Raw genomic sequence first — 114,549 nt, forward strand, 5'->3', positions numbered from 1 at the left:
GGTCGTGGGCGGGCGGGCGAGGGCGCAGCGACGGCAGGTCAGCCTCATGAGGGCGTGAGTCGTGAGGCCCTGATGGAGCGATGGCTGCTTGAGATGGTGCGCGAGCAGCGGCGCAGCCGACGCTGGAAGATTTTCTTTCGCCTGCTGTTCTGGACGTTCTGGATCATGGTGGCGGCCACTGTGGCATTCATGGCGACCGGTGAGCAGGAATCACTGACCGGCAGGCAGGTTGGGGTGGTCAGGATTGAAGGCGTGATCGACAGTCAGTCGCCGGCCAGTGCTGACAGGGTCATCCGTGGTTTGAACAACGCCTGGCAGGGGTCAGAGAAGGCTGTTGTGCTGGACATCAATAGTCCCGGCGGGTCGCCGGTGCAGTCACAGCGCATTTATGACGAGATTCGTCGTCTTCGCAGTACTGGTGACAAGCCCATCATTGCAGTCATTGAGGATATCGGTGCCAGCGGTGCCTACTATATCGCCTCCGCGGCTGACGACATTTATGCAGCGCCGGCCAGCCTCGTCGGCTCCATCGGGGTGATCTATTCGGGTTTCGGACTTGAAGGGGCTATAGAGAAGCTGGGCGTCGAGCGGCGCGTGTTCACCGCAGGCGACAACAAGGACATGCTTGATCCGTTTCAGCCCGTCAGTGAAGCGCAGCGGCGCTTCTGGCAGCATGTGCTTGATCAAACGCACGATCAGTTCATCAATGCCGTCAAGGCCGGCCGCGGGGACCGATTGTCAGATGACCCTGAGCTTTTTTCGGGGCTGGTCTGGACCGGGGAAGAGGCCGTGAGCAAGGGGCTGACGGACGGCCTCAAAAGTGTTGATGATATTGCGCGTGACATGACCGGTAGTGCCGAGACGACGGACTATACCCAGAGCGGCGATCCGCTGGAGCAGATCTCGCGTCACCTTGGTCGAATGGCGGCACAGTATCTCGGCATCGATTTCCATGCAGGAGAATCGCCTGTTCGTCTGCGTTGAGCCATCGCCCGGCAGGCTGGCGTCACCTGCGCCCTGTTACTCGAGCAGCGGGTTAACGCCGGCCTCACGCAGCAATCGACACAGGGCGATCAGGGGTAGCCCGATCAGGGCGCTTGGGTCAGTGGTCTCGATACGCTCGAAAAGCGCTGTGCCCATTTTCTCCATATAAAAGCCGCCGGCGCTATCGATGGCCGGCTCTTTTGTGAGATAGCCTTCGATTTCCTCTGGGCTCAGGGTTCTGATATCGACCGTGGTGAGATCGAGATGCGTCGTGCAGTGGCCGCAACGTGTGTCCAGCAGCGCCAGTCCCGTTAGAAAGCGAACGCGTCGCCCTGAAAATCGTTGCAGCTGCTGGCGGGTCGCATCGAGGCTGCCCGGCTTGCCCAGAAGATCATTGTCGAGACTTGCGACCTGGTCGCTGGCGATGATCAGATGATGCGGATAGTGCTTTGCCAGCGCCCGGGCCTTGTCACGCGACAGACGCTCGGCCAGCATGCAGGGCGTTTCGCCGTCACGGGGTGTTTCATCGATATCGGGTGCGTGGTGGTGAAAGGGCAGGCCGAGACGGCCCAGCAGCTCACGGCGTGAATGAGAGCCGGAGGCAAGAACAAGCAGGGACATTATCTCTCCTGAAATGGTGGCCCGTGAAATGGACTCAAGGATACCATCGCCATTTTAAATAGCGTCGGCTGCTCCAGGTACATCATTTGCAACAACTCTTTTGACACTTTCACGGACAATCCCTATTATTGCGCGCCTATGTCAACCACGCGACTACCCAAAACGGTCGAGCCCTATCGGCTTGCTGCCAGCGGCGAACGTCTGGAAGGGAGAATTGTTCTCTCTGCCATGCCTCGTATCGTCGATGCCATCGGCCGGCAGGAGGCCGAATGTCATGTTGTCATGACGTTTGATCTTGATGCTCAGCGTCAGCATTATATCGAAGGCTCACTTGTGGCCGATGTCGAGATGCCCTGTCAGCGATGTTTGCAGGCCATGCCGGTTCATCTGGAAAGCACTTTTCTGCTTGGTATGGTGACCAGTGATGAGCGTGCAGCGACGCTGCCGGCACGTTACGAGCCGGTACTTGTGGAAGACGAGCATCTGGCTTTGCTGCCGGTTGTCGAGGACGAACTGCTTCTGACACTTCCGCAGGTGGTTTATCACGATGATGCGGATTGCGCCGTTTCTCGTGATGCGCTGCAAAGTGGTGACGAAGTCGAGCAAACGCCGGCGCGAGCCGATAACCCGTTCAGTGTGCTTCGTTCCCTGAAGGATCACTGAGTCTTTTTTGACGTTACGTTACAACCGGAGACAACCCAATGGCTGTCCAAAAGAATCGCAAGTCCCGTTCCAAGCGCGGTATGCGTCGTGCACATGATGCACTGACTGCCCCGGCGCTTTCCCAGGACAAGGAAACCGGTACTACCCATCTCCGTCATCATGTTGCACCTGATGGATACTACCGTGGCCGCAAGGTCATTGACGTCGAAGAATAAATGATTCGGGCGATGCCGCCCTTGCGTATCGCCATCGACGCCATGGGCGGGGACTACGGTCCCCGCGCTACTGTTCCGGGAACAGCCCTTGCCCTGGCGCAAAGGCCGGATGCAAGCGCAACGCTTTATGGCAAGCGCCATCTGATTGATGTCGAACTCTCCCGATTGCCCTCTACCCTTCATCATGTTCGTGATCGCATCGATTTCATTGAAGCCGGTGACCGTCTTCCTGTCGACATGACTCCTTCTCGTCTCTTGCGCGATGCCCCCTCTGGCAGTCTTCATGCATGCCTTGCGGCTCTGCGTGCCGATGAAGCACAGGCATGTGTCAGCGCTGAGCATACCGGTGCCATCATGGCGCTGGCGCGGCGCGATGTTGGTATGCTGGCCAATGTGGCGCGTCCTGCCATCAGTGCCGCTATCCCGACCATCTCTCAAAGACCCTGCTACATGCTTGACCTTGGCGCCAATGTGGATGTCCGCGCAGAGCATCTCGTGGACTTTGCCTTCATGGGCGCGGCCATGGTCAGACTCGTGGACAGCATTCAATTGCCACGTGTCGGGCTTTTGAATGTGGGCACGGAAAGCAGCAAGGGTGAGCGTCGTGTACGCGAAGCAGATGCCCTGCTTCGCGCTCATGAACGCTCACATTTTGAATATGTTGGTTATGTAGAAGGGGACGCTCTTTTCACCGGTAATACCGATGTCGCCGTCTGTGATGGCATGGTGGGCAATGTTGCGCTTAAAAGCAGTGAAGGGCTGGCTCGAATGCTGGGTACACGACTTAGTGGAGAGTTTCAGACCGGATGGTATGCCCGTCTGGTAGGTTGGCTGGCCACGCCGGTGCTGCGTCGTTTCATGCAGGAGCTCAACCCTGTGCGATATAATGGCGCCAGCTTTCTGGGGCTCAAGGCGACCGTAGTAAAAAGCCACGGCAGTGCACAAGCCGAAGGGTTCGCCTATGCTGTGCGCCGTGCCGTGGATGAAGCCACGATGAAGTTGCCGGAAAGACTGATGCCATAAGGTCATTTTCGTATGGCGAAGCCTGAAGTGAGTCGGCATCATGGTGTTTATAAAGCTTCGCTTATTTAATCTTCAATGAGTTAGTACAGGTGAATCAGATGAGCAATGCCCTCGCCCTGGTCTTTCCCGGTCAGGGTTCTCAGCAGCTGGGCATGCTGCGAGAGCTCGCCGAACGTTACAGCGTCGTAAGAACGACCTTCGAGGAGGCTTCTGATGCGCTGGGGTATGACCTCTGGCATGTCACTCAGGAAGGCCCTGAAACGGCGCTTAACGCCACGGCCTGCACGCAGCCGGCGTTACTGACGGCCAGCGTGGCCATCTGGCGTGTGTGGCAGGAGCTGGAAGGCCCGCGACCGTCGGCCATGGCCGGGCATAGTCTGGGTGAATACAGCGCCCTGGTCTGTGCCGGTGCGATGAGTTTTGCTGATGGCGTTCGACTGGTCCGTTTGCGCGGCGAAGCCATGCAGGACGCCGTGCCGGCAGGTCAGGGCGGGATGGCGGCCATCCTCGGCCTTGATGATAAGGTCGTTGAGGCGGTCTGCGCCGAGGCGGCTCAGGGCAGCGTGGTCTCTGCGGTCAACTATAACTCGCCCGGACAGGTCGTGATTGCCGGTGAAAAGGCCGCGGTCGAGCGGGCCATTGCCCTTTGCCAGGAGCGCGGCGCACGTCGTGCCATGCCCCTGCCGGTGTCTGTGCCTTCACATTGCGCGCTGATGAAGCCCGCCGCCGAGCGTCTTGAACAGGCCATGGCCGACATCGACCTTCGTCAGCCCCGCTATCGTGTTATCCAGAATGTGGATGCCGCGTGGCATGATGATCTTGATACCATCAAGGCGTGCCTGGTTCAGCAGCTGTATCGCCCGGTGCTCTGGACGCGCTGCGTCGAGACACTTTGTGAGCAGGGCGCCAGCATCTTTATCGAGTGTGGCCCCGGTAAGGTGCTGACCGGGCTGGGCAAGCGCATCGCTCGTCAAAGCCGCGGACTGGCGGTGAATGACCCCGAATCACTGGCGGCCGCCATTGAGCTGGCAAAAGAGATGCCGGAAAGCCGTTAATGGCGTGTCAATGCAGTACAGGACATCAAGCCCAAAAGGGACAGTAAGCATGAGTGAAGCAAGAGTGGCACTGGTTACCGGTGCAACACGCGGCATTGGTCAGGCCATTGCTCGTGAGCTGGGTCGACAGGGCCATACGGTCATTGGTACGGCCACCAGCGAAGACGGCGCACGCCGCATCGAAGATGATCTTGCCGCGCATTCAATTGCCGGTGCGGGCATGGTGCTCAACGTGACCGACAGCGCGGCCATCGATCAGGTCCTCGGCGAGATCACCGAGCGTTTCGGTGCGCCCCTGATTCTGGTCAACAATGCCGGTATCACTCGTGATAACCTGTTGATGCGAATGAAGGATAACGAGTGGGACGAGGTTCTGGATACCAACCTGACCTCCGTCTATCGTGTCTCGAAGGCATGTCTGAAGGCCATGACGCGTGCGCGCTTTGGTCGCATCGTCAATATAAGCTCTGTTGTCGCCACGCTGGGCAATGCGGGCCAGAGTAACTATGCTGCGGCAAAGGCCGGCATGGAAGGCTTTACTCGTTCACTGGCGCGTGAGCTGGCCTCTCGCAATGTTACCGTCAACGCCGTGGCGCCCGGTTTCATTGCCACCGACATGACCAGTGAGCTGCCAGAGAAACACAAGGAATCATTGCTGAATCAGATTCCGCTGTCGCGTCTGGGGCAACCCGAAGAGATTGCAGCGGCGGCGTGTTTTCTGACCAGTGATGTCGCCGGGTATATCACCGGTGAAACGCTGCATGTCAATGGCGGTATGAACATGCGCTAGAACCGGCAAAGGACGCTGTTGCGTCCGAGAAAGACGGTCTATAAACTACCGCCAGTTTTGATCTGGCGACTCGTAAACCAGGAGTGATGATAAATGAGTACCATCGAAGAGCGCGTTAAAAAAGTTGTTGCCGAACGTTTGAACGTCAAGGAAGAAGAGATCCAGAACAGCTCTTCCTTCACTGAAGACCTCGGCGCCGATTCGCTCGACACCGTGGAACTGGTAATGGCTCTCGAAGAGGAATTCGATACTGAAATTCCCGACGAGGAAGCTGAAAAGATCACGACCGTTCAGGAAGCGATCGACTACATCGTTGCCCATCAGTAAGTTTTTGGCGCGATCCGGCCTTTTGGGCCAGGGTTGACCCGTAAAGCCGCCCCCTCTGGGAGCGGCTTTATTTTTAGATGGTATTGAATTTTTAGATGGTATTGACCGGTGGATGGCACATGCTGCGCCGGCCCTTTCAAGCTCATCAAGGGTATATCAGTCAGAGACCGAGACGACAGAATCGGTATAATGGCCAGGATATATCATGCAGCAGGCGGTCGGGTATCCAGCAGGAATTCAGGCTCTCGAGCGCACTCATCTGTCTTTTTTGGAGGAAAAACGATGCCTCGCAGAAGGGTCGTGGTGACCGGCATCGGTCTGGTAACACCGGTAGGTAATACAACGGATGCTACCTGGGAAAGTATCAAGGCCGGTCAAAGCGGTATCGGATCAATTGAGCACTTTGATGCCAGTGGTCTGAATACCCGCTTCAGCGGTGCCATAAAAGGATTTGATCCGGCGCCCTGGTTTAATCCCAAGGATGCCAAGAAGATGGATCTCTTTATCCAGTATGGCATCGCGGCATCCGTTCAGGCGGTTCAGAACTCGGGGATTACCTGTAGTGAAGAGAACGCCCATCGCATCGGTGTTGCCATTGGTTCCGGTATTGGTGGACTGCCAATGATCGAGGCCAATCACCAGTCGCTGTTGAAGTCGGGGGCGCGCCGTATTTCTCCCTTCTTTGTGCCTGGTTCGATCATCAACATGATCGCTGGCAATCTGGCCATTCAATTTGGCTTCCGTGGTCCCAATATCGCCATTACTACGGCCTGTACTTCCGGGACGCACAATATTGGTTATGGCGCCCGCACGATTGCCTATGGCGATGCCGATGTGATGGTCTGCGGTGGTGCCGAGATGGCCAGCACGCCACTAGGCGTGGGAGGCTTTTCTGCCGCTCGTGCGCTTTCAACTCGCAATGATGATCCTCAGGCCGCCAGTCGCCCCTGGGATCGCGACCGTGATGGCTTCGTGCTTTCCGATGGTGCCGGAATCCTGGTGCTGGAAGAGTATGAGCACGCTAAAGCGCGTGGTGCCGATATTCTGGCCGAATGCACAGGCTTTGGCATGAGTGATGATGCCTGGCACATGACAGCACCGCCCAGTGACGGCGCCGGGGCTGCAATGGCCATGAGCAACGCCATTCGTGATGCCGGGCTTGATCCCTCAAGCATTGACTATATCAATGCCCACGGCACTTCCACTCTGGTAGGGGACGTCGCAGAGAGTCTTGCCATTGAAAAGGTCCTCGGTGCTTCAGCACGTGATGTGGCCATCAGCTCGACCAAGTCCATGATCGGGCATCTGCTGGGTGCTGCAGGCGCTGTCGAGGCGGCCTTCTCCATTCTGGCGCTGCGTGATCAGGTCGCACCACCGACCATCAACCTGGACAATCCCGATGAGCAGTGCCGTCTGGATTATGTGCCGCATACCGCACGTGAGATGAAAATCGAGCATGTGCTGTCCAACTCGTTCGGGTTTGGTGGCACCAACGGCTCACTGGTGTTCTCGCGCATCTGATGACAGGGGGCACTGGCATGACGGGTACGGATAGCGGTGACCCCATGGTTGCCGTGACCGATCGAGGGCTTGCGTACGGCGACGGCCTTTTCGAGACCGTGCTGGTAAGAGATGGTGTGCCTCTGCTCTGGAATGAGCACTGCGCTCGCCTGTCGCGGGGTGCTGGGCGCCTTGGTTTTGAGGCGCCTGCCCGCGAGTGGCTGGATGCACTGCCCGGGCAGGCACCGCAGGGCGAGCATGTACTCAAGATCATGCTGACTCGCGGCAGCGGTGGGCGTGGTTATCGCCCGCCAATACCGGCCGAACCGCGCTGCTACTGGCAGTTCATCCCCTTCAAGCCGATGCCCGAGCGGTGGGAGAAGGGCGTGAGCGTTCGACTTTGCCGCCTGCGGCTTGCGCGTCAACCAGCGCTGGCGGGTCTCAAGCACCTCAATCGGCTGGAAAACGTCTTGGCTCGGCAGGAATGGCAGGATGATGCTATTGCCGAGGGCATTCTGCTCAACGACCGTGATCAGCCTATCGAAGCAACGGCCATGAATCTGGCCTGGTTTGATCAGGGACAGTGGTGGACGCCCGAGCTCACCGAATGTGGCGTAGAGGGCACGCTGCGTCGTGTCCTGATCGACAAGGGGTTGCTGAGCATCGCCAAGACTGAGGATGCCCCGCTGCCCAGGTTTCTGAATTCACAGAGCGCGTGCCTTTTCAATTCCGTACAGGGGCTGTGGCCGATCGTTGAGTGTTTCGATTCGGGTCATCAGCATGTGCCCGGTCAATGGCCCATCGATGGCCCGGTTCGCCGTCTTCAGGATGGCGCGCACACGCTGATGGGCTATCAATTCAATTTTCCAACCTCCTGATCAGAGTTTCATGTATGCGATGGTTAAAGGGTGTACTTCTGGTACTGGTCATCATGGCGGCAGCCATTGGCGGAGGCTGGCTCTGGTGGCAGCACAAGCTGGATGCGCCGATTGCGCTGCAATCGTCGACAGTTTATGAAGTGCGCGCCGGGATGGGTGCCCGACAGATCATCAATGAACTTCAGGATCGTGGCATCATTGATGAGCGCTGGCCGTATCAGCTGCTGGGCATCATCGAGCCTGCCCGTCTGAGAGCCCTGCGTGCCGGCGAATTTGAAATCCTGCCTGACATGAATGCCCATGCGTTGCTGGGCAAGCTGTCCAGTAATGATGTTGTTCGACATCGACTGACCATTCCGGAAGGGCGCACCTTTGCCCAGATGCGCAAGATTCTGAATCAGGCCGAACCGCTTGAGCACAAGACCCGTGACATGAGCGATGAAGACATCATGGCCGCGCTCGGGGAGAAGGGTGAATTCCCGGAAGGCTGGTTTTTCCCGGACACCTATCAATGGCTCAAGGGCGCCTCGGATCTTGAGCTGTTCAAGCGCGCTCATGACCGGATGGTCAGCACGCTCAATGACATCTGGGCCGAGCGCCAGCTTGGTCTGCCGCTCGATAGCCCTTATCAGGCGCTGATTCTGGCCTCACTGATTGAAAAGGAAACCGGTGCGCCCGATGAGCGTACCCGGATTGCGGGTGTGTTCGTTCGCCGCCTTGAAAAGGGGATGCGTCTGCAGACGGATCCTACCGTGATTTACGGGCTGGGTCAGGCCTACAACGGATCGTTGACGCGTGCCAACCTGACCGAATCCACGCGTTGGAACACCTATGTCATCAATGGGTTGCCGCCCACGCCCATCGCAATGCCCGGGCGTGCTTCGCTGGAAGCTGCGGTCAATCCGGCGGACGGTGATGCCCTCTATTTCGTTTCAAAAGGAAATGGAGAGCATCAGTTTTCTGCCACGCTTGAAGAACACAATGCGGCGGTGCGTCGCTATATCCTCAATCGTTGAGAGTTGTAATGACCCAGCAAGGCCGATTTATCACTCTGGAAGGCGGGGAAGGTGTCGGCAAGAGCACCAATCTTTCCTTCGTTCGCGATTATTTGCAATCCCGTGGCATCCGCGTGGTCACTACGCGTGAGCCCGGTGGCACGCCCATGGCCGAGCGTATTCGCGCACTATTGCTTGCCGATGATGCGCAGGAGCCACTGGACGATCTGGCAGAGCTGTTGCTGGTGTTTGCCGGTCGTGCCCAGCACCTGGCGCAGGTGATCCGCCCTGCGCTTGCCCGGGGGGATTGGGTCGTCAGTGACCGCTTTACCGATGCCACCTTTGCCTATCAGGGCAGTGCCCGCGGGATTGCTCAGGAGCGTATTGCCATGCTCGAGCAGTTTGTACAGCGAGGACTGGCGCCGGACCTCACGCTCTGGCTGGACATGCCGGTCACCTACGCCGCCGACCGTTTGGCGGCGCGAGGCGCAGAACGTGATCGTTTTGAACGTGAGCGCGGTGATTTCTTTGAGCGGGTACGCCAGGGGTACCGCGCGCGCGCCGAGCAGGCCCCGGAGCGCATGGTGGCGGTAGATGCCGCACAGCCGCTCGAGCAGGTCCAGCGTGATATTGCCACACGACTTGATCAACAGCTTACGACATGGAACTAACGCCCTGGCCCTGGCAGAGCTCCATCTGGCAGCGCCTGACCGCGCTGGCAGATGACTCGCGTCTGCCGCATGCGCTCATGCTGACCGGGCCGTCAGGGCTGGGCAAGGAGCGTCTGGCACAGGCACTGATCGCGCGTCAGCTCTGTCACTCACCGGGTGACACGGCCTGTGGCCAGTGCCACGCCTGTCAAATGCTGATGTCGGGATATCACCCCGATCTTCTTGAGATCCTGCCTGCCGACCGAGGCAAGCAGATTCGCATTGATGCCATTCGTGACATTAACGCCTTCGCGTCTCAGACGGCGCAGCAGGGGGGATACCGCATTATCCATCTGGCGCCTGCCGAGGCGATGACGGTGGCGGCCTCCAATGCGCTGCTGAAAAGTCTCGAAGAGCCGGGTAACGACACACTGTTTATCCTGCAAAGCGATATTCCCTCTCGAACGCTGCCGACCATTCGCAGCCGCTGCCAGCAGTGGGCTCATCCTCAGCCGGGGCGTGATGTGTCCATGGCGTGGCTGGCACACGAGCTTGAAGATCAGGAGCAGGCCGCGTTCTGGTGGCAGGTGGCCGGTGGTCGCCCGCTGCTGGCCCGCGATCTGGCCGCCCCCGAGGCTCGCCAGCTGCGCCAGGAGCTGCGCGAACTTTTCGAATCGCTGGTACGTGGCGGGGATCCGGTGGCAGAAGCTGCCCGTCTGGACAAGCAGGCCCTGCCCGATATTTTATGGCACGGCGTACTGTGGCTTGAGGATCTGATTCGCCTGGGCGTGTCCGGGGACATGGACAGTGTCCGCAATCGGGATCTTTTACCGCTATACCGTCAGGCCCTCAAAAATGCCCGCGTTCGCGACTGGTTTCGCCTGCTGGATTACGCCCACGAGCAGCGGCGTCTGCTGGCCGGGGGAGGCAACCCCAATGCGCAACTGGTCATCGAATCCTGGTTGATCCGATGGTCGGCCCTGTTGCGTTCCTGATCCAGAGCGCAACTTCTCGCACAAACGGCCGATAAGGGAAGCGTCATTTTCCCATCAGGAGGTTTGCGTGAGCGCCAGAGCATTGTCTTTTACGTTCAACGACACCAATGCACTCAGAACAGCCTGGATGCCGCTTTTCGAGCGCGGCGGTCTGTTCCTTCCCACCCGGGTGCGTCATCGGCTGGGGCAGCGGGTCTATATGCTGCTGACACTGCCGGAAGAGCCTGACGCGCGCCCGGCATCGGGGATCGTTGCCTGGATATCGCCGTCAGGGATGGCCGGTCAGCGAGAGGGCGGTGTGGGTGTTCATCTCGATGCTGAAGAGCAGGTGCTGCGCGAACATGTTGAAGCGCTGCTGGCCTGACGACGCCCCCAATGCGGTTTGCTTAATGCGTCTTTTTTATACCGTTATCTTCTTGTTCAGGGTTGCTTGAACCTGAAAGCGGCGAAACGGCATCTTTGATCCCCGTAAAAGTTGATGATCTGCGATAATACCCGGTCTGTACAGCTTCCAACCGGGTAGGTTCAATGAGCCAGTTAACCGAACAATTGTCGTGGCCTTCGGTACTGATCGACTCTCACTGTCATCTTGATCATCTTGATGCTGAAAGCGGCAGCGTGGATGACGTGCTGTCACGTGCGCGCGACGCCGGTGTACGCGGCTTTCTTGCCGTTGCCACCACGCTTGAGGGCGTGCCGGCGCTGGCCGAGATCGGCCGCCGTCATGATGACGTCTTTTTTGGTGTCGGTGTCCATCCGATGCAGCGCCTTGAACATGAGCCTACGCTTGAAGAGATCAAGGACTGCATCGATCGATTCGAGCCAGTGGTCGTTGGCGAAATCGGGCTGGACTTTCAGGCCGACGAGCAGGGTAGCCTTCGCGTGTCTCGGGAGATCCAGTTAAGCCGCTTTGAGCATCATCTGCGTGCTGCCCATGACGCCGAACTGCCAGTCAGCATTCACACACGCTCAGCGCGTGAAGAAACGCTGGAAATGATCGAGCAATATCTCGACCCGAATGTGGGTGGTGTATTGCACTGCTTTACCGAAGACGTGGAGATGGCACGCCGCGCCGTCGCTCACGGCTTCATGATTTCGCTTTCCGGTATTGTCACCTTTGCCAGTGCCGAAAACGTACGTGCGCTGGCTCGGGTGCTCCCTCTGGATCGACTGCTGGTGGAAACCGACAGCCCGTGGCTTTCACCGGTGCCTTATCGAGGACGGGCGAACGAGCCGGCGCGCGTGCTGGAAGTAGCCCGGGTCATCGCCCGCGAGCGCAATATCAGTCTTGATGAAGTGGCCATGCAGACCACGGCCAACTTTCATCGCCTGTTTCGTCGGACTGCGCCTTCGCATGACGCCGCTGCACAGCTCACCAATGCCTGAGGAGCCTGCCATGTCACTGGAGCGACTGCTGACGGTTCAGACCAATGATCAGCCTCTGCCGCTGGAAGAATGGGATCCGGTGCTGTCGGGGGCGCTGGACATCCGGGTGGATCGTTCGGGCATCTGGTGGCACGAGGGCGCGAAGGTCGCCCATCCACGGGTACTGCGTACGCTGTCACGCCTTCTTCGATGTGAGGCCGACGGTCACTACTATCTGGTCACACCGGCCGAAAAATGGCGGATCCAGGTCGAAGAGTATCCATTGCTGATCGTGGAGGCTGCTCGTCAGGAGGATACAGCCACCGGCCCTGGCTGGCTTTTGACCACACAGACCGGTGAGCACGCCACGCTGGACAGTCATTGTCGCCTGATCACGGATGACGAGACGGACATTCCCCGGGTCATCTGGCGTCATGGTCTTTCGGCACGCCTGTCGCGCCAGTGCTGGTATTACCTTGTCGAACAGGCCGAATGTTTTGAGGACGCCCAGGGGCGCCTGCACATGGGGCTTCAAAGCGGCGGCCACTGGCATGCACTCGGGGCACCGGTCGCGCCAGACGATACCCCCGCATCGCCATCATGAAGCTGACCGAACAGCAGCAGGCCGTGGTGCAACACGGCCAGGGGCATGCGCGGGTTTTTGCCGTGGCCGGTGCCGGCAAGACATCGACGATGGTGGCGCGAGTGCTGCATCTCATGGCGATCGGGACGCCGGCGGATCGGATCATGGTGTTGATGTTCAATCGCGCGGCGCGTGAAGATTTCGCCGCGCGACTGCGCATGCTGGCACCCACTGGAAGCCGACTGCCTCAGGTGCGCACCTTTCACTCCATCGGGCATCGGCTGGGACAGAGTCTGGTGCGCTGGGGGGCGCTTCCGGCGCGTCGGTTGATCGAGGGAGAGTGGCAGCGAGAGCGTCTGGCGCGTCAGGTGCTGCAACAGCTGCTCGTTGACGAGCCCGCACAGCTGGCGCTGGCACTGGAAGAAGAGCGCATCGAAGCGCTGTTGCAGTTCTGTGATCTTGTCAAATCGGAATGCCTGCCACCGGCCAGACTCCATGAGCGTGGTGATTACGGTGCCGATACCGAGCACTTCGTGCCGGCCTTTCTGGAGATGGAGCGCCAGATGCACGGTCAGGGCGTCATGACCTATGCTGACCTGCTGTATCGACCGCTGCGGGCGCTGATTCGCGATGAGACGGCGCGAGGGCGTATTCAGGGGCGGCTCGATCACATCATTGTCGATGAGTACCAGGACATCAACGAGGTTCAGCTGCGTCTTCTGTCAATGCTGGCGGGCAACAGTGCCAGCGTCATGGCGGTCGGCGATGCCAATCAATGCATCTATGAGTGGCGCGGGGCGCGTCCGGATGCCATGAACGCTCGCTTTAGCGAGCTTTTCGGGGCGCCGACCGATTACCCACTGAGCTGGACCTTTCGTCATGGCCATGCCGTGTCGTTGATGGCCAATCATGTGATTCGTGCCAACAAGGGGGCGGCTGACCAGCTCACGCTATCGGCTCCCGACAATCCCGAGACGCAGGTTGAATGCGACAGCGGCGGCGCTCGTCTGATCAATGTGTTAAAGGCATGGCAGGCGCAGGGGCGTGATCTGAAGGAATGTGCCGTGCTGGTGCGCAGCTGGTCACTCAGTGTCCCCGTGCAGCTGCGTCTTTTAAGAGACAATATTCCCTTTCAGCTGGGACAGCAGGATCGTTTCGTATTTCGTCTGCCGCTGGTAAAGGCCCTGGCAGGGTATCTGGAGTTGACCCGTCGTCCGGAGCTTTTACAGGACAGCGAGCATCTGCTGTTGCTTTATAGTCAGCCCAGCGCCTTTGTCAGTCAGGAGCGCCTTGCCCCGCTGGCGGCTGAACTGGCCCGTACCAATCGCTGGCCCGAGCAGCACATCGTTCTGGACGGCCTGAAACCCTTTCAGCGTCGGCATCTTAAAAAGCGCTGGGCGCTGCTGCAGAAACTGCCTTCCATGCGTGATCAGGCGCCTGCCGATGTGCTGTCTCATGTCGTCGACACTCTGGAGGCCGAAAAGCTTCTACGGCGCGCCGCAGCCCGGCGTGACAAGGGTGAAGAGGATATCCGCCTGCTGGATGTTCTGATCGAGCAGGCCGGGGAGCTGGCTGACGACCCGGATGCCTTTATTGCACTGCTCAAAAATCCGGTCATTAATCAGGAGCAGGGCGTGTTGCTGTCGACCGTTCATGGTGCCAAGGGGCTTGAATGGCCGCTGGTGGCGCTGGCCGGGCTTAATGAGGAGGATTTTCCTCTCTATTCCAGAGAAAATCCGCTGACCCCTCAGGCGCTGGAAGAGGAGCGGCGGCTTTTTTATGTCGGCATTACCCGGGCCCGCGAACGGCTGCTGCTGCTGTCTGATCCGGCGCCCCATCGCATCAGCCGATTTGTGGAAGAGGCCGCCTTTGAAGACAGTGTCAAAGTGACCCGTGCCATTGCAGCAGAGCCGGAGGCCACCCCCGGGGTGCGCGACCCGGCGCTGGTTAATCGCTATCTTGAGGGTATCGGTGTTAATGCCTCATGTCGTGCCAGTGCCGGGCAGAAGACACCGGCAATACTTTCGCAGGCCGAGGACTGGCGGCCCGGAGAGCAGGTGCGTCACGCCGTATTCGGAGAGGGGCGCATCGAGCTGGTAGAAGGCGAGCGTGAGCGCTGCGTGCTGGAAGTCATGTTTCATCGGGCCGGCCGTCGCCGGTTAATTGCTTCACGCGCGCCGATCGAGCGCGTCAGTTAAATTCAGGGAGTTTTCATGACCACTGCACTGACAGATGTCACAACACTTCTGATGTGGCAGCGAGACAGCACCCCGCTGGTGATTCTGGACTGTCGGGCGCGACTGGATGACGCCCAGGCAGCGTCACGACTTTATCAGGAAGGTCATTTGCCCGGTGCGCTGCTGGCGGATATGAATCAGGATCTTTCCGCGCCGCCGGGCGGTGCCAAAGGGGGGCGTCATCCACTGCCGGCCCCTGACACCTGGCAGAAGACGCTTCAGAACTGGGGCATTACGCCCGAGACCCGGGTCGTCGTCTATGACGATCTGGGCGGACAGCTGGCCGCGGCGCGCGCATGGTGGATGCTGCACTGGGCCGGTCACGACAATGTGTTTGTGCTCAATGGTGGACTCCAGGTCTGGCAGGCCGTCGGTGGCGCGCTGGAGCATGACCTGCCCGAGCTACCAGCGCCCAGCGACTGGCAGTGTGAATTTCAGCATCAGATGGTGGCCAGTGCCGATGATGTGGCCGCAGGCGATGCTCTGCTGCTGGATGCAAGGCCACCAGCACGCTATCGCGGCGAGAGCGAGCCGGTCGACCAGGTGGCAGGCCATATCCCGGGCGCTGTTAACATGCCGGGTGCTTCGCTGCTCGACAGCAACAACTGCCTGTCACAAAGCGATGCACTCGAGAAGCTGATTCCCTCAACCGGGCAGTCAAGCATCGCCTACTGTGGTTCCGGCATCTCCGCCTGCATGATCATTCTGGCGCATGCCGCGCTGAGCCGGCCGTTGCCAAGACTTTATCCAGGCTCGTGGAGCGAGTGGAGCCGTGACCCGGCGCGTCCGGTGGCCACCGATACCAGTGCACCGATAGCCTGATCGACGAAGCATGCATGAAAAAGCCCCCGATGTTTTCAAACATCGGGGGCTTTTTTGTCATTTCCGGTCGGGTAAGTCTCTACATATTGGGATAGCCGGGGCCATTGCCGCCTTCCGGCGTGACCCAGCGGATATTCTGAGACGGGTCCTTGATATCGCAGGTCTTGCAATGAATGCAGTTCTGGAAGTTGATCTGAAAACGGGGCGTGCCGTCGCTGTCCTCGACCACTTCGTAGACGCCGACCGGACAATAGCGCTGGGCGGGTTCTGCGTAGCGGGGCAGATTGATGCTGATCGGAATGCTCGGGTCGCGCAGCTGCAGATGACAGGGCTGGTCTTCTTCGTGATGTGTATTGGAAAGATACACCGAGGAAGGCTTGTCAAAGGAGAGCACGCCGTCGGGGCGCGGGTAGTCGATCCTTTTTGCGGTGTCAGCAGTTTTTAGCTGTGCGTGGTCTGCAGTGGTGTCATGCAGCGTGGGCAGCGGCAGACGCAGTTTCTGCTCCACAAAATTCCATACGCCCCCCACGACCATTCCGAAGCGGTGCATCGCCGGACCAAAGTTACGATGTCTGGCAAGCGCCTCATGGGCCCAGCTGTCTTCAAAGCGTGTGCTGAAGTCGTCGAGCGTCCGGCCACCTTCTTCACCGCCAGAAAGCGCTGCGACCACGCTTTCGGCCGCCAGCATGCCGGACTTCATGGCCATGTGAATCCCCTTGATACGCGAAAAATCCAGCGTACCGGCATCGCAGCCGATCAAAAGGCCACCGGGAAAGGTCATCTTCGGCAGACTGTTAAGGCCACCCTTGGTAATGGCACGTGCCCCGAAGGCCAGGCGCGTGCCGCCCTTGAGATGACGCGCGACTTCCGGATGGTGCTTCATGCGCTGAAATTCATCGAAGGGGGAGAGCCAGGGGTTGTCATAGGCCAGATCCACAATCAGCCCGACCATGACCTGGCGGTCACTGCCGTGATACAGAAAACTGCCGCCGTGCGCCTCGGAAGACAGCGGCCATCCTGCCGTATGCACCACCAGCCCGGGCTCGTGCTGCTCGGCAGGCACCTCCCAGAGTTCCTTGAAGCCGATGGCATAGTGCTGTTCATCGCGCCCGGCTGCCAGATCAAAATGCTTGATCAGTTCCTGCCCAAGGTGGCCACGCGCGCCTTCGGCAAAGAGGGTATAGCGCCCGTAAAGCTCGATACCCGGCTCATGGGAAGGTTTGGGGTTGCCCTCATGATCAAGGCCCATATCGCCGGTAATGACGCCGGTAATTTCTCCTTGCTCACCAAACATCAACGACTGGGCGGCAAAGCCCGGGAAGATATCAACGCCCAGTGCTTCGGCCTGCTCGGCCAGCCAGCGGCACAGGTCGCCGGCACTGATCAGGTAGCTGCCCTCGTTGAGCATGGAAGGTGGGATCAGCGCCTCGGGAAAGCGTATCGACCGCTCGCTGTCGCGCAGATACAGCACCTCATCGCGCAGCGCCGGGGTATGCAGGGGCGCGCCACGGTCCTTCCAATCGGGAAAGAGTTCCTCAAGTGCGCGCGGATCAAAGGCGGCACCTGACAGGATGTGTGCGCCCACCTCGGCACCCTTTTCCAGTACGCAGACACTCAGCTCACGCGCCTGCGCACTGGCGGCCTGCATCAGGCGACAGGCTGCGGAAAGACCGGCAACGCCTGCGCCGACAATTACCACATCAAATGACATGGACTCTCTGTCCATTGAGCAACTCCTTGCGTGATTCATCCCCCCATCCTGATGACGTATGGCGTGTTACACTAACGCTTTTGGATGGCAATGATTCTCAGCCGCTTTCGGGAGCAGCCTGGGGGCTGGATAATGCCTGATTATCGCATCAAGTCGGGGTCCGGCCCAATTCGAAGCCTTTTTTCAGGGTCAGTTTATTGTCTTGAGCTGCCCTGGTCCCCATGTAGACTGACCGTCATCCTGCGAGAACCGCCCCGAAGCTCCCCGTTTATCGACGATGGGCGGTCATGTTTACGAATTTCGAGATATCCGACACCACGAGGAAGGCATGAAAGTACTCGTCGCCATCAAGCGCGTGATTGATCACAACGTCCGGGTGCGCATCAGGGAAGACCACAGCGATGTGGACCTGACGCACGCCAAAATGGCCATGAATCCGTTTTGTGAGATTGCGCTTGAAGAAGCCGTCCGTCTCAAGGAGCAGGGCATCGCCGATGAGGTGGTGGCTGTTTCCATCGGTGACAAGAGCGTGCAGGAGCAGCTTCGCACCGCCATGGCGCTGGGTGCTGACCGCGCATTGCATGTCAACAGTGACACGGCGGTCGACTCACTGGGCGCCGCCCGCGTGCTGGCCGAAGTGGTCAAGCGTGAAAATCCGGGCCTGGTACTGCTGGGCAAGCAGTCCATCGACAGCGACAGCAGTCAGACCGGCCCCATGCTGGCCGCGCTGACGCAACTGCCGCAGGCCACCTTTGCCTCAAAAATCACCATTGATGGTGATCGGCTGGAAGTCACCCGGGAAATCGATGGCGGTCTGGAAACGCTGGCCATGTCACTGCCGGCCGTTGTGACGACGGACCTGCGTCTCAACGAGCCGCGCTATGCCAAGCTGCCAGCCATCATGAAGGCCAAGAAGCGTCCCATCGAAAGTCTGGAAATTGACACCTTGGGGGTTGACGTGACCCCACGCCAGGCGCTGATTCGGGTCGATATCCCGAGAGAGCGCCAGGCCGGAGTGCGCGTGGCTTCAGTGGATGAATTGATCGATCGACTCAAGAACGAAGCGAAGGTGATCTGATGAGCGATACACGTATTCTGGTCATCGCCGAGCAGGAAAAGGGCCATCTCTCCAGCGCGACGGCGCGCGTCATGGACGCTGCTTCACGCCTTGGTGGCTCGGTCGATGTACTGGTGGCCGGTAGTCAGGCCAATGAGGCGGCCCAAAAGGCGGCGCGCCTGACCGGCGTTTCCGGTGTGATCAGCGTGGAAGACAGCGCTTTTGATCATATGCTGGCGGAAAACATGGGGGCGCTGATCGTGTCACTGGCCGAGCCCTACACCCATCTGCTGTGCGCCTCGACCACCAGTGGGCGCAATGTCATGCCGCGCGTGGCAGCGCTGCTGGGTGTTGGACAGATCTCTGATGTCATTGCCGTTGAGTCCGCTGACACCTTCGTCAGACCCATCTATGCCGGCAGCGTGCTGGCCACCGTACGTAGTCTGGATGACAAAAAGGTCATTACCATTCGTCCGACCGCCTTTGAGCCGGTCGGCGAGCAGGACGCGGCCAGCGTTTCAAGCGAAGCCAGCACCGGTGACCAGGGGCTGGTGACCTTCATTGACGAACAGCTGGCTGGCGGTGAGCGCCCCGAGCTGGGCGGTGCCCGTGTGATTATCTCCGGCGGTCGAGGCCTTGGCAGTGCCGAGAATTTCCGCCTGATCGAGGGCGTGGCAGACCGGCTTGGCGCCGCTGTAGGCGCCTCGCGCGCTGCCGTGGATGCCGGCTACGTGCCCAACGACCTTCAGGTCGGACAGACCGGCAAGATGGTCGCGCCGGAGCTCTACATTGCCGCCGGCATTTCGGGGGCCGTGCAGCATCTTGCCGGCATGAAGGATTCAAAAGTGATCGTGGCCATCAACTCCGATGAGGAAGCCCCGATCTTTCAGGTGGCCGACTACGGTCTGGTCGCTGATCTGTTTCAGGCGCTGCCCGAGCTTGAACGCAAGCTTTGATCCGCGGTCTGAACAATGATCATGAGCCGGCTTCGTGCCGGCTTTTTTGTGGATGGCGTATCGGGTCACTTAAAAGCTGCCTGGCATGGCGATGTTAGCGATGATCATTTGATAATTGTTCTTGTTTCTATTAAGTTGCCCTGGTTATCCGGTATCGCATATTCGGATTGTCCCCATTTTTACTGTACGCCTCTTCCTGGAGAATCATGTGAGGACCCACCGTCGTAATTGTTGTCTCAAAGGCGCTGCCTTTTCCCTATTGACGATAATGGCATTACCGACGCTGGCAGAGGCGTCGTCACTTCGTGATGAAACCGCTCAGCAGCAGCAACAGCAGCAGGCCATTCAGACGCGTATCGATCAGGCAGATGACGAGACCCGCGAGCTTTTGACCCGCCTTCGCGACGCGCAGTCATCAACGCAGCGGCTGGAACGCTACAACGATCAGCTTTCCTCGACGCTGGAGGAGCAGCAGCAGCGAATCGAGCGCCAGCAGCATGCACTGGAAACACTGGGCGAGACCCGTGAGGCGCTGCCAGACACCCTGCAGGACATGCTGGACCGCCTGCGAGCCCTGGTAGACGCCGATATTCCCTTTCGTCATGCCGAGCGCGCGGCCCGCCTTGACGGTCTTGAGAAAACGCTGGTCGATCCTGCCATTTCCGACGAGAAACGCATGGAGCAGCTCCTTTCGGTCTGGCGTGCAGAGCTTGACTACGGGCGCAATATGGACAGCTGGCGTGGCCAGTTGACACAGGGCAATCAACAGCGCGATGTCCAGTTTTTACGCATGGGCCGTATCGGGTTTTATTACCTCACCCCCGATGGCGAGCAGGGTGGTGTCTGGAAAAACCGGGATCATCAGTGGCATCCGCTGGACAGCGCCGAGCGTGCCGAGGTCAACCGCGGTATTCGCATTGCCAATGATCAGCGTGCCCCCGAGCTCCTGTCGTTACCGCTTTCCATTGAGCCGGGGCAGGCATCATCCGAATCCGCGTCGCAGGGGGCATCCTCATGAAGGTGGTAAAACATATGAATGGGCCTCTGGCCGGTGCCGCACTGGCCCTGATGGTGGGCATCTCTCTGCCGGTGTCTGCCGCTGAACCGTCCGCCCCTTCACTGGAAGATATTGTCCAGAACTATCAGCAGGGCTCTGCCCAGGCGCAGCAGCGTGATCTGTCGCGTCTCAATACCCTGCTGGATGATCGGGAGCAATTGAAACAGGCCGTGACAGACGCCGAGGCAAGTCAGCAAAAGGCGCAGGCGCGTCGCGACAGCCTCGACAGCACCCGAAAGCGCCAGGAAAAGGCCATTGCCGACATCAACGAGCGGCGCAGCAGCGAAGGCGACGATCTTCAGCCCATGTTTGATCGCTTGCACCATGAGATCGACGATACCCGGGAAAGCCTGCACAACAGCTGGTTGACGCTGGGCAGTGATATTCGACTGCCGTCGCTGGACGACTCAAGCATAGCCTCCACCGAGGATCTCGAGCAGTACGCGCAGTCGATGAGCCAGCTGATCGCGCGCAGCGCTCAGGGCGAACACCTGCAACTGCCCGTGGCCGGAAAAAATGGCGATATCACCCAGCGCGACGTGGTGCGTCTGGGGGGCATGAGCGCGTTCAGTGAAGGCGACCTGTTGCGGGCGCCAGCAGATGATCGACCGCTGGCCGTGGCAGCGCATACGCCGGGCAGTGTCTCAAGCCAGCTCGAGGCGCTGGCCGGTGGCCAGAGCGATATCATGGCCCTTGATCCCACCGATGGTGAGGTGCTTGATGCGCTGGCGCAGCAGCCCTCGCTGCTCGAGCGCATCAAGCAGGGCGGTGTGATCGGCTACATCACGCTGGCGCTGGGGGGCGTGGGTCTTTTGATTGCCCTGGCCCAGTTTGCATGGCTGGCGCTGGTCAGTGCGCGTACTCGTCGCCAGATGCACCAATTCGAGGATCTGCGCAGCGATAACCCGCTGGGGCGCGTGCTCAAGCGCTTTGGGCAACAGCAGCGCTACCATGAGCCGGAAGTGCTCGAGGCCCGAATGGATGAAATGCTGCTGGCCGAGCAGCCGGGGCTGGAGCGCGGTCAGGCAGTCGTCAAGGTGATTGCTGCCATCGCCCCCCTGATGGGCCTTCTGGGTACGGTCACCGGCATGATTGGTACCTTTCAGGCCATTACGGTGTTTGGCAGTGGCGATCCGAAGATGATGGCCGGCGGTATCAGTCAGGCACTGGTGACCACCGTGCTGGGTCTGGTCGTGGCCATTCCGCTGCTGTTTGCCAACACCGCCCTCAACAGCCGCAGCCGCCGCCTGATGAACCTGCTGGAACGACAGGCCAGCGCCCATCTGGCGGATCGCATGGATGAGCAGCACTCAGGGCTTGAAGCCGAAACCCGTCTGCATGGAAGTGCCACATGATCGAGGCGCTGGTGCATCCCATTGCACGGCTGGCCAGCGCCGGGGGCCCGGTGCTGGTGGTCATTGCCCTTGTCGCCGTGCTGCTGTTTACGCTGGCACTTGAACGGCTGATCTACTGGCAGTGGCGCTATCGGCGACAGCGCCAGGCACTGATTACCCGCTGGCAAAAGCGACATGAGCATGTCAGCTGGAGTGCCCGTACGCTGCGTGAATGCTGGTGCGGCGAACTCATCAGTGCGCTGAGAGCCTCACTACCGTGGCTGAAACTGCTGGTGGCCCTGTGCCCGCTGCTGGGGCTGGTGGGTACCGTCACCGGCATGATCCAGGTGTTTGATACGCTCTCCATCACCGGTGTGGGTCAGGCGCGCAGCATGTCGGATGGTGTGGCCCGCGCCACGCTGCCCACGCTGGCCGGCATGGCAGTGGCCGTGGTGGGCATCCTTTTTACCAGTCGGTTTGAACATATCGTGCGACGTGAAGATCAGTATCTTCACGATCGACTGACCCGAGCCACGGAGATCGATCATGCGTAGACGGCGAACTCGCATGGAAGAAGACACGACCGCTATCGACCTGACGCCGATGCTGGACGTGGTCTTCATCATGCTGATCTTCTTTATCGTCACCACCAGCTTTGTGCGTGAAAGCGGGGTAGACATTGACCGCCCCGAGTCGAGTGAAGCCACGCAGCGCAATGATACACAGGTACTGGTGGCCATTACCTCGGAAGGGGCGGTCTGGGTAGACGGTCAGGCCGTGGACAGCAATGCCGTGGGCGATCGCGTGCGAGAAGCGTTGTCGGGAAGTGACGGCAACGTGGTCATCCAGGCCGATCGCGCCTCTCAGACCGGGCTTTTGATCCAGACCATGGACCGTATCCGTCAGGCGGGTGTTGAAAATGTGGCAGTGGCGGCGTCGCGAGGAGAGAACTGATGCGTCAGGCGCTTGCGCTACTGGGCGCGCTGGCCCTTGCACTGCTGCTGTTCTGGGGGCTGGCGTTGATGGTTGCCCCGCCCGAGCCACGTGAAACGCCTCAGGAGACCATGACCATGTCGATCGTTGACGACGTGGCCGCGCCTGCCAAAGCGCCCGAGGCTTCGACCGATATCGCGGCGGCCGCACCGCCGCCTCCGCCACCCGCGGCGCCGGCGCGTCCTGCGCCGGCGCCCCAGCCGGCCGAGGATGTGCACAGTGACATTCAGCTGCACCCGCAAAAGGTCAGTGAACCTCAGGCGCCGGACGTCAGGATGAACGATGACCTGCCGGAGCTTGAGGTAGAAAAACCCGAGCCAAAGCCTGAACCCAAACCCGAGCCCAGGCCGCGCCCGACACCGACGCCGCCCAAAAAGCAGGCCACGCCCACGCCATCGTCTCAGGGCACGCAGCAAAGCGAGCAGCAGGGTGAGCAAAGTGGTGGTACGCCGGAGGGTGCCACGGCTCAGGGCGGCGGCATGGTACAGGCACAGCCCACCAGTCGGGTGCAGCCGGAATATCCCATGCGGGCAAGGCGACGGGGTGAAGAGGGCTTTGTCGAGATGAGCTTTATCATCAATGCCGATGGCAGTGTTGATGAAGGCTCCATTCAGGTTACGGCGTCAGAGCCCGGCGGTGTATTTGACAGCGCTGCCCGTGATGCCATCGAGCAGTGGCAGTTTCCGTCTCGCGATGCGCCGGCTCGTACGCGTCAGCGGCTGGTCTTCAAGCTGAGGTAATGCCATGTTTCGACACTATCGCCTTCGTCGTGTGAATCACCGGCAGGGCCGTTTAAAAGCGCTGATGGCCATGGGCATCAGTCTTGCCATGCTGCTGGGCGGCGAGCAGCGTGCGCTGGCTGCAGGCCCCGCACTTTCCCAGCAGAGCATCGACAGGCTGCAGGGCCTTGAGCGCGAGCTTTACGCAGGCCACTATCAGCAGGTTGTGGAGACTGCGCGTTCTCGAGCCGCCAGCGCCGGCAGCCGTCAGAGCGATCAGTGGGCCCGTGCACTGTATCTACAGCTGGCAGCCAGTGCCGCACAGCGCATGGATCAGCCCGGCCGGGCGGCCGATCTGCTTTATCAGGCACGCGGCATTGACACGGCGCCCCTGACACAGCGCATGCAATGGCTCGAGCAGGAAGCGAAGCTGCGATTGAAGGCCGGCCAGCTTGATCAGGCGGCGGCACTGTTTGATCGCTGGCAGGGACAGGCATCGCTGACGGTGGATGATCTCTGGCTGGGGGCGCGCATTCATGCTCGTCTTGAACAGTGGGATGACGCCCTTCACTGGGTCACCCTGGCCCGACAGGGGAACTCAGCGCCGGACAGTGATCAACTGGCCCTGGCTGCGAGCATCTATCAGCAGGCCGGACAATTTGAAGCAGCCTCTGATGTGGTCGAAGCCCAGCTTGATCAGGATGATAGTGACCCGGCCCGCTGGCAGCAGGCGGCTGCCCTGTATCAGCGCATCGGCCAGCCCGGCCGGGCCGCAGCGCTCTGGGAGGCTGGCTGGCAACGGGGCATTCTCAAGGGCGAGAAAGCGTTACTGACGCGGGCAGAACTGCATATGGCCGGTGGAACGCCGGCGCGTGCTGCCGAGATGCTCTCGCAGGCACTCGACAAGGGGGACCTTGAAGACAGTGATGCGCACCGTCGGCTGGTGGCACGGGCCTGGGCGCAGACGCGTGATCATCAAAAGGCATTACAGGCCTGGCAGGCGGTTGCCGAGCGCAGCGATGACGCCCACGACTGGTACATGCTGGGAGATCTTGCCTATGGCTGGGGGATCTGGTCGCAGGCCGAGCAGGGATTTGCAAAAGCGCGTGAGAAAGGCGCTGACAATCCCGGTCAGTTATTGCTGATGGAAGGGGTCGCGGTTTACGAGCAGGGCCATCTTGATCAGGCACAGCAGGTTTTTCGTCAGGCCGAGAAGTTTGATGACAGTGCCGATCAGGCAGGGCAGTGGCTGGCGCTGATTAATAATGACCAGCGGGCGGCTGACAGGCCTTCCTGAAGGCTCATGCGTTGAAAGACACCCGGCCCGCAACAGGGCGGGCCGGGTGGTGGGTCATCGCTTTTGACACGCCGCCGCAAGCGCTACTCAACTGCCAGCGTGGTCCAGACCGGGGCATGATCGGAAGGCCGCGTCATGGCGCGCAGTTCATAATCGATACCGGCATCCTGCACGCGGGGCGAAAGTCCGGTGCTGGTCAGGATGTAATCGATGCGAAGCCCACGTCTGGGGTCGCGCTCAAAGCCTTTTGAGCGGTAGTCAAACCAGCTGAACAGATCGTCGCGCTGCGGATAACAGCGACGATAGCTGTCTTCAAATCCCCAGCCGGTCAAACGCTCAAGCCAGCTTCGTTCCTCGGGCTGAAAGCTTGTCTTGCCTTCTCTTAACCAGCGCTTGCGGGCGGGCTCACCAATGCCGATATCGATGTCGGCAGGCGAGATATTGAAGTCGCCCATGACCGCGATCAGTTCCTCCGGCTGGTGGTTTTGTTCCAGATGGCGCGAGAGCTGATCATAAAAGTGACGCTTGTTGGGAAACTTGGTCGGGTGATGAAGGCTCTCGCCCTGCGGGAAATAGCCGTTGTAGACCGTCAGTGGCCCGGCAGGCGTATCGAGGGTCACCGCAATCATGCGGCGTTGCGCTTCATCGTCATCATCCGGCAGTCCAAGCTGCACCTGCGTTGGCGCCGCCTTTGTGAGCATCGCCACGCCGTAATGACCCTTTTGACCGTGATAGTGCACGTGATAGCCGAGACCGGACACGGCATCGAGGGGAAACTCGCTGTCCTGAACCTTGGTCTCCTGCAGGCCGATGACATCGGGTGCATGAGCCTCGACCAGCGCTTCAAGCTGATGCTGGCGGGCGCGAATACCGTTGATATTGAATGAAACCAGGCGCATGTCAGCTGTCTTGTGATGAATCGGTCGAGGCGTTGGTGTCCTGCGAGTGCAGCGGCAGGGTCGTGGCCTCACGGCGCTGTCGCTCCAGCTTGCTGGCGGCCTGCGCCTTGCGCTGGTCGCGCTTTTTGGCCGCAAATCGCGGCGTGGACTGTAACTGGTCCGGATTGTCATGCCGCCAGCGGCGGTAATCCTTGCGCTTGCCGGTACGGATGGTCACCTTGTCGGCCAGCGAGCGCGTCTTCTTGCGACGGGTCATAAAAACCTCTCGTGTCTCGCCTGAAGCAGTGTGCTGCAGTGGCGTGCAGTTTAACAATTTGCGCGCGCGCTGGCTTGCCCCTGACACGGTTGATGCACAACTCGGTCGGCGGTGCTGATACAATGGCTCAGTATCTTGTCTATTCATCTCAAGCCAAAGTGATCGCAGCATATGAGTGAGTCGGAAAACTCTCAGCCGGCACAAACGTCGGCGGAGGCTCCCGCCAATGCCAATCGTCGGCCCAAGCGCCGCCGTCGCAAGCCCCGGCGCAGCCAGTCCCGCAACAACGCTCAGACCGGCAGCGTGCAGGGAAACCAGGCGTCAGGCAGCGAAGGCTCGAATGCCCTGCCGGAAGTCACCGCTGTGGCCGGCAAATGGCGTTTTCAGGATTTCAACCTGCCGATGCCGCTGATGCAGGCCATTGCCGAGCAGGGCTTCCATTACTGCACCCCGATCCAGGCCGAAGCGCTGCGCCATACGCTGCTCGGTGGCGACGTGGTCGGCAAGGCTCAGACAGGTACCGGCAAGACCGCGGCCTTTCTGATCTCGATTCTGGCCTATTTTCTGGAAGAGCCGGCGCCGGATGGCCAAAAACCCGGGGCACCCCGAGCGCTGATCATCGCGCCGACGCGCGAGCTGGCATTGCAGATCGAAAAGGATGCCAAGGCGTTGATGACCCATACCTCGTTGAGGGTGGCCAGCGCCGTGGGCGGCATGGATTACCAGAAACAGCGTCAGAAGCTTGAAAAGCCGCTGGACATTCTGGTGGCCACGCCCGGACGTTTGCTCGACTTTCATCAAAAGCGCGACGCCGACCTTTCCCAGGTCGAGGTTCTGGTGCTTGATGAGGCCGATCGCATGCTGTCGATGGGGTTCATCCCGGACGTCAAGCGCATCATTCGAGCCACGCCCAAAACCGAAGAGCGCCAGACCTTTTTGTTCTCGGCCACCTTTACCCAGGACATTCTCAACCTGGCCGGTCAGTGGACGCATGAGCCTGCGCATGTCGAGATCGAAGTTGACGCTAGCGCCGCGGCCAACATTGATCAGCGGGTCTATCTCGTAAGCGATGCCGAGAAATTTACCATTCTCAGGCGCCTGATCGAGCGAGAAAAGCTGGAGAAGGTGATGGTCTTTGCCAACCGGCGCGATCTGGTACGCAAGCTTGATGATCGCCTGCGCAAGGCAGGGATCAATGTGGCCATGCTGTCAGGCGAGGTGCCGCAGAAAACGCGTGTGAGCACGCTCGAGCGTTTCCGTGAAGGCAAGGTTGCCGTGCTGGTCGCCACCGATGTTGCCGGTCGCGGCATTCACATCAACGACATCAGTCACGTGGTCAACTACACGCTGCCCGACGATCCGGAAGATTACGTGCACCGTATCGGACGTACCGGTCGTGCCGGTGCGCAGGGCACCTCGATCAGTTTTGTCGGCGAAGAAGACGGCTATGCATTGCCGGAAATCGAAGCCTACATCAAGGATCGGCTCCCCTGTCAGCCGCCGCCGGCCAACCTTCTCACCGATGACTGATTGCGCCGTGTTCCACAAGGCGGAGAGGCACTGTGCTCGACGACGCGCTTAAACGCGATATTCAGGCGGCCTATCGACGCGTGATCGAAGCGCGCTCGCTCAGGCCCCGCTATGGCCAGCGCCTGATGATGGCAGAAATTGCCCGAACGCTCGGGGATATCAAGACCGACGAGCAGGGCAAGCGTGTCAGTCAGGAGCATGTCTGCGTGCTGGAAGCCGGCACCGGTACCGGCAAGACACTGGCCTATCTGCTGGCGGCACTGCCCATTGCCAAGGCACAGGGCAAACGCCTGGTGATCTCGACGGCGACCGTGGCTCTGCAGGAGCAGGTGCTCCATCAGGATCTGCCGATGCTCAAGGCCAGCAGCGGGCTCGATTTCGAGTATGCGCTGGCCAAGGGGCGTGGGCGCTACGTCTGTGTGGCCAAGCTTGATCAGCTGATGGATGGGGTAGAAGACAACCCGACCATGTCGCTGTTCGAGCAGAGTCTGGTGAGCAGTCAGGAGGATATTGGTGAGCTGGCCCGGGAACTTGCCGAAGCCTATGGCAGCGGTGAGTGGCAGGGCGATCGTGACAGCTGGCCACAGGCCATTGCTGACCCGCAGTGGCGCCGTCTGACGGTGGATCATCGCCAGTGTACCAATCGGCGCTGTGGGCACTTCGGAGCCTGCGCCTTTTTCCGTGCCCGTCGCGGCATGGATGAGGCCGATATCATCGTGGCCAATCATGATCTGGTGCTGGCCGATCTATCGCTGGGTGGCGGCATTGTACTGCCCAACCCGAAGGACACGATCTACGTCTTTGACGAGGCGCACCATCTGCCGGACAAGGCGCTGGAGCACTTTTATCACCGTCAGGGGGTCAATGCGGCAATGCGCTGGCTGGGCCAGCTCAAAAAGTCGCTGACGGACCTCAATACGGGGCTTGGCGCGCAGCACACGATTGCCCGTCTGCTGGGGCAGTTCCCGGAGCTTCTGGCCAGCATCGACCCCCGGCTTGGCGACGCCTTTCGGCTGGCACAGCCTTTGGCCGAGCGCACACCCGAGGACAACGAGCGGCTGCACTATCGCTTTACCATGGGCCGGTTGCCGGCGGCCTTTCGTGATCTGGCCCAGCAGCTGGTGACGCCCTTTGCCGAGCTGTCGCGGCATCTGGAGACCATCAGCGATATCCTTCGTGAAAGCCTTGATCCGGACAAGTCAACGGGGCTTGCCCGCGAACAAGCCGAGGCCTGGCTGCCGCTGATTGCGCTGGTGCATGGTCGCGCCCTTGAGGCGCATGCGCTCTGGCAGGCCTTTGGTGCCGATGACGTCGAGAATGCCCCCCCGCAGGCGCGCTGGCTGACGTTTGAGCAGCGCTCTGGCGAGGCGGAACTGACCTTTTCGGCAAGCCCTGTGAGTGCTGCCGAAACACTGGCGCGCTATCTGTGGGGCAGCTGTCACGGCGCAGTGCTGACGTCCGCTACCCTGACGGCACTAGGGCGCTTTGACCGCCTTCAGGAACGGGCGGGGCTTGCAAATCGCTATCGCTACCAGAGTTTGCCCAGTCCGTTTGACTACTCGCGTGCGGTGCTGTCAGTGCCGCGTGAGGCTGTCGACCCGGGAGATCGCGACGCGCACGAGAGTGCCATCGTCAACTTTATCGAAAACCTGGGTGAGGATGAGGCGGCGCTGGTGCTCTTTTCGTCACGCAAGCAGCTTCGCGCGGTCGTGGCCAGGCTCGATAAGGCGCTTGCGCGCACGCTATCCCAGGATGACATGCCGCGGCGGGAGCTGATCGAGCGGCATCGAAAGCGCATCGATGAAGGGAAGGGCAGCATTATTCTGGGATTGGCCAGCTTCGCTGAAGGCATTGACCTGCCGGGCGATTATCTGACCCATGTGGTCATCACGCGTCTGCCCTTTGCCGTGCCTGATGACCCGGTAGGGGCGACGCTTGCGGAATGGATCGAGTCGCGGGGGGGCAATCCCTTTATGCGCATTTCAGTGCCCGATGCCTCGATCAAGCTGGTGCAGGCCTGCGGTCGATTGATTCGCAAGGAAGTCGATACCGGGCGAATCACGCTGCTCGATCGGCGCGTTCTGACCCGTCGCTATGGCCGGGCGCTTCTGGATGCCCTGCCGCCGTTTCGGCGCGAGATCGAAGGGGCGGGCGCACCTGCAGCTTCCCTTGCTTCCTGATCAACACCTTTGATTAACAACAGGACATAAAAAACCCGGCATGGCCGGGTTTTTTATGTGCGCTGCGTGCTTGAGCCGTGCTGCCTAGCGCTGACGCGCCTTGAGCGACTCGCTCAGCTTTTCGTCGACTTCCAACAGCAGCTTCTCGGTGGTTTCCCAGTCGATGCAGGCGTCGGTGATCGACACGCCGTATTCAAGCTGTGACGGATCGCTGGTCAGCTTCTGAGCGCCCCAGTGAAGGTGGGACTCGATCATCAGGCCCATGATGGAGGTGTTACCTTCCAGAATCTGCTGGGTGATGTTTTCAACCACCAGCGGCTGCAGGGCCGGGTCCTTGTTGGAGTTGGCATGGGAGCAGTCGACCATGATGTTGGTCTTGAGGCCTGCCTTTTCCAGCTCCTTCTCGGCCAGAGCCACGCTGACGCTGTCATAGTTGGGCTTGCCGTTGCCACCCCGCAGAACGACATGAGCGTTGGCGTTACCGCGGGTACGAATGACGGCGACCTGACCCTTCTGATCAATCCCTAGGAAATTATGCGGCGAGGCGACAGAGCACAGCGCATTCATGGCCACATCCAGGCTGCCATCGGTGCCGTTTTTGAAGCCGACCGGACCCGAAAGGCCCGAGGCCATCTCACGATGCGTCTGTGACTCGGTAGTACGTGCGCCGATGGCAGACCAGCTGATGCAGTCCTGCAGATACTGCGGCGAGATCGGGTCCAGAGCTTCGGTGGCCAGTGGCAGGCCCATTTCACAGAGTTCAACGAGCAGGTTGCGCGCCAGGTGAAGCCCTTTCTGGATGTCAAAGGAGTCATTAAGGTGCGGGTCGTTGATCAGTCCCTTCCAGCCTGTCGTGGTGCGGGGCTTTTCAAAATAGACACGCATGACGATAAACAGCGAGTGACTGACACGCTCTGCCAGCGCTTTCAGACGTTTGGCATAGTCCTGTGCGGCTTTTGTGTCATGAATGGAGCAGGGGCCGATGACGACAAGCAGGCGAGGATCCTCACCGCTGAGAATACGTTCGATCGTGCGACGGCTCTCGATAACGGTGCGCTCGGCTTCCTCCGACAGGGGAATCTCGCTTTTGAGCGCCTCTGGCGTGATGAGCACATCCTGAGAGAAAACGTTTAGATTGTTGACCTGTTGCTGTGACATGAGCGTGCAATCCGGCAGTGCTTGGGAATCAAAACGAAGTGTGATCTGCATGATACGTGGCTGGTAGAGAATACTACCATGGAACCCGGACACTTTTTTGTGGTCTCAATACTTTACAGTTTCCGGGGGTTTCGTATCCGGTAGAGGGATGTCGACTTGATGAGGCGTCGATAAAGGGGAACACTAACGCCATGGATCAAGGCCCGGAGCTTTCAGGTTATCACTATGATTTTAATTGTTTGTTACTTTCCTGACGGGCCTGAAAAGACAGGTTCGAAGGGGTTGAACCCTGTCGTTGCGGGGGATCGCGAATGGGGTTAAAGGAAACGGATCACCAGCTGGTCGAGCGGGCACAAAAGGGGGACAACCAGGCCTTTGATCTTTTGATACGCAAGTATCAACACAAGGTGATTGGTCTGATAGGTCGCTACGTGCACGACCAGGCAGAAGTACATGATGTGGCACAGGAAGCCTTTATCAAGGCTTATCGGGCATTGGGACGCTTTCGTAACGAGAGCGCCTTTTATACCTGGATGTACCGCATCGCCATTAATACGGCGAAAAATTACCTTGTCGCTCGCGGACGTCGTCCGCCCAACAGCGACATGGATATCAGTGATGCAGAGGTGCTGGATCAGAGCGGGCGACTTGCTGATATCGACACGCCCGAGTCGGCTATTGCGCGTGACCAGCTTGAGAAGGCCGTCTTCGAGGCCATCGAAAATCTGCCCGAGGATTTGAGAACGGCCATCACGCTTCGTGAGTTCGACGGCCTTTCCTATGAGGACATTGCCAGCATCATGCAGTGTCCCGTAGGGACCGTGCGCTCACGTATCTTTCGTGCCAGAGAGGCCGTGGACAACCGAATCAGGCCGCTGCTTTATCCGGAGCAGCAGGACGATATGGTACGCGAACACTGATGCCGGCCCTGAAAGGATCCATGAACAGGAGAGTGGCTGTTGAGAAGTGAGTCATTGGTAAAACTTAATCGATTTTGGACTGTCTACCATAGCGTGACGATGCGTCACGACGGGTTTGAGGGTGTCTGGGTATGAATCAGAAAGTACGGGAATCCCTTTCGGCATTGATGGACGGCGAGTGCAGCGAGTTTGAAACTCGCCGTGTGCTCAAGTCGCTGTCCGAAGAGGCGTCCGAAGAGGCCGATACCTGGCGTCGTTATCATCTCATGCGCAGTGTCATGCAGCGTGAGAGCGCCATTGATGTATCGACCGACCTGTCTGCCTCCATCCGGACGCGCCTTGAGCAGGAACATATGGAAGAAGACACCGTAAGTCATGAATCACACCGGCGTACGGTGCCGTTTTCCTTCATGGGCAGCGCTGCCATTGCGGCCGCTGTCAGCCTGATGGTCATGACCGGGGTTCAGGTGTATCGGGCCAATACGGGCGTGGAAAGCGTGCCCGGCAGCGGCGGTACCAGCAGTCTGGCGTCGAGCGATGCGGCGACCCTCAATAACGGCGCGGTGGTCGGCGGTGACGGGGCAATGGCGTCGCTGGCGGCTTTTCGTGGCACCGGTGCCGAGGGCGGTAATGTGATGCCCATCGGTGCACAGACTTCCTGGTTCATGGCACCGGGCGAAGAGGATGCTGCGCGCAACGATCGCCAGCAGGCTGAAGTACTTCAAAACTATCTGAATCGACATGTCGAACAGGCAGGCTATCGCAGCAATGTCTGGATGGCGAACATGCAGGGGCTGGCACCTGCCAGCGGCGAGTAAGGCGGACCTTTAAGCAATGCGACAGTGGTTTTGTGCTTCTCTGATGGGCGCTGTGCTGTTTTCTCCCCTGTCAGCTGTTCAGGCTGATGCCGGCGAGCCTGCCAGTAATGGCAGAGCACAGATCTCCTGCAGTCAACTGGACCAGGAGGTGGGTGACAAGGGGGATCAATGGTTCAGGCGCAGCCTGGTGGCCGAGCGTTGTCACGCCTTTCAGGCGGTGGCACTGCGGCTGGGCATGGGGTCGCTTCGCACCTTTCTCTTTGAGCATCGTATTGATGACGGCCAGGAGCAGGAGCGCATCCAGTTTCTTGACGGTCCTGCTGAAACCATTGAGCACCAGGGGCACTCTCCCGGGCTCTGGTGGATGCAGCGCCCGGATGGCTCTGCGCATCTGGCCTCGATTGATGACACCGTGAAGCAGCTTCAAAAGCATTACGATTTCAGGCTGATCGCGCGTGATGTTGTCGCCGGTCGCAGGGCCGTCGTGCTTGATGTAACGCCTCGCGATGACCAGCGGCTGCCGCATCGGCTATGGCTGGATATTGCCAGTGGGTTACCGCTTCGACAGCAATTGTTGAATGCTCAGGGACTGGCCGTGGATACCGTGCAGATTGTGCGCATCGACTCGCTGGTACGCTCCACGGGCACAATTTATCTTCAGGAACCTGACAGCGATGACATGCTGGATGCGTCCTGGCAGCCGAACTGGTTGCCGCAGGGATTTTATCGCCAGCCGGCAGCACTGGATGTCACATTGAATGATGCAAGCCTTGAGCGCGAAATCTATAGCGATGGTCTGGCAACGCTCAGTATCTTTGCCGGCCCGGTCAAGGACAGTACGGCCCTGCGTGAAGGGGTTCATCAACTGGGCAACTTCCGTGCCGCTGCACGTCATCTGCAACACGATGGCCAGTCATGGCAGGTCATCGCCGTGGGTGCCATGCCGGCAAGTGTGCTTACCCATGTCGTGTCTCAGGTACATCTGCAACCGGCAAAAGATGGTGGACAGCCAACCAGTAGTGAGACGTCTCCCTGAGTGGTCAGGTGGGGTACGCTGAGCTTGGCCGGGATAACATCGTCAGATTGGCCGGAACAGATCTGCCAGACTGTCAAAATCGAGAAACTTAATTCAGCCTTAATGGTCTACAGGGTGTTACAGGGCGAGTCTGCTCTTCCTGATGATGTCTGTCTCTGCTACCGCCATAGCCAATATGAGTATCCGGAGTCCCAAGATGGCCGATCTCTTATTTAATGACCTGACCGCTACTGATGCTTCTTCCCGTCGCTCGCCTGTCTATCGCTGGCAGGCGCTGGTTTTATTGATGCTGTTGATGACAGCGCTCATGGCCATGTCCTTGCCGGCCAGAGCCGTTGAACAGAAAAACGGACTGCCGGATTTTACCGCACTGGTTAAAAGCGCTGCTCCGGCCGTGGTCAATATTTCAACGACCCGGGAGGCGGCTGCTCGCTCCGGCATGATGTCACCTAACCAGCAGCTGCCGGACATCTTTCGTCATTTCTTTGGTGATCAGATGCCGCCCGGATTCGGCGGCATGCCTGACCAGGGGGGAAGCAGAACGCTGAGCTCACTGGGGTCGGGTTTTATCATCAGTGATGATGGTTATATCTTGACCAACGCTCACGTGATCGATGGTGCCGATACTGTCACGGTCCGGCTCAACGATCGTCGCGAGCTGAAGGCCAAAGTGATCGGGCAGGACCAGAAAACGGATATCGCCCTGATCAAGGTGGATGCCAGCGGTCTACCCACGCTCAAGATGGGGGATTCAGACGGCCTTGAAACCGGTGAATGGGTTGCCGCCATCGGTTCTCCCTTCGGTTTTGATCACTCCGTAACTGCCGGAATCGTCAGCGCCATCAACCGTACCCTGCCGACCGACAGCTACGTTCCCTTTATCCAGACCGATGTGGCCATAAACCCGGGCAATTCGGGTGGGCCGCTGTTTAATCTTGACGGTGAAGTTGTCGGCATCAATTCCCAGATATTCACGCGCAGCGGCGGCTTCATGGGCGTGTCCTTTGCCATCCCGATCAACGTTGCCATGGATATCGCCGACCAGCTCAAGGACAACGGCCATGTTGATCGCGGCTGGCTGGGTGTCGTCATTCAGCCGGTTTCCGATGATCTTGCCGACTCCTTTGGCCTGGACCATGCCCGCGGTGCCCTGATTGCCGATGTGGCGCCGGACAGTCCGGCGGCAAAATCGGGCCTGCGCTCCGGCGATATCATTCTCAAGGCCGGAGACAGCGACATCGATACTTCTGATGCGCTGCCGCGTCTCATCGGTCGTGTATCCCCCGGCGATGGTGTGGACCTGCAGGTACAGCGTGATGGCAAGAAGCAGATGATCAAGGTCACGGTGGGACAGTGGCCCGACACTGACGGTAATACCGATGACGTCACTCAGGCCGGCAATGACAGCATTGGTCTGGCCGTCTCTGGACTGAGCGCCGAACAGCGCCAGCAGCTGGGGATCGATGCCGGTGTGCTGGTTCAGCAGGTGGCACCGGACAGCGCTGCGGCACGTGCCGGGCTACAGCCGGGGGATGTGGTCGTTGAGCTGGCGGGCAAGCCGGTGGATTCCGTCAGTACGCTGCGCAAGCTGGTCGGTCAGCTCAATGACAAAAAGGCGGTTCCCGTGCGTATCAATCGCGATGGCGCCACGCTTTTTGTTCCATTAAGACCGGGTTCGCGTTGATCGTTCGTTTCAATCAAGGGGCCCCGGGTGGGCCCCTTCATGTGTCACCTGACGCGTATTGCTTTCAGGGCGTCCATCAAGGCACTGCCTATCACCTGATACGCCAACACGCTACAATGCGCCCATTTTCGGCCATGAACAGTACTGGCATTCAATCCGGCACTGATCTTTCATGGCTTACGACGCTTTAACAGGTGATCACCTCGAATGACGAATGACGCAAGCAACGGGACGCTGAAACACATCCGCAACTTCTCGATCATCGCCCACATCGACCATGGCAAGTCGACACTGGCCGATCGTATCATTCAGATTTGCGGCGGGCTGACCGAGCGCGAGCTCAAGGAGCAGGTGCTCGACTCCATGGAAATTGAGCGTGAGCGCGGCATCACGATCAAGGCGCAGTCGGTCACGCTGGATTACAAGGCCGAGGATGGCACGGTCTATCAGCTCAACTTTATCGATACTCCCGGGCACGTTGACTTTTCCTACGAGGTATCACGCTCGCTGTATGCCTGTGAGGGGGCGTTGCTGGTGGTGGATGCCGGGCAGGGCGTCGAGGCGCAATCGGTCGCCAACTGCTATACCGCCATCGAGCAGGGGCTTGAAGTACTTCCCGTACTCAACAAGATGGATCTGCCTCAGGCCGACCCTGAAAAGGTCATCCACGAGATCGAAGAGATCATTGGCATCGAGGCCGCCAACGCTTCTCGCGTTTCAGCCAAGAGCGGTCTTGGCATGGAAGGTCTGCTTGAGCAGCTCGTCCAGGTCATTCCACCGCCCAAAGGTGATATTACCAAGCCCGTTCAGGCGCTGATTATCGACTCCTGGTTTGATAATTATCAGGGGGTGGTTTCACTGGTTCGTCTTTTTGACGGTACGCTCAAAAAGGGCGAAAAGATCCTGATGAAATCCACCGGGCGTGAGTGGGAAATCAACGATATCGGCATCTTCACACCGCGCCAGACCAGCACCGGAATGCTGCGTGCCGGTGAGGTCGGATACATTGTTGCCGGTATCAAGGATATCCATGGTGCCCCGGTGGGCGACACCATTACCCACGCCAGGACACCCCAGGTCGAGCGTTTGCCGGGCTTTCAGAAGGTCAAGCCGCAGGTGTACGCCGGCATGTTCCCGATCAGCTCCGATGACTACGAAGATTTTCGTGATGCGCTCGAAAAGCTGGCGCTCAACGATGCCTCTCTGGATTACATCCCGGAAAACTCGGATGCTCTGGGCTTTGGTTTCCGCGTCGGATTTCTGGGCACATTGCACATGGAGATCGTGCAGGAGCGTCTGGAGCGGGAATACGATCTCGATCTGCTCACGACAGCGCCGACCGTTATCTATGAGCTTGCGATGGAAAGCGGCGAGCTTTTGTACGTCTCCAACCCCTCCAAGCTGCCCGACATGTCTTCGGTTCAGGAAATTCGTGAGCCTATCGTGCGTGCCAATATTCTGGTGCCTCAGGAATACGTGGGTAACGTTATCAACGAATGTGTGGTTCGTCGCGGTGTCCAGCTTGACATGCAGGTGCTGGGCAGTCAGATGCAGCTGGTCTACGAACTGCCGATGAGTGACGTGGTGATGGATTTCTTCGACCGATTGAAGTCCATATCGAAAGGGTACGCTTCACTGGATTACAGCTTTGAGCGCTTCGAGGCTGCCAAGCTTGCGCGCCTTGATGTATTGATCAACGGCGAGCGCGTTGATGCGCTGGCCACCATTGTGCATCGCGATCAGTCGCATCATCGTGGCCGCGCTCTGGTCGAAAAGATGCAGGAAATGATCCCGCGTCAGATGTTTGATGTGGCCATCCAGGCAGCACTGGGTGGCCATGTCGTGGCACGTTCCACCGTCAAGGCGTTGCGCAAGAACGTAACGGCCAAGTGTTATGGCGGTGACGTGTCGAGAAAGCGCAAGCTGCTGGACAAGCAAAAGCAGGGTAAAAAGCGCATGAAGCAGGTCGGCAAGGTCGAGATCCCGCAGGATGCCTTCCTGGCCGTACTGAAAGTCAATGATTGAGCGTAGCGCAGGCTTCGCTCCCGTGAGTCGGGAAAGCACGTAATGGATTTTTCACTTCTGCTGGTGGTAGCCGTCCTTGTGACCGGGGCGATCTGGCTGCTCGATATTGTTGTACTGCGCCGCAGGCGCAAGCCCTCTCCGGGGGGCAGCCGACCGCCGGGAGAAGTGACCCATGACACTGCGGTGCCCGGGGCGCCAAAGGAGCCCTGGTATGTGGACTATTCCAGAGCCTTTTTCCCGGTACTTCTGGTGGTGCTGGTACTTCGCTCCTTCGTCATTGAGCCCTTCCAGATCCCGTCGCGCTCCATGGAGCCAACGCTTGATGTGGGAGATTTCATTGCCGTCAGCAAATTCTCCTACGGCCTGCGCCTGCCAGTGATCAACACCAAAATTCTGGACATTGGCGAGCCCGAGCGTGGCGATATCATGGTGTTTCGTTTTCCGGGGGATACCTCGGTCAACTACATCAAGCGCGTGATCGGCGTGCCGGGGGATCGCATTCGCTATCAGGACAAGCAGCTTTACATCAATGGCCAGCCGGTTCGAAAGGACCTGCTGGATGACAATAGCGTTGATGATACCCAGGCGCTTTACCGAGAGTATCTCAAGGGCGCCGAGCATCACATTTTCAATAATCTGGATGCGCCCGGTCCACAGATGAGTGAAGTCACCGTTCCGCCCGGTCACTACTTCATGATGGGCGACAACCGCGATGACTCCAACGATAGCCGTTACTGGGGCTTCGTGCCGGAGGAGAATATCGTGGGCCGCGCCTTTGGCGTCTGGATGCACTGGAACGGTGGTCTTCCAGACTTCACGAAGGCCAGACTGCTGCACTAAAAGGGCCCCCCTTTCTTTCCGTCAGAAGGTTCTGATGGAAAATCCCATCTGACAGAAGCTGTCGAAGGACAGCTTCTGTTATCATTTATGCCTGTTTCATTGATCAAAGCGACTATCTCGTGAGCAGTTCCCTCAATATCCTCAGCGACCGTCTCGGCTATCGTTTTGACGACAAGAGCCGTCTTGAACTTGCCCTGACGCACCGTAGCTACGGCGGTGCCAATAACGAGCGGCTGGAGTTTCTGGGCGACTCCATCGTCAATTTTGTCGTGGGTGAGGCGCTTTATGCGCGTTTTCCACAGGCACGCGAAGGGCAGCTATCAAGACTCAGAGCGCGGCTTGTAAAGGGAGAAACGCTGGCTGAGCTGGCACGCGAATTCGAACTTGGCCAGTTTCTGCGCCTGGGTTCGGGTGAGATGAAAAGCGGCGGCCACCGGCGCGATTCCATTCTGGCCGACGCTGTGGAAGCCATCATCGGCGCCATCTATCTTGATAGTGACATGGTCATTGCCAGACGCTGTGTGCTGTCCTGGTATGAGGCGCGGCTGAACGCACTCAATCTTGAGGATACCCAGAAGGATCCCAAGACCCGGCTGCAGGAGTTTTTACAGTCTCGCCAGATCCCTCTGCCGCGTTATGAGGTGCTCAATATTGAAGGGGAGGCTCACGCCCAGCAGTTTACGGTCAGCTGCCATGTGGACGTGCTCAAGGCACCGACCAGTGGCTCCGGTGCCAGCCGACGCCACGCCGAACAGCAGGCGGCCGAGCAGGCGCTGGCACTGATCGAGTCGGCCCGGCGATGAGTCTTCGTCCTGACACGCCTAACCCCTCACACGCCATACTTTCAACACCGGACACACGTTAACGTGGAGAATTTCATGAACGATATCACCACGGACGACACTCCCGAATCCGGTGCGACCACGCGCTGTGGATTTGTGGCCATTGTCGGCCGCCCCAACGTGGGCAAATCAACCCTGATGAATCGCATTCTGGGTCAAAAGATTTCCATTACCTCACGGCGCCCGCAGACGACCCGTCATCAGGTCATGGGCGTCAAGACCGAAGCCGACATGCAGACCATCTATGTGGATACGCCCGGTATTCACATCATGCAAAAGGATCGCAATCGGGCCATCAATGCCTTCATGAATCAGGCAGCGACTCAGGCGCTGCGGGACATCGACTGCGTGGTCTTCATCGTGGATCGCACGAAGTGGACCAATGAAGATGATGTCGTGCTCGAGAAGCTCTCTCACGTGCAGGCACCGGTCATTGTGGCCGTCAACAAGGTGGACTGGATCGAAGACCGTGCCAGACTCATGGAGTGGCTGGCCGAGCTTGAAAAGCGCCGCAACTTTGCCGCCATCGTGCCGATCTCGGCGCGTCATGGCACCAACGTTGAGGCACTTGAAGCCGAAGTGGCCAAACATCTGCCTCAAAATGTCCATTTCTTCCCCGAAGATCAGATCACCGATCGCAGCCAGCGCTTTCTGGCCGCCGAACTGGTGCGTGAAAAGGTCATGCGCCAGCTGGGTGACGAGCTGCCCTACCAGATGACCGTGGAAGTCGAACAGTTTCGCGACGAAGGCCACATCATTCACATCCATGCCCTGATGCTGGTCGAGCGCGATGGCCAGAAGAAGATTCTGATTGGTGAGGGGGGCGAGCGCATCAAAAAGATCGGTCAGGAAGCCCGTCTGGAAATGGAGAAGACCTTTGACTGCAAGGTCATGCTCAAGCTCTGGGTCAAGGTCAAGCGTGGCTGGTCCGATGATGCCCGTGCCCTGAAAAGCCTTGGTTACGATCTGGACTGATCATGGAACTGCAGCCGGCGTATCTGCTGCACCGTCAGGCCTGGCGTGAAACCAGCGCACTGGCCGATATTCTGACGCTGCGTGACGGCCGTATACGTGCCGTGGCACGCGGCGTCATGCGTCCGGGCAGTCGGACGCGCCATCGGCTTCAGCCCTTTACACCGCTGCATTTGACCTGGCAGGGGGAAGGCGAACTGAAGACGCTTAGAGTCATCGAATCCCAGGGGCCCGGGGCCATGCTGGCAGGAGAGGGGCTTATCTGCGGGCTTTATGCCAATGAGCTGATGACCCGTCTTTTACCGTTATCGTTGCCGGTCGATACCCTGTTTGCCTTTTACGCCGCGCTGCTTGAGGCCTTGCCCTTTCCCGAACGCCGCAGCGGTGCGCTCAGGCGTTTTGAGATTACGCTGCTTGAGGCGCTCGACAGTGAGCCGGTTTTTCTTGATGAGCAGGACCGGCCGCTGGAGCGTGAAGGCCGCTATCTTTATAACCCTTCCCTGAAGCGGTTTTACCCGGCGTCCCCGGACGGACCTGCCTTTGATGCGCGTGCATTGGGCTGGCTTGCCCGTGGAGACTGGGATTCCCCGGGGCTTGCCGGTACTGCGCGCGTGCTGACGCGCCAGGCGCTGGCGCCACTGCTGGGAAGTCGAGCGCTGAGATCGCGTGAACTGATGAATGAACTGATGCGTCGCCGCCGAACCGGCGTGCACTGAAGGAGAACCCCATGTCCGACCAGGTAGCCAACAACCTGCCGCCCCGAATTCTGCTGGGCGTGAATGTCGACCATATTGCGACGCTGAGGCAGGCACGTGGCACACGGTTTCCTGACCCGGTGCAGGCCGCCCTTGTCAGTGAAGAGGCCGGCGCTGATGGCATCACCATGCATCTGCGTGAAGACCGCCGCCACATTCAGGATCGCGACATTGAGCTTGCCATGCAGATGCTCAATACGCGCCTCAATCTTGAAATGGCGGTGGACGAGGAGATGATCGTACTGGCCGAGCGTCTCAAGCCCGCCAATGTCTGTCTTGTGCCTGAAAAGCGCGAAGAGCTGACCACGGAAGGCGGACTTGATGTGGTCGCTGGCGGTGATCGCATTCGCCATGCCTGTCAGCGGCTCAAGGCAGCAGGCTGCGAGGTGTCGCTGTTTATCGACCCCGAGCCTGATCAGATTCAAGCCGCCTTTGATGCCGGTGCCCCTGTCATCGAGCTGCACACCGGTGCCTGGGTGGAGGCGTCACGTGAGGACAGTGATGTCGAGCTTGCCCGTATTGCTGCAGCGGCGGAAATGGCCCATACCCTTGGCATGACCGTTAACGCCGGCCATGGGCTTCACTATCACAATGTGGAAGCCATCGCGGCCATGCCCTGGTTTCATGAACTTAATATCGGCCATGCCATTGTGTCTCGTGCGGCACTCACCGGTCTTGATGATGCCGTTCGCGAGATGAAGCGTTTGATGGTTCAGGCGCGCACCTTCAGCACGTTCGAGCAGCCGACCTGAAGACGTCAGTCCTGAAGACAATGCGTTAAGCGGGCCGCGCTATAATAGGCTCTTTTCTGGCATCCCGTTGATTCTGGAGCGCTGCATGGATTATCCCACAATTGAATCCACCATCGGGCATACCCCGCTGGTGCGCCTCAAGCACATTCAGGTGGGCAGCAATACTCTGCTGGCCAAGCTTGAGGGCAACAATCCGGCCGGCTCGGTCAAGGACCGTCCGGCACTGTCGATGCTCACCCACGCCGAGGCGCGTGGTGAGATTGCCCCCGGTGACACGCTGATCGAGGCGACCTCCGGCAATACCGGTATTGCGCTGGCCATGGCCGCCGCCATTCGCGGCTACAACATGATCCTGATCATGCCGGATAGCGCCAGCAGCGAGCGCAAGCAGGCCATGGCAGCCTACGGCGCCCGACTGATCGAGGTCACAAGGGATCAGGGCATGGAAGGCGCACGAGACATGGCCGATGCCATGATTGCCCGCGGCGAAGGCAAGCCGCTCAATCAGTTTGCCAACCACGACAATCCTCTGGCGCACTTTGAGACCACCGGTCCCGAACTCTGGGCGCAGACGGGGGGCAATATCACCCATTTCGTCAGTTCCATGGGCACGACCGGCACCATCATGGGCGTGTCGCGCTATCTGAAGTCGAAAAATGAGGCAATCCAGATCGTGGGCCTTCAGCCCGAGGATGGGGCCAGTATTGCCGGAATCCGGCGCTGGCCTGAAGCCTATCGTCCCAGCATCTTTGAACAGGCACGGGTCGATAGAATTCTCGACATCGGACAGCAGGAAGCCGAAGAACACATGCGGCGTCTGGCGCGTGAAGAAGGCATTCTGGCCGGGGTTTCCTCGGGTGGTGCACTGGCCGGTGCCCTTCGTATTGCGCGTGAAGTCGACAACGCCGTGATTGCCTTTATTGTTTGTGACCGGGGGGATCGTTATCTCTCCACTGGTCTTTATGCCCCGGAGCAGCACTGATCATGGCCATGTTGGGACAGCGTCGTCAGCAGCGCCCCGCGACGCGAAAGCGTCTGGAATCACCGGGTGCCAAACGTGACGACGAAGGCAGTGTCGTGATCGAGCGTCTGGCACATGATGGACGAGGCGTGGCGCACAATCTTGAGGGCAAGATACTTTTTATCGAGCAGGCGCTGCCCGGTGAAGAAGTCGAGGTGGCCGTGCATACCCAGCATGGTCGGTATGATGAAGGCCACGTGCGCCGAATCCTCAAGGCATCCGATGAGCGCGTGACGCCGGGCTGTGCGCATTTTGGCCGCTGTGGTGGCTGTGATCTGCAGCATCTGGCGATCGAAGGCCAGCGTCGACACAAGCAACAGGTGCTTCGGGAGCATCTGGCACGTCATGACATCACACTGCCTGACTCGTTATCACTGGAGGCAGAGGCGTGGGGATATCGCCGACGCGCACGGCTGGGGGTTCGGGTCGGCAGCGATGATCGCATCCACATGGGCTATCGCATCCGTGGACAGGATCGTCTGTTCAATATCGAGCAGTGTCCGATTCTCGATCCACGACTGGAGGCGCTGCTTCAGCCGCTCAGAGCCCTGCTCGAAACGCTGGAAGTGCCGCGGCGGGTAGGGCATATCGAACTGGTGGCCGGCGATGATCACGTCATGATTACCCTGCGCCAGCTTCGTCGTGTTCCCGGTGATCTGGCGCGCTGGCAGCAGTTTGCTCGTGAGCAGGATCTACTGCTGAGTCTTCTGTGCGGTGAAGGTGAAAAGCCGGTGGCAGAGCGTCTGGACGACAAGCCTGACATCTGGCCGCACTACCGAGCGCTGCCTGGTGATGATGCTTTGAGCATCCAGGTGCAAAGCGGCGATTTTCTCCAGGCCAATGCCGGGGTCAACCATCAGCTGGTCGCGCAGGTGCTCGACTGGGCCGAGGTTCACCAGGATATGCCGGTGGTGGATCTGTTTGCCGGAGTAGGTAACTTTTCCCTGACACTGGCCGCTGCCGGAGCGCAGGTGATCGCCTACGAAGGTCGGGAATCCATGGTGCAGCGCCTGCGCGATAATGCAGAAAGTGCTGGCGTGTCGGCACGCATCGAGGCGCGCTGTACGGATCTTGCCAGTGCGCCACCGGGCCTTGAGACGGCATCACTGGTCGTGCTGGACCCGCCCCGTGCCGGCGCCCAGGGCATCTGTCAGGCGCTGGCGGAAAGCGGGCCGTCGCGGGTGCTTTATGTGTCCTGCGAACCGGCCACACTGGCACGCGATGTGCATTTATTGGTGAGTGGTGGCTATCGTCTGGTCAGGGCAGCAGTGGCCGACATGTTTCCGCAAACGGCACATCTTGAATCGCTGGTGCTGCTCGAGCGTCAGCCTAAATAAAAGACATGACGGGAATCGCGTTACATGGTCAAGGTTCGCGAAGATCAGCCGCTCGATGCCGATGGACGGGTCGATATCACGACCTGGATGACCCATCTTCAAGGCGAAGTCACCCTCAAGGCCCCGGCCGAGCTTGAACGCGCCTGTCGGTTTGCCGCGAAGATCAACCAGGAAGCTGCCAGCCAGCAGCCTGCCTGGCGTGACATCTATTCCGCCTTTCGTATCGGCCTTGAAATGGCCGATATTCTCAGTGAGCTCAAGCTTGATCAGCAGGCCATCACAGCGGCCGTGCTGTATCGCAGCGTGCGCGAAGGGCTGACGCGCATTGAAGTGATCGAGCGCGAGTTCGGCTCTGAAGTCTCCAGTCTGATTGATGGTGTGCTACGCATGGCCGCCATCTCTCAGCTTCAGGCGCCGGATCAGGCCATGACCCAGCACAATCAGCAGGAAAACCTGCGCAAGATGCTGGTGGCCATGGTCGATGACGTGCGTGTGGCGTTGATCAAGATTGCCGAGCGCACCAGCATGTTGCGTCAGGTCAAGGATGGCTCTCGCGAACGCGCCCTGCGTGTGGCGCGCGAAGTCTTTGATATCTATGCGCCGCTGGCACACCGGTTGGGGATTGGCCAGATCAAGTGGGAGCTCGAGGATCTTTCCTTTCGCTACCTGCATGAAAGTGATTACAAGACCATTGCCAAACAGCTGGCAGAGAAGCGGCTGGATCGCAATCGCTACATCCATGATGTTGTGGACACGCTCAAGCGGCTGCTTGAGGCGCAAAACATCACGCGCTACGACCTCTCCGGACGTGCCAAGCACATCTATTCGATCTGGCGCAAGATGAAGCGCAAGCACATCGACTTTTCACAGGTCTACGATGTGCGCGCCGTTCGGGTGCTGGTGCCGGAAGTCACCGATTGTTATACCGTGCTGGGCATCGTGCATTCCCTCTGGCATCACGTCCCCAACGAGTTCGATGACTACATCGCCAATCCCAAGAAAAACGGCTATCAGTCGCTGCATACGGCGGTCTTTGGTCCGGATGGCAAGGTACTGGAAATCCAGATTCGAACCTTCGCCATGCATGAGGATGCCGAGCTTGGGGTGTGCGCGCACTGGCGCTACAAGGGCACTGATGTCGACTCCAAAAGCCGCAGCTACGAGCAAAAGATTGCCTGGCTGCGTCAGGTGCTGGAGTGGCAGGAAGAGGTAGGCGAGCTGACCGACCTCACCGAGGGGCTCAACTCGGACATCGCCCCGGATCGCATCTACGTCTTTACCCCGGAAGGCCATGTCATCGACCTGCCGCGGGTGGCCACACCGATCGACTTTGCCTACCGGGTGCACACGGAAGTCGGCCACCACTGTCGTGGCGCGAAGGTGGATGGCCGTATCGTGCCCCTGACCTACCAGTTGAAGACCGGGCAGCAGGTGGAAATCCTCAATGCCACCCAGGGCGGTCCAAGTCGTGACTGGCTCAATCCATCGCTGGGATATGTCTGTACCTCGCGGGCGCGTGCCAAGATCCAGTCCTGGTTCAAGCTGCAGGCACGCGAACAAAACGAGGAAGAAGGGCGGGTGCTGCTGGAGCGCGAGTTTCGTCGTCTTGATCTGGAACGTCTGGATCGAACGCGACTGGCCCAGGCGGTCAATTACAACACGCCCGAAGACATGTACGCCGCCATTGGCGCCGGCGATCTGCGTATTGGCCAGGTGCTCTCCCAGGCGCAGCATCTTTTCGGTGAAACCGAAGACGTCGATGAGCTTGACCGTCTGCTGGCGCGACCGCGGCGCCAGGGCGTGCGCGAAAGTACCGATACCATTACCGTGCTGGGGGTTGGCAACCTCAAGACGCAAATGGCCAACTGCTGTCATCCGGTGCCGGGTGACGACATCGTAGGCTTTATCACTCAGGGGCGCGGCGTCACGGTACATCGCCAGGACTGTCCCAATATCCTGCAGCTTCGAAGTGATGAGCCCGCCCGTGTGGTTCAGGTGGAGTGGGGCCAGCAGCAGCCGATTCAGTATCCGGTGGATATTGAAATCAAGGCATGGGATCGCTCCAATCTGCTGCGCGATGTCACCGGTATTCTCTCCAATGAAAAGGTCAACGTGCTGGGTGTGAACACGTCGACCAACCGTGACGATCACATGGCCACGCTGAAAATCACCCTCGAGGTATCCGGTCTGGATGTGCTGTCAAAAGTGGTTAATCGGATTGGACAGCTGACCAATGTGACCGATATTCGTCGACTGCGTCAGGGCGGGGGCAACCTGCAGTAGTCTCGGCCGGCTGCCATTTTCGGGGTACAAGGATCCTTTGATGCAAGAGACACACCGCTATACGCTTGATGATCTGCTGACACTGATGCAGGTGCTGCGTGACCCGCAACAGGGCTGTCCGTGGGACGTTGCTCAGCACTGGCACTCGATCGTGCCTCACACGATCGAAGAGGCTCATGAAGTGGCCGACGCCATCGAGCGGCGCGCCTTTGACGAGTTACCGGGTGAGCTGGGAGATCTGCTGTTTCAGATCCTCTATTACGCCCAGTTTGGCCGTGAGGAAGGACGCTTTGATTTCCACGATATCGTCCATGTACTGACGACCAAGATGATCGCCCGCCACCCGCATGTTTTCCCCGACGGCCATCTCGATTCGCGCCGACAGGGCATACCCGCGGCCGACGTGGACACTTCCGAGGTCGGGCAGCGCTGGGAGCGTCGCAAGGCCGAGGAGCGCGACGCGCGGGCTGCGACCTCGTTTCTTGATGATATTCCGCTGGCACTACCGGCATTGACGCGGGCCGGCAAGCTCTCCAGTCGTGCTTCCCGGGCGGGTTTTGACTGGCCTGATCATCGCGGTGCGCTGGAAAAGGTTCGAGAAGAGCTGGGCGAGCTTGAAGTTGAAATTGACGCCGGTCATCAGGAGAACATGAGCGCTGAGCTTGGCGATCTTCTCTTTGCCGTTGTCAATCTGGCCCGCCACCTGAATATCGATCCGGAACAGGCACTTCGGGGTACCGGCAAGCGTTTTGAAAGCCGCTTTCGGCATGTCGAAAGCGCCGTGCGCGCCAGTGGGCAGGCCATTGAAAGTACCGAAATCGATTGCCTTGAACGTTACTGGCAGGACGCCAAGCGCATCGAACGCGAGTCCTGATGACGATGGCCTGCGACTTCGACTTTGGTAGTAAGTCATTGTTGTAGTGTTGTTGTTGTTCCCCGACCGCGTCAGGCTCTTGCTTCCTGTCATGAGCCTCGCGGAGTCTTTCATGCAACACGTTTCTTCTTCTGACCCTGAAGGTGTCTCTTCAGGGGAGGCCCCCACTAACGATCATGCGCTGGAAGACAATGTGCTTCATGCCTCCCTGCGTGAGCATGTGCGTCTGCTCGGCGACAGTCTGGGACATACCATTGCCGACGATCTGGGCACCGAGTTTGTCGACCAGATCGAGAAGATTCGGGCACTGGCCAAAAAGGGTCGCAAGGACGCCGGTGCGCGTGCCGAGCTGATCGACTATCTGCGAGCCCTGCCCGAGGAGCGCATGCTGCCGGTCACGCGCGCCTTTAACCAGTTTCTGAACCTGGCCAACCTGGCCGAACAGCACTATCGCGGCCGCTTTCGGCGGGTCGAGGACTATCGCCCGGGCACGCAGCCAAGCCTGGACGAGCTGCTCGAGCGTCTGACTCAAGCCGGGCATGACGGTGAGGCGCTGCTTGAGCGGATCGCCTCAATGCGTATTGAGCTTGTGATGACGGCGCATCCGACCGAAGTCGTCAGGCGGACCCTGATTCGCAAGTACGATGCCATCGAGACCTGCCTGCGGGAAATCAATGGCAGTGAAGAGTATCCCGAACGTGTGGATCAATTGCAGGGCCGATTGAACGAGCTGGTCAGTCAGGCCTGGCACACCAGCGAAATTCGCGCCGAGCGCCCAACGCCGGTCGATGAGGCGCGCTGGGGGCTGGCGGTCATTGAACAGTCGCTGTGGCAGGCCGTGCCGGCCTTTTATCGCGAGCTGGATCAGCTACTGCTGACGCGCGTCGGCCGCCGTTTGCCGCTGGAGGCTGCTCCCATTCGGTTTGCATCATGGATGGGCGGTGACCGTGACGGCAATCCCAATGTGACGTCAGCCGTGACGCGTGAAGTGCTGCTGCTCGAGCGTCACCGCGCGGCGGAAAGCTTTCGGCGCGACGTTCAGCAACTGCGCCTTGAGCTTTCAATGTGGAAGGCTACGCCCGAGCTGATCGAGCTGGCGGGCGGTCCCTGTCCCGAGCCCTATCGGAAGGTACTCAGCGATCTGGAGCAGCGGCTGGCGGCGACCCGTGACAAGGCCCAGATGATCTGGGAAGGGCACGGCTGGAGTGGCGAGCGTCCCACGGTGGATACCCGTGAAGCGCTGCAGGCGCCGCTGGAAGCCTGCTATCACTCGCTGATGGCCTGTGGCCTTGATGTGATTGCCAACGGGGCGCTGCTGGATACCCTGCGCCGGGTTGCCTGCTTTGGCACCACCATGACGCGCCTGGATATCCGCCAGGAGTCCACGCGTCACACGCAGGTCTTCGAAGAGCTGACCCAATACCTGGGGTTGGGCAACTACGCTGACTGGGATGAGCCGGCCCGACGCAAATTCCTGCTCGATGAGCTGAACTCGCCGCGCCCGCTGATTCCTGCGCAGTGGCCTTGCTCGGCCGATGTGCGCGAGGTGCTCGATACCTTTGAGGTCATCGGCTCGGAGTACAGCGAGGCACTGGGTTCCTACGTGATCTCCATGGCCGGTCAGGCCAGTGACGTGCTCGCGGTGGCACTGCTCATGAAGGCAGTGGGTGGTCGGGTCAGCCTGCCTATCTCGCCGCTTTTTGAAACGCTTGACGATCTTGATCGTGCCGGCCATGTCATCAACGACCTGCTGGCCATGTCTGAGTATCGTGCGCTGATCGATGCCCGCCAGGAAGTCATGATCGGCTACTCGGATTCGGCCAAGGATGCCGGGCAGCTGGCGGCGGCCTGGGCGCAGTATCGTGCTCAGGAGCGACTGGTCAAGGTGTGTCACGAGCACGGCGTCACACTGACGCTCTTTCACGGTCGTGGGGGCACGGTCGGCCGTGGGGGCGGTCCGGCACATGCCGCCATTCTCTCCCAGCCACCCGGCTCGGTGCAGGGAAGCCTGCGGGTCACCGAACAGGGCGAGATGATTCGCTTCAAGTTTGGCCAGCCCCGAATCGCGGTGCGCTCCATGGAGATCTATCTCAGTGCGGTGCTGGAAGCGACCCTGCTGCCGCCGATCGAGCCAAAGCAGGCGTGGCGTGAAGAGATGGATCATCTGGCCAGCCGCGCCCACCAGGTGTACTCGGGCATCGTGCGGGAAGATCCGGCCTTTGTGCCCTATTTCCGGGCCGTGACACCGGAGACGGCGCTTTCCGGCCTGCCGCTGGGCTCTCGACCGGCCAAGCGTCGTGCCTCTGGCGGTGTTGAAACGCTCAGAGCCATTCCATGGATCTTTGCCTGGACGCAGACACGGCTGATGCTGCCGGCCTGGCTGGGCAGTGATGCGGCCTTTGCCGAGCGCAGTGACAGCGAGGAGGGCATGGCGCGCCTGCGTGAAATGATGAACGAGTGGCCTTTCTTTGGCACATTTCTGGACATGCTTGAAATGCTGCTGGCCAAGGCCGATGCCGAAATCAATGCCTACTATGAGGAACGTCTGATCGATGATGACGGTTCCCGCGCTTTGGGCACTTCACTGCGAGCGCGCCTCGAGGGGCTTGAAAGGACGCTTTTACGTATCCGAGAGCAGGAACATCTGCTGGAGCATGCGCCGATGATCCGTCAGGCCGTGGACGTACGAAATCCCTATATTGATCCGCTGCACGGTTTGCAAGCCGAACTCCTGTACCGAAGCCGGGAGCATGAGGGCAATATGTCGCCGGATCTGCAGCGGGCCCTGATGGTCACCATGGCCGGCATTTCGGCAGGGCTTCGCAATACCGGTTAAGCATTGCTGCAGGGTCAATGACACGAAGCGTGAATAAAGAATTGTGTTGTTGACCTTGAAAAGCCGGCGTTGGCACCTAATGTCTTATAGGACGTGCACAGGGGTGGCCCGCCATTTCCTGTGCCCTCAACTTGATGATGATTGCAGACAGGTACATGCAGTCATCAGTTTAAACCCGCTCAGCGAGCGAACAAGGAGTTTGACCATGGCTTATAAGCTTCCCGAACTGCCCTATGCATTTGATGCACTCGAGCCCCATATCGATGCGCAGACGATGGAAATTCACCATGGCAAGCATCACAACACCTATGTGACCAATGCAAACGCTGCGCTGGAAAAGATTCCTGAAGATCTGGCAGGACTCGAAGCGCCCGAGCTGCTCAAGCAGCTGGATCGCGTCCCGGAAGAGCAGCGCACCGCCCTTCGCAACAACGCCGGTGGCCATGCCAACCATTCACTGTTCTGGGAAATCCTGACGCCCAACGCGCAGGGCCTGAAGGAATTCCCGACGCTGATGAATGACATCGAAAAGACCTTCGGCAGCGTCGAAGCCTTTGCAGAGAAGTTTGAAACGGCTGCCAAGGGCCGCTTCGGCTCCGGCTGGGCATGGCTGGTGGTTAAAAATGGCAAGCTGGAAATCGTTTCCACTGCCAACCAGGACAGCCCGCTGGCCTCTGCCACTTACGGCGGCCATGATGCCACGCCGATTCTGGGTGTAGACGTGTGGGAGCATGCCTACTATCTGAACTACCAGAACCGTCGTCCTGACTATCTCAAGGCGTTCTGGAATGTCGTGAACTGGGCAGAAGTCGAAAAGCGCTACAACGCTGCGAAGTAAGCACATGTTGCGCTGACAGACCCGTCTGTCTGCAACCCGCCCTGGCCATCGCCAGGGCGGGTTTTTTTATGGGGCACTCATTGGATGGGGCACTCATTGATGACGTGACAGACCAGGCGTGATCCGACTTGTCCTGTACCGGTCGTTACTGTTTGGTACGACCTTTTGAAGTGCTTCGTCCAGTGCTTTTACGGGCGGTTGACGTCGAACGCCGCGCACTCTTTTTGCGGCGCGCCGGCGCTTTTTGTTGGCCATTCGAGGCGGGCTGCTCACCTCCGGCCTGCTGCATGGCCTGACCAAGGCGTGCGGCATCGACGGCACTGACCAGCGTTTTGAGTTCGGCGGCCATGTCATCAAGAAAGGAGGTCAGCGTATCGCTGCCTTCTCGCACGCGTGACAGGCGCTGCTCCCAGAGCGCCGTTCGCTCGGGCCCGGAGAGACTTTCGGGCAGGGCATCGATCAGGCCACGACCGCGTTGGGTCGCGCGAATGGCGCCTGACTGGCGGTAAACATACTCACGGGTCAACAGCGTCTCTATCATGCTGGCCCGCGTGGCCTCTGTCCCCAGTCCGTCCGTTTCCTTGAGCGTTGCCCGTACCGTGTCATCGGTCACATAGCGTGCCACATGCGTCATGGCATTGATCAGGCTGGCATCGGTAAAGGATTCTGGCGGCCGCGTCTGGCGCGTTTGGACCTCGCACTGTGTGACCCGAGCGTTATCGCCCTGCGTCATGGCCGGCAGGGTGGCATCGTCATCGGGCGTATTAAAAAGCGCGCGCCAGCCGACCTGAAGAATTTCGCGGCCCTTCGTCATGAAGGGTTCCTCAAGGGCTTCCAGCGTGACGCGGGTATCCCGGTATTCAAAGGGGGGATAGAACTGGACCAGCACGTTGCGTACCACCAGCATATAAACGTTTTGCTCCTCTCGGCTCAGGGTCTGCCAGTTCGGCGTCTGTCCGGTCGGTGCAATGGCGTGGTGGGCGCCGATCTGCTTGTCGTTGAAGGCACGTGATACGCGCGTGGTGTCAATGCCTGCATGCCACTGCCTGAGGGTGTCCTCGCCCTGGCAGGCCCTTTGCAGCGTGGCATCGATGCCCTTGAGATAGTCTCGTGGCAGGTAACGACAGTCCGAGCGCGGGTAGGTAATCAGACGGTGCCTTTCATACAGACGCTGGGCACAGTCGAGCACTGACTGCGCCGACATTTTATAGCGTCGCGCCGCATCAATCTGAAGCGTTGAGAGCGAGTAGGGCAGTGGCGCGCTTTGACGCTGATGCTTTTGTTCAACGCTTTTGATGATGGCGGGCTGGTCGGGCAGTTTCGCTGCCAGGGCCCGAGCGGGTGCCGCATCCAGAAGACGGCCTTGATCATCAAGTCGATGCTGCTCGCCCGGCTGCCACCAGGCGCGGACAGTGCCATTGCGCGTGACAAAATCGGCCCATAGCGGATAGAAGTCGACCGGCTGAAACTTCTCGATGGTTCTGTCACGGCGCACGATCAGGCCGAGCAGCGGTGTCTGTACCCGCCCGATGGAGAGCACGCCCTTGATGCCGGCCTGCTGGCCGGTCACCGTCCATGCCCGGGTCAGGTTGATGCCATATAGCCAGTCGGCCCGGGAGCGGGTCAGAGCGGCCTGATAGAGCGGCTGAAAACGCGCATTGTCCTCGAGTGCCTGCCAGGCCCGCTTCACGGCGGGCGTATTCATGTCGCTGATCAAAAGGCGCTCGACCGGTCCCTTCCAGCCCAGATACTCAATGGTTTCCTGCACGAGCAGCTGGCCTTCACGGTCGGGGTCGCCGGCGTGGACAACCCGGTCTGCCGACTTGATCAGGCGGCGCAGGATGGCCAGTTGTCCCCGGGCCTTTGGTCGAGGGGTCAGCTTCCACTTCGAGGGGATAATGGGCAGATCATCCAGTCGCCAGCGCTTCAGTCGCTCATCGTAGGCTTCCGGTGCGGCTTGTTCGAGTAGATGGCCAAAGCACCAGCTGACCGTGATGTCGGCGCTGCTCAAGGCGCCTTCCGATTGACTGAAGCGCCCAGGAAGCGCCGAGGCGATGGCGCGACCCAGCGAGGGTTTTTCGGCAATAATCAGTTGCATAATGTCAGTTCAATGCCCTTTTGGCCTTGATCAGTGCCCGGTACCAGCGCCTTGGTACGGTGCCAATGCCCGCAGGGCGCTGGCTGAGCAGGCTGATGTTGCGATGGGCGGTCTGGTCGATGTTGGACAATATGTTCAGCGTTGAGGGACGCGCCCCGTACTGTCGGATCAGAAACTCGATCGCTTCGGGTTCAAGGGCTACCCGGTAATGGCGCACCAGAGCAATCGCCAGCGATTCGGCACTGCGAGACAGATCATCGTTGATCTCGTTGACCATGGCGGCCCCGAGGGCGGTTTTGGCCGCTGCCGACAGGTCTGGTTCAAGATGACCGAAATAGGCCGCGTTGGTGGCATTGATGGCCCGTTGAACTTCCGGGCGTGACAGATGGATGTACGGTTCAAGGGCCAGGGCGATCTCGATGGCCAGATGCTTGGCCATGGCGATATGGCCGCTGGCGGAAGCCCCCTGCGGACCAGGGTCCTGCTGATGGTAACGTTCACGATCTGCGCGAGTGTTATTGAGATAGCGCGCCAGCTGGCGGCAGACGCGTGCCTTTTCGCCATCGGTCAGTTCGATATGGTTTTCATGGATACGAAGCCCTCGCTTGCCCGGTCCAACCTGCAGATGGGTAGCCTTGTCGTTCATCTGTTCAGTAATGGCTTCCCAGCGCTGCGAGTGACGAATGAGCGTGGCATGGCTGCGGGCGATCTGACCATAGTTTTCCTGCACACTGCGAAAGAGCTTCAGGGCATTGGTTAAAATTTCGGCACGCTCGCGCAGCTCCGGGCGCAGGTCGCTGCGGCCGTATTGCACGCCACTGGCCAGATGCTCGATCTGTTCTGCAAGCGCATCCATGGCCTGGCGACAGCGGGCGGTGAGGGTCTCGGCGCGGAGGCCGGCGGCAGCGTCCTCGACCAGCGTGCCCGACTGCTCTGCAAGATACACGGTCAACGCCTTGAGGCGGGAAAGACCGGTCGCCTGCTGGATGCGATAACGAGAGCGGGTCTGTTCAAGGGCATCGAGCGCTCGAGCCAGATGCCACCGCCCGCGGTACTCGAAGGTCAGCATGGGAATACGACGACCGCAGAGCAGCTCAAAGGCCAGAATGATCATTTCCTCGACGTCCTGCAGCGTCATGAGCAGCGCATTGTCCTGCTCGATGGCGGCCAGCACGCGTTCGATGAAGTTCTCATCACGCGCCACACCCTGGTGCAGATCCGGTGCACGTCCTGCAAAGCGGTCACGCAACAGGGAAATGGCCTCTGGTGCCACGTCGGCCAGTTCGTTGAGACGAGGGTCAATATGGTCACGATACAGGGCGACCAGATCCCGAATGCGGGATTGCATGCCGATACGGCGGTAAATGTCAATTTGTGCAATGCGTCGGGCGCTTTCCTCATCATCAAGCAGTTCAAGCGCTGCAAGCTGGACGCCTTCGGGGGCCAGATCATGCTTGCGAAGCAGCATGGCAGCGGCCTCACGCCGGCGAGCGTCGCCTTCAAGGCTTTCTACGATCAGGTTGCGGGTGATCAGCACCAGTTCCGGGAGTGTATCGAGCACCTGAGACACCCGGGCTGCCGCACGTTCATGCTTGCGCCCTCGGGTCAGGTGGTGCGCGAAGTTGGCGATGATACCGGCAAGACCCGTGATCAGGGCATAGCTGATGAAAAACACGTAGTTTTCCATCGACGGGCCGCGACCATAGCCGAGTAGATACCCCACCCAGGCGCCCAGCAGCGTCACCGGGCCGCTGACCCACAGAATCTGCATGGCGCTGTTGGTCCAGGGGACCTTGTTCATCGCCTGCGTAATGCGGCGGATGCGGTCGCGTCCTTCGCGTTCAAGACGAACGCGGGGCTCATCGGGATTTGTGCGTCGGCGAAGCAGTAAACGGGCTGAAAACAAGCGGGTATTTCCGAAACTGAAGTGGGCGTCGTGACGCAAGGGCTGCTTTTAAAACATGCATGGAAGGTCTGACTGACCCCCGGCGGGTGGTCAGTGAGGCAAACATGGTGGCGTTATCATGAGACGCAGGCAGTCAGCGTGATAGCATAAGCGTGATCATAGTGGAGGAACAATATGCTGGCAGCCTGGGTGGATCAACTCCTTGGGTTTTCGACGGGAGCACTTGAAGCCATACGTCGTGAAGAGCGCTATCCCTCACTAATGGGCTGGGCAAGAAAGGAAGGGGTGGAGCTGCTTGGTGGAGATGTGGCCCTGGCGCAGGCACTGGCCCCGGTGCTCTGGAACCAGATGCCCCTGCAGCGCCTTGGTTATCACATCGAGACGCTGGCGGTTCCATCACCTCAGGAACCCTGCTGGTGTGACTCCGGCAAACGATATGCCGACTGCTGTGATGGGGTCATGCTGCCGGGACAGGTCCCTCCGCATCTCATGTGGATGCTGTTGCTTCAGCGCCTTCGCGGCAAGGCGCTGAATGAGGCGCTGGCCTCCGATCATGTGCCGGCTCAGGCCCTGCTTGAGGCCGGTATCGTCAGTGCCGAGGGCGGACAGCTTGGGCGGGCACAAACCATCCTGGAGACGCTTTTTAATAACGCCGATTGGGAGGGGTTGCCGCTCGAAAGCGAACCGGCCTTTGAGCTTTTAAGCGATGTTTATCAGGAGCGCGGCTTTACGCGTAAAAAGGCGGCCCTGATGGACAGTGCCGTCGAATACGGCCCGGGATTTCTTCGTGGAGCAGCGTTGAAGCGGTTGTGTCTGCGCTATCTGGACAGCGACGATCTGCCCAGTGCTCGCGAGACGTTCATACGTACCCTGGAAACCATGCCCAACGAGCCGGCGCTTGCCTATCTCGAAAGCATGCTGCTGTTGCATGAGGGGCTGCCCGAGCAGGCGCGCGCGCGCGCTGATTTCTGGCGCCGTCGGTTACTGAATCGCAGTGACCTTGATGAGGATCAGCAGGCCTTTCTGGAACAGCTCGCCGAAGACCCTGAAGCCACCCTTGCCGAGCAGATGATTTACGCTGACGAGGAGCTTGCCGAGCCGCTGGAGACGCTGACCCGGCTGTTACAGGAGTTTACCGATGGCCCACGTCTGTCGCTTTTGATCAATGCCGACGGACGGCTCGAGTATCAGCAGGACGATCTGGATCATGCCCGCTATGGGATGTGGCAGCAGCACTTTACGAGCGAAAATGAAGAAGCGCCCGGCAGTGGACTTCAGGGCGATCCCTGGCATGATGGCAGGCCCTGGCTTGATGCGCTGTGTCTTCACCCGGAGTGGCTGTCGACCCCGGCCATCCTTCAGGAGCTTGCCATGGCGCTGGCCGGACGTTTTGGCAACCTGCCGTGGATGTTTCAGTCCATTTTCTCACCGTTGGCGCAGCGCTTCGAAAAATGGCTCGTCGCGGTTGAACTGGCTGAAAGCCCTTTTGTCTGGGGGGACGGTGATAACCATGTCCTGTTCCGGCTTGGGCTCGGGTTGATCATCGGCATGGAGCGCGGCGCTCGTGAGCAGTCACGACAGCTGGCTGAGCGTCTGATTCGCCTGGATGGTGAGGACAGCATGGGGCTACGGGAGCTGCTGCTGGAGCAGCTTCTAAGCGATGATCAGAATCTGCGAGCACTGACGCTTATCGAGGAGATCGAGCGCACCTGCGACGATGACGAGCCCTGGCTGGGATTGCTGCTGGGAAAGGCGCTGGCGCTGTACCGACTGGCGCGGCTTGAAGAAGCGCGCCATGCCTTGATGATGGTTGATCAGGCCAACCCCTGGATGCTCAAACTGCTGGTTCGCGATAATCCCAGGCGAGAGCCCGTCACCGGTAACTCCCCGGCCCCGGGATCACGGGCTGAAGCATGGCAGTACCGTGTCCTTATGCGGCCTCACTGGGTCGCGACGCAGGGCGCGCTGCGCTGGGTGGATGCCAGACTAAAAACGAGCGTTGAATAACGAGCGCTAAGTAACGCCATGGCGGCCATGGCGTTACCTGTCCGCGCTGGTGTCTACTGCCGATTGGGTAGAAACACCCACATCTGACCGGGTTGCTTCATGCGTCCTGCATTGAGGCTTGCCTCGTCGCCATGCCCCCAGAAAAAGTCAGCACGCACGGTGCCCTTGATGGCACTGCCCGTATCCTGAGCCAGCATCAGTCGCTGCATGCGCTGGTTGGACAGCGGGCGTGTGGTGGAAAGAAACACCGGTGCACCCAGCGGGATCTGTTTGGGATCGATGGCGATGCTGCGCTCCGGGGTCAGCGGCACACCCTGCGCGCCGATCGGGCCATCGCTGTCTTTGTGTGTGCTGTCGAGCTCCCTGAAAAAGACGAAGCGAGGGTTTACATTGAGCATCTCCTGAACGCGGCCGGGGTTGGCATTGGCCCATGCCTTGATACCCGGAAGAGTGGCCTGAGCCGGCGTGATCTCGCCGTGATCCAGCAGCCAGCGGGCAAAGGACTGAAAGGGCTGGTCGGTGGCACCGGCAAACCCGACACGCATTTCTCCGCCTTCAGCCAGCTTGATGCGGCCCGACCCCTGGATCTGTAAAAAGGCAGCTTCAACCGGATCATCCACCCAGACCAGTTCCCTGCCATGCAACACGCCGCTTTTAATCAGCTGGCTGCGGCTGGCGGCCATGAGGCTGCTGCTTCCCATGTTGCGATACAAGGGCACCTGATAAGGGCCATGACGTGTACGTGAGCCTCGAAGGACCGGCTCGTAATAACCGGTAATGGTGCCGACTGTCGACCCATCACTGTTGCTCAGGCTGAAGGGCGTAAAGTGCTGTTCGAAATAGCGTCGGATGGCGCGACTGTCCAGCGGGTCAACATGGCGGGCATCGTTACAGACCGAGGCCCAGTCAGGCTTGCGTGAAAGCTTTTCGCAGCTGGTTTGAAAGGCACTCCAGGCGCTCAGAAGATTGTCATCCTGCCAGCCGGGCAGCTGTTGCCAGCTGGTCGAATGCATTGGGGTGCTCGAGTCGGTGTATTGAGGCGTTTTGGCGGGCTGGAAGCCGGTCTGGCCGGTGGAGCAGGCGGCCAGAACCACACCTGTCAGCATCAGGCAGGTGCCTCTGCCAACCAGACGAGTCAGCCGCAAAAGGCCCTGAGGGCGATAGGTGTTATCAGATACAAAAGACAAGATCAGGGTCTCTTCTGGGGGCGTGGCCAGGGCCTTTCGCCCGTGGAACAGTAAAGGCGTTAAAAAGCATTACCGGGTGGGCGGGTCGGTAATATCTCGCCATTGGCGAAAATACCAGAGGATCATGAGCCCCGGAATAGCGGCCAGGGTGCAGATCAAAAAGAATCCATCCCAGCCGACAGCGTCTGACAGGATGCCACCGGGGGCTGAAATCACGACTCTGGGCAGCCCCATGATCGAAGACAGCAGGGCATACTGGCCTGCAGTGAATCGCTTATCGGTGAGGGCGGCCATAAAGGCCAGAAAGGCAGCGGTGCCCATGCCGGCCGCGGCGTTTTCAAGACTGACGACCGTTGCCAGTACCGTAATTGAGTGGCCGACATGATTGAGCCAGATGAAGCCGGCGGTGGACGCCATTTGCAATAGTCCGAACCACCACAGCGAGCGGTAGATACCGATGCGCAGAATCACCAGACCGCCCAGAAAGATACCGCCCAGCAAGGGCCAGAAACCAAAGATTTTGACTGTGGCGCCAATTTCGGCGTTGGAGAACCCAAGCGATTTGTAAAAGGGGGTGGTCAGATTGCCGGCGACTGAATCCCCCAGCTTGTAGAGCAGGATGAACAGCAGCAGCCAGAGTGCGCCCGGGCGCGTCAGAAAGTTGCGAATGGGATCAAGGAAGGTATCCCGCCAGTTTTGCGGGTGCATGGAACGCTGCGCGCTCGGCTCGGGCGCCATCAGGGTGACCAGCATACAAGCGCCAAGCAGCACCGCCATGGTCAGGTAGGTCGCACGAAAGCCGATGCTGTCGGCAAGCATCAGGCCACCCCCGGAGGCAAACAGCATCCCGGTGCGATAGCCATAGGTGTAAAGGCTGGAGCCTATGCCGAGTTCCTTCTCGGGCAGGTGCTCGCGGCGATAGGCATCGATGATGATGTCCTGCGTGGCACTGAAAAAGCTGATGCCCAGCGCCACAACACCCACGGTCAACGGTGCCAGCCCGGGGTCGGAAAGGGCCAGCGCCACGATCAAGGAGGTCAGCAGCAGCTGGGTCAGCAGCAGCCAGCCACGACGCCTGCCAAGAAAGGGCAGTTCGAAGCGGTCCAGCAGCGGCGCCCAGAGGAACTTGAGCGTGTAGGGAATGCCGATCAGCGCCAGCAGGCCGACGGCGTCCAGAGAGACGCCGGCATCCGTCATCCATGCCTGAAGCACGCTGCCTGTCAGCAACAGGGGCAGGCCTGACGCGAGCCCCATGAGGAACGTGATACCATGGCGCGCAACGGCGGCCCGGGCTGTAGCAATCGAAGTCAACGGTGTTATCCAGAAAGTCGCGGGCATTTAAATGGCGCGCCGATTCTCTCAGACCGGTGCGCTGACGGCTACTGACCGGGGATGGTTTTAATGAAGACGACAGGACCTGAAGGGCTGCGCTGGTACGCTGTTCAATGCAAGTCAGGCGAGTCCTTTCGTGCTGCCGAACACCTGACCCATCAGGGCTACACGGTCTTTCATCCGGTCATGCAAAGGGAGAAGCGCCAGCGCGGCAAAACCGGGCAGGTACTTGAGCCCCTGTTTCCCTGGTATCTCTTTATACGGATGAATCCGCTTCAGGATAACTGGGCGCCCGTTCGTTCCACGCGAGGGGTGATCAAGCTGTTGGCCTTTGGTCGAGAGCCGGTGCCGGTACCGGATGCGTTGATCGATACCCTGCGCCAGCAGGTCAGTGATCAGGCGATGGTTTCACAAGAGCCTCGTTTTCAGGCGGGCGAGCGGATCGAAATTACCGACGGGCCTTTCAAGGCACTGGAGGGGCTGTTTGTTCATGGCAAGGAAGATGAACGCGTCGTGGTTCTGCTCAATATCCTGCAGCAGGAACACCGCATAACCCTGCAGTCCAGTCAGATTCAGGGCTCGACAAAGCCCTGAAGCGGTTGTGTCATGAAGAAGACTCTAGCTGTCTATCCACCAGCGGGCATCCCAGCTTGTCATCACCTGCTCCGGATAGCGCGTCTTGCCGAGGCTGCCGTTATATCGCGCCAGAGCGCGGGTAACGTCTCCCTTTTCGACCTTGAGATACCACGCCAGAATCGTGCAGCCATAGCGCAGGTTGGTATCAGGGTCGAAGAGGTTGTCACTGTCCCTGCCGATCTCCTTTTTCCAGAAGGGCATGACCTGCATGAGCCCCTGTGCGCCGGCGCTCGAGCGTGCCCGTGGCGTAAAACGACTTTCCACATCAATCACCGACAGTACCAGCTGCAGATCCAGTGAGGCGCGCAGGGCTTCACGCTGAACGCTTTTTAGCAACTCAAGGCGTTGATGCGAGTCGGAAAGGTAGATGGCAAGGCGCCGATTCATGTCCGTCATCCAGACCTCGGCTTCAAAATGATCGTCAAAGTGCTCATCATTGGCTACGGCGCTGGAAAGCTGTCGAATCAATTGCGCTGATACATGCGCTTCTGGCACCGCGGCTGCCAGAGTCATGGGCGCAAAAAGGGCGCCTGTCACCAGACAGGCGCCCCAGAGGCATGCTCGAAAACCGGCGTTAGGCCAGCTTTTGACAAATGAACTCGACGGCCTCCTGTTGCGCCACCATTGTAATATCGTCGTCACGCCTTCCTTTGTACTCCAGTTCACCTGTTTTCAGGCCGCGATCCCCGATCACGATACGGTGGGGAATGCCAATCAGCTCGAGATCGGCAAACTTGACGCCCGGACGCTCGTCACGATCATCCAGCAGGACTTCGATGCCCCTTTCGTTGAACGCGTTGTAGAGGCGCTCGGCCTCGTCACGAACGGCCTGTGACTTGTGCGCATTCATCGGTACCAGCGCCACCTGATAGGGGGCAAGAGTGGCAGGCAGGGCAATGCCGCGCTCATCATGGTTCTGTTCGATGGCAGCAGCGACCACACGGCTGACGCCGATGCCATAACATCCCATCTGTAGCGGTACGCTGTCTCCGTTCTCATCAAGAACGGTCGCGCCCAGTGCCTCCGAGTACTTCGTGCCAAGCTGGAAAACATGCCCGACTTCGATGCCACGCGCGATCGAGAGCGTGCCCTGTCCGTCCGGTGACGGGTCGCCGGCGACAACATCGCGAATGTCGGCCACTATCGGCAGGGGCAGGTCGCGCTCCCAGTTAATGCCAAAAAAGTGTTTGCCATCGATATTGGCGCCTGCACCAAAATCGCTCATGACCGCCACGCTGCGATCGATGATCAGCGGTATTTCAAGGCCGACCGGTCCAAGTGACCCGGGGCCTGCGCCGACGGCCTGGCGAATTTCTTCTTCATTGGCCATGACCAGCGGAGATGCCACCTGCTCCAGGTGCAGCGCCTTGATCTCGTTGAGCTGATGGTCACCACGAACCATCAACGCCACCAGCCCGCCTTCGGCGCCATGAACCATCAGGGTCTTGACGGTCTTCTCGATCGGCAGGCCGTGCTTTTCCACCAGCGCTGCAATGGTTTTGGCATCCGGTGTATCGACCTCATGCATGTTTTCTTGAGGCGCTGCCCGTTCCTGACGATCAGGCAGTGCTTCGGCCTTCTCGATATTGGCGGCGTAATCAGAACCCGTGGAAAAGATCACGGCATCTTCACCCGAGTCGGCCAGCACATGGAACTCATGAGAGCCGCTGCCCCCGATCTCGCCGTTGTCAGCCTGCACGGCACGAAAATCAAGGCCCAGACGAGTGAAAACGCGAACGTAGGCGTCATACATTTTCTGGTAGGAGGCCGCCATCGCTTCCTGACTGATATCGAATGAATAGGCATCCTTCATGATGAATTCACGTGCCCGCATGACGCCAAAGCGGGGCCTTGTCTCATCACGAAACTTGGTCTGAATCTGATAGAAATTGCAGGGCAGCTGACGGTAGGAACGCACTTCGTTGCGTACCAGATCGGTGATGACCTCCTCATGAGTGGGGCCATAGCAGAACTCACGATCGTGGCGGTCACGAAGGCGAAGCAGCAGATTGCCATACTTGTCCCAGCGGCCTGACTCCTGCCAGAGTTCGGCGGGCTGTACCGACGGCATCAATACTTCCTGGGCACCGGCACGGTCCATTTCCTCGCGTACGATCTGCTCTACCTTGCGCAGCGTTCGCAGCCCAAGTGGCAGCCAGGTGTAAAGGCCGGAAGCCAGTTTTCGAATCATGCCGGCACGCAGCATCAGTTGATGACTGACAACCTCAGCGTTGGCGGGCGTTTCCTTGAGCGTGGATAGCAACAGTTGACTGGCGCGCATGAACCGAATGTTTCCCTTGGGCCGGATGAAATGAACCGCATTGTACGAGTATTCGTTGCCTGTCGGCAAAATGCGTTTCCAGTATTGTGCAATGATGGTATGTGTTCACTCATGCTGCGCACTCAATCAGGCAGCAGAGGATGCTCATTGAGCGTGCATTGATGACAACAGACAAGGAGATACCATGCAGCGTCGATGTACTGGTGTGGTCATGACTGTTTTGATGCTGATGCTGGCAGGATGTGCGGGCAGGGATGATACGGAATTTGTCTGGCAGCCCCCCAGGGTCAATGATCAGGGCACTCAGGCAGGCCAGAGGGCCTGTATGCCAGGGCCTGACGGTCCCAGCAGCTGTAACCAATAAAGCCTTTATTGACAGATCAGTGGCCCATAAAAAACGGCACCCGAAGGTGCCGTTTGTTCAGAACCTTTCGACAATCGTCGATTAGAACTGTACGCCAACAGAAGCCATGGCAGCGTCGATCTTGTAGTCGCTGTCCATGTCATAGCGCGTGTATTCAGCACGTGCAAAGACCGGTACGGTTTCAAACTGGTACTTGAGGCCCAGACCGTAAACCGGGTCAGTGCCGTACTGGTTGCTGGCCGGACCTTCCTGAGCATTGGCTTTCCAGTAGGCAGCACCAACGCGTGCATAACCGGATACGCCGTAGAACAGGGGCAGCTCGCCGATGGCGCTCAGGCTGTAGGCCTTGGTCTGGTAATGACCGTTGCCCTGATCGGTGCCGTAATCAATGTCGCCCAGATCGGCGTAGTTGATTTCGGTAGAGAACCAGTCGTTGAACTTGTAACCAACGAAGGCACTCTGAGCAGTGTCGTTGTTGTCAGTGATGCGATCGCCTGACAGGTTGCCATTGCTGAAGCTGCTGACGTCAGCATCATGGACCTGCGCGCTACCCACGCCAACACCTGAGTAGATGCCTGAGCTGGTGTCAGCCATGGCCATCGGAGCGGCGACCAGGGAAGAGGCGAACAGCGGTGCTGCGAAAAGTGCGAATTTTTTCATGATGATCTCCTTGCATGAAACCTTTATTGACTGGAGCGTCTTGCTCCATGACAAAATCGATTCGGTGAGCTGTTATTACTCGAACAGTGTTTTCAAAAACATTTTTAGCATGAGAATCGATTCACGTAAAGACTAGAATGCATCAGCCTGTTCGATGAAGACGTCTGCAAAAATTTCTACTCAATATGGGCTGACAGTATAGCAACAGTCTGCGTTTTCGCCCGGCGCTGGTCCGTATTGCGTTTCCAGACGTACCGACAGTGGGGAAGCTCATCCTTTCGCCGGTACAATTCATCAGTACAATGTCTTTCTTCGCGGTTCTGCCTCCACAGTATCGCCTTTATTCTCGTGTCCTCTTGCTTGGTTTTGATATGTCTGACGACCTGATGCCTGCCGAACTGCTCGACTTTCTCCCTTGCCGAACTACCCAGCCGTGGGTGGATGCAGCGCTTGGTAATGAGCGTCTTTTAATGATCGATCACGCCCAATGTGAAAAAAAGGCAGCCTCCACGGCCATGAGCCTGATGTATCGCTATACCAGTCGTGCAGATCTTTTGACCAAGATGTCCCAGCTGGCGCGGGAAGAGCTGCTTCATTTCGAACAGGTCGTCACGCTGATGCGCGAGCGTGGCATTGCCTATGAACATGTGTCGGCGTCACGCTACGCGCAGGGCCTGCGTGAGCATGTTCGAGAGCAGGAGCCGGGAAGGCTGATTGATGTACTGATCGTGGGCGCTTATATCGAGGCCCGCTCCTGTGAGCGCTTTGCCTGTTTGATCCCTCACCTTGATGACACGCTGGCAAAATTTTATCGCAGTCTGGTGAAATCCGAGGGTCGACATTTTGAAGACTATCTTGAACTGGCCGCACAGTATGCCGATGAGCCCATTGATAAGCGGGTGGCATTTTTTGGCGAGGTTGAAAGATCTCTGATCGAATCGCCGGATAGTGAGTTTCGCTTTCACAGCGGTGTTCCGGCTGCTGCCTAACAGGTTGCGCAGGATGGCTGTCAGGAAAAGGACGCCCCATTACGGGGCGTTTTTTTGTCACTCTTGAGACAGTTTCGAAAGACGGAAGCTCGACAGCGTCAGGGTCGTGTCGTCCAGGCGGATCTCCCAACCTTCATCCCTGCCATGATGCCAGTCACCCAGCACGTAGCGTTTGGCACTCTGACCGCCTTGCAGGGACAGGTCATGCACATCAGGGCGATGTGTGTGGCCTTGAATCAGCGTGCGAACATCGTACTGCTGCATGATGTCTTCAACGGCATCCTGACTGACATCCATGATGTCATCGGATTTGCTGCCATTGGCAGTGCCCGAGCCTTCACGCATGCGATCTGCCAGCAGACGGCGCTGTTCCACCGGCAGTGCCAGAGTTTTTTGCTGCCACTGAGGGTCACGCGTCATGGCGCGAAACTGCATGTACTCACTGTCCTGAGTGCAAAGGCTATCGCCATGCATCAAAAGGGCAGATGTTTTGTCATCAATGGTCATGATGGCGGGATCATCGATCAGTACGGCACCGGTGAGTTCGGCAAAATGCTCACCCAGCAGAAAATCGCGATTGCCGTGCATGACATACAGATGTCTGCCGCTGTCACTGAAGCGGCACAGGGCATCAATGACCTGTTGCTCAAAGTCGCCGATGGCATCATCGCCGATCCAGCTTTCAAAAAGATCGCCCATGATATAGAGCGCATGAGCATCCCGGGCACGATATTCCAGATAATTCAGAAATGCGCGGGTCAGCTCCGGAGCGTCCTGCTGCAAGTGCAGATCGGCAATAAACAGTGTCGTCATGACCTCTCCTGCTTGAAGGGCGCAGTGTTGTGCTGCGCCTGAAACATTATTGTCCGGTGATCGAATCAGGCATCGACCAGACGAGCAGATTCGATCACAACGTCTTCTGCGGGGACGTCTGCGTGACCATGGCGGCGCGTGGTGGCCACGCCCTTGATGTTGTCCACGACGTCCATGCCTTCAACCACCTGGCCAAAGACACAGTAGCCCCAGCCGGGAGGCGTCGGAGAGGTATGGTTTAGAAAGTCATTGTCGGCCACATTGATAAAAAACTGCGCCGTTGCCGAGTGCGGGTCGCCCGTTCGGGCCATGGCGAGATGGCCACGGGCGTTTTTGAGGCCGTTGTCGGCTTCATTCTTGATGGGCTCATGAACCGGCTTTTGAGAGAAGTCGGTATCAAAGCCGCCGCCCTGGACCATGAAGCCATCAATCACGCGATGGAAAAGCGTGTTGTCATAGTGGCCTTCACGGATGTAACGCTCAAAGTTGGCCGCCGTCTCGGGCGCCTTGTCATGGAAAAGCTCGATTTTGATATCGCCGGCACTGGTAGACAAAATGATCATGAAAAATTCTCTAAAAAGGCAATAAAAGGACAGCTTCAGGGCAGCTACGCAGGAGTGGCACGCATCAGGCTGGCGCTCACTCGTGACGTCGGTACTGATACCTGCATGGCATGGTCCCGGGCGCTCACGCTATAATAGCGGCTTTGTCCGGGCAGGCGAAACCGCGCCTGCCGGTATCCGTTGTCAACAAGGTCTGATCACGCCCCATGAGCTCAGAAAGCACCAGCGCACCGAATTTCATTCGTACACAGATTCGTGAAGAGATCGAGCAGGGGCGCGTTAATACCATCGTGACGCGCTTCCCGCCCGAACCCAACGGCTTTTTGCACATCGGTCATGCCAAGTCGATATGTCTCAATTTTGGTCTTGCCGAACAGCTCGGTGGGCAGTGTCATCTGCGCTTTGACGACACCAATCCCGCAAAGGAAGAGCAGGTCTACATCGATGCCATTCGTGAAGACATCGACTGGCTTGGCTTCAAGTGGAGCGGTGAGGTGCGCTATGCCTCCAGCTATTTCGACCAGCTTCATGAATGGGCCTGCCAGCTGATTCGCGATGGACTGGCCTATGTCGACGATCTCAATGCCGAACAGATGCGCGAATATCGCGGCACGCTGACAGAGCCCGGTCGGCCCAGTCCGTGGCGTGATCGAAGTGTTGAAGAGAATCTGGCCCTGTTCGAAGGCATGAAAAACGGTGAGTTCGCAGAAGGTGAGAAGGTACTGCGGGCCAAAATCGATATGGCCTCACCCAATATCAATCTGCGCGACCCAACCCTTTACCGCATTCGTCATGCCGTGCATCACCAGAGCGGTGACAAGTGGAAGATTTATCCTTCCTATGACTTTACGCATGGGCAGTCCGATGCCATCGAGGGCATTACACACTCCATCTGCACGCTGGAATTTGAAGACCATCGGCCGCTCTACAACTGGTTTCTGGACAATCTGCCAGTACCGGCTCGTCCGCGGCAGATTGAATTTGCGCGTCTCAATCTGAATTATACCGTTACCTCAAAACGCAAGTTAAAGCTGCTGGTGGATCAGGGCGTTGTCGACGGTTGGGATGATCCTCGCATGCCGACCATTTCCGGCATGCGCCGTCGTGGCTATACACCTGCCTCGCTTCGTAAATTCTGCGACATGGTTGGCGTTTCCCGCGCGTCTGGTGTTGTCGACATTCAGATGCTTTATCACGCCATTCGCTCGGACCTGGAAGACAACGCCCCCAGGGCCATGTGTGTCATGAAGCCGCTCAAGGTCGTGCTGACCAACCTGCCCGAAGATCATGAAGAGATCTTTGAAGTGCCCGGCCACCCGGCACGCGAAGACATGGGCATGCGTCAACTGCCGCTTAATCGTGAAATCTGGATCGACCATGAAGATTTCATGGAAGAGCCGCCGAAGAAGTTCTTCCGTCTGGCGCCCGGCAAGGAAGTGCGCCTGCGCAATGCCTACGTCATTCGCTGTGATGACGTCATCAAAAACGAGCAGGGCGAGATAGAAGCACTGCACTGCAGTGTTGATCTGGAGACGCTGGGTCAGAACCCGGAAGGCCGAAAGGTGAAAGGGGTCATCCACTGGGTCAGTGCTCGTCACGGTGTCGAGGTTGAAGTGCGTAATTACGACAACCTGTTTCAGGTCGAAGCACCGGACCGCGACAAGGATGTTGATTTCCTTGAGCACCTCAACGCTCAGTCTCTCGAAACGGTTTATGGCATCGGCGAGCCTTCGCTTGCACAGGCTGGCGCCGAGCAGCGTTTTCAGTTCGAACGTGTTGGTTACTTCTGTGCCGATCGCCGTGATCACGGCGGTGACAGGCTGGTCTTCAATCGTACGGTCAGCCTCAAGGATGGCTGGGCGAAGGCACAGAACAAGACAAACTGAAGGGGAGTATCCGCGTGCAGATTTACAACACCCTGACGCGTCAGAAGGAAGTCTTTGCTCCCATCGATGCCGGCAATGTGCGCATGTACGTCTGCGGCATGACCGTTTATGACTACTGTCATCTGGGGCATGCGCGCATGCTGGTGGCATTTGATGTCATTACCCGCTGGCTGCGTACCAGCGGTTATGGCCTGACCTACGTTCGCAACATCACCGATGTTGATGACAAGATTCTGGTTCGCGCCCGGGATAACGATGAATCGATCGAGGCGCTGACAGGGCGCATGATCGATGCCATGCATGAAGATGAGCGCCGGCTTGGCGTGTTGCCGCCTGACCAGGAGCCGCGTGCCACGGCACATATCGATGACATCATTGTCATGATCAGGACGCTGATCGAGCGTGGCTACGCCTACCATGCCGATAACGGCGATGTGTTCTATCGCGTTCGCCGTTTCGAGCAATATGGCGCGCTTAACAATCGCAACCCCGATGACATGCGTTCCGGCGCCCGGGTCGATATTGATCAGGCCAAGGAAGATCCGCTGGACTTTGTGCTCTGGAAAAGCGCCATCCCGGGTGAGGCCAGCTGGCCATCGCCATGGGGAGCAGGGCGGCCGGGCTGGCATATCGAATGCTCGGCCATGTCGACCTGCTGTCTGGGCAATACCTTTGATATTCATGGTGGTGGACCGGATCTTGCCTTTCCTCACCATGAAAACGAAATTGCTCAAAGCGAGGCGGCGACCGGACAAAAGTACGTTAACACCTGGATGCACGCCGGGGCCCTGCGTGTTGATAACGAGAAGATGTCCAAGTCGCTGGGCAACTTTTTCACGGTGCGTGACGTGCTCAAAGAGCATGATCCCGAAGTGGTGCGTTACCTCCTTGTGGCCAGTCATTATCGTAGCGCCATCAATTACGCCCCTGACACCCTCAAGGATGCCCGACGTTCACTGGAGCGGTTCTATAACGCCTTGGAGGGTGTGAAGGTCGTTAAAGGGGCGGTCAGCGGTGATTTTAATACACGTTTTACCCAGGCCATGAATGATGACTTCAATACGCCCGAGGCGTTGGCCGTCATGTTCGAACTGGCACGCGAGGTCAATCGTCATCGCGATGACGCCACCCAGGCCGGGGCTCTGGCCTTCGAGCTGGTGCGCCTTGGCAATATTCTGGGGCTTCTGGAACGTTCGCCTGACGACTTTCTCCAGGGAGTGCCATCCGGTATCGATGACAAGTATATTGCTGGTCAGATTGAGGCGAGAAATGCAGCGCGCCGGGCGCGGGATTTTGCTGAAGCCGACCGCATCCGCGATGCGCTGGCGGCAAAGGGCATTATCCTGAAGGACAGTCGCGAAGGCACGACCTGGGTTAGTGAGACCCTGTAGCGGCGACACGGGATCCGGTTTGAAAGGGTCCTGAGCCCAATTAAAAGGCCTCGCCATTGGCGGGGCCTTTTAATGTCCGATGGGCCGGTATAACAAGGTCGGCCTTGCTCAGCTGTTGTCGTGCAGGTCGGCAGCCATCAGTGTATTTTCAAGCAGTGAGGCGACGGTCATTGGGCCGACCCCGCCCGGTACCGGAGTGATATGAGACGCGCGCGCCCTGGCGCCTTCAAATTCCACATCGCCGGTCAGTTTGCCGTCAGCGGTGCGATTGATGCCAACATCGATCACGATAGCGCCCGGGCGAATCCATTCACTCTTGACCAGGTTCGGGTTGCCCACCGCCACGATCAGCAATTCTGCGCTCTCAACATGTTGTTGAAGGTTGCGCGTGAAGCGATGGCACACGGTAATGGTACAGCCTGCCAGCAGCAGTTCGAGTGCCATTGGGCGACCAACAATGTTGGAGGCACCAACAATGGTGGCTGTCATGCCACGCACATCAAGCTGGTGTTCGTTCAGCAGTGTCATGACGCCCATCGGGGTGCACGGACGCAGGGTGGGCATGCGCTGTGCCAGACGGCCAAGGTTATAGGGGTGAAAGCCGTCAATGTCCTTATGGGGGTGAATGCGCTCGAGCAGGGGGCGCGCATCCAGATGACCGGGCAGGGGCAGTTGCAACAGGATGCCGTCCACGCTGGTATCCGCGTTGAGCTGATCTATCAGCGCTTCCAGTGCATGCTGTGTGGTCTCTGCCGGAAGCTGGTGCTGAAATGACAGGATGCCGGCCTGTTCGCAGGCACGATGCTTGTTGCGGACATAAACCTCTGATGCTGCGTCATCGCCTACCAGTACCACAGCCAGGCCAGGCACTCTTTTACCTTCCCGGCGCCGTTCGGCCACCTGCTGGGTAACTCTTTCACGCACCTTCTGTGCCGTGGCCTTGCCATCAATCAACTGTGCACTCATCTATATTCTGTCCTGGTGACGATTCAAGCGAGCTTCGCTCATTAGTGCTGCAATTGTCGCATCCCGCCGGGTGCAGTCAATGAATGTTCTTTGCAGGGTCGACGAAAGCCATGAAAGCACTCTATGACAAGTTATGCTTGACCCCGTCCGGTTATCAGGTAAAATGCGCCTCGCATTGGCAGCGGCCTCGTCAGAGGTGCTGGCGTATCGGGATATAGCGCAGTCTGGTAGCGCGCCTGCTTTGGGAGCAGGATGTCGGGGGTTCAAATCCCTCTATCCCGACCAACCTTTTGATTTCAGTAGGGTTTTTGGGATCGCAGGTTGACAGCAAAAGCCACGGTCAATAGAATGCGCCCATAGCTCAATCGGATAGAGCAACGGCCTTCTAAGCCGTAGGTTGCAGGTTCGATTCCTGCTGGGCGCGCCAATTGATTTTATGGCTCGTGTTGCAGGTAAAAAGCGCAGGTAATGGTGGGTGTAGCTCAGTGGTAGAGCCCCGGATTGTGGTTCCGGTGGTCGTGGGTTCGATCCCCATCATCCACCCCATTATTTTTAAGCACTGCTGAGTTGGCAGTGTTTGTGTTTAAAATGGTGGGTGTAGCTCAGTGGTAGAGCCCCGGATTGTGGTTCCGGTGGTCGTGGGTTCGATACCCATCATCCACCCCATTATTTTTAAACACTGATGATTGTCAGTGTTTGCATTGAAAAGGGCGGCCCTGTGGGGCCGCCCTTTTTGCTTTGCGTATCATGTGTCGAAGGGTTGTTCGGGAATCGGAGTGGCTTACTGACTTCACAGTGAGTAAAGAAATTCCAATTTTCCCCTTGAAATCGTATTAATCGGTGCCAATTAAGGCTTCGAGCTTGCCAGCATCTTATGGGGTTCTTAAAATCTGCGCCCTTGAGTTTTTTATTTCGAACACGCCACCTGAGTGGGTAGAGGATCATTCATGCAAGTTTCAGTCGAAACGACTTCACCGATCGAGCGTCGCGTAACCGTTCAGGTCCCGGCTCAAGAAGTGGACAACAATGTCGATGAGCGACTCAAGGATACTGCTCGTCGTGTACGCTTGGATGGTTTCCGTTCAGGGCACGTCCCCATGAGCGTTGTTCGCCAGCGTTTTGGTCGTGATGTACGCAATGAAGTCGTTGATGAAGTCATGCGCCAGCATTATGTGCGCGCCATCACCGAAAACGAGCTTAACCCGGCGGGCTATCCTTCGCTGGAAGCCACCGTTAATGAAGCGGGCAAGGACCTTGAATTTGTCGCAACTCTGGAAGTTTATCCTTCCATCGAGTTGACGCTGCCTGAAGACGAGCAGATCGAGCGTCCTCAAGCCGAGATTAACGATGCCGATATCGACGAGATGATCGAGACACTGCGCAAGCAGAATGCCCAGTGGAACGACGTTGAACGTGCGGCAGCCGATGGCGATCAGGTGACCATCGATTTTGAAGGCTTTCTCGGTGAAGAAGCCTTTGAAGGTGGCAGCGCCGAAGGTCATCAGCTGGTGCTGGGTTCCAACAGCTTCATCCCCGGCTTTGAAGAGCAGCTGATCGGTGTTCAGGCTGGAGACGAGCGGGAAGTGACGGTTACCTTCCCGGAAGATTACCAGGCCGAACATCTGGCGGGTCAGGAAGCGCGTTTCAAGACCAAAACGCACAAGGTTCAGGCTCAGGAACTTCCTGCAATCGACAGCGAGTTCATGTCCCGCTTTGGTGTTGAAGATGGCGACAGCGACAGCTTCCGTACCGAGATTCGCAACAATATGCAGCGTGAGCTGGATAACGCGATCGACAACCGTGTTCGTCAGCAGTTGATTGATGCCCTCAAGGCACGCAACGAAGTATCGGTACCCAGCTCTCTCATTTCTCAGGAAGTCGAGGGGCTCAAGCGTCAGGCCGCACAGCAGTTCGGTCTGGGCGATGATTTCGACGTGTCTCAGCTGCCTGATGAGCTGTTTGCCGAGCAGGCTCGTGGTCGCGTTGAAGTGGGTCTGCTTCTGGCAGAAGTGGTCAGCCACTTCGAACTGGATGCTGATGATGCCGAAATTCGTGCCTTCATCGAAGAGCAGGCCGGTCAGTTTGAACAGCCTGAACAGGTTGTCGAGCAGTACATGGGTAACGAGCAGATGAAAAATCAGGTGAAATCTGCTGTGCTGGAACGCAAGGCCATCGACAGTCTGCTGGAAAAGGCAAATGTCGTCGAAACGCCCATGAGCTATCAGGAAGCACTTCAGGCCGCGCAACAGCAAGAAGCTGACGAGGCCGAGGAAACCGAAGAGCAGGCCGGCTGATATCTGGCGTCACAGCCATACTCAGGCTGGCAGTCAGGACCCGGCGAAAGCCGGGTTCTATCATTGGCCCACATCACTGTAAGGTTGCTACATGAGAAGCGAGTCTGATATTACCAATGCTGGCGGGCTGGTCCCCATGGTGGTGGAGCAGAACGCACGTGGCGAGCGGGCCTACGATATTTACTCCCGTCTGCTCAAGGAACGTGTCATTTTTCTTGTTGGCCCGGTCGAAGACTACAGTGCCAACCTGATTGTGGCGCAGTTGCTCTTTCTGGAGTCGGAGAATCCTGACAAGGATATTCATCTCTACATCAATTCTCCGGGTGGTTCAGTGACTGCCGGCATGTCAATCTATGACACCATGCAGTTCATCAAGCCCAATGTTTCAACGGTCTGCATCGGTCAGGCCGCCAGCATGGGTGCATTGCTGCTGGCCGGCGGCGCAGAAGGCAAGCGCTACTGTCTGCCGCATTCACGAATGATGATTCACCAGCCGCTGGGTGGTTTCCAGGGCCAGGCCAGCGATATCGAAATTCATACGCGTGAAATCCTGACGATTCGGCAGCGTCTTAACGAAATTCTGGCGCATCATACCGGGCAGGATATCGACAAGATTGCGCGTGATACCGATCGCGACAATTTCATGAACGGCGAGCAGGCTGTCGAGTACGGCCTGATCGACGCAACGCTGGCACATCGCCCGGTATCCTGATAGCGTTGATTCAGAGTCTGACCATGATGGCGTGCCAGTGCGCCGCCATCTTCAAGAGGTACGCGAATGGCTGACGGCAAAGGCAAGGACGAAGGCGGCAAGCTGCTTTACTGTTCATTTTGTGGCAAAAACCAGAATGAAGTACGCAAGCTGATCGCTGGACCCTCTGTTTACATCTGCGATGAATGTGTTGATCTATGCAACGACATCATTCGCGAAGAGGTCGTGGAGTCCGAAGCGTCTTCCGACGACGAGCGTCTTCCTGCTCCGCGGGAAATTCGCAACACGCTTGATGATTATGTGATCGGTCAGGACCGCGCCAAGATGGTGCTCTCCGTTGCCGTTTACAATCACTACAAGCGTTTAAAGGTAGGTCAGCAAAAAGGCGATGATCGCGTTGAGCTGGGCAAGAGCAATATTCTGTTGATCGGTCCGACCGGTAGCGGCAAAACGCTGCTGGCAGAAACCATGGCTCGCCTGCTGAATGTTCCGTTTACCATTGCTGATGCCACAACGCTGACTGAAGCCGGCTATGTAGGGGAGGATGTTGAAAATATCATCCAGAAACTCCTGCAAAAGTGCGATTACGATGTAGAAAAGGCCCAGCGCGGTATTGTCTATATTGATGAAATCGACAAGATTTCACGCAAGTCGGACAATCCTTCCATCACACGTGACGTTTCGGGTGAAGGTGTGCAGCAGGCGCTTCTCAAGCTGATTGAGGGTACTACTGCCTCCGTGCCCCCTCAGGGTGGGCGCAAGCATCCGCAGCAGGAATTTTTGCAGGTTGATACCGGCAATATACTGTTTATCGTTGGCGGTGCCTTTGCCGGACTGGACAAGGTCATCAGTGATCGTGCCGAGCGTGGTGGTATCGGATTCAACGCTGTGGTTAAAAGCAAGGATACCAACAAGGGCGTTGGCGATATTCTGGCAAGCGTTGAGCCTGAGGATCTGGTCAAATACGGGCTTATCCCGGAGTTTGTTGGCCGCTTGCCGGTCATCGCAACGCTCAATGAGCTTGACGAGCAGGCGCTGATTCAGATTCTCACCGAGCCCAAGAACTCCCTCATTCGTCAGTACGTTCGTCTTTTCGAAATGGAAGGCGTGGAGCTTGATTTCCGTGAGGATGCGCTCAAGGCCGTGGCCAACAAGGCCATGGTAAGAAGAGCGGGCGCTCGTGGGCTTCGTTCAATACTGGAATCTGTACTGCTGGATACCATGTATGAAATCCCCTCCGCCGAGAATGTTGTCAAGGTGGTCATCGATGAGACTGTCATCAATGGCGACAGCAAACCGTTGCTGATCTATGCCAACCAGCAGGAAAGCAAGCTGGTCGTTGGCGACGATCGATAGTCCGCAAGATGATGCTTGACCGGGGGGCCGACATGGCCCCCCAGTCATGTCAGACTCCTGCCCGGTAAGCGGTTGTAATTCCTGCCGTCATCCCCATATTGATGCCATCAAAGTCGCTTCGTGCGGCCCACACACAAGATTCGAGGTTGTCTGCGATGGAGCGTAACCCCGCACAGACGTTAAACATACCCCTGTTGCCGCTGCGAGACGTTGTTGTTTACCCGCAGATGGTCATACCGCTGTTCGTGGGTCGCGAGAAATCGATTCGTGCCCTCGAAGCGGCAATGGAGTCGGACAAGCAGGTATTGCTGGTCGCTCAGCGTGACGCCGGTCAGGATAATCCCGAAGTTGAAGATCTTTTCGACATCGGCACCATTGCCAGTGTGATGCAGCTGCTGCGTCTGCCCGATGGTACCGTGAAGGTGCTTATCGAAGGCAGCTCTCGTGCTGACATCACGGATATCGATGATGGCGATGAAGAAAATGGCTATCCGGTTGCCAGCGTTACCCTGAGAGAAAGCGAGCCTCTCAATGAGCGCGAGCAGGAATCTCTGGTACGCGTGCTGCTTGATCAGTTTGAGCAATATGTGAAGCTTTCTCGCAAGGTGCCCAACGAGGTGCTGAGTTCGCTTCAGGGCATCGAGGATGCCAGCCGGCTGGTTGACACCATTAGTGCTCATCTGTCTCTTGAGATTGGCGACAAGCAGTCCTTGCTCGAGATGGACAAGGTTCGTGATCGCGTTGAGCATCTGATGACGCTGATCGAGTCCGAGATTGATCTATTGCAGGTAGAAAAGCGTATCCGCTCCAGGGTCAAGGAGCAGATGGAGAAATCCCAGCGCGAGTACTATCTCAATGAGCAGATGAAAGCCATCCAGAAGGAAATGGGTGAGCTTGAGAATACGCCCAACGAGGCGGATCAGTACGAGCAGAAAATCGCCGAATCCGGTATGTCGGCCGAGGCCGAAGAGAAGGCCCGTCAGGAGCTCAACAAGCTCAAGATGATGGCGCCGGCGTCTGCCGAAGCCACGGTGGTGCGTTCCTACCTTGACTGGATTCTGGCAGTTCCCTGGAAAAAGCGGACTCGCGTTCGCCATGATATTGCTCATGCCGAACAGGTGCTGGAAGAAGATCACTATGGGCTGGAAGAGGTCAAGGAGCGCATTCTTGACTATCTCGCCGTGCAAAAGCGTGTGCGCAAGCTGAAGGGGCCGGTACTGTGTCTGGTCGGTCCTCCCGGCGTTGGCAAGACATCGCTGGGTCAGTCCATTGCCCGGGCGACCAATCGCAAATACACGAGACTGGCACTGGGCGGCGTTCGTGATGAATCCGAGATTCGCGGTCATCGACGCACCTATATTGGCTCCATGCCCGGCAAGGTATTGCAGCGCATGAGCAAGACCGGTGTTCGTAATCCGCTTTTCCTGCTGGATGAGATCGACAAGGTGGGTATGGACCACCGCGGTGATCCTTCCTCGGCGCTGCTTGAGGTGCTGGATCCCGAGCAGAACGACAAGTTCAGCGACCATTATCTGGAGCTGGATTACGATCTCTCTGATGTCATGTTTATCTGTACCGCGAATTCGATGAATATCCCCGGCCCGCTTCTGGACCGCATGGAAGTCATTCGTATTCCCGGGTATACAGAAGACGAAAAACTGGGCATCGCCAGACGTTATCTGGCTCCGAAGCAGCTCAAGGCCAACGGTCTGAAAAAGGACGAGCTGGTGCTGACAGATGAAGCACTGCTTGAACTTATTCGTTACTACACTCGTGAAGCGGGTGTTCGTGAGCTTGAGCGCCAGATTGCCAAGGTGGCGCGCAAGGTACTGCGCGAGCGCATCGGTAACGAGGTTTCGAAGGTTGGCCAGGGGGATGCTCAGCACCTGGAAGCCGACGACATCGAGCGCTATGCTGGTGTGAGGCGCTTTAGCTACGGTCTGGCTGATCAGGCCCCTCAGGTGGGTCGAGTGACCGGTCTGGCATGGACCTCCGTGGGTGGCGAGATTCTCAACATTGAGTCGGTGGTTACCCCGGGCAAGGGGCGTGTCAACAAGACAGGCTCCCTGGGTGATGTCATGAAGGAGTCGGTCAGCGCTGCGCATACGGTCGTGCGCTCGCGAGCTGCCCAGTTTGAAATCGACCCCGAACGGTTTGAGAAGGAAGACCTTCATATCCACGTGCCGGAAGGGGCCACGCCCAAGGATGGTCCGAGTGCCGGTATCGCCATGGTCACGGCGATGGTGTCTGCCTATACCAATCGGGCCGTGCGCGCCGATGTTGCCATGACAGGTGAGGTCAATCTGCGCGGTGAAGTCATGCCGATAGGAGGCCTCAAGGAGAAATTGCTGGCCGCCCGGCGCAGTGGTATAAAGATTGCTCTGATACCTGAAGAAAATCGCCGCGATCTCAAGGAAGTCCCTGATGCCATCAAGGATGCACTTGATATTCGACCCATGCGCTGGATCGATGAAGTCCTTGAAGTTGCTCTGGTACAAAAGGGCGATGACGATTTTGAAGAGACACGGGTAGAAGAGAAAAATACTTCTCAAGCGTCTGTAAATACTCATTAGAGTTATTTTTGATAAATGTTGGCCAGCAAAGCCTGAAATGACGGGCTTTGTTGCCAACATTGCTTGACGGTATTTATGGTCGTTGATATAAAATGCGGCTCGTTATGATTGCGTATGCTGTTCGATTGCCGCGCTTAATCCTAGCAACGATTGTTATAGTCAAGGGGTGAAGAGTGAATAAATCCGAGCTGATTGAGGCTATTGCTGCTTCTGCAGATATTCCCAAGGCAGCGGCCGGTCGGGCTTTAGATGCCATGATCGATTCCGTTACCGATAGCCTTAAGCAGGGTGATTCCGTGGCACTGGTAGGTTTCGGAACATTCAGCATCAAGGAGCGGGCTGCACGTACTGGTCGCAACCCGCAGACTGGCAAGACCATTGAAATCAGCGCTGCCAACGTGCCCAGCTTCAAGGCCGGCAAGGCGCTGAAGGACGCTGTCAACTGATAGCGGTGTTAGCTGCAATGGAAGGCTTGTTTTTAAATGCCTTCCCTGTATGAAATAAACGCATCGTGAAAACGATGCGTTTTTTTATGGGCAGGTCCGGACTGAGAGTGACTTCAGTCAGATCCCGGCTTATGGCGTGTCGGTTTGCGTCATGTGTCGTTATAATCCTTCGCCACACCCCTCCATCATCCATCAATTTCAAGGGCCTGCTGCATGCTGCAAAAGATCAGAGATCGGGCACAGGGCTGGATCGCCAGAGTAATCGTGGCTCTGATCGCGCTGACATTCACGCTATTTGGCGCAGAGTCGTTACTGAGCTATTTCAATGGTAGCCAGCGTGACGAAGCTGCTTCTGTCAATGGTGAGAAAATCAGCCGTCAGACGCTCGATACCGAGGTTCAGCGCGCCGTACGCTCAGGGCGCGTACCGCCTGAACAGCAAAATGAAGCGCGCCGAGCCATTCTGGATTCCCTGATTACTCGTACAGCCATCGAGCAGTATGCCCGAGAGGGTGGCATGAGCTTTTCAGATCAGCAGGTCGATCAGCTTCTGGTTAATCGGCAGGAGTTTCAGGACAGCAGCGGACACTTTTCTGCCGAGCTCTTTCAGCGAAGGCTGAATAGCGCCGGTTATACCCCTGAAGAGTTTCGTCGACAGCTTCAGGAAGACATGCTGACCCAGCAGCTTCAAAATGGCCTGATTACAGGGACTTTCCTGCTGCCTTCGGAAACCAGGCATCTGGCGAAGCTTCGCTATCAAAAACGCGATTTTCGTTATGCCACGCTGGATGACAGCGCGCTGGAGCAGCCGGTCAACGTCAGCGATGATGAAGTGCAGACCTGGTACGATGCCCACAAGGAAGCCTATCAGCGTCCTGAAGAGGTCAAGCTTGAATACGTTGTGCTCGATCGTCGCCAGATGCCCGAGAATGATCAGCCCGTTGATGAGCAGCAGCTGCGCCAGCGCTATGAGCAACATCGTGCCACGGCGCCACGCGAGGTTTCAGACATCGTGGTGACCTTCGGTAATCAGCGCACTCGTGAGGAAGCTCGGCAGCGTGTTGACGAGATTGAAGCGCGTCTGCAAAAGGGTGATAACTTTGCCGATCTCGCGAAACAGTACTCCGACGACCCGTCCAGTGCCGACAAGGGCGGCCGAATGGGCGCCGTCAGTGAAGGTATCTTTGGCCAACCCTTTGATGAGGCCGTTGCCTCCATGGCACCGGGTGAGGTATCTCAGGGCGTGGAAAGCGACGGTGTCTTTCATATCATCCGGGTTGATGACATCGCGATCGAAAGCTTTGATGACATGCGCGATGAGCTCACCAAAGAGGTTCGACAGGAGCAGCATGACGAGCGCTTCCAGCAGCTTGCCCAGCAGCTCAGTGACGAAAGCTTTTCGGCCGACGACCTCAAGGGAGTGGCCGACCGTCTGAAGCTGCCGCTGAAGCACACCGATTGGGTGTCACGGGATGATGAGTTCGAGGATGACAATGCCGTGCTGGGTGAAGCTGGTGTCATGGATGCCGCCTTTACCGATGACGTTCTCAACAATGGCTACAACAGCGAGCCTGTAGAGCTGGGTCAGGATCGCCGCGTGGTGTTGCGTGTCACCGAACATCGTCCGGCCACCACGCTGGCGCTGGATGAGGTCCGTGACCAGGTCAGGGGCTCGGCACTTCAGGAAAAACGTCGTCAGGCACTTGCTGACCAGGCTGAAAAAATGCTGGTGGCCCTTCGTCGTGGAGACACTCCCAAAGGACTTGAGTGGAAAAAGGTCAGTGGCATGACGCGTGACGGAAAGGGGGATCTCTCTGCCGATCTGGTCAATGCAGCTTTCGGCATGCCTCAGCCGCATGATGGTCAGCCAGGATATGGTCACGCCGCCACAGATGAGAAGCAGGTGATTTTTGCCATTGATCATGTGGACGACGATGTCAGCGACGATCAGGTTTCAGCCATGTCGGATGGCCTCTGGAATGCCCAGGCAGGACAAACGATCAGCGTCATGACAGATGCAATTCGTAACCATGCCGATATCTCGACAAATTAAATAGTCTGCTATCTTTCTCAGGGCGCAACTCGTGTTGCGCCTTTTTTTATATCTTGTGATTTATTCATCTTATTGTTGGCACCCCCTCTCAGGGCATGCAGGAGTGTTTTATGACCCAGTCACGCTATTTTACGATCAGTGAGTATCCCGAGGGTCTGCCCGAGCGGTCCCTTTTTCAGCTTGAAACACAGGAACTGCCCGAGCTACAGGAAGGGGAAGTGCGTGTTCGTAATCACTGGCTTTCCGTGGACCCTTACATGCGCGGTCGCATGAGTGGTTCCAAAACGTACATTGAGCCCTTTGAGCTGAATAAACCCATGCAGGGTGGGGCATTCGGCGAGGTAATCGAATCACGTCACCACACGCTCAAGAAAGGCGATCGGGTTATTCATATGGGCGGCTGGCGCGATGTGGCGCAGCTTGATGGCGATCAGGTGCAGCCGCTGCCGGACATCGATGTACCGCCGCAGGCCTTTCTGGGCGTTTTGGGTATGCCGGGGATGACGGCCTGGGCCGGATTGACCCTTGTTGCCGAACTCAAGTCCTCTGACACCGTATTGATTTCGGCCGCCAGCGGCGCTGTGGGCTCGCTGGCAGCACAGCTGGCGCATCAGAAAGGGTGCACGGTCATTGGCAGTGCCGGCAGCCAGGAAAAGCGTGAGTGGCTCGAGGCGCGCGGTATCAAGGCCGTCGATCATCACCAGAGTGCTGATGATATCAAAAAGGCCCTGAAGGAAGCCGCACCGCAGGGTGTCGATGTCTATTACGAAAACGTGGGCGGCCCCATGCTTGAGGCAGCTCTGGATGTCATGAATGATTTCGGTCGCATAGCGGTGTGCGGCATGATTTCACGCTATAACGAATCGGCGCCCTCTGCGGGGCCGGCCAATATTGCCGCCGTGCTGACCAAACGTCTGCGCATGCAGGGCTTTATTGTCTATGAATGGATCAAGGGACACGAACAGGAGTTCTACAAGCAGGTGGGTCCGCTGGTGGCCGATGGCAGCATCGAATATCGCGAAACCGTGGAAGAAGGGCTGGAGCGAACTCCGGATGCTTTCCTGGCCCTGTTTGAAGGCAGCAATCAGGGCAAAATGCTGGTCAAGCTGGACTGATCTCTGGCTACTTGCGGGCATTTGATGCCATGACTGAACCCGCCATGTGCGGGTTCAGTTGTTTGACGGCGTGCTGCCTGCTTCAAGCAGCGCAATATGGTGAAGCGCCTCATTTCGGGTGTGGCCACAAAGCTCGCGGTCATAACTGAAGTCGTGACAGACCTTCGGTCGGCGAGCATCACCAAAAAGACGGCAAAGATTGTCATCATCAAGCTGGATGCAGCGAATGCCTGCCGGTTTGCCCTGCGGCATGCCGGGTATTGCAGAGCTGATGGAGGGCGCAATGCAGCAGGCGCCGCAGCCCGGGCGGCACCCGCTTTGCTGGCTTGTCGCGATCACACCATGTGGTCCATCACTCATGCTCATGCCGGGTCCCGAGCACCATGTGCGGTGGCCACGGCGCCCTTGTCGATCCCTTCAAAAGCCTGCACTCGAACACTGCCACCATGCAGTGAGGCGATCTCCTTTGCCATCCAGTGGGCAATCTGTTCGACCGTGGTGGGAGTCGGCAAGATTTCGGCCCGTTCCTGTGGCAGCCGTATCGCAAAACGCCCCTGTGCCGATTCATATCCGACATGATACATATCGTTGTCTGTATCCATCAGATCGGCCCGATCAATCAGGTAAATATCTTCAAGACGCTGTGACCACTGTGTTTCGAGCGCTTCGCTGCGCTGCCCGTTATGCCAGATGGCCAGACGGGAGCGATGACCATGCGCAATGCGCTGGCAGTTGCCCTTGTGACGTCGAAGGCCGTGACTGTACGTGTAGCCGCCGGCCTCATGGGGCTCTTCCCGAAGCGTCACGCGTATTTTTTCGACCTGCGCCGGCGGGCGCCGGGAAAGCTCCGCGGACAGATGGTCCCCCAGTCGTTCCGGGGTGATCTGTTGCCAGGGCAGCAGGGTGTAGGCCTGGCGTGGCGCCCGTAGCTCCATGGGCCACGGATGACGGGTCTGCAGGCGAAGCCCCTCATTGCATTCAATGACCGTGATGTCATGTGCCTTGGTAGGCACCAGCAGGGTATGGTCCATGGTGCTGTCGATACGTGACTTGATCCAGGGTTTGACATCGCCGAAGTCAAACAGCATGCCGTCTTCACCCAGCGACCCTTCCAGCTCAACATCGATATGGTAGCTGGCGCCGACCAGGCCTCGTTGCGGACACCAGATGGACACATCCAGCGCGCTGAGCGCATTTACGAAAAGAATCATCAATCAATACCTGCAATCTTGTGTGTCTGCAGGGAGAGGCGCCACTGGGGGTTGGTCATGCAATACGCCACCGTGTCGGCCATGGTATTGCCTGTCTCACCGCGAGGGGCAAGGTCCATGGGCTGCAGAAAGAAGTGGTCAAACTCGAGTGCCCTGAAGCGCTCGGGGAGCGCATCGGCCTGCGGATAAACGAGCTTGAGCTCATTGCCGGACAACTGTTTGAGTTCGGCGCGCCCCTTGGGACTGACGCAAAGCCAGTCGATGCCTTCCGGTGCCGGCAGCGTGCCGTTGGTTTCCACCGCGATTTCAAAACCACGCTCGTGGATGACCTCAATCAGGGCACTGTCCAGCTGGAGCAGGGGTTCCCCGCCGGTAAAAACCACGTAGGGGCGCGCGTGATCGTCACTCTGGGGCCACAGGGCCGCAATATGGTCTGCCAGGTCAGAAGCCGTTCGAAAGCGCCCACCGTTCTGGCCATCGGTGCCGATAAAATCGGTATCACAAAAGCGGCAGATACTGCTGGCACGGTCCTTCTCGCGCCCGGACCACAGGTTACAGCCGGTGAAACGACAGAACACCGAGGCACGGCCGGCCTGACCGCCTTCACCCTGCAGGGTGTAAAACGCTTCCTTGACACTGTACATGGCTACACCTCCCGCGTGCGGCTGGTCTGGCTGCGATAGGGCAGCGGGTCTTTAATGCCTTGTGATGCAAAGGCCTGAAGACGCTCGCGACAGCTGCCACATTCGCCACAGGCAAGCGCCTCGCCCAGATAGCAGGTCCATGTATGGGCATAATCAAGGCCCATCTGCAGCCCTTCGGCAAGGATGTCGTCCTTGCTGGCATGCAGATAGGGGGCACGTATTTCAACGGGCGTATAGTTGGCAATCGCTGCAACATCGTTCATGCGCGCGACAAACTCGGGGCGACAGTCAGGGTAGATGGCGTGATCGCCCCCGTGTGCGCCGTAATAGCAGATCTCTGCTTCCAGATTAACGGCATGACCGATGGCCAGAGACAGCAGGATCATGTTGCGGTTGGGAACAACGGTCGCCTTCATGTTGTCTTCGGCGTAATCGGCCCGTGGCATGGGCTGGCTGGCATCGGTCAGGGCCGAAGCACCGATAAGTCCATGAATGGCGCGTATATCCACGACCTGATGCGCAACGCCCAGGGTCTGACAAACCTGACTTGCAACATCGAGTTCGCGCGCATGGCGCTGACCATAATGGAAGGAGAGGGCGTGAACGTCATACCCCTCGCGCAGAGCGCGATGTAAAACGGTGTAGGAGTCCATGCCGCCGGAATAGATAACGACGGCGCGTGATGCGTTCTGTAATGTCATGACGGAGAATTTCTTTGCCGATGGGAATCGACGCCCGGGATCCGGTCCGGGCGAATGAGGGGCGGCATTCTAACGCCAAACCGGGAGTGTGTCAGCAATATATTTTATACCGTTATCTTTAAAGTATTATCTATACAAGAAAAGGATGGACAAAATATTGGAGGAAGTGGCGTTGATCAAGAAAAGGGCGGGCAGGCGCCGTCAGTAAACACAGGGTCGCTTTTCGACCCTGTGTTTGAAGGGCATTTAAAGATCATGCCCCAGTACGACCGAGCGAATGGCCGAGAAGCTGTGGGCTTCGGGCGGATGATCCAGATTAACCCCCAATGCGTTACTGACTTCGCGGGCAGAAATCACGCCGCGGATACGAAGGCCGCCATGTTCATCATGATCGGTCACCAGCACATGACGATCTCCTGACGTCTTCAGGGTCTGCACCAGATCGCCCAGCGTGGCGCGTTCAATGCGCTCGTAGTCGATGGAGTGCATGTCTTCACGTGCCAGCTTGATCATGTCGACCGTCACATCTGCCCTGGCAATACCACGCTCCTGCATGGCGCGCGTCACGGCACTGCCGCCAAACAGGATGCGTGCACTGATCACACCGGTAAATTCGCCCTGATCGTTGAGCACCAGCAGCATGTGAATGTTGTTTTGCTTCATTGTCTGCAGGGCTTCATCAACGCCGCTTTCAGACGAAACGGTGAAGGCACGGACCTGCTGGAAGTCTGTCAACAGCGCCAGCGCTGAGCTGTCCATGTTCAGCGAGGCAGAGGCCGTATGGTGGCCCGGGCGACAGATGCTGGTGACGCTGTCCATTTCCTTGAGAGGTAGAGGACTGTAGGGAGTAGGGGTAGTGTTCATGAGCGTCTCCTGTGCAAGCCTTGTCAGGCATTTTACTCAAACATGAAAGACCGAAACCGGGTATGGCTAGATTACAGATGGGCCTTTAAATCGCCCCGGACTGCATCGACAAAGGTAATGAAACGGGTATCGCGATCATCATCGCTGCGATCGACCCGACAGCCCAGTTGCATGGTGTTTTTGACCAGCAGCTCATCAAAAATATCCAGCGTCACCGCGGTGGCCGGCCTTGACCCCGGAGTGATGGGCCCGTGTTCCAGCGTAAAGGTTTCAAGCAGGGAAGCCCTAACTCGGGTAGTGCCACCTTCCGAGATGACACGACGTACAAAAAGCCAGCCTTCGCAGGCCAGTTCTTCACCGTTGTCCTGACGGCGGCTGAACAGCGTACGGTAGCAGGCACCTTCAGCGGCGGCCCGCTCGGCCATGCTTTTGTAAGAGGCCGCCATCCGTGTTGCCATGGCGCCTGACTTTGCAAGCTTTTGCACGGCACCGCGATGTTCCTGATCCAGTCTTTCCTGTCTGGAAAAACGCTGCCAGTGCCGGTATTCCTCTAAGATTGAAGTCACATCCATCCCTGTTGTCGCAGCCAATAATAGTGTCGGGGGCTATCTTGCCGATACACAGCGTTTCTCGCCAGCCCGTCCAGTACAATATGGCCTGTCACGGCGCTGAAATCGAATGATGCACCATCAGTGATCACTTGTCCCCGCCGCAGGGCCATTGCCGCAATCGCGTATCGGGCAGACCGGCCCGCCATCCGTTACAATCACAGGATCTGACAGACTGACACTCGTGGGAAGCAAACCAAGATGATGACAAAGACATGGATGGGTGTGGCCGCGCTGACCCTGATGACAGGGTGCGTCTCCGGGCAATATATCGTGGATGATCAGGTCTCCGAGAGCCGGGAGATTCATCCCGTGCAGGGAGCGGATGGCAACTACCTGGGGTCCTTCGCGGTACGCAGGCCTTACACACAAGTGACGCCCATGCAGCTTGAGCAGTGTCTGAATGCAAGCGTTGAGCAGCGTCAGGTCACTCTGGCAGCCGGAAAGCTGCGTCAGTTGACAGACCAGAGTGATGAGATGGCCTTTAATGGCATGTCCGATGATGGCAACAATGAAGTGTCGGGCGTTACTGGCGTCACGCACTACGAGGGGCGTGATCTGGCCTATCGTTTGGAAATTCAGCGTCTGCCGGAAGCCAACTATTATTATTTCGACCGTCTCGGTGAAGCGAGCACCGGGCAGGATAATCAGTTTGCCCCGATTGGGGCCTGGACCAGCGCCGCACCCCTTCAGGCAAGCCAGGGGTTTGAAGCGGTTGCCGATCAAATGCAGTCCTGTCTGGAAAAGGCCGCCAGTAATACGCCGGGCGAAGACCCGACCGGCTGGCAGCCACAGCCCTGAACCTGATGTCCGGGGCAATCTCCCTTGAAAAAAGGGCCTCTTCCCAAAGAAGAGGCCCTTTTTATATGCCGGACGGATAGGTGAATCGGGTTAGAACGCCACAATCTGCTCCAAAAATCGAGGCCCGAGCGCCGGCTCCATGATCAGGGCAAACACAACGCCGTAGGCAGCGCCCCACAGGTGCGCGCTGTGATTGACGTTATCGCCCCCGCGACGGCCGGCATAAATCGACCAGCCGGTATAAACGATGGCAAAGACAATGGCCGGTACCGGAATCACCAGCACATAGAGCGTGGTCCAGGGGGCGGCCAGAATGAAGGCAAACAGCACGGCTGACACGGCCCCTGAAGCCCCCAGACTTCGATAGTTCGGGTCATGGCGATGCGCCAGATAGCTGGGCACGATGGCGGCAATGATGCCGCCTAGATAAAACCCGATAAAGCCGGCCACACCGATGTAGGAAACAAAAAAGCGTTCGATGGCGCGCCCAAAGAAAAAAAGCGTAAACATGTTGAAAAACAGATGCGCGCTATTGGCGTGCACGAAGCCGTGGGTCACGAATCGATACACCTGGCCTCGCGCCACGGCCGGTGGCCAGAAAAGCAGCTTTTCGACCAATCGGTGATTGGTAAAGCAGGGGATGGAGACCGCGCAGGTCACCGCAATGAGCAAAAGCGTCAGCGTCATGCCTTTCTCGCCTTGAGGATGAGATGGGTTTGATCATAACGCAGCGCACATCGTTGTGCGCGCGTCGCTGGCAGGTGTCCCTGTGGTCAGTCTCTGTCTGTCTCGTTTATGCTGAAAGCCGGCATCACGACAAGACCAATAACGATCCGGAGGCGCCCATGAGCGGCTATCACCATGATATCGGCAGCAAACGCTACCGCTTTGAAAACCTGAAAACCCTGATGGCCTGCGCCACGCCCGAGCGCTCCGGCGATCAGCTGGCGGGTATTGCCGCGACAGACAGCGAGACACGGGCTGCAGCGCAACTGGCGCTGGCGGAAGTCCCGCTCACGCAATTTCTCGAAGAGATGCTGGTGCCCTATGAAGACGATGAGGTCACGCGCCTGATCGTTGATGGCCATGACCGGGAAGCCTTTGGGCGCATTGCCCACCTGAGCGTGGGCGAGTTTCGCAACTATCTGCTCTCTCATGACGTCGACAGCGATGTGCTGGCGGCCCTGTCGCCGGGACTGACGCCTGAGATGGTGGCCGCAGTGGCCAAGATCATGCGCCTGCAGGATCTGGTGCTGGTGGGGCGAAAGTGCCGGGTGGTCACCGCCTTTCGCAATACCATCGGGCTTGAAGGGCGACTGTCGACCCGACTACAGCCCAATCATCCCACGGATCACCCGACCGGCATTGCGGCCAGCATTCTGGACGGCCTTTTGTATGGCAATGGGGATGCGGTGATTGGCATCAATCCGGCGACCGACAATACCGGCGCGGTCGTGACGCTTTTGAAGATGCTCGACGACATCATCAGCCATTATGAGATTCCCGCCCAGAGCTGTGTGCTCACTCATGTCACCACCGCGATCGAGGCCATCAACCGCGGCGCACCAACCGATCTGGTCTTTCAATCGATCGCCGGCACCCAGGCGGCCAATCAGGGCTTTGGCATCGATCTGGCCCTGTTGCAGGAAGGTCAGGATGCAGCGCTATCGCTGGGACGTGGCACGGTCGGCAATAACGTCATGTACTTTGAAACGGGTCAGGGCAGCGCGCTGTCGGCCAACGCTCATCACGGGGTTGATCAACAAACGCTTGAGGCACGGGCCTACGCGGTAGCGCGTCGATTCAATCCGCTGTTGGTCAATACGGTCGTGGGCTTTATCGGGCCCGAGTATCTTTTCAACGGCAAGCAGATCACGCGTGCAGGGCTGGAAGATCATTTCTGCGGCAAACTGCTGGGTGTGCCAATGGGGTGTGACGTTTGCTACACCAATCACGCCGAAGCCGATCAGGATGATATGGACGCTCTGTTGACGCTGCTGGGCGCCGCCGGCTGTAACTATGTGATGGGCATTCCAGGCTCTGATGACATCATGCTCAATTATCAGACCACTTCCTTCCACGATGCGCTTTACGTGCGAGAGGTGCTGGGGCTGCGTGCGGCACCCGAGTTCGAAGCCTGGCTTGAGACCATGGCGATCACCGACCGGAAGGGCAGAATCATCGTGGATCAAAGCCTGCCAGCCCCCTTTGCCCATGCCCTGACACGGGCGCATTAATCGGAGAAGTGCCATGACATACCCGTCACAGCCCCCCGAGACAGGCACGTCGCGGACGGTGATCACCAACCCCTGGCAGCCACTGCGTGAGCACACCGATGCCCGAATCGGGTTGGGTCGTGCCGGCGGCAGCCTGCCCACCGCGCCACATCTGGCCTTTCAGCTGGCCCATGCCCAGGCACGCGATGCCGTACATCTGGCGCTCGACACCGAGCAGATGATGGCCGAGCTCGAATCGCGGTTTGACAGCGTTGTTCGCCTGCACAGCCAGGCAGGAGATCGCAGCGAGTATCTGCGTCGCCCCGATCTTGGACGACAGCTCAATAACGAGAGTGTTGAACAGCTCACCACTATGAACGTTGAGCAGTGCGATCTATCGATCACGGTTGTGGATGGCCTGTCGGCGCGCGCCGTGCACGAACATGCCGTAACGCTGCTGGATCACCTGATCCCGGAATTTGAAGCGCGCGGCTGGTCGGTGGGGCCGGTGGCGCTTGTCGAGCAGGGCCGTGTGGCCATTGGTGATCCGGTAGGCCAGGCACTGGGCGCGCGCATGGGGCTGGTGCTGATCGGTGAGCGGCCGGGACTCAGCTCGCCCGACAGCCTGGGCGTCTACTTCACCTGGGGGCCGCAGCAAGGCCGGCGCGACAGCGAGCGTAACTGCATCTCCAACATCCGCCCGCGTGGCCAGTCGTTTGACGCGGCTGCAAAACTGGTCCTGTATCTGCTGGATGAAGCCAGCCGCCGTGAGCTTTCGGGCGTCGAGCTCAAGGACGACTCGGTGGTGGATTCCGAGCTGGGCGATGGCAATCAGGGCAACTTCCTGCTGCCCCGGGATCAGAAGTCCTGAACCGGGGTTACCGAATCAGCCGGTGTCGGAGCATCCTCCGGCATCGGCCAGCGGGACCAGTCAATCGCTGCCTCGACGTGATCGGCCAGTCGGTCGATTTCCCTCATGCGATGGGCGTCATAATCAAAATGCGCCGGTGCTGCTAGCCCGGCCCATGCCAGCAGCACGTTCAGCGTGGCCGGATGATCGAACACCCCGTGCAGGTAGGTGCCCAGAATCTGACCGTCCTCGGAAATGGCGCCATCCAGCCGGCCGTCATCAAGCGCAAATACGCCAAGGGAAAGACCTTCGCCCAGACTCTCGCCCACATGAATCTCGTAGCCCGTAACCGGGGCACGTGCCTCACCCAGCAGGCAGTGCCCGGTCACGCGATGCAGCTGCTTGGTGGCCTTGAGCGTCGTGGAAAGATTCAGCCAGCCCAGGCCCGCACTGCTGCCGGCCGGGCCTTCCACGCCGTCCGGGTCGTCAATGTGTGTGCCCAGCATCTGATAGCCGCCGCAGATACCGATGACCCGGCCGCCATAGCGCAGGTGGCGGGCAAGTGCCGCGGACCAGCCCTGCTCACGCAGCCAGTCCAGGTCGGCGCGAACGTTCTTGCTGCCCGGCAGAAGGATCAGATCCGCGGTGTCGAGTTCTTCAGGACAACGCACAAAGCGCACATTGACCTGAGGGTGCAGGCGCAGGGCGTCAAAGTCGGTGTGGTTACTGATGCGCGGCAACAGGATGACCACAATGTTGAGCCCGTCCGCAGCGCCGGTACTGTCACCGGCGCGGGACAGGCCGTCTTCGGCTTCCAGGTGCAGGTCTTCAAGCCAGGGCACCACGGCCAGCACCGGCTTGCCGGTACGTGCCTCGAGCCATTCAAGGCCGGGTTTGAGCAGGTTGATGTCGCCACGGAAGCGATTGATCACCAGACCCACGACCCGCTCGCGCTCCGAGGCACTGATGATATCCAGTGTGCCCACCAGATGGGCAAACACGCCGCCGCGGTCAATGTCGGCCACCAGAATGACCGGGCAGTCGACGGCTTCGGCAAAGCCCATGTTGGCCAGATCATGGGCGCGCAGGTTGATCTCGGCGGCGCTGCCGGCGCCTTCCACCACAACCCTGTCATAGCGATCAACGAGCCGCCCATGGGCAGCTACAACCTGTTTCAGCAGCTGCGGTTTATAGGCGTAGTACTCGGCCGCTTTCATGTGGCCGATGGCCTTGCCGGCCACTATGACCTGAGAGCCCTGATCGCAGGTGGGCTTTAACAGCACCGGATTGAAATCAACATGGGCATCCACTTCTGCCGCCATGGCCTGTACGGCCTGGGCACGGCCAATTTCGCCACCATCCACCGTCACGGCGCTGTTGAGGGCCATGTTCTGCGGCTTGAAGGGGGCAACTCTGTGCCCGCGGCGCGTCAGTATCCGACACAGGGCGGTCACCAGAGCACTCTTGCCGGCATCCGAGGTAGTGCCCTGAACCATCAGGGTGCGGGATGCCTGAAAACGTTTCTGCTGACTCATGATGCACGTTCCTCCTGCTCGTCGATGCCCAGCAGCAGGTCGCGCAGGCGCTGTTGATACTGCTCGGGGGACTGCCACAGCCCGCGGGCGATGGCGTCCATCAGCGTCTCGCCCATCTCCTTGAGCGCCTGCGGGTTGTGGTCGTTCAAAAACCGCTGATTGTCCGGGTCCAGCACCAGCGCATCGGTAATCTGTTCGTACTGGTAGTCACTGACCAGCGCCGTGGTGGCGTCCCAGGCAAAGAGATAATCCACGCTGGCCGCCATCTCGAAGGCGCCCTTGTAACCGTGGCGCTGCATGGCGCTGATCCACTTTGGATTGGTCACCCGTGAGCGCATGACCCGGTTGAGTTCTTCCTTGAGGGTGCGCATGCGCGGGCTGGCGGGGTTGGCGTGATCGCCAAAATAAAGCGCAGGCGTGGCCCCCTGCTGGCGGGCAGCGGCGCTCATGCCGCCCTGAAACTGGCTGTAGTCCCCCGAGTCGAGCAGATCGTGTTCGCGGTTGTCCTGATTCTGGACGATGCCCTCCAGCGTCGAGAGCCGCTTTTCAAAGGCCGCCATGGCAGGCTCGCCTTCGACCCCCTTGCCGTAGGCATAGCCGCCCCAGTTGACGTAGGCGCGGGCCAGATCCGCGTTGTCCTGCCAGTGGCCGTTGTCCAGCAGCTTCTGCACGCCGGCCCCGAACGTGCCCGGGCGGGCACCGAAAATGCGAAAGCCGGCCTGACGCCGCGCCGTGGCCTCATCGACCCCTTCCGCCAGCAGCGCCTCGCGCCGGGTTTCGACGTTGGCGGCGATGGTGTTGCCGTTGCCGGGCTCATTGAGATCCACCAGCTTTTGAACGGCGCTGTCATACAGCGCGATCAGCCCGGGAAAGGCGTCGCGGAAAAAACCCGATACTCGCAGGGTGACGTCCACCCGCGGGCGGCCGAGCAGAAAGCCGGGAATGATCTCGAAATCGATCACCCGCTGGGAGCCTGCGGCCCAGATCGGGCGCACGCCCATCAGTGCAAAGGCCTGAGCGATATCATCACCGCCCGTGCGCATGGTGGCCGTGCCCCATACCGACAGCCCTAGGCTTGTCGGATAGTCGCCGTGCTCCTGCAGGTGGCGCATGACCAGCGCCTCGGCCGATTTTTGCCCCAGCGTCCAGGCCGTTCTGGTGGGCATGGCACGGCTATCCACGCTATAGAAGTTGCGTCCGGTAGGCAGGGTGTCGAGTCGCCCGCGGCTGGGCGCGCCGCTGGCGCCCGGCGGTACGAACCTGCCGGACAGCCCGTCCATCAGCGCCGAGAGTTCGTTGTCCACGCTCTGGTGCAGCAGCGGCAGCAGGGTGTCGCGCATGAAGTCGATCACGGCGCGCGTCTGCGGCCAGCGCTGCTCGCAGGGGGGGGCGGCTTCGGACGCCAGCACGTGCTGCTCGATCAGCTGCGCGCCAAGAAGCTCCAGGCGCTCGCGGGTGTGCGTCGAGCTGCGCCAGCGGGTGGCCTCCAGGTCGGCGAGGCATTCAGGCCATGGGCCCTGCCAGGGCCAGGCCTCAACGGCCAACGGATCAAAATCTTCATGTATTTTAAAAAGCCCCAGATCGCTGGCCATCGCCTGCAATAGGCTTTGCTCGTGGGGCTGACTGCCGCGCGACAGGCGCACCAGCGCCATCAGGGTGTCACGTAGTGAGGCATGTTCGGGTAGCTCGCCGAGCACGTGCAACCCGTCACGAATCTGAGCCTCCTTGATGTCACAGAGGTAGTTGTCCAGCGCGTCCAGCAGGGTCTGATCGTCTTTTAACGCCTCATCGATGCCTGGACGCTCGCCAACACTGGCTGAAGGGGACAGGCTCAGTTCCTCAAGCACATGGGTATGGCGTACCCGCTCAATGATTGCCTCGCGCAGGAACTGCTCGCGGCGCTGGTCAAGGCCGAGGGCCTGATAATACTCATCGGTCAGGCGCTCGAGTTCGGCGAGATCATCATGGATGCCGGCACGCGTCATGGGCGGCATCAAGTGATCGATAATCACGGCCTGCGTTCGACGCTTGGCCTGAGCGCCTTCCCCGGGGTCATTGACGATAAACGGATAGAGATGGGGCATGGGCCCCAGCACGATATCCGGCCAGCACGTTTCTGACAGCGCCGTACCCTTGCCGGGCAGCCACTCGAGATTGCCATGCTTGCCGACATGCACGAAGGCATCGACGCCATAGACGTGCCGCAGCCAGAAATAGAACGCCAGGTAGCCGTGGGTCGGCGGCAGGTCCGGGTCGTGATAGGCCGCGTTCTGGTCGATATCAAAGCCACGCGCCGGCTGCACGCCGACAAAGGTCCCACCCAGACGCATGCCGGCAATCATCAGACGGCCCTGACGATAGAGTGGGTCGTCCTCCGGGGCACCCCAGCGATCAAGCACGGCCTGCCGACACATATCCGGCAGCTGCGCAAAGTGCTGCTTGTAGGTCGCAAGCGACAGACTCTGCGCGGCCGGGCGCGTCTCAAGGTGTGCCACGTCGTTGGTAACCGTCTGCGTCAGCCACTCGATCAACGCTGTGGGGTCATGTGGCAGGGCATGGGTGACCGGATAGCCCGCCTCTCGCAACTGAAGAAGAATGTTGAGCGTCGAGGCCGGCGTATCGAGGCCCACGCCATTGCCGATACGGGCATCGCTTGAGGGGTAGTTGGCCAGCACCAGTGCAATACGCTTGTCCTGGTTGGCTTTTTCGGCAAGCCTGACCCAGCGTCGGGCCAGCTCGGTGACAAAGCGGGCGCGCTCCTCATGAAGCTGATGAATCACGATATCGTGCTGACAGCGCGTGGAGTGATAGTGCGCTGACTTGAAGGCGATCGGACGGGTGATGATACGTCCGTCCAGCTCCGGCAGGGCGACCTGCATGGCAATGTCACGCGGCCGGAGCCCCATGGGCTGCGCCTCCCAGTCCTCGAGCGTGGTACCCACCATGATCAGCTGCAAAATGGGGATGTGGCGCGTCCAGGGGTGCTGATAGCCGGCATGCGTGGCATCAGTGCTGCCGGCCAGCGCAAAGCCGGTGGTGTTGAGCATGATCGAGGCATTGCTCTGCTCGATCAGTTCATCAAGGGTGTCCAGACACAGGCGCTCCTTGAGCGATGCCACGGCGACCGGCAATACGTTGAAGCCGCCTGCTTCCAGAATACCGATCAGGCCGTCGAAAACGCTGGTGTTGCCCTGCTGGAGATGGCTTCGGTAAAACACCAGTGCCGCCACCGGACGTGCCGGCTGCCAGCGCGCCTGCCAGTCAGCCAGGGTGACGTAGCCGGGAAAGGCGTTGTGATCATCGAATGGGGCATGCAGAACCACCCGCGGCAGCGGTTGAGGCTCCCGCCATGTTCGGGGGCGATTCAGGAAGCGATCATCCAGCCAGGCGAGCAGGGCGCGGGTATTGTCGATGCCGCCTTCACGCAGATAGCGCCATACCCGGCGTGCGTCCTGATAGCTGACCGTGCCGGCCTCGAGCAGGCTTTCATCCTCGACGTCTTCACCGGGCACCACGATCAGCGTGCGGCCATCCCGCTGTGCCCACTCCTTTAACTGCTCAAGACCATAGTTCCAGTAGGAAGCGCCACCCAGTAGGGAGAGCACCACCACGCGGGCGCCTTTTGGCGCCTCTTCGCCGCGGCTATCCAGCACCCGATCGCGATAGAGATCAAACGCGGCGGGTTTTAACAGGTTCATCCAGTTGGCCAGGCGGATACTGGTGTCGTGCTCGACGTCATCGGCCTCGATCACAGTGGCCAGCAGGGCCAGGGTGCTATCGGCGGCGGACAGCATCACCAGTTCGGCAGGCGACTGACCGAGATCGACAATGCCATTGTCATCGCTGAACCCGCCGGGCTGGGCGGCGAAAAGGTGCATGCATCACACTCCGCTACGAGGCTTTCAGGTTTTCGGCGCTGGCTGATATCAGCCAGCGTGTTCGTGGTGCTCGGCTTCGGACAGTGCGGCCTGCAGGCGATCACGATCCAGACACTTGCCGATTACGACCAGCCGGGTCTGGCGCGTCTCGTCGCTGCGCCACGGCCGGTCGAAGTGGTGGGTGAGGCGGTTGCCTACGGCATGCAGGACCTGACGCATGGGCTTGCCGACATCGACAAAGCCCTTGACGCGATAGATGGTCTGTTCGGTCAGTGCCTGCTCCAGCGCCCTGACCAGGATGGGGCTGTCCACACTGCCCAGCGTCACCACGCAGGAATCAAAATCATCGTGGGCATGATGGTGTTCGCGACCGTGAGCGTGATGATCATCATGATGGGTGTGAATGTCATCGGCCCGGCCTTCCGAGGCCAGCTGCAGACCCATGACTGCGGCCACATCGACTTCGCCATGCGTGGCCCAGAGCGTCTTGACCCGCTCGGGAAGCTCCCCGCGCAGCTGTTGCTCTACTACCCGGCGCGCCTCGTCGTCCAGGGCGTCGCCCTTGCTGATGATGACCAGATCTGCCGAGGCGAGCTGGTCATCGAGCAGTTCCTGCAGGCTCGGGTCATGATCCAGACTCTCGTCGGCCTGACGCTGCGCCTCGATGCGCTCATGATCATGAGCGACCCGTCCGGCGGCCAGTGCCGGGCCATCAACCACAGTGATGACGCTGTCGACCGTGCAGAACTGTTTGATGTCGGGCCAGTTGAACGCCTGTACCAGCGGCTTGGGCAGTGCAAGGCCCGAGGTCTCGATCAGGATATGATCGATCTGGTCGCGTCGCTCGACCAGCTTTTGCATCACTGGCAAAAACTCCTCTTCTACGGTGCAGCAGATACAGCCATTGGCGAGCTCGAAAACGCCCTGTTCGCGCTCAACGGCATCTTCTTCACAGCCTTCGATCTGACAGCTGCGCACCAGCTCGGCGTCGACATCCAGCTCGCCAAACTCGTTGACGATCACGGCAATGCGCTTGCCGCCGGCGTTGCGCAAAAGGTGTGACAGCAGCGTGGTCTTGCCGCTGCCGAGAAAGCCGGTGACGACGGTAGCAGGGATCTTATGCAGCTCGGGGCGTGATTCGATAGAGGACATGAGGTTCTCCAGACAATAGAAATTATTCAGCAAGGGCGGTCATTGACGCTGACACGGCCAGCGCACAGGTGGCGCGGGCGCACTGTTGCCGGTTAACGAGCAGTCGAGCCGGCGTGCCCATCTGCTGGCGGATGGCGGCCAGTGCGGCGGCCTCGGCGACACCGGGCACGCCATGGAGGCGCCGGGTGGTGCCGCTGACATGGCTCATGGCGGGCTCGCTGTCTCTCAAGGCCTGCGCCGGCAGGGCGATCAACGGGCAGCGCCAGGCTTTTGCCAGGGAGGCGATGGCGGTTTCATGCTGGCGGCCCGCCAGGGTTGCCAACAGTGTGATCTGGCTCGGCTGCACATTGGCCATGGCCAGTGTGGTCATGGCCAGTGCCATGAGTGCGTCAGGTGGGCAGTCGCGTCGGCAGCCCACCCCCATGGCGACAGGACCGACCTCAGCGCACATGCGGGCCTCGAACGGCCTGCTCCAGAGAGCGTGTGGTTTCTTCTGCGCCCAGCAGTGCTGCGATGGCCTCGGGATTGGAGGGAAAGAACAGGTGCAGATAGCTGGCCGTGAGTCGGCCTCGGCGGAAGATCGCCTCGCCCGGTGCCGGATGACTGGCGCGTCGACCGTGCGCGATCGGCGCCAGCGTGTCGTGACTTCGCGAGTGATGGTGAGCATGCCCCCGAATTTCGCCTTCCGGCAGGGGCGCACTCTGCATGCCCTGACAGCCGCGTTTGGTGCGCATTTCGCCATGTCCCGGCAGCACGCCGGCCATGGGGTGGCAGGTGCCGTGCTGGTCGGTCAGGGTCTGCTGTAGATAGAGCATGCCACCGCACTCGGCCAGAATCGGCAGGCCGCGGGCATCAAGGTCTCGAATGGCCTTGCACATGCCATGATTGGTGCCAAGTGCTGCAGCATGTAGTTCCGGATAGCCACCCGGCAGCCACAGCGCATCAAGGTTATCCGGGAGCGTCGCGTCATGAAGTGGCGAAAACCGGCAGAGCTCGGCGCCCATGGCTTCCAGCAGTCGGGTATTGGCCGCGTAGATAAAGCTGAAGGCAGCATCCTCTGCAACGCCGATCCGTTGGCCGCTCAGTGCCTGAGGCGGGGTGTCGATATTCTGCGGTTTGAAGGCAACAGCCGGGGGCAGTTCGGTCAGCTTTTGTCCTTCAAGGAGATCGGCGGCGGCATCGAGTCGGGCTTCCAGCGACAGATTGTCAGGATCATCCTGCTCGCCGGGCTGGACCAGACCCAGATGACGCGAGGGCAGGGCAAGGTGCTCTTCTCGGGGCATGGCGGCCAGCAGCTGGACATCGTTGGGCAGGCTGTCTTCGATCAGCTGGCGGTGTCGCTCGCTGCCGAGTGCATTGGCCACCAGACCATGAAAGGTCATTTCCGGACGATAGCGCGCCAGCCCCAGCCCGATGGCGGCGACGGTCTGGGCCATGCCGCGGGCGTTGATGACACAGGCGACCGGGATATCAAAGGCGACCGCCAGATCGGCGCTTGAGGGCGTACCGTCATGCAGCCCCATCGCGCCTTCGATCAAAATCAGATCTGCCTCAAGGGCGGCGCGATACAGCTGCTCGCGACAGAAGGCGTCGCCTGCCATCCATAGATCAAGGGGCTCGACCGGTGCGTTTGATGCCAGCGCGAGGATCTGTGGGTCCAGATAATCCGGTCCTGTCTTGAAGACCACTACTCGGCGGCCCTGACGGCGGTGATAGCGCGCCAGCGCAGCGGTCACGGTGGTCTTGCCCTGGCCCGAGGCCATGGCAGAAAGAAAAAGTGCGGGGCAGTACGCGATATCCTGCATCAGTATTCGATCCCCGCCTGCGCCTTGACGCCAAGTCGGAAGGCGTGGCGCTCGTCGTGAATGACACTGATGGTATCGGCGATGTCCTGAATCTCGCGGGCCATGGTGCGCCCGGTGATCATCACGTTCTGATGTTCGGGCCGCCCCTTGAGTGTACGGGCGACCTGCTCGGCGTCGAGATAGCCGTATTTGATCATGTAGGAGAGCTCATCAAAGAGCAGGAAGTGATACTGCGGATCACCGAGCAGTGTCTCTGCCAGTGCCCAGGCCTCCTGAGCGGCCTGGCGTTCCCGTTCGGGGTCGCGCACTTCCCAGCTGAAGCCATGGCCCATGACATGAAAGTCGACCTGAGGGTGGTCGTTGAAAAAAAGATATTCGCCGGTGGCGCGCCGCCCCTTGATGAACTGGATCACCGCGCAGCGCTGACCATGACCCATGGCGCGTGCCATGGTGCCAAAGGCCGAGCTGCTCTTGCCCTTGCCATTGCCCTTGAGCACGATCAAAACGCCGCGCTCCTGGTCGGCGCGCGCGATACGCTCATCAACGATGCGCTTTTTGGTTGCCATGCGCTGCTGATAGCGATCGACGCCCTGATCGCCGGTGCTATCGTCGCTATTGCTGTTGTCACTGTTGGTACCATCACCAGGGTGCTGATTCACGGTGTTCTCCCGGGTGCTGTTGTTGTAGCGGGTTGAGAAGGCAATGGGCTCAAGGTATCTACAGAGGTATCTACACTCAAGGCATCAAGGGTGTGACAGGTGGCGGCCAGCGTTGTGGCCAGCTCCCGCGCCCGGCCCAGTGTGTCGCCCTGGGGGGCGCAGTTCACCACGTGTGTCTCACAGCCAAACGGGGTGAGTTCAAGATCATCCCGGCTGCGGGCATCGGTCAGTATCCAGAGACGCGTCGTTTCAGGTGTCTGGTGCTGAAGGCGGGTCAGGCGCTGGCGGGTGTCATCCAGTCCGCGTCGTAGTGGGGTGCCACCCCCCGGCACGAGATTGTTGAGCAAAGGCGTGATCGTGCGTGGCGCGCGCCGAGGTGCCATGACTTCGGTGACGCCACCGCCGCCCAGGGTTATCAGCATCAGCTGTTCGCGAGCAAGATAAACGCTGGAGGCAATCTGTGTGACCAGCGCCATCGCTTTCTCGAGCTGACGCGTCCGTTGACTGTGATTCTGACGGTTCAGGCTGGAGCCTGAGATATCAAGAACAATGCAGGTCAGTCTGTCTGGGCGGCGACGTTCGCGCCGCCAGACTAGTGACGGCATTGAATCAAGCGATGAACCGGCTTGGGGCATCGCTGCCTTGCGCAGGCTCCCGGGCCAGTCGATGCGCAGTCGTCCAATGGCGTCACGGCCTTTCATTCGCGCCCCCTGCTGTCGAATTCTCGATCTACTCGGGAGTGCACTACTCGAGGAGGCCGGAAGCTGAATATGCCAGCCGGTGGCGGTGTCCAGAGCAGACGATGTCTGGTGGGCCGGCAGGTTGCCCCAGTCACCGCTGGCCTGATCATGATCATCACGACCCGGGTCAGCGTCATGCTGCTCGTCGCTGCTGGCCGTTGGCGATGGTCGTTCCGGCTCGCTATCGGGTGGTGTGATCGACGCATCGTGGCTGGAGGTCAGATCCGGACGATTGGGGGCATCGGGAGAGGGACGACGGCCCGGGTAGCGCCCTGTCCGAGGGGAAGGCGTCTGGTCAGGTGATGACTTGTGCTCTGAGCCAGTGGTGTCTTGTTGATGGTTACCCTCATTCCCCTGATTGCCATCAGAGCCATCTTCCGGCGCGGTGTCCGCTGCCCACTGAGGAGCACGATGTGCCATGACCAGCGTGGCCAGCGCATCGATGTCTTCCAGCGTCACGGTCTGTCGTCCTTGCCAGGCCGCATGGGCCAGCGCGCCACGACGCCAGGCCAGATCCGCGCGAACGCCTTCCACGCCGGCTTCAACACAGCGTGTGGCAATGATTCGGGCGAGATTCGGTGACAGGGTGACTGTCGAGAGGCGTTGGCGGGCGGCAGACAGTCGCTCACGCAGCAGCGCCTGTTCTTCCTGCCAGTCGGCCATGAACACATCCGGATCGCGATCGAAGGCCAGTCGGCGTTCAACTATCTGCAGGCGCTGCTCGATATCCGGTGCGGGGTGATCCAGTACGGCGAGCCCGAAACGGTCCAGCAGCTGCGGACGCAGTTCGCCTTCATCGGGATTCATGGTGCCGATCAACAGAAAGTCCGCAGGATGCTGATGGCTGATGCCATCGCGCTCGACATGGTTGATGCCACTGGCGGCCACATCGAGCAACAGATCCACCAGCGCGTCGGGCAGGAGGTTGACCTCGTCGATATAAAGCACGCCTTCGTGGGCACGGGCCAGCAGCCCGGGCTGGAAGGCGACCTCGCGCTCTCCAAGGGCGCGGCCCAGATCCAGCGTGCCGGTCAGCTGTGCTTCGTCGGCCCCCAGCGGCAGGGTCACCAGCGAAGATCGTGAAAAGGGCAGCAGCTCGGCAAGGCTTCGTGCCAGCGTCGATTTGGCCGTGCCCCGCGGGCCGCTGACGAGTACACCCCCCAGTCGGGTATCCAGTGCTGCCAGAATCAGGGCCAGCTTGAGACGGTCATGCCCGGTGACGGCCGTGAATGGAAAAAGGGGGCGTGGGGGGCTGGTCATGTCATCTCCACAAACGCAAGACGTGATAACGCGACATGACTGTCTACCGCCTGCTCATATGATGAGGGGGCGTCACTAAGCGCAGCGGCTGTCGGCACGGGCAGCCACCTGATAAGGAAATACGTCACTTGTATGCTCCTGCGTATCGACCCGTACGCGTGGCAGTCATTACTGATGATGCCGTGGGCATCACCACCCTGTATCATCGCCGGGCCGGTCTCCGGGCTGACGAGCTGGCGGACACGATGTCTGCCGGGCTGAAGCACCTTCCCGACTCATTGGAGTCAGTGGTCACGCAAAAGGCGTCTGCTTCTAGCCACTCGATTACCGTTGCGGGGACAGCAGTGAACTTGCATCACTTTCCCGATTATCCCGTGCAGACTGCACGGGCACCCGAGCGCTGCTCATCGTGAGCCGGGGCAATGATGGAGTCAAGTCCGGCACGAGGGTGTGCCCGGGCCAGCGGTACAGGGTTGTATCCCTTTATCGTTGTTCCATTGCCGGGTGCCTGGTAGCGTCTGTCCATGTTTACCCGAGTCAATGTCATGACCTTTAATATTTCGCCCCCTGACAGTGCCAATGATGCCGGTATTCAGGCGCATATCGATAGCCGACTGAAGCCCCCGGGGGCACTGGGTACGCTGGAGGCTACCGCGGCGTCGCTGGTGCGTATTCTGGGGCCTTCGAGCACCACCATTGATGCACCGGCCATGCTTCTTTTTGCCGGCGATCATGGTGTGGCGTTCGAAGGCGTTTCCATTGTAGAGCCCTCAACCACGCAGTTGATGGTGCATCACTTCCTCGAGGGGAATGCTGCCATCAACGTTTTCTGCCGTCAGGCCGATCTGGCGTTGAAGGTGATCGACTGTGGGACGCTCACGGCGCATGAGCCCCACCCACAGCTTGTCAGCCACCGGCTGGGGGAGAAGACAGCGCCTTTCCATCGGGAGCCTGCCATGACCATGGAGCAGCTTGACACCGGTTTTGACCATAGCCGACGGCTTGTCGATGAACTTTATGCCGACGGCTGCAACCTGATCGCTCTGGGTGAGATGGGGATCGGCAACACGACCAGTGCCAGTGCCCTGATGGCAGCGTTGACGCATTTGCCGTTTGAGGTGTGCATTGGTGCCGGCAGCGGGGTGACGCCGACGATCATGAAGCGCAAGCAGGACATCGTTCAGCTGGGGCTTCAACGTCATGCACAAAGCCTTGAGGATCCGCGGCTGACGCTGGCGGCCCTGGGCGGGTTCGAGATCGTGAGCATGGTCGGAGCGATTCTGGCCGCCGCTGAAAAAGGCATGGTGATTCTGGTGGATGGCTTTATTACGACCGTGGCCGCGCTGTGTGCCTGTCGTATTGCCCCGGAAGCGCGCGGTTATCTGATCTTCTCGCACTGTGGCGACGAGCGTGGCCACAGGCCATTGCTGGATCAGCTCGAGGCGGCACCGCTGTTGCACATGGGACTGAGACTTGGAGAGGGCTCGGGTGCTGCGCTGGCACTTCCGCTGCTGCGCTCGGCGCTGGCCTTTTATTACGAGATGGCCTCGCTTGAAGAGGCTGGTCTGACGCTATGACGCGCAAGGCCCTCGCCCGTCAATGGCAGTGGGGCTGTCTGGCGGTGAGTTTTCTGACTCGTCTGCCAGTGCGTGTCCATGGTGACGTTACCCCGCAGGCACTGGGGCGCTGTCATCGCTGGTTTTCACTGGTCGGGGCGCTGATTGGACTGGCGCTGGCGCTTGTCTACTGGGGGCTGGTGCAGGTTCTGCCTGTGTCGATTGCGGTGTTCATGACGCTGGGGCTGTCTCTCTGGCTGACAGGGGCCCTGCACGAAGACGGGCTGGCGGATTGCATGGACGGCCTCGGGGGCGGACAGACCGTGGCCCAGCGGCTGGCCATCATGAAAGACAGTCGGGTCGGCAGCTACGGCGTACTGGCGCTGGTCATCAGTCTGGTCGGACGCTGGTTGCTGTTGAGCGCACTGGCGCAGCAGGACACCATGCTGGTGATGATGGCCCTGCTGACGGCTCATGCTCTGAGCCGCGGGCTGGCGGCCTTCATGATGGGCATGCTGCCGTATCTGCGATGCGATGGTGACAGCAAGGTGCATGCATTGACCGGCCATCAGCGTCTGGAGGATCGTATCTGGCTGATCGGCGTTGCTGCGTTGGTTGCCGTGTTTTCTGCCGGCGTGGGGTCGGGCATCCTGCTGCTCGTGGTGACGGCACTCTCGGGGCTGGTCCTGTATGGCTGGTTGAAAAAACAGCTTGGCGGCGTGACCGGCGATGCGTTGGGCGCCGTGCAACAAATCACCGAAATTCTTTTATATCTGGTGCTGGTGATGGTTCATGCATGAGTTGATTCTGGGGGGCGCGCGCAGCGGCAAGAGTGTCCATGGCGAAACGCTGGCGGTTCAGAGTGCCTGTGAGGTCACCTATATTGCGACGGCGCAGGTATACGATGACAGCGAAATGCGCGCTCGTATCGAGTCCCATCGCGAGCGCAGACCTTCTCATTGGGCGCTGGTAGAAGCACCGCTGAGCCTTGGTGAGGCCATTGAACGCCATGCCCGAGCTGATCGACTGCTGCTGATCGACTGCCTGACCCTTTGGCTGACCAACCTTTTACTCGAGGGTGGTCAGCGATTCGTACAGGAACGTGCTCGGTTGCTGGAGGCGCTTGATCACGCTCCGGGGCGTGTTGTGATGGTCAGCAATGAGGTGGGGCAGGGTGTGGTCCCCATGAATGCCCTGTCACGACGTTTTGTGGATGAAGCCGGCCAGCTTCATCAGGTATTGGCCTCACGGTGTCAGCGCGTCTGGTGGGTGGTGGCCGGCCTGCCACAGTGCCTCAAGGGTAACGTGACATGACCTTTCAGACCCTGATGATCGATTGCCTGCGTCACGGTGCCTGTGAAGGGCCTCAGGAATGTTTGCGCGGCCATACGGATGTGGCGTTGAGCGCACAGGGCCATGAACGCATGCTGGCGGCAGCAAAACGGTTGGCGCGACCCCATGCCATTCTCTGTTCGCCGCTGATTCGCTGCAAAAGGGTTGGCGAGTTACTGGCACAGGACTGGAATGTGCCCTTGCATGTCGTACCTGAAATCATGGAGATGAATTTTGGAGACTGGGATGGGGTGGCCACGCAGGATCTGCTGCAACACGCCCGCCCGGCGCTGGAAAATTTCTGGCGTGACCCTCAGGCATTTCCACCCCCCGGTGGAGAGAGCCTTGATGATTTTCTGACCCGCATCGATCAGGGGTGGCAACACCTTCTTGTGAAAGGCATGACGCTGGCGGACAAGGAACAGCAACAAAAGGAAACGGGCCCGGTACGCCTTCTGGTCTGTGGCCATGCCGGCGTCATCAAAAGCTGGATGGCGATGCGGCTGGGCATGCCTCTGACTCAGGGCAGCTATCTCCATCGCTTACATTTGCCTTATGCCGGTGTCGCACGTCTACGAGTCGATATTGATCGACAAAGCGGCGAGCAGTTTGAACAGCTGTATGCGCTCGGTTCATAGGATGACATCCAGTCGTAAGAACACATCAAAATTATACCGTTATCTTCTATGTGGTTAATTGTTTCGTTAGCTTTAATTGTTGATCAACTCTTGGGGGAACCTCGTCGGTTTCATCCACTGGTTGGGTTGGGGCGGTGGGTCACCGCTGTCGAAAAATGGGTTTACCCCAAAAAAAAGCGATACTCAAAAACACTTGTCGCCGGGCTCATAGGCTGGCTCGTGGTCATCACGCCCATCATGCTGGCCACCCTCTGGGTGGATCAGATTGTTGAGGGTTTCTGGCATGGGCTGCTGGCGGTCCTGATACTTTATCTGGCCATTGGACGACAAAGCCTGATTGAACATGCCCAACGCGTTTATCAACCGCTTTTAAAGGATAACCTTGATGCTGCACGCCAACAGGTCGCCATGCTGATCAGTCGGGATACCCAACAGCTGAATGCTTCCGAAATATCACGCGCTACCTGTGAATCTGTGCTCGAAAACGGCAGCGACGCGCTTTTTGCCGCGATTTTCTGGTTTGCCGTCGCCGGAGTCCCGGGGGTTGTCCTTTACCGGGTGGTTAATACGCTTGATGCCATGTGGGGCTATCGCAGCGAGCGCTATCTCTATTTCGGACGCATTGCTGCACGTGTTGATGATGTCATGAACTGGATACCGGCTCGATTGACCGCGCTGTCCTATTCACTGGCCGGCTGGCACTGGCAGGCCTCAAAAAACACCTGTGGCACAGCCATGCGATGCTGGTGGAGGCAGGGCAGAAGCTGGAAAAGCCCCAATGCCGGACCGGTCATGGCCGCCGGCGCCGGGGCGCTGGGGATACAGCTGGGGGGTGGCGGTATCTATCACGGCAAACGTGTCGAAAGCCCGCTGCTGGGCATTGGGCGTCCTGCGGCCCCTCTCGATATCGATCGCGCCTGCACACTAATCCGGAAGGCGTTGCTGATCTGGCTGACCGCACTGTTCATTATTGCGTGGGTATTGTCATGACCGTTGCACCTGACACTTCTCCCATACACGGCGGTCGACTGTTTGAGGTCAGTCGTCGTTATGGTATCGAGCGACGTGACTGGCTGGACCTGTCTACCGGAATCAATCCCTGGCCCTATCCGATCACGCCTATCAATGCGAGTGCTTGCCAGGCACTGCCGGATCAGGATCAGGCGCTTCATGAAGCGGCGGCTCGCTATTATCTGGGCGGCCCGCTCGGGACTGGCGAAAACGGCTTTCAAGAGTCACTGATACTTTTGAACATTCCCGGATCGCAGTGGGCTATCGAGCACCTGCCACACTGCATCGAATCGGGAACAGTGGCCCTGCCGGATATCGGCTACCGGGAACATGAGTGGGGCTGGCAGCGTGCCGGGCACCAGATGCTTTTGTACGATGCCGACCACCCTGAAGCCGTGATCGAAAAAACAGCGGATACAAACAGTCTGCGGGCCGTGGTTGTCATTAACCCCAACAATCCCGGTGGGCAACATCTATCGCCTGGAATCCTGCACACGCTGGCCGCCGAGCTTCAGCACAAGGGGGCCGTGCTGATTGTCGATGAAGCTTTTGCTGATGCCACACCCAAGCAAAGCCTGCTGCCCGATATCGCTGATAACGTCATTGTACTGCGCTCGCTGGGCAAGTTTTTTGGTTTGGCCGGCCTGCGTCTGGGGACCATCGTGGGGCGAGCACAATCAGACGTCATGACGCATTTATCGTCTTTAAAGGGCCCCTGGCAAGTCACATCGCCGACCCAACAAGCCGGCATGGAAGCCTTTTCAGATGATGCCTGGCAGTGCCGGATGAGAGGGCGGCTACATCGAGCCAGTCAACAGCAGGGACAGTGGCTTGAAAGACAACTCAAAACTCATGGCGATGTCCTGCGCTGGCGTCAAAGCGCACTATTCAATGGATTTGAGATGTCGCTTGAACGTGCCCGCCAGTGGCATGAGGCGTTTTTACCTCAGGGCGTTCTTACGCGGCTTTGGTTGATGAATGCACAACGGGCAATCTTGCGCTTCGGATTGCATGATGAAAGTGCAGACGCCATTCGTCATCTGAAGCAGGCAATGTCAGCAGCTCAAAAGATCATGGACATACGGTCATGAATCAACACGCATATAGCAGGGCACAAAGAGAGGCGATCTATCGCGTCATTCGTGAGCGGCGTGATATGCGCCATTTCCTGCCTGATCCTGTAGATCAGGACGTGATGCAGCGTATGCTCGAGGCCGCCCATGACGCGCCAAGTGTGGGGTATATGCAGCCGTGGCGATTTATATGTATTCGCGATTCCGCCCTGCGTGAAGCCATGGCGCAGATGGTCGATGATGAGCGTCACGCCACGGCGCAGGCCCTTGATGAGCGCGGTCAGGCGTTTTTGAAACTCAAGGTGGAAGGGATTCGTGAATGCCCGGAGTTATGGGTCGTGGCACTGTGCGAGGCTCGCGAAAAATATGTCTTCGGGCGACGTACGCTGAACGAGATGGATCTGGCCTCGGCCAGCTGTGCGATCCAGAACCTCTGGTTGGCCGGTCGAGCCGAAGGTATCGGCGTTGGCTGGGTGTCACTTTTTGACCCCGAAACGCTGAAATCACTGATTCAGGCTCCCGAAAGCACATGGCCCATTGCCATTTTATGTATTGGCCATGTCGATGCCTTTTATAGCATGCCCATGCTGGAGCAACAGGGATGGGACCAACGCCGTTCGCTCAAGGATCTGATCGGCATTGATGGCTGGCCCGAATAACCGCGTTCCCCCGAGTTTTATCGAACCGCCGTCGTGTGACTGTTTGACCGATGACATCGGTTGATTTTCTCTGCGATATCTCCCTGCAAAAGCTGTCTGCATGACATCTCCTTTCTCTTTACGGCGGACCATTGCCTCTTGGGCGGCAAATCCAGCGTGATTAAGCGTTCGTACAAAAAGTGTTATTTCTCATTCATGCTCGAGGATGAAGCATCCGATTTATGGCGAATCATTTGTTAAATCATGAGATGCGCTATATTGAGTTGTGCAGGACTTATCGACTCAAGGAGGATGCTGGATGTCATTTATTAAAAAAGGGGCCACCACGCTGGCCATAGCAGGCGCCATGTTTGCCGTGGCAGGCTGCTCAAGCTCCGAGCCGAAACAGCAGGATCCCAATATTGATAGTGTGATCCAACAGTCCGAGCAGGGCTATCGCAATACAACGGTCGGCTATAGCTTTACCTATCCTGAAAATTGGCAGAACAGCGTTGTCCAGCGCGATACGTTTGAGTGGAATGATCAACGCATCGATGCGCAGAACATGGCGGTGTTCTATTACAAGAATTTTGAGCTCAATAATACCCCTGAACCCTTGCTGGCTCTGGCGACCTATCCGCAACAGGAGTGGGAGCAGATGCAGCGCCAGGCGAAGGATCGTAGTGGCTCAACGCCGCCTTATGTCATCGCCACCAAGGACGATCAGGTACTGGTCGCCTATATCAACACCAAAAATCCATATGATGCCGGTTCCAGGCAGGGTCAGGAGTACGCTCGTCACGTCCTGACACCCGGGCAGGTCCAAAGCGCCATCAACTGGTAAACCGGTATACTGGCAGGGCCCTGAGGGGCTCTGCCATTGAGACCTTCTCAATGGATCCTGTCTCCCTGATTGTGCTTTCCTTTCTATTGCCTCCTCTGGCGGTCTACCTGGCTGTCGGTATCGGCGACCCTTTCTGGCTGAATCTGTTTCTTACCCTGATGGGTTATGTACCCGGTATTATTCATGCCCTCATCGTTGTCACATGACCTGTCAAAAAAGGGGCGCATTTCGTTTATGATGCGGCCTTTGCTCAATACTTATCGGAGTCCATGAATGCTCAAGCGATTCGAGCGCAATGACAGCGGTCATGACTATGTCGTTGGCGATCTGCACGGGCATTACGCATTACTTGAGCGTGAGCTGACCCGAGTTGAATTTGATACCGGCAAGGATCGGCTTTTTAGCGTGGGAGATTTGATCGACCGCGGCCCCGATTCCCTGAAATGCCTGGAGCTGGTACATCAGCCCTGGTGTTTTGCGGTAACCGGCAATCACGAAATGATGGCGCGCAATGCACTGTTTGATAATCATTGGGGGCAGTGGTTAAGCAATGGGGGAGAGTGGTCTCGAGATCATGACAAGGTCGTGCTGAGAAACCGCCTTGCAGACGCCATGATGAAAATGCCGCTGGCCTTCGAGATAGAGACCTCAAACGGCACGGTGGGCATCGTTCACGCCGAGCCTCCCAAAGACTGGGCGGACATCCGTAAAACATCTCGTGAAACGCTTCTCTGGTCGCGACAGCGCATCGAATCCGGTCTTGATCACATTGTTCCCGGCATTGACGCCGTAGTAGTGGGACATACGCCTGTGCCTGCGCCCAAAACGCTTGGAAACGTACGATACATTGATGTTGGGTCGTTTTTCAGTGGTCGCGTGTGTCTGGAAAAACTCGAAGACATCGCTGCCATGATGAAAAAGGACGGGAATCCCTGAATGTTTGTGAACTCCCTCTTTCCTTTTGCATAACAGTGATGTAGGATACGCCCCGTTCTCGCAAATATCGGGAACAGCGTCGGGGCGTAGCGCAGCTTGGTAGCGCGCCACAATGGGGTTGTGGAGGTCGCAGGTTCGAATCCTGTCGCCCCGACCAAAAGTTTGATGAACAAGCCGCTTCAGGTTAATCGCTGAGGCGGCTTTTTCGTGTCCAGACGTTGGCAACATGGTATTGGCAGGTCTCTTTTATAACCGCATCTTCATGTCACAGGCATTCGCTTGTTCGATAAGGTGAGTGAGCCAATACATCAGGAGACAGGACGATGAAAAAGCTTCCCGGAATGCTTGTCGGCACAATAATTGGTCTGGTGGCGTGGTGGCCGACCCAGAGCGTGGCATCTGCCATTCTTCTCGGCGTTGCCTGCGGTGTGGCATGGGATCTCTGGCGTAAAAAATCTTCATAGACTCTTCGTAACTGAACCCGAGGAGTCCTACAAAAATACCAGGGACAAGGCTGTCGAGTCACGGTTATGCTGGCGCGCGCGGCTGGTGAACTTGCCTGCTGCTTAAGAAGCATTAATCTCTAGTCATTGCAGGCTCAGGAGAAAAGCGTGGCTCATCAATTGAAAAGCGCTACACAAGGACTGATCATCATGACAGCCCTCGCGACATTGTCAGGTTGTTCTCTTTTTTCGTCAGATAAATCGGAAAGCGCTGCAGCAGTGCCGCCACCGCCACCCCTGGTCGGATATAACGGCATGAACATGTGCCAACCCTACAGCGACAAGCTCTGGGGAAATTTCCTGATGATCGGCAAGGTGGTTTCTGTCGATTCCCCGCACAACATGCATGTCAACATTTTGCGTGCCGAAGCCATGAAGCATCCTGCCATCCAGATGACCGGCTATCCTCGTCAGATCATTGATCAGCGCCAAAAGTGGTATCCCTGCGAAGGGCAGGGATAAGCACGATGAGGTAGATTCTGATAATGGCATTCATTGTCAGATTTACGCCAAAATCCTGCAAAAAGTGCGGTATACTGTTTACATATGATTACTGCTTGATGAGGAGCAGTGACAGTTGGCTTATCCTGACTAAACGGCTGACTGTCCAAACCTCACACCGCCTCCTTGAGGCGGTTTTTTTTGGCCGCCGCTCAGTAGATGCCATACCCTCTCAAATAAAAATTATTCTCTTTTGCATTGATTTCCTTTTCAGGATCGTTCAAAGTGTTTCTCAGACGCCACGGCGTCTGATTCATTTCGGTATGTCAGGTGCTGGAATGGATTCTCTCCTCATCATCAGGTCCTTTCGCCGCCTTTCCTCTGGAAAGGCGGCTTTTTATGGTTGGATCCCACGGCATGCAGGCATCGAAACGCTGAGCTATCCTGCGGCTATGACGCACAGCAAGCCCTCGTCAGGCGACGTACCCGCAAAGGAGACCGATTCATGGCCTACGCCAATATTGTCGACAGCAACAACAATGTGATCGACCTCTACTATCAGGATTGTGGTCAGGGGCCGACAGTAGTGCTGATCCACGGTTGGCCGTTAAGCCACCGCATGTGGGAGTATCAGGTCAATGCCCTGACCGAAGCCGGCTATCGCTGCATCGCTTATGACCGTCGCGGCTTTGGAGACTCGGAAAAGCCCTGGGATGGTTACGACTACGATACGCTGGCCGACGATCTGGAAGGATTGCTTGAACATCTGGACCTTACCGATGCGACGCTGGTCGGTTTTTCAATGGGTGGGGGAGAAGTTGCCCGCTATCTGGGACGCCACGGCAGCAGACGTATCCGCAGTGCCGTGCTGATCGGCGCAGTGCCGCCTTACATGCTCAAAACCGATGACAATCCTGAAGGCGTGGACCAGTCAATTTTTGATGACATGCTGGCCAATGTGAAAAAGGATCGACCCGGTTTTCTGGGTGGATTCGGCAAACTGTTCGTCAATCATGACGGTCGAGCACCAACGCTTTCAGATGAGCTTTTGGCCTACAATCAGAGCATTGCCAATTTTGCTTCTCCCAGAGCGACGCAGGAGTGCATCAAGGCCTTCGGCTTGACGGACTTTCGTCAGGATCTGGAGAGTATCGATGTGCCCACGCTGGTCATTCATGGCGACGACGACCAGATCGTGCCGTTGGCCAACAGTGGTCAACGCTCGGCAGACATGATTAAAAATGCTCGGCTTGAGATCGTGAGGGACGGCCCACATGGCCTGAACTTCACTCATGCTCAGGAACTTAATGCGCTGCTGATTGATTTTCTGAAGCAGGGGCGTTGATCAAAAAACGAAGTAATCGCTAAAAATTCGGCCAGCGGATGAGCTGGCCGTTAGACATGATACCTGTCGCTGTTACCGGAAGTCGTGCCAAGGTCAATCAACCTCCTGTTGCCATCGGACTCCCTGTCAGTGTGCTTCCCTGCACGATATTTTTTCTCTTTTCCGGCAGAGACATCATGACCGACTAAAATGACAAAAATATGATGGCAACGTGTCTTTTTGCAAAGGCCGAGATAGCAACCAACACACTTATTTTCAGCTTCTAAACTGTCAGGCACCGGGCCATTATCATGAGCGAACTGAGAACCACACTGGTACAGGCCGATCTTCGCTGGGAAGATATCGACACCAATTGCCAGCTGCTCGATGAGTGGTTGCAGGAAGTCACGACCAGCGATCTGATCGTTTTGCCGGAGATGTTTGCAACCGGGTTTACCATGGCGCCTGAGCGCATGGCGCAATCCATGCAGGACAGTCAGGCCGTGGCGTGGATGCAGCAAACAGCGAAAACCCATAACGCCGTGGTTACCGGCAGTGTGGCCATCGCTGAAGATGGGCACTACTTCAATCGTCTTATCTGGGCACGGCCGGATGGCACCATGGCGACTTATGACAAGCGCCATCTCTTTCGAATGGGAGAGGAAAACGAACACTATGGCATGGGAAATCAGCGTGCCATTGTGGAGCTAAACGGCTTCAGAATTTTGCTAACGGTGTGCTACGACCTTCGCTTTCCCGTGTGGTTACGCAATGTTGATTGTGAATACGATGTTCTGGTGTGTGTGGCCAACTGGCCATCGGCCAGGCGTATGCCATGGCGCACGCTGCTGCAGGCACGGGCCATCGAGAACTTGAGCTATGTGATCGGTGTCAATCGCGTTGGCGATGATGCCCGTGGACTGAACTACAGCGGCGACTCGATGCTGATCGATTATCGCGGTGATGCCCTGATTGATGAGGCCCGCGATCGCGCCTTTGTACGTACGGGAGTGATCGGCAAGCAAAGCCTTGACGACTTCCGTGAAAAGTTTCCAGCCCATCACGATGCTGATCGTTTCACGCTGCATATGTGACGGCATTGTCATCCTCATGTAAAAGCCCCGGGCGCGGTAAGCGCCCGGGGCTTTTACATGACCGCGCCAACGCAGTTCAAATCAGCTCGATCGATAAAATGCTGCCTCTATGAGCTGACGGGTATAGGCATGACATGGTTGATCGATCACCTCCTGTGTTGCGCCGTGCTCGATCATCTCACCATCCTTGAGCACCATCAGGCGATGGGCCATGGCACGAACCACTGACAGGTCATGACTGATAAACAGATAGCTGAGCTTTCGTTCGTGCTGAAGCGCACGGAGCAGTTCAATCAGCTGGCGCTGAATCGTACGATCAAGTGATGAAGTAGGCTCATCAAGTACCAGAATGCGGGGGGTTAAAATCAAGGCACGCGCCAGCGCAATACGCGCGCGCTGGCCACCCGAAAACTCATGGGGATAGCGTGTCAGTACCTCCGCGCCCAGACCGACCGATACCAGCGTCTCGATCGCTCGCTTACGCACCGCATGGCGGTCCAGCTCGGGAAAGTGAAAGCGTAACCCTTCGCTGACGATATCTTCAATGGTCATGCGGGGCGACAGCGCGCCGAAAGGGTCCTGAAACACGATCTGCATGTGCCGACGCTCAAGTAGCAGTGCACGGCTATCCAGCGCATCAAGGCGGGTATTGCCCAGCCATATCTCGCCACTTGAGCTGATCAGCCTCAGTAGCGCGAGCGCCAATGTACTCTTGCCAGAGCCGGATTCGCCCACAATGCCAAGTGTTTCTCCCTGATGTAGCGTCAAGGAGACAGGTTTCAGGGCCATAAAGGCAGCAGGTCGAGACTGCAAGAGCCGACGGGGCCGTTGAAACGCTACCGCCAGGTTCTTCGCCGATAACACCTCGGGGGCGTGTATCGGTACGGGAGCAGGTTTGCCTTCCGGCTCGGCATCGATCAGGGCCTGAGTATAAATACTGGTAGGGCGCGACAGTACTTCTCGAGTAATACCGGTTTCCTGCACACGTCCATGGTGCAGCACGCATACCCGATCAGCCCAGTGACGCACTAAATTGAGATCGTGCGTAATTAAAAGCATCGCCATGCCCATCGAGTCAGCCAGTTCACGCAACAGTGAGAGGATCTCGCGCGCCACGGTGACATCAAGCGCGGTGGTGGGCTCATCGGCGACCAGAAGCTCGGGGCGATTGGCAATCGCCATGGCAATGACCACGCGCTGGCGCTGCCCACCGGAAAGTTCATGAGGCCAGGCGTTGATCAACTGCTCGGGGCGCGGCAGATGCACCTGCTGCATCAGTTCAAGGATTCGCGCGCGCAAAGGCGCTCTGCGCAGCGGATGGTGCAGGGTAATGGCCTCACCGATCTGCCGACCGATGCGATGCAGCGGGTTAAGCGCACTCATCGGTTCCTGAAAGACGATGCCCACTCGGCGGCCATGCAGATTTTCCCAATCACGGTGGGACAGCGTTTCAAGTCGGGTGTCTCCCAGAGACCGCCTGCCCTCAACGCGAATGCCTGCCGGCACCAGATCCAGCGCGGCCATGGCCGTCATGGTTTTGCCAGAGCCGGATTCTCCTACCAGAGCCAGCGTTTCACCGGCCGCGACGCTCAGGCTGATCCCATGCACGATAGGGGTGTCATCAGCGAACACGCGCAGCTTTTCCAGCGACAACACGGTTTTTTCGCAGGCGTTGTTCATGATGACGCGCGACCTTTCATGGGAAGTACGGCGTGGCGCGGGTCAAAGGCATCACGCAGCCCCTCGCCAATAAAGATCAGCAGCGAGAGTAAAACGGCCAGTGTCATGAAGGCCGTGAGTCCCAGCCAGGGTGCCTGCAGGTTGTTCTTGCCCTGGGCCACAAGCTCACCAAGCGAGGGAGACCCCGGTGGCAGCCCGAACCCCAGAAAATCAAGTGCTGTCAGCGTGGTAATGGCCCCCGTGAAGATAAAGGGCAGAAAGGTCAGGGTGGACACCATGGCGTTGGGTAGAACGTGGCGCCACATGATTAGCCGAGCCGGTAATCCCATGGCGCGCGCAGCGCGCACATAATCAAGATTGCGTGCGCGCAGGAACTCGGCGCGCACGATATCGACCAGCCCCAGCCATGAAAAGGCGATCATGATCAGCGCCAGCCACCAGACGCTGGGCACAACCAGACTGGAAAGAATGATCAAAATAAAGAGCATGGGCAGGCCGGCCCATAGCTCGATGACGCGCTGACCGACCAGGTCTACCCGGCCACCGAAATAGCCCTGCACAGCGCCCACGATAACGCCAATCAACACCGACCCCAGTGTGACAAGTCCGGCAAACAGCACCGACAGTCGAAAGCCATGGATGACGCGCGCCAGCACATCGCGCCCTTGGTCATCGGTGCCCAGCCAGTGCGTAAGGCTCGGCGGTGACGGGGCAGGGGTATCAAGTGCCATATCGATACTCTGCCAGGAAAACGGGATGGGAGGCTGGATCAGCCACCCCCTGGCGTGAATCAATGCCTGCACGGCCGGGTCACTATAGAACGCGGTAGTGGGCAAAAAGCCCCCAAAGGCGGTTTCGGGATAATCCACAAACAATGGCCAGTACCACTGACCGTCAAAACGCACGACCAGCGGTGTGTCATTGGCAATCAGCTCGGCGGGCAGGGTCACCAGCAGCAGCGCCAGAAACAGGGCGCTGGCGACCATGGCCCGCCGATTGCCACGAAATACAGCCAGCCGACGGCGCATGAGGGGAGAAAGCCGAAAAAACGAAATATTGGCCAAGGGCTAGCTCTCCCGCCGTTCAAAATCGATACGCGGATCGATTGCCACATAGGTCAGATCAGAGATGAGCTTGAGCACCAGGCCAATGAGCGTAAAGAGAAAGAGCGTGCCAAAGATGACCGGATAGTCTCGCTGCAGCACGGCTTCATACCCAAGCATCCCGAGCCCGTCGAGTGAGAAAAGCACCTCGATCAAAAGTGCCCCGGTGAAGAAAATACCCACCAGTGCAGAAGGCAGACCCGCAATCACGATCAGCATCGCATTGCGAAACACATGACCATACAGCTGGCGTCGTTCGGAGGCGCCCTTGGCACGCGCGGTCATCACGTATTGCTTGTGTATCTCTTCAAGAAAACTGTTGCGGGTCAGAAAGGTCAGGGTGGCAAAACTGCCAACGGTCAGGGCAGCGACCGGCAGGGCGATATGCCAGAAATAATCGATGATTTTCCCCCACCAGGAGAGCTGGTCAAAATCGGGCGAGGTCAGTCCGCGCAGCGGAAACCAGTCGAGATAGCTGCCCCCGGCAAAGACCACGATCAACAGCAGTGCGAACAGAAAGCCTGGAATGGCGTAGCCCAAGATCACCAGTGCCGAACTCCACAGATCAAATCGGCTGCCCTGACGTACTGCCTTGAGAATCCCCAGCGGTACGGAGACAAGATAGACCAGCAGCGTGCTCCAGAGCCCCAGCGAGATGGATACCGGTAGTCGATCAATGATCAGCGTCGTGACTGACTGGCCCCGAAAAAAACTCTCGCCGAAATCCAGCCGGACGTAGTCGCCCATCATCATGACAAAGCGCTGCCACAGGGGCTTGTCGAACCCGAACTGCGTATTGAGCTCCTCGATGAAGACCGGATCGATACCGCGTGTACCACGATTGGCATCACCGCTGGCCACAATGCCATCGCTGCTGCCGCCCAGTGCTGCACTTGAGCTCATTCCTTCGATACGCGACAGCATCTGCTCGACCGGGCCACCAGGGGCGGCCTGCACGATCAAGAAATTGAGCAGCAGGACCGCCAGCAGTGTCGGCGCCATCAACAGCACCCGCATTACGATATAGCGTGCCATGAGCGCTACTCCTGATGGGCATCCATCGTGCTGGCGCCCTGAGGATCGACCCACCAGCTGTCGAGATCCAGGCCGTACTCGGGGCTTTGATCGGGCATGGCAATCTT

General features: G+C 58.6%; 105 protein-coding genes, 5 tRNA genes and 1 riboswitch (1 of these 111 only partly in view). Of the genes, 77 read left to right on the top strand and 33 right to left on the bottom strand.

Annotated elements, in window-relative coordinates:
* A partial coding sequence (gene sppA, locus KSP9073_RS13080; RefSeq protein ID WP_108843435.1) for a signal peptide peptidase SppA occupies nucleotides 1–984 on the top strand: 984 nt, incomplete at its 5' end.
* Between the two features lie 36 nt (nucleotides 985–1,020).
* Here the strand turns inward: sppA and KSP9073_RS13085 are convergent.
* Nucleotides 1,021–1,605 carry a Maf family protein gene (locus tag KSP9073_RS13085; RefSeq protein ID WP_108843436.1) on the bottom strand — a complete coding sequence of 195 codons (585 nt, stop codon included), beginning with the start codon at nucleotides 1,603–1,605 and terminating at the stop codon, nucleotides 1,021–1,023.
* A 138-nt stretch (nucleotides 1,606–1,743) separates the two neighbouring features.
* Here KSP9073_RS13085 and KSP9073_RS13090 point away from each other — a divergent pair, with 138 nt between their 5' ends.
* The 16 genes from KSP9073_RS13090 to KSP9073_RS13165 all read left to right on the top strand — a co-directional run bounded on the left by KSP9073_RS13090 (nucleotide 1,744) and on the right by KSP9073_RS13165 (nucleotide 15,703).
* Nucleotides 1,744–2,268: a YceD family protein gene (locus KSP9073_RS13090; RefSeq protein WP_108843437.1), complete on the top strand. Its 525-nt coding sequence runs from the start codon at nucleotides 1,744–1,746 to the stop codon at nucleotides 2,266–2,268.
* A 38-nt stretch (nucleotides 2,269–2,306) separates the two neighbouring features.
* Complete coding sequence (rpmF, locus tag KSP9073_RS13095) at nucleotides 2,307–2,483, top strand: 50S ribosomal protein L32 (RefSeq protein WP_108843438.1); 177 nt, start codon at nucleotides 2,307–2,309, stop codon at nucleotides 2,481–2,483.
* Nucleotides 2,484–2,495: 12 nt separating this feature from the next.
* Nucleotides 2,496–3,506, top strand: a complete 1,011-nt coding sequence (gene plsX / locus KSP9073_RS13100; protein WP_108843439.1) for a phosphate acyltransferase PlsX — start codon at nucleotides 2,496–2,498, stop codon at nucleotides 3,504–3,506.
* Between the two features lie 98 nt (nucleotides 3,507–3,604).
* Nucleotides 3,605–4,561, top strand: a complete 957-nt coding sequence (gene fabD, locus KSP9073_RS13105) for an ACP S-malonyltransferase (protein WP_108843440.1) — start codon at nucleotides 3,605–3,607, stop codon at nucleotides 4,559–4,561.
* Between the two features lie 49 nt (nucleotides 4,562–4,610).
* Nucleotides 4,611–5,351, top strand: a complete 741-nt coding sequence (gene fabG / locus KSP9073_RS13110; protein WP_108843441.1) for a 3-oxoacyl-ACP reductase FabG — start codon at nucleotides 4,611–4,613, stop codon at nucleotides 5,349–5,351.
* Between the two features lie 93 nt (nucleotides 5,352–5,444).
* The gene (acpP, locus tag KSP9073_RS13115; protein ID WP_019951639.1) at nucleotides 5,445–5,678 is read left to right on the top strand and encodes an acyl carrier protein; all 234 of its coding nucleotides are present in this window, start codon (nucleotides 5,445–5,447) and stop codon (nucleotides 5,676–5,678) included.
* Between the two features lie 282 nt (nucleotides 5,679–5,960).
* Nucleotides 5,961–7,199: a beta-ketoacyl-ACP synthase II gene (gene fabF, locus KSP9073_RS13120; protein WP_108843442.1), complete on the top strand. Its 1,239-nt coding sequence runs from the start codon at nucleotides 5,961–5,963 to the stop codon at nucleotides 7,197–7,199.
* Nucleotides 7,200–7,216: 17 nt separating this feature from the next.
* Nucleotides 7,217–8,056 carry an aminodeoxychorismate lyase gene (gene pabC, locus KSP9073_RS13125; protein WP_243409249.1) on the top strand — a complete coding sequence of 280 codons (840 nt, stop codon included), beginning with the start codon at nucleotides 7,217–7,219 and terminating at the stop codon, nucleotides 8,054–8,056.
* Between the two features lie 14 nt (nucleotides 8,057–8,070).
* Nucleotides 8,071–9,072, top strand: coding sequence for an endolytic transglycosylase MltG (gene mltG / locus KSP9073_RS13130; protein ID WP_108843443.1), 1,002 nt, complete (start codon nucleotides 8,071–8,073; stop codon nucleotides 9,070–9,072).
* Nucleotides 9,073–9,080: 8 nt separating this feature from the next.
* Entirely contained in the window at nucleotides 9,081–9,722 is a 642-nt protein-coding gene (tmk, locus tag KSP9073_RS13135) for a dTMP kinase (RefSeq protein ID WP_108843444.1), read from the top strand.
* Complete coding sequence (locus KSP9073_RS13140) at nucleotides 9,713–10,696, top strand: DNA polymerase III subunit delta' (RefSeq protein ID WP_108843445.1); 984 nt, start codon at nucleotides 9,713–9,715, stop codon at nucleotides 10,694–10,696. The genes tmk and KSP9073_RS13140 overlap by 10 nt, the downstream gene beginning before the upstream one ends.
* 67 nt (nucleotides 10,697–10,763) lie before the next feature.
* Nucleotides 10,764–11,060 carry a PilZ domain-containing protein gene (locus KSP9073_RS13145; protein ID WP_108843446.1) on the top strand — a complete coding sequence of 99 codons (297 nt, stop codon included), beginning with the start codon at nucleotides 10,764–10,766 and terminating at the stop codon, nucleotides 11,058–11,060.
* Nucleotides 11,061–11,224: 164 nt separating this feature from the next.
* On the top strand, nucleotides 11,225–12,082 hold the full coding sequence (locus KSP9073_RS13150) for a TatD family hydrolase (protein WP_108843447.1): 858 nt from the start codon (nucleotides 11,225–11,227) through the stop codon (nucleotides 12,080–12,082).
* A 10-nt stretch (nucleotides 12,083–12,092) separates the two neighbouring features.
* Nucleotides 12,093–12,665: a DUF1285 domain-containing protein gene (locus KSP9073_RS13155; RefSeq protein ID WP_165814259.1), complete on the top strand. Its 573-nt coding sequence runs from the start codon at nucleotides 12,093–12,095 to the stop codon at nucleotides 12,663–12,665.
* Nucleotides 12,662–14,842 carry an ATP-dependent helicase gene (locus tag KSP9073_RS13160; RefSeq protein WP_108843449.1) on the top strand — a complete coding sequence of 727 codons (2,181 nt, stop codon included), beginning with the start codon at nucleotides 12,662–12,664 and terminating at the stop codon, nucleotides 14,840–14,842. The genes KSP9073_RS13155 and KSP9073_RS13160 overlap by 4 nt, the downstream gene beginning before the upstream one ends.
* Nucleotides 14,843–14,857: 15 nt before the next feature.
* A complete protein-coding gene (locus KSP9073_RS13165) occupies nucleotides 14,858–15,703 on the top strand; it encodes a sulfurtransferase (RefSeq protein WP_108843450.1) in 846 nt (281 codons plus the stop codon).
* Between the two features lie 79 nt (nucleotides 15,704–15,782).
* Here the strand turns inward: KSP9073_RS13165 and KSP9073_RS13170 are convergent, their stop codons facing one another.
* Entirely contained in the window at nucleotides 15,783–17,429 is a 1,647-nt protein-coding gene (locus KSP9073_RS13170) for an electron transfer flavoprotein-ubiquinone oxidoreductase (protein WP_108843451.1), read from the bottom strand.
* Between the two features lie 313 nt (nucleotides 17,430–17,742).
* Between KSP9073_RS13170 and KSP9073_RS13175 the strand changes: the two genes are divergently transcribed.
* The 8 genes from KSP9073_RS13175 to KSP9073_RS13210 all read left to right on the top strand — a co-directional run bounded on the left by KSP9073_RS13175 (nucleotide 17,743) and on the right by KSP9073_RS13210 (nucleotide 24,827).
* Complete coding sequence (locus KSP9073_RS13175; RefSeq protein ID WP_108843452.1) at nucleotides 17,743–18,492, top strand: electron transfer flavoprotein subunit beta/FixA family protein; 750 nt, start codon at nucleotides 17,743–17,745, stop codon at nucleotides 18,490–18,492.
* Nucleotides 18,492–19,427 carry an electron transfer flavoprotein subunit alpha/FixB family protein gene (locus KSP9073_RS13180; RefSeq protein ID WP_108843453.1) on the top strand — a complete coding sequence of 312 codons (936 nt, stop codon included), beginning with the start codon at nucleotides 18,492–18,494 and terminating at the stop codon, nucleotides 19,425–19,427. Before KSP9073_RS13175 ends, KSP9073_RS13180 begins: the two co-directional genes overlap by 1 nt.
* Before the next feature lie 268 nt (nucleotides 19,428–19,695).
* Nucleotides 19,696–20,445: a DUF3450 domain-containing protein gene (locus tag KSP9073_RS13185; RefSeq protein ID WP_108843454.1), complete on the top strand. Its 750-nt coding sequence runs from the start codon at nucleotides 19,696–19,698 to the stop codon at nucleotides 20,443–20,445.
* A 14-nt stretch (nucleotides 20,446–20,459) separates the two neighbouring features.
* Nucleotides 20,460–21,839: a MotA/TolQ/ExbB proton channel family protein gene (locus KSP9073_RS13190; RefSeq protein ID WP_165814260.1), complete on the top strand. Its 1,380-nt coding sequence runs from the start codon at nucleotides 20,460–20,462 to the stop codon at nucleotides 21,837–21,839.
* On the top strand, nucleotides 21,836–22,372 hold the full coding sequence (locus KSP9073_RS13195) for a MotA/TolQ/ExbB proton channel family protein (protein WP_108843456.1): 537 nt from the start codon (nucleotides 21,836–21,838) through the stop codon (nucleotides 22,370–22,372). The genes KSP9073_RS13190 and KSP9073_RS13195 overlap by 4 nt, the downstream gene beginning before the upstream one ends.
* Nucleotides 22,365–22,772 carry an ExbD/TolR family protein gene (locus tag KSP9073_RS13200; protein ID WP_108843457.1) on the top strand — a complete coding sequence of 136 codons (408 nt, stop codon included), beginning with the start codon at nucleotides 22,365–22,367 and terminating at the stop codon, nucleotides 22,770–22,772. Before KSP9073_RS13195 ends, KSP9073_RS13200 begins: the two co-directional genes overlap by 8 nt.
* Nucleotides 22,772–23,551 carry an energy transducer TonB gene (locus KSP9073_RS13205; protein WP_108843458.1) on the top strand — a complete coding sequence of 260 codons (780 nt, stop codon included), beginning with the start codon at nucleotides 22,772–22,774 and terminating at the stop codon, nucleotides 23,549–23,551. The genes KSP9073_RS13200 and KSP9073_RS13205 overlap by 1 nt, the downstream gene beginning before the upstream one ends.
* Before the next feature lie 4 nt (nucleotides 23,552–23,555).
* Nucleotides 23,556–24,827 (top strand): tetratricopeptide repeat protein, encoded by a 1,272-nt coding sequence (locus KSP9073_RS13210; RefSeq protein WP_108843459.1) that lies wholly within the window; start codon nucleotides 23,556–23,558, stop codon nucleotides 24,825–24,827.
* A gap of 83 nt (nucleotides 24,828–24,910) precedes the next feature.
* On the opposite strand, the gene xthA is transcribed toward KSP9073_RS13210, so the two are convergent.
* Both xthA and KSP9073_RS13220 read right to left on the bottom strand, forming a co-directional pair.
* Nucleotides 24,911–25,726: an exodeoxyribonuclease III gene (xthA, locus tag KSP9073_RS13215; protein WP_108843460.1), complete on the bottom strand. Its 816-nt coding sequence runs from the start codon at nucleotides 25,724–25,726 to the stop codon at nucleotides 24,911–24,913.
* Between the two features lies 1 nt (nucleotide 25,727).
* The gene (locus KSP9073_RS13220; RefSeq protein WP_108843461.1) at nucleotides 25,728–25,982 is read right to left on the bottom strand and encodes a hypothetical protein; all 255 of its coding nucleotides are present in this window, start codon (nucleotides 25,980–25,982) and stop codon (nucleotides 25,728–25,730) included.
* A 171-nt stretch (nucleotides 25,983–26,153) separates the two neighbouring features.
* Between KSP9073_RS13220 and KSP9073_RS13225 the strand changes: the two genes are divergently transcribed.
* Together KSP9073_RS13225 and dinG are read left to right on the top strand one after the other, a co-directional pair.
* Nucleotides 26,154–27,512, top strand: a complete 1,359-nt coding sequence (locus KSP9073_RS13225) for a DEAD/DEAH box helicase (protein WP_108843462.1) — start codon at nucleotides 26,154–26,156, stop codon at nucleotides 27,510–27,512.
* Between the two features lie 32 nt (nucleotides 27,513–27,544).
* Nucleotides 27,545–29,692, top strand: a complete 2,148-nt coding sequence (gene dinG / locus KSP9073_RS13230) for an ATP-dependent DNA helicase DinG (RefSeq protein ID WP_108843463.1) — start codon at nucleotides 27,545–27,547, stop codon at nucleotides 29,690–29,692.
* 84 nt (nucleotides 29,693–29,776) lie between these two features.
* On the opposite strand, the gene KSP9073_RS13235 is transcribed toward dinG, so the two are convergent.
* On the bottom strand, nucleotides 29,777–30,850 hold the full coding sequence (locus KSP9073_RS13235) for a 3-deoxy-7-phosphoheptulonate synthase (RefSeq protein WP_108843956.1): 1,074 nt from the start codon (nucleotides 30,848–30,850) through the stop codon (nucleotides 29,777–29,779).
* Nucleotides 30,851–31,161: 311 nt separating this feature from the next.
* Between KSP9073_RS13235 and rpoE the strand changes: the two genes are divergently transcribed.
* From rpoE to KSP9073_RS13315, 16 genes are all read left to right on the top strand, one after another.
* A complete protein-coding gene (gene rpoE, locus KSP9073_RS13240; protein ID WP_108843464.1) occupies nucleotides 31,162–31,770 on the top strand; it encodes an RNA polymerase sigma factor RpoE in 609 nt (202 codons plus the stop codon).
* Between the two features lie 131 nt (nucleotides 31,771–31,901).
* The gene (locus KSP9073_RS13245; protein ID WP_108843465.1) at nucleotides 31,902–32,588 is read left to right on the top strand and encodes a sigma-E factor negative regulatory protein; all 687 of its coding nucleotides are present in this window, start codon (nucleotides 31,902–31,904) and stop codon (nucleotides 32,586–32,588) included.
* A gap of 16 nt (nucleotides 32,589–32,604) precedes the next feature.
* Complete coding sequence (locus KSP9073_RS13250; protein WP_108843466.1) at nucleotides 32,605–33,624, top strand: MucB/RseB C-terminal domain-containing protein; 1,020 nt, start codon at nucleotides 32,605–32,607, stop codon at nucleotides 33,622–33,624.
* A 286-nt stretch (nucleotides 33,625–33,910) separates the two neighbouring features.
* Nucleotides 33,911–35,308: a DegQ family serine endoprotease gene (locus tag KSP9073_RS13255; protein ID WP_108843957.1), complete on the top strand. Its 1,398-nt coding sequence runs from the start codon at nucleotides 33,911–33,913 to the stop codon at nucleotides 35,306–35,308.
* Between the two features lie 207 nt (nucleotides 35,309–35,515).
* Complete coding sequence (gene lepA, locus KSP9073_RS13260) at nucleotides 35,516–37,333, top strand: translation elongation factor 4 (protein WP_108843467.1); 1,818 nt, start codon at nucleotides 35,516–35,518, stop codon at nucleotides 37,331–37,333.
* Nucleotides 37,334–37,375: 42 nt separating this feature from the next.
* Nucleotides 37,376–38,173 (top strand): signal peptidase I, encoded by a 798-nt coding sequence (gene lepB / locus KSP9073_RS13265; RefSeq protein WP_108843468.1) that lies wholly within the window; start codon nucleotides 37,376–37,378, stop codon nucleotides 38,171–38,173.
* A gap of 119 nt (nucleotides 38,174–38,292) precedes the next feature.
* Nucleotides 38,293–38,976, top strand: a complete 684-nt coding sequence (rnc, locus tag KSP9073_RS13270) for a ribonuclease III (RefSeq protein ID WP_108843469.1) — start codon at nucleotides 38,293–38,295, stop codon at nucleotides 38,974–38,976.
* Nucleotides 38,977–39,051: 75 nt separating this feature from the next.
* Nucleotides 39,052–39,990 carry a GTPase Era gene (era, locus tag KSP9073_RS13275; protein WP_108843470.1) on the top strand — a complete coding sequence of 313 codons (939 nt, stop codon included), beginning with the start codon at nucleotides 39,052–39,054 and terminating at the stop codon, nucleotides 39,988–39,990.
* 2 nt (nucleotides 39,991–39,992) lie between these two features.
* Nucleotides 39,993–40,703, top strand: a complete 711-nt coding sequence (gene recO, locus KSP9073_RS13280; RefSeq protein ID WP_108843471.1) for a DNA repair protein RecO — start codon at nucleotides 39,993–39,995, stop codon at nucleotides 40,701–40,703.
* Nucleotides 40,704–40,714: 11 nt separating this feature from the next.
* Complete coding sequence (pdxJ, locus tag KSP9073_RS13285; RefSeq protein ID WP_108843472.1) at nucleotides 40,715–41,494, top strand: pyridoxine 5'-phosphate synthase; 780 nt, start codon at nucleotides 40,715–40,717, stop codon at nucleotides 41,492–41,494.
* An 85-nt stretch (nucleotides 41,495–41,579) separates the two neighbouring features.
* A complete protein-coding gene (gene cysM / locus KSP9073_RS13290) occupies nucleotides 41,580–42,476 on the top strand; it encodes a cysteine synthase CysM (protein ID WP_108843473.1) in 897 nt (298 codons plus the stop codon).
* 2 nt (nucleotides 42,477–42,478) lie between these two features.
* Nucleotides 42,479–43,852 (top strand): TRAM domain-containing protein, encoded by a 1,374-nt coding sequence (locus KSP9073_RS13295; RefSeq protein WP_108843474.1) that lies wholly within the window; start codon nucleotides 42,479–42,481, stop codon nucleotides 43,850–43,852.
* A 24-nt stretch (nucleotides 43,853–43,876) separates the two neighbouring features.
* Nucleotides 43,877–46,135 (top strand): GTP diphosphokinase, encoded by a 2,259-nt coding sequence (relA, locus tag KSP9073_RS13300; RefSeq protein WP_108843475.1) that lies wholly within the window; start codon nucleotides 43,877–43,879, stop codon nucleotides 46,133–46,135.
* Between the two features lie 40 nt (nucleotides 46,136–46,175).
* Nucleotides 46,176–47,009 (top strand): nucleoside triphosphate pyrophosphohydrolase, encoded by an 834-nt coding sequence (gene mazG, locus KSP9073_RS13305; RefSeq protein WP_108843476.1) that lies wholly within the window; start codon nucleotides 46,176–46,178, stop codon nucleotides 47,007–47,009.
* A 112-nt stretch (nucleotides 47,010–47,121) separates the two neighbouring features.
* On the top strand, nucleotides 47,122–49,845 hold the full coding sequence (gene ppc, locus KSP9073_RS13310) for a phosphoenolpyruvate carboxylase (RefSeq protein WP_108843477.1): 2,724 nt from the start codon (nucleotides 47,122–47,124) through the stop codon (nucleotides 49,843–49,845).
* Between the two features lie 205 nt (nucleotides 49,846–50,050).
* Nucleotides 50,051–50,683, top strand: coding sequence for a superoxide dismutase (locus tag KSP9073_RS13315; protein WP_108843478.1), 633 nt, complete (start codon nucleotides 50,051–50,053; stop codon nucleotides 50,681–50,683).
* A gap of 145 nt (nucleotides 50,684–50,828) precedes the next feature.
* Here the strand turns inward: KSP9073_RS13315 and KSP9073_RS13320 are convergent, their stop codons facing one another.
* Entirely contained in the window at nucleotides 50,829–52,781 is a 1,953-nt protein-coding gene (locus KSP9073_RS13320; protein ID WP_108843479.1) for a DNA topoisomerase III, read from the bottom strand.
* Nucleotides 52,782–52,785: 4 nt separating this feature from the next.
* Nucleotides 52,786–54,687, bottom strand: coding sequence for a hypothetical protein (locus KSP9073_RS13325; RefSeq protein WP_108843958.1), 1,902 nt, complete (start codon nucleotides 54,685–54,687; stop codon nucleotides 52,786–52,788).
* Between the two features lie 174 nt (nucleotides 54,688–54,861).
* On the opposite strand from KSP9073_RS13325, the gene KSP9073_RS13330 reads away from it, so the two are divergent.
* Nucleotides 54,862–56,694 (top strand): SEC-C domain-containing protein, encoded by a 1,833-nt coding sequence (locus KSP9073_RS13330; protein ID WP_108843480.1) that lies wholly within the window; start codon nucleotides 54,862–54,864, stop codon nucleotides 56,692–56,694.
* A 53-nt stretch (nucleotides 56,695–56,747) separates the two neighbouring features.
* On the opposite strand, the gene mltA is transcribed toward KSP9073_RS13330, so the two are convergent.
* Together mltA and KSP9073_RS13340 are read right to left on the bottom strand one after the other, a co-directional pair.
* Complete coding sequence (gene mltA, locus KSP9073_RS13335; RefSeq protein WP_243409250.1) at nucleotides 56,748–57,881, bottom strand: murein transglycosylase A; 1,134 nt, start codon at nucleotides 57,879–57,881, stop codon at nucleotides 56,748–56,750.
* 69 nt (nucleotides 57,882–57,950) lie between these two features.
* Nucleotides 57,951–59,192 carry an AmpG family muropeptide MFS transporter gene (locus KSP9073_RS13340; protein WP_108843481.1) on the bottom strand — a complete coding sequence of 414 codons (1,242 nt, stop codon included), beginning with the start codon at nucleotides 59,190–59,192 and terminating at the stop codon, nucleotides 57,951–57,953.
* A 90-nt stretch (nucleotides 59,193–59,282) separates the two neighbouring features.
* Between KSP9073_RS13340 and rfaH the strand changes: the two genes are divergently transcribed.
* Nucleotides 59,283–59,807 carry a transcription/translation regulatory transformer protein RfaH gene (gene rfaH / locus KSP9073_RS13345; RefSeq protein ID WP_243409251.1) on the top strand — a complete coding sequence of 175 codons (525 nt, stop codon included), beginning with the start codon at nucleotides 59,283–59,285 and terminating at the stop codon, nucleotides 59,805–59,807.
* A gap of 24 nt (nucleotides 59,808–59,831) precedes the next feature.
* Here the strand turns inward: rfaH and KSP9073_RS13350 are convergent, their stop codons facing one another.
* The 3 genes from KSP9073_RS13350 to KSP9073_RS13360 form a co-directional block, all read right to left on the bottom strand.
* Nucleotides 59,832–60,362, bottom strand: coding sequence for a lytic transglycosylase domain-containing protein (locus tag KSP9073_RS13350; RefSeq protein ID WP_108843483.1), 531 nt, complete (start codon nucleotides 60,360–60,362; stop codon nucleotides 59,832–59,834).
* Nucleotides 60,363–60,423: 61 nt separating this feature from the next.
* Complete coding sequence (locus tag KSP9073_RS13355; RefSeq protein ID WP_108843484.1) at nucleotides 60,424–62,130, bottom strand: proline--tRNA ligase; 1,707 nt, start codon at nucleotides 62,128–62,130, stop codon at nucleotides 60,424–60,426.
* A 445-nt stretch (nucleotides 62,131–62,575) separates the two neighbouring features.
* Nucleotides 62,576–63,154: an outer membrane beta-barrel protein gene (locus tag KSP9073_RS13360; protein ID WP_108843485.1), complete on the bottom strand. Its 579-nt coding sequence runs from the start codon at nucleotides 63,152–63,154 to the stop codon at nucleotides 62,576–62,578.
* A gap of 371 nt (nucleotides 63,155–63,525) precedes the next feature.
* Between KSP9073_RS13360 and KSP9073_RS13365 the strand changes: the two genes are divergently transcribed.
* Nucleotides 63,526–64,143 (top strand): MiaE family protein, encoded by a 618-nt coding sequence (locus tag KSP9073_RS13365; RefSeq protein WP_108843486.1) that lies wholly within the window; start codon nucleotides 63,526–63,528, stop codon nucleotides 64,141–64,143.
* A 57-nt stretch (nucleotides 64,144–64,200) separates the two neighbouring features.
* Here the strand turns inward: KSP9073_RS13365 and KSP9073_RS13370 are convergent, their stop codons facing one another.
* Both KSP9073_RS13370 and KSP9073_RS13375 read right to left on the bottom strand, forming a co-directional pair.
* Complete coding sequence (locus KSP9073_RS13370; protein WP_108843487.1) at nucleotides 64,201–64,956, bottom strand: UDP-2,3-diacylglucosamine diphosphatase; 756 nt, start codon at nucleotides 64,954–64,956, stop codon at nucleotides 64,201–64,203.
* A gap of 65 nt (nucleotides 64,957–65,021) precedes the next feature.
* Nucleotides 65,022–65,519, bottom strand: a complete 498-nt coding sequence (locus KSP9073_RS13375; RefSeq protein ID WP_108843488.1) for a peptidylprolyl isomerase — start codon at nucleotides 65,517–65,519, stop codon at nucleotides 65,022–65,024.
* Nucleotides 65,520–65,725: 206 nt separating this feature from the next.
* Here KSP9073_RS13375 and KSP9073_RS13380 point away from each other — a divergent pair, with 206 nt between their 5' ends.
* Both KSP9073_RS13380 and cysS read left to right on the top strand, forming a co-directional pair.
* Nucleotides 65,726–67,405 (top strand): glutamine--tRNA ligase/YqeY domain fusion protein, encoded by a 1,680-nt coding sequence (locus tag KSP9073_RS13380; protein ID WP_108843489.1) that lies wholly within the window; start codon nucleotides 65,726–65,728, stop codon nucleotides 67,403–67,405.
* A gap of 14 nt (nucleotides 67,406–67,419) precedes the next feature.
* Nucleotides 67,420–68,796: a cysteine--tRNA ligase gene (gene cysS / locus KSP9073_RS13385; RefSeq protein ID WP_108843490.1), complete on the top strand. Its 1,377-nt coding sequence runs from the start codon at nucleotides 67,420–67,422 to the stop codon at nucleotides 68,794–68,796.
* Nucleotides 68,797–68,904: 108 nt separating this feature from the next.
* Here the strand turns inward: cysS and folD are convergent, their stop codons facing one another.
* A complete protein-coding gene (folD, locus tag KSP9073_RS13390; RefSeq protein ID WP_108843491.1) occupies nucleotides 68,905–69,762 on the bottom strand; it encodes a bifunctional methylenetetrahydrofolate dehydrogenase/methenyltetrahydrofolate cyclohydrolase FolD in 858 nt (285 codons plus the stop codon).
* Nucleotides 69,763–69,970: 208 nt separating this feature from the next.
* On the opposite strand from folD, the gene KSP9073_RS13395 reads away from it, so the two are divergent.
* The 11 genes from KSP9073_RS13395 (at nucleotide 69,971) to KSP9073_RS13445 (ending at nucleotide 80,310) form a co-directional block, all read left to right on the top strand.
* Nucleotides 69,971–70,047, top strand: a tRNA-Pro gene (locus KSP9073_RS13395).
* Nucleotides 70,048–70,112: 65 nt separating this feature from the next.
* Nucleotides 70,113–70,189 (top strand) — tRNA-Arg (locus KSP9073_RS13400).
* 44 nt (nucleotides 70,190–70,233) lie between these two features.
* A tRNA-His gene (locus tag KSP9073_RS13405) sits at nucleotides 70,234–70,308 on the top strand.
* A gap of 45 nt (nucleotides 70,309–70,353) precedes the next feature.
* Nucleotides 70,354–70,428: transfer RNA gene (locus KSP9073_RS13410), tRNA-His, on the top strand.
* 281 nt (nucleotides 70,429–70,709) lie between these two features.
* Entirely contained in the window at nucleotides 70,710–72,056 is a 1,347-nt protein-coding gene (gene tig / locus KSP9073_RS13415; protein WP_108843492.1) for a trigger factor, read from the top strand.
* A 91-nt stretch (nucleotides 72,057–72,147) separates the two neighbouring features.
* Nucleotides 72,148–72,768, top strand: coding sequence for an ATP-dependent Clp endopeptidase proteolytic subunit ClpP (gene clpP, locus KSP9073_RS13420; RefSeq protein WP_108843493.1), 621 nt, complete (start codon nucleotides 72,148–72,150; stop codon nucleotides 72,766–72,768).
* 66 nt (nucleotides 72,769–72,834) lie between these two features.
* Nucleotides 72,835–74,124, top strand: coding sequence for an ATP-dependent Clp protease ATP-binding subunit ClpX (clpX, locus tag KSP9073_RS13425; protein ID WP_086622765.1), 1,290 nt, complete (start codon nucleotides 72,835–72,837; stop codon nucleotides 74,122–74,124).
* 155 nt (nucleotides 74,125–74,279) lie between these two features.
* Nucleotides 74,280–76,697, top strand: a complete 2,418-nt coding sequence (lon, locus tag KSP9073_RS13430) for an endopeptidase La (RefSeq protein ID WP_108843494.1) — start codon at nucleotides 74,280–74,282, stop codon at nucleotides 76,695–76,697.
* A 173-nt stretch (nucleotides 76,698–76,870) separates the two neighbouring features.
* The gene (gene hupB / locus KSP9073_RS13435; RefSeq protein WP_086622767.1) at nucleotides 76,871–77,143 is read left to right on the top strand and encodes a nucleoid-associated protein HU-beta; all 273 of its coding nucleotides are present in this window, start codon (nucleotides 76,871–76,873) and stop codon (nucleotides 77,141–77,143) included.
* 213 nt (nucleotides 77,144–77,356) lie between these two features.
* Nucleotides 77,357–79,195 carry a SurA N-terminal domain-containing protein gene (locus KSP9073_RS13440; RefSeq protein ID WP_108843495.1) on the top strand — a complete coding sequence of 613 codons (1,839 nt, stop codon included), beginning with the start codon at nucleotides 77,357–77,359 and terminating at the stop codon, nucleotides 79,193–79,195.
* Nucleotides 79,196–79,305: 110 nt separating this feature from the next.
* A complete protein-coding gene (locus KSP9073_RS13445) occupies nucleotides 79,306–80,310 on the top strand; it encodes an NADP-dependent oxidoreductase (protein WP_243409252.1) in 1,005 nt (334 codons plus the stop codon).
* Between the two features lie 54 nt (nucleotides 80,311–80,364).
* Here KSP9073_RS13445 and KSP9073_RS13450 read toward each other — a convergent pair whose 3' ends face one another.
* The 6 genes from KSP9073_RS13450 to KSP9073_RS13475 all read right to left on the bottom strand — a co-directional run bounded on the left by KSP9073_RS13450 (nucleotide 80,365) and on the right by KSP9073_RS13475 (nucleotide 84,302).
* Nucleotides 80,365–80,676, bottom strand: a complete 312-nt coding sequence (locus KSP9073_RS13450; protein ID WP_243409253.1) for a YkgJ family cysteine cluster protein — start codon at nucleotides 80,674–80,676, stop codon at nucleotides 80,365–80,367.
* Nucleotides 80,673–81,521, bottom strand: coding sequence for a 6-pyruvoyl trahydropterin synthase family protein (locus KSP9073_RS13455; protein ID WP_108843498.1), 849 nt, complete (start codon nucleotides 81,519–81,521; stop codon nucleotides 80,673–80,675). The genes KSP9073_RS13450 and KSP9073_RS13455 overlap by 4 nt, the downstream gene beginning before the upstream one ends.
* On the bottom strand, nucleotides 81,521–82,165 hold the full coding sequence (queE, locus tag KSP9073_RS13460) for a 7-carboxy-7-deazaguanine synthase (RefSeq protein WP_108843499.1): 645 nt from the start codon (nucleotides 82,163–82,165) through the stop codon (nucleotides 81,521–81,523). Before queE ends, KSP9073_RS13455 begins: the two co-directional genes overlap by 1 nt.
* Nucleotides 82,166–82,167: 2 nt before the next feature.
* Nucleotides 82,168–82,866, bottom strand: coding sequence for a 7-cyano-7-deazaguanine synthase QueC (gene queC / locus KSP9073_RS13465; protein ID WP_108843500.1), 699 nt, complete (start codon nucleotides 82,864–82,866; stop codon nucleotides 82,168–82,170).
* 246 nt (nucleotides 82,867–83,112) lie between these two features.
* On the bottom strand, nucleotides 83,113–83,730 hold the full coding sequence (locus KSP9073_RS13470; protein ID WP_108843501.1) for a CBS domain-containing protein: 618 nt from the start codon (nucleotides 83,728–83,730) through the stop codon (nucleotides 83,113–83,115).
* Nucleotides 83,731–83,801: 71 nt separating this feature from the next.
* Nucleotides 83,802–84,302: a hypothetical protein gene (locus KSP9073_RS13475; RefSeq protein ID WP_108843502.1), complete on the bottom strand. Its 501-nt coding sequence runs from the start codon at nucleotides 84,300–84,302 to the stop codon at nucleotides 83,802–83,804.
* Between the two features lie 237 nt (nucleotides 84,303–84,539).
* Here KSP9073_RS13475 and KSP9073_RS13480 point away from each other — a divergent pair, with 237 nt between their 5' ends.
* The gene (locus tag KSP9073_RS13480; protein ID WP_108843503.1) at nucleotides 84,540–85,139 is read left to right on the top strand and encodes a hypothetical protein; all 600 of its coding nucleotides are present in this window, start codon (nucleotides 84,540–84,542) and stop codon (nucleotides 85,137–85,139) included.
* A 90-nt stretch (nucleotides 85,140–85,229) separates the two neighbouring features.
* Here KSP9073_RS13480 and KSP9073_RS13485 read toward each other — a convergent pair whose 3' ends face one another.
* A complete protein-coding gene (locus KSP9073_RS13485; protein ID WP_108843504.1) occupies nucleotides 85,230–85,826 on the bottom strand; it encodes a rhomboid family intramembrane serine protease in 597 nt (198 codons plus the stop codon).
* Nucleotides 85,827–85,984: 158 nt separating this feature from the next.
* Between KSP9073_RS13485 and KSP9073_RS13490 the strand changes: the two genes are divergently transcribed.
* Together KSP9073_RS13490 and eutC are read left to right on the top strand one after the other, a co-directional pair.
* Nucleotides 85,985–87,376, top strand: coding sequence for an ethanolamine ammonia-lyase subunit EutB (locus tag KSP9073_RS13490; RefSeq protein ID WP_108843960.1), 1,392 nt, complete (start codon nucleotides 85,985–85,987; stop codon nucleotides 87,374–87,376).
* Between the two features lie 13 nt (nucleotides 87,377–87,389).
* Nucleotides 87,390–88,226: an ethanolamine ammonia-lyase subunit EutC gene (gene eutC / locus KSP9073_RS13495; protein WP_108843505.1), complete on the top strand. Its 837-nt coding sequence runs from the start codon at nucleotides 87,390–87,392 to the stop codon at nucleotides 88,224–88,226.
* On the opposite strand, the gene KSP9073_RS13500 is transcribed toward eutC, so the two are convergent.
* From KSP9073_RS13500 to KSP9073_RS13530, 7 genes are all read right to left on the bottom strand, one after another.
* A complete protein-coding gene (locus KSP9073_RS13500) occupies nucleotides 88,214–89,740 on the bottom strand; it encodes a cobyric acid synthase (RefSeq protein WP_108843506.1) in 1,527 nt (508 codons plus the stop codon). The genes eutC and KSP9073_RS13500 overlap by 13 nt on opposite strands.
* The gene (gene cobN / locus KSP9073_RS13505; RefSeq protein ID WP_108843507.1) at nucleotides 89,737–93,618 is read right to left on the bottom strand and encodes a cobaltochelatase subunit CobN; all 3,882 of its coding nucleotides are present in this window, start codon (nucleotides 93,616–93,618) and stop codon (nucleotides 89,737–89,739) included. Before cobN ends, KSP9073_RS13500 begins: the two co-directional genes overlap by 4 nt.
* A gap of 48 nt (nucleotides 93,619–93,666) precedes the next feature.
* Nucleotides 93,667–94,770: a cobalamin biosynthesis protein CobW gene (gene cobW / locus KSP9073_RS13510; protein ID WP_108843508.1), complete on the bottom strand. Its 1,104-nt coding sequence runs from the start codon at nucleotides 94,768–94,770 to the stop codon at nucleotides 93,667–93,669.
* Between the two features lie 22 nt (nucleotides 94,771–94,792).
* Nucleotides 94,793–95,221: a cobalamin biosynthesis protein gene (locus tag KSP9073_RS13515; protein WP_108843509.1), complete on the bottom strand. Its 429-nt coding sequence runs from the start codon at nucleotides 95,219–95,221 to the stop codon at nucleotides 94,793–94,795.
* Nucleotides 95,211–96,575 carry a cobyrinic acid a,c-diamide synthase CobB gene (locus KSP9073_RS13520; RefSeq protein WP_108843510.1) on the bottom strand — a complete coding sequence of 455 codons (1,365 nt, stop codon included), beginning with the start codon at nucleotides 96,573–96,575 and terminating at the stop codon, nucleotides 95,211–95,213. The genes KSP9073_RS13515 and KSP9073_RS13520 overlap by 11 nt, the downstream gene beginning before the upstream one ends.
* Nucleotides 96,575–97,141 carry a cob(I)yrinic acid a,c-diamide adenosyltransferase gene (gene cobO, locus KSP9073_RS13525; RefSeq protein ID WP_108843961.1) on the bottom strand — a complete coding sequence of 189 codons (567 nt, stop codon included), beginning with the start codon at nucleotides 97,139–97,141 and terminating at the stop codon, nucleotides 96,575–96,577. Before cobO ends, KSP9073_RS13520 begins: the two co-directional genes overlap by 1 nt.
* 89 nt (nucleotides 97,142–97,230) lie before the next feature.
* A complete protein-coding gene (locus KSP9073_RS13530; protein ID WP_108843511.1) occupies nucleotides 97,231–99,234 on the bottom strand; it encodes an AAA family ATPase in 2,004 nt (667 codons plus the stop codon).
* A 194-nt stretch (nucleotides 99,235–99,428) separates the two neighbouring features.
* Nucleotides 99,429–99,647: riboswitch (cobalamin riboswitch) on the bottom strand.
* Between the two features lie 132 nt (nucleotides 99,648–99,779).
* Here KSP9073_RS13530 and cobT point away from each other — a divergent pair.
* From cobT to KSP9073_RS13605, 15 genes are all read left to right on the top strand, one after another.
* Nucleotides 99,780–100,811, top strand: coding sequence for a nicotinate-nucleotide--dimethylbenzimidazole phosphoribosyltransferase (gene cobT, locus KSP9073_RS13540; RefSeq protein ID WP_108843962.1), 1,032 nt, complete (start codon nucleotides 99,780–99,782; stop codon nucleotides 100,809–100,811).
* Nucleotides 100,808–101,590 carry an adenosylcobinamide-GDP ribazoletransferase gene (cobS, locus tag KSP9073_RS13545; protein WP_108843513.1) on the top strand — a complete coding sequence of 261 codons (783 nt, stop codon included), beginning with the start codon at nucleotides 100,808–100,810 and terminating at the stop codon, nucleotides 101,588–101,590. Before cobT ends, cobS begins: the two co-directional genes overlap by 4 nt.
* Nucleotides 101,583–102,104 carry a bifunctional adenosylcobinamide kinase/adenosylcobinamide-phosphate guanylyltransferase gene (cobU, locus tag KSP9073_RS13550; RefSeq protein WP_108843514.1) on the top strand — a complete coding sequence of 174 codons (522 nt, stop codon included), beginning with the start codon at nucleotides 101,583–101,585 and terminating at the stop codon, nucleotides 102,102–102,104. The genes cobS and cobU overlap by 8 nt, the downstream gene beginning before the upstream one ends.
* The gene (locus tag KSP9073_RS13555; protein WP_108843515.1) at nucleotides 102,101–102,760 is read left to right on the top strand and encodes a histidine phosphatase family protein; all 660 of its coding nucleotides are present in this window, start codon (nucleotides 102,101–102,103) and stop codon (nucleotides 102,758–102,760) included. The genes cobU and KSP9073_RS13555 overlap by 4 nt, the downstream gene beginning before the upstream one ends.
* Nucleotides 102,761–102,808: 48 nt before the next feature.
* Nucleotides 102,809–103,750: an adenosylcobinamide-phosphate synthase CbiB gene (cbiB, locus tag KSP9073_RS13560; RefSeq protein WP_108843516.1), complete on the top strand. Its 942-nt coding sequence runs from the start codon at nucleotides 102,809–102,811 to the stop codon at nucleotides 103,748–103,750.
* On the top strand, nucleotides 103,747–104,862 hold the full coding sequence (locus KSP9073_RS13565; protein ID WP_108843517.1) for a threonine-phosphate decarboxylase: 1,116 nt from the start codon (nucleotides 103,747–103,749) through the stop codon (nucleotides 104,860–104,862). Before cbiB ends, KSP9073_RS13565 begins: the two co-directional genes overlap by 4 nt.
* Entirely contained in the window at nucleotides 104,859–105,503 is a 645-nt protein-coding gene (gene bluB, locus KSP9073_RS13570) for a 5,6-dimethylbenzimidazole synthase (RefSeq protein ID WP_108843518.1), read from the top strand. The genes KSP9073_RS13565 and bluB overlap by 4 nt, the downstream gene beginning before the upstream one ends.
* A gap of 298 nt (nucleotides 105,504–105,801) precedes the next feature.
* Nucleotides 105,802–106,326 carry a hypothetical protein gene (locus KSP9073_RS13575; protein ID WP_108843519.1) on the top strand — a complete coding sequence of 175 codons (525 nt, stop codon included), beginning with the start codon at nucleotides 105,802–105,804 and terminating at the stop codon, nucleotides 106,324–106,326.
* 50 nt (nucleotides 106,327–106,376) lie between these two features.
* The gene (locus KSP9073_RS13580; RefSeq protein WP_108843520.1) at nucleotides 106,377–106,532 is read left to right on the top strand and encodes a YqaE/Pmp3 family membrane protein; all 156 of its coding nucleotides are present in this window, start codon (nucleotides 106,377–106,379) and stop codon (nucleotides 106,530–106,532) included.
* 67 nt (nucleotides 106,533–106,599) lie between these two features.
* Nucleotides 106,600–107,262 (top strand): metallophosphoesterase, encoded by a 663-nt coding sequence (locus KSP9073_RS13585; protein WP_108843521.1) that lies wholly within the window; start codon nucleotides 106,600–106,602, stop codon nucleotides 107,260–107,262.
* 80 nt (nucleotides 107,263–107,342) lie between these two features.
* A tRNA-Pro gene (locus tag KSP9073_RS13590) sits at nucleotides 107,343–107,419 on the top strand.
* Between the two features lie 166 nt (nucleotides 107,420–107,585).
* Nucleotides 107,586–107,726: a hypothetical protein gene (locus KSP9073_RS17640; protein WP_165814262.1), complete on the top strand. Its 141-nt coding sequence runs from the start codon at nucleotides 107,586–107,588 to the stop codon at nucleotides 107,724–107,726.
* 147 nt (nucleotides 107,727–107,873) lie between these two features.
* Entirely contained in the window at nucleotides 107,874–108,227 is a 354-nt protein-coding gene (locus KSP9073_RS17525) for a hypothetical protein (protein ID WP_133241030.1), read from the top strand.
* Between the two features lie 484 nt (nucleotides 108,228–108,711).
* On the top strand, nucleotides 108,712–109,551 hold the full coding sequence (locus KSP9073_RS13600) for an alpha/beta fold hydrolase (RefSeq protein ID WP_108843523.1): 840 nt from the start codon (nucleotides 108,712–108,714) through the stop codon (nucleotides 109,549–109,551).
* A gap of 290 nt (nucleotides 109,552–109,841) precedes the next feature.
* Nucleotides 109,842–110,624 carry an amidohydrolase gene (locus KSP9073_RS13605; protein WP_108843524.1) on the top strand — a complete coding sequence of 261 codons (783 nt, stop codon included), beginning with the start codon at nucleotides 109,842–109,844 and terminating at the stop codon, nucleotides 110,622–110,624.
* Nucleotides 110,625–110,705: 81 nt separating this feature from the next.
* Here the strand turns inward: KSP9073_RS13605 and KSP9073_RS13610 are convergent, their stop codons facing one another.
* The 4 genes in view from KSP9073_RS13610 to KSP9073_RS13625 are tightly spaced (at most 5 nt apart) and all read right to left on the bottom strand, a layout consistent with a single transcriptional unit that may run on beyond the window.
* Nucleotides 110,706–112,304, bottom strand: a complete 1,599-nt coding sequence (locus KSP9073_RS13610) for an ABC transporter ATP-binding protein (protein WP_108843525.1) — start codon at nucleotides 112,302–112,304, stop codon at nucleotides 110,706–110,708.
* Entirely contained in the window at nucleotides 112,301–113,368 is a 1,068-nt protein-coding gene (locus tag KSP9073_RS13615) for an ABC transporter permease (protein ID WP_279310077.1), read from the bottom strand. Before KSP9073_RS13615 ends, KSP9073_RS13610 begins: the two co-directional genes overlap by 4 nt.
* Before the next feature lie 3 nt (nucleotides 113,369–113,371).
* A complete protein-coding gene (locus tag KSP9073_RS13620; RefSeq protein ID WP_108843526.1) occupies nucleotides 113,372–114,442 on the bottom strand; it encodes a microcin C ABC transporter permease YejB in 1,071 nt (356 codons plus the stop codon).
* 5 nt (nucleotides 114,443–114,447) lie between these two features.
* A protein-coding gene (locus KSP9073_RS13625) for an extracellular solute-binding protein (RefSeq protein WP_108843527.1) crosses the window boundary here: on the bottom strand, nucleotides 114,448–114,549 show its 3' end. It continues 1,746 nt past the right edge of the window; only the last 102 of its 1,848 coding nucleotides appear in the window; the start codon falls outside the window, past its right edge; the stop codon is at nucleotides 114,448–114,450.

This window comes from Kushneria phyllosphaerae, from assembly GCF_900312995.1.
Taxonomy (GTDB): Bacteria; Pseudomonadota; Gammaproteobacteria; order Pseudomonadales; family Halomonadaceae; genus Kushneria; species Kushneria phyllosphaerae.

Coding starts and splice junctions, on each gene's coding strand:
- tmk (WP_108843444.1), top strand. CDS start 9,081: ATGACCCAGCAAGGCCGATTTATCACTCTGGAAGGCGGGGAAGGTGTC.
- KSP9073_RS13165 (WP_108843450.1), top strand. CDS start 14,858: ATGACCACTGCACTGACAGATGTCACAACACTTCTGATGTGGCAGCGA.
- KSP9073_RS13210 (WP_108843459.1), top strand. CDS start 23,556: ATGTTTCGACACTATCGCCTTCGTCGTGTGAATCACCGGCAGGGCCGT.
- KSP9073_RS13250 (WP_108843466.1), top strand. CDS start 32,605: ATGCGACAGTGGTTTTGTGCTTCTCTGATGGGCGCTGTGCTGTTTTCT.
- relA (WP_108843475.1), top strand. CDS start 43,877: ATGGTCAAGGTTCGCGAAGATCAGCCGCTCGATGCCGATGGACGGGTC.
- KSP9073_RS13555 (WP_108843515.1), top strand. CDS start 102,101: ATGACCTTTCAGACCCTGATGATCGATTGCCTGCGTCACGGTGCCTGT.
- cbiB (WP_108843516.1), top strand. CDS start 102,809: ATGTGGTTAATTGTTTCGTTAGCTTTAATTGTTGATCAACTCTTGGGG.
- KSP9073_RS13190 (WP_165814260.1), top strand. CDS start 20,460: ATGAATGGGCCTCTGGCCGGTGCCGCACTGGCCCTGATGGTGGGCATC.
- folD (WP_108843491.1), bottom strand. CDS start 69,762: ATGAGTGCACAGTTGATTGATGGCAAGGCCACGGCACAGAAGGTGCGT.
- clpP (WP_108843493.1), top strand. CDS start 72,148: ATGAGAAGCGAGTCTGATATTACCAATGCTGGCGGGCTGGTCCCCATG.
- KSP9073_RS13565 (WP_108843517.1), top strand. CDS start 103,747: ATGACCGTTGCACCTGACACTTCTCCCATACACGGCGGTCGACTGTTT.
- KSP9073_RS13485 (WP_108843504.1), bottom strand. CDS start 85,826: ATGACGCTGACGCTTTTGCTCATTGCGGTGACCTGCGCGGTCTCCATC.
- cobO (WP_108843961.1), bottom strand. CDS start 97,141: ATGGCAACCAAAAAGCGCATCGTTGATGAGCGTATCGCGCGCGCCGAC.
- clpX (WP_086622765.1), top strand. CDS start 72,835: ATGGCTGACGGCAAAGGCAAGGACGAAGGCGGCAAGCTGCTTTACTGT.
- KSP9073_RS13235 (WP_108843956.1), bottom strand. CDS start 30,850: ATGTCACAGCAACAGGTCAACAATCTAAACGTTTTCTCTCAGGATGTG.
- KSP9073_RS13365 (WP_108843486.1), top strand. CDS start 63,526: ATGTCTGACGACCTGATGCCTGCCGAACTGCTCGACTTTCTCCCTTGC.
- KSP9073_RS13315 (WP_108843478.1), top strand. CDS start 50,051: ATGGCTTATAAGCTTCCCGAACTGCCCTATGCATTTGATGCACTCGAG.
- KSP9073_RS13520 (WP_108843510.1), bottom strand. CDS start 96,575: ATGCAGGATATCGCGTACTGCCCCGCACTTTTTCTTTCTGCCATGGCC.
- KSP9073_RS13575 (WP_108843519.1), top strand. CDS start 105,802: ATGTCATTTATTAAAAAAGGGGCCACCACGCTGGCCATAGCAGGCGCC.
- KSP9073_RS13185 (WP_108843454.1), top strand. CDS start 19,696: ATGGCATTACCGACGCTGGCAGAGGCGTCGTCACTTCGTGATGAAACC.
- KSP9073_RS13150 (WP_108843447.1), top strand. CDS start 11,225: ATGAGCCAGTTAACCGAACAATTGTCGTGGCCTTCGGTACTGATCGAC.
- KSP9073_RS13585 (WP_108843521.1), top strand. CDS start 106,600: ATGCTCAAGCGATTCGAGCGCAATGACAGCGGTCATGACTATGTCGTT.
- KSP9073_RS13180 (WP_108843453.1), top strand. CDS start 18,492: ATGAGCGATACACGTATTCTGGTCATCGCCGAGCAGGAAAAGGGCCAT.
- KSP9073_RS13360 (WP_108843485.1), bottom strand. CDS start 63,154: ATGAAAAAATTCGCACTTTTCGCAGCACCGCTGTTCGCCTCTTCCCTG.
- queC (WP_108843500.1), bottom strand. CDS start 82,866: ATGACATTACAGAACGCATCACGCGCCGTCGTTATCTATTCCGGCGGC.
- KSP9073_RS13490 (WP_108843960.1), top strand. CDS start 85,985: ATGAGCGGCTATCACCATGATATCGGCAGCAAACGCTACCGCTTTGAA.
- queE (WP_108843499.1), bottom strand. CDS start 82,165: ATGTACAGTGTCAAGGAAGCGTTTTACACCCTGCAGGGTGAAGGCGGT.
- KSP9073_RS13440 (WP_108843495.1), top strand. CDS start 77,357: ATGCTGCAAAAGATCAGAGATCGGGCACAGGGCTGGATCGCCAGAGTA.
- KSP9073_RS13295 (WP_108843474.1), top strand. CDS start 42,479: ATGGCCATGTTGGGACAGCGTCGTCAGCAGCGCCCCGCGACGCGAAAG.
- KSP9073_RS13355 (WP_108843484.1), bottom strand. CDS start 62,130: ATGCGCGCCAGTCAACTGTTGCTATCCACGCTCAAGGAAACGCCCGCC.
- lepB (WP_108843468.1), top strand. CDS start 37,376: ATGGATTTTTCACTTCTGCTGGTGGTAGCCGTCCTTGTGACCGGGGCG.
- KSP9073_RS13580 (WP_108843520.1), top strand. CDS start 106,377: ATGGATCCTGTCTCCCTGATTGTGCTTTCCTTTCTATTGCCTCCTCTG.
- KSP9073_RS13205 (WP_108843458.1), top strand. CDS start 22,772: ATGCGTCAGGCGCTTGCGCTACTGGGCGCGCTGGCCCTTGCACTGCTG.
- KSP9073_RS13480 (WP_108843503.1), top strand. CDS start 84,540: ATGATGACAAAGACATGGATGGGTGTGGCCGCGCTGACCCTGATGACA.
- pdxJ (WP_108843472.1), top strand. CDS start 40,715: ATGTCCGACCAGGTAGCCAACAACCTGCCGCCCCGAATTCTGCTGGGC.
- rpmF (WP_108843438.1), top strand. CDS start 2,307: ATGGCTGTCCAAAAGAATCGCAAGTCCCGTTCCAAGCGCGGTATGCGT.
- rfaH (WP_243409251.1), top strand. CDS start 59,283: ATGAAGACGACAGGACCTGAAGGGCTGCGCTGGTACGCTGTTCAATGC.
- KSP9073_RS13605 (WP_108843524.1), top strand. CDS start 109,842: ATGAGCGAACTGAGAACCACACTGGTACAGGCCGATCTTCGCTGGGAA.
- pabC (WP_243409249.1), top strand. CDS start 7,217: ATGACGGGTACGGATAGCGGTGACCCCATGGTTGCCGTGACCGATCGA.
- fabG (WP_108843441.1), top strand. CDS start 4,611: ATGAGTGAAGCAAGAGTGGCACTGGTTACCGGTGCAACACGCGGCATT.
- cobS (WP_108843513.1), top strand. CDS start 100,808: ATGACGCGCAAGGCCCTCGCCCGTCAATGGCAGTGGGGCTGTCTGGCG.
- KSP9073_RS13620 (WP_108843526.1), bottom strand. CDS start 114,442: ATGGCACGCTATATCGTAATGCGGGTGCTGTTGATGGCGCCGACACTG.
- KSP9073_RS13380 (WP_108843489.1), top strand. CDS start 65,726: ATGAGCTCAGAAAGCACCAGCGCACCGAATTTCATTCGTACACAGATT.
- KSP9073_RS13255 (WP_108843957.1), top strand. CDS start 33,911: ATGCTGTTGATGACAGCGCTCATGGCCATGTCCTTGCCGGCCAGAGCC.
- KSP9073_RS13170 (WP_108843451.1), bottom strand. CDS start 17,429: ATGGACAGAGAGTCCATGTCATTTGATGTGGTAATTGTCGGCGCAGGC.
- rpoE (WP_108843464.1), top strand. CDS start 31,162: ATGGGGTTAAAGGAAACGGATCACCAGCTGGTCGAGCGGGCACAAAAG.
- KSP9073_RS13375 (WP_108843488.1), bottom strand. CDS start 65,519: ATGATCATTTTGTCTACCAGTGCCGGCGATATCAAAATCGAGCTTTTC.
- fabF (WP_108843442.1), top strand. CDS start 5,961: ATGCCTCGCAGAAGGGTCGTGGTGACCGGCATCGGTCTGGTAACACCG.
- KSP9073_RS13370 (WP_108843487.1), bottom strand. CDS start 64,956: ATGACGACACTGTTTATTGCCGATCTGCACTTGCAGCAGGACGCTCCG.
- KSP9073_RS13455 (WP_108843498.1), bottom strand. CDS start 81,521: ATGATTCTTTTCGTAAATGCGCTCAGCGCGCTGGATGTGTCCATCTGG.
- KSP9073_RS13140 (WP_108843445.1), top strand. CDS start 9,713: ATGGAACTAACGCCCTGGCCCTGGCAGAGCTCCATCTGGCAGCGCCTG.
- KSP9073_RS13200 (WP_108843457.1), top strand. CDS start 22,365: ATGCGTAGACGGCGAACTCGCATGGAAGAAGACACGACCGCTATCGAC.
- xthA (WP_108843460.1), bottom strand. CDS start 25,726: ATGCGCCTGGTTTCATTCAATATCAACGGTATTCGCGCCCGCCAGCAT.
- KSP9073_RS13220 (WP_108843461.1), bottom strand. CDS start 25,982: ATGACCCGTCGCAAGAAGACGCGCTCGCTGGCCGACAAGGTGACCATC.
- bluB (WP_108843518.1), top strand. CDS start 104,859: ATGAATCAACACGCATATAGCAGGGCACAAAGAGAGGCGATCTATCGC.
- KSP9073_RS13155 (WP_165814259.1), top strand. CDS start 12,093: ATGTCACTGGAGCGACTGCTGACGGTTCAGACCAATGATCAGCCTCTG.
- KSP9073_RS13330 (WP_108843480.1), top strand. CDS start 54,862: ATGCTGGCAGCCTGGGTGGATCAACTCCTTGGGTTTTCGACGGGAGCA.
- plsX (WP_108843439.1), top strand. CDS start 2,496: ATGCCGCCCTTGCGTATCGCCATCGACGCCATGGGCGGGGACTACGGT.
- tig (WP_108843492.1), top strand. CDS start 70,710: ATGCAAGTTTCAGTCGAAACGACTTCACCGATCGAGCGTCGCGTAACC.
- KSP9073_RS13225 (WP_108843462.1), top strand. CDS start 26,154: ATGAGTGAGTCGGAAAACTCTCAGCCGGCACAAACGTCGGCGGAGGCT.
- KSP9073_RS13530 (WP_108843511.1), bottom strand. CDS start 99,234: ATGACCAGCCCCCCACGCCCCCTTTTTCCATTCACGGCCGTCACCGGG.
- KSP9073_RS13160 (WP_108843449.1), top strand. CDS start 12,662: ATGAAGCTGACCGAACAGCAGCAGGCCGTGGTGCAACACGGCCAGGGG.
- eutC (WP_108843505.1), top strand. CDS start 87,390: ATGACATACCCGTCACAGCCCCCCGAGACAGGCACGTCGCGGACGGTG.
- cobU (WP_108843514.1), top strand. CDS start 101,583: ATGCATGAGTTGATTCTGGGGGGCGCGCGCAGCGGCAAGAGTGTCCAT.
- cobT (WP_108843962.1), top strand. CDS start 99,780: ATGACCTTTAATATTTCGCCCCCTGACAGTGCCAATGATGCCGGTATT.
- KSP9073_RS13085 (WP_108843436.1), bottom strand. CDS start 1,605: ATGTCCCTGCTTGTTCTTGCCTCCGGCTCTCATTCACGCCGTGAGCTG.
- KSP9073_RS17640 (WP_165814262.1), top strand. CDS start 107,586: ATGAAAAAGCTTCCCGGAATGCTTGTCGGCACAATAATTGGTCTGGTG.
- lon (WP_108843494.1), top strand. CDS start 74,280: ATGGAGCGTAACCCCGCACAGACGTTAAACATACCCCTGTTGCCGCTG.
- KSP9073_RS13175 (WP_108843452.1), top strand. CDS start 17,743: ATGAAAGTACTCGTCGCCATCAAGCGCGTGATTGATCACAACGTCCGG.
- KSP9073_RS13600 (WP_108843523.1), top strand. CDS start 108,712: ATGGCCTACGCCAATATTGTCGACAGCAACAACAATGTGATCGACCTC.
- KSP9073_RS13450 (WP_243409253.1), bottom strand. CDS start 80,676: ATGAGCATGAGTGATGGACCACATGGTGTGATCGCGACAAGCCAGCAA.
- KSP9073_RS13475 (WP_108843502.1), bottom strand. CDS start 84,302: ATGGATGTGACTTCAATCTTAGAGGAATACCGGCACTGGCAGCGTTTT.
- mazG (WP_108843476.1), top strand. CDS start 46,176: ATGCAAGAGACACACCGCTATACGCTTGATGATCTGCTGACACTGATG.
- cobW (WP_108843508.1), bottom strand. CDS start 94,770: ATGTCCTCTATCGAATCACGCCCCGAGCTGCATAAGATCCCTGCTACC.
- KSP9073_RS13350 (WP_108843483.1), bottom strand. CDS start 60,362: ATGACTCTGGCAGCCGCGGTGCCAGAAGCGCATGTATCAGCGCAATTG.
- mltG (WP_108843443.1), top strand. CDS start 8,071: ATGCGATGGTTAAAGGGTGTACTTCTGGTACTGGTCATCATGGCGGCA.
- KSP9073_RS13320 (WP_108843479.1), bottom strand. CDS start 52,781: ATGCAACTGATTATTGCCGAAAAACCCTCGCTGGGTCGCGCCATCGCC.
- acpP (WP_019951639.1), top strand. CDS start 5,445: ATGAGTACCATCGAAGAGCGCGTTAAAAAAGTTGTTGCCGAACGTTTG.
- KSP9073_RS13245 (WP_108843465.1), top strand. CDS start 31,902: ATGAATCAGAAAGTACGGGAATCCCTTTCGGCATTGATGGACGGCGAG.
- KSP9073_RS13090 (WP_108843437.1), top strand. CDS start 1,744: ATGTCAACCACGCGACTACCCAAAACGGTCGAGCCCTATCGGCTTGCT.
- KSP9073_RS13445 (WP_243409252.1), top strand. CDS start 79,306: ATGACCCAGTCACGCTATTTTACGATCAGTGAGTATCCCGAGGGTCTG.
- lepA (WP_108843467.1), top strand. CDS start 35,516: ATGACGAATGACGCAAGCAACGGGACGCTGAAACACATCCGCAACTTC.
- cobN (WP_108843507.1), bottom strand. CDS start 93,618: ATGCACCTTTTCGCCGCCCAGCCCGGCGGGTTCAGCGATGACAATGGC.
- KSP9073_RS13610 (WP_108843525.1), bottom strand. CDS start 112,304: ATGAACAACGCCTGCGAAAAAACCGTGTTGTCGCTGGAAAAGCTGCGC.
- ppc (WP_108843477.1), top strand. CDS start 47,122: ATGCAACACGTTTCTTCTTCTGACCCTGAAGGTGTCTCTTCAGGGGAG.
- era (WP_108843470.1), top strand. CDS start 39,052: ATGAACGATATCACCACGGACGACACTCCCGAATCCGGTGCGACCACG.
- KSP9073_RS13515 (WP_108843509.1), bottom strand. CDS start 95,221: ATGTGCGCTGAGGTCGGTCCTGTCGCCATGGGGGTGGGCTGCCGACGC.
- recO (WP_108843471.1), top strand. CDS start 39,993: ATGGAACTGCAGCCGGCGTATCTGCTGCACCGTCAGGCCTGGCGTGAA.
- fabD (WP_108843440.1), top strand. CDS start 3,605: ATGAGCAATGCCCTCGCCCTGGTCTTTCCCGGTCAGGGTTCTCAGCAG.
- KSP9073_RS13195 (WP_108843456.1), top strand. CDS start 21,836: ATGATCGAGGCGCTGGTGCATCCCATTGCACGGCTGGCCAGCGCCGGG.
- KSP9073_RS13500 (WP_108843506.1), bottom strand. CDS start 89,740: ATGAGTCAGCAGAAACGTTTTCAGGCATCCCGCACCCTGATGGTTCAG.
- cysM (WP_108843473.1), top strand. CDS start 41,580: ATGGATTATCCCACAATTGAATCCACCATCGGGCATACCCCGCTGGTG.
- KSP9073_RS13470 (WP_108843501.1), bottom strand. CDS start 83,730: ATGAACACTACCCCTACTCCCTACAGTCCTCTACCTCTCAAGGAAATG.